99 protein-coding genes and 12 pseudogenes (1 of these 111 running past the window's edge) are annotated in these 115,343 nt (G+C 59.3%); 57 read left to right on the forward strand and 54 right to left on the reverse strand.

The window, feature by feature from the left end:
• From repA to repC (PWG15_RS32760), 3 genes are all read left to right on the forward strand, one after another.
• Entirely contained in the window at window positions 1-1,224 is a 1,224-nt protein-coding gene (repA, locus tag PWG15_RS32750; protein ID WP_275027643.1) for a plasmid partitioning protein RepA, read from the forward strand.
• A gap of 40 nt (window positions 1,225-1,264) precedes the next feature.
• A complete protein-coding gene (repB, locus tag PWG15_RS32755) occupies window positions 1,265-2,245 on the forward strand; it encodes a plasmid partitioning protein RepB (RefSeq protein WP_275027644.1) in 981 nt (326 codons plus the stop codon).
• Window positions 2,246-2,402: 157 nt separating this feature from the next.
• Window positions 2,403-3,617 (forward strand): plasmid replication protein RepC, encoded by a 1,215-nt coding sequence (gene repC / locus PWG15_RS32760; protein WP_275027645.1) that lies wholly within the window; start codon window positions 2,403-2,405, stop codon window positions 3,615-3,617.
• A 352-nt stretch (window positions 3,618-3,969) separates the two neighbouring features.
• Here repC (PWG15_RS32760) and PWG15_RS32765 read toward each other — a convergent pair whose 3' ends face one another.
• Window positions 3,970-4,998, reverse strand: a complete 1,029-nt coding sequence (locus tag PWG15_RS32765) for a DUF1254 domain-containing protein (RefSeq protein ID WP_275027646.1) — start codon at window positions 4,996-4,998, stop codon at window positions 3,970-3,972.
• A gap of 240 nt (window positions 4,999-5,238) precedes the next feature.
• Between PWG15_RS32765 and PWG15_RS32770 the strand changes: the two genes are divergently transcribed.
• A complete protein-coding gene (locus tag PWG15_RS32770) occupies window positions 5,239-6,000 on the forward strand; it encodes an IS5 family transposase (RefSeq protein ID WP_275027647.1) in 762 nt (253 codons plus the stop codon).
• Window positions 6,001-7,624: 1,624 nt separating this feature from the next.
• Here PWG15_RS32770 and PWG15_RS32775 read toward each other — a convergent pair.
• Together PWG15_RS32775 and PWG15_RS32780 are read right to left on the reverse strand one after the other, a co-directional pair.
• Window positions 7,625-8,656, reverse strand: coding sequence for an IS110 family RNA-guided transposase (locus PWG15_RS32775; RefSeq protein ID WP_275027648.1), 1,032 nt, complete (start codon window positions 8,654-8,656; stop codon window positions 7,625-7,627).
• Between the two features lie 950 nt (window positions 8,657-9,606).
• Entirely contained in the window at window positions 9,607-10,461 is an 855-nt protein-coding gene (locus PWG15_RS32780) for a hypothetical protein (protein WP_275027649.1), read from the reverse strand.
• Between the two features lie 260 nt (window positions 10,462-10,721).
• Here PWG15_RS32780 and PWG15_RS32785 point away from each other — a divergent pair, with 260 nt between their 5' ends.
• The gene (locus tag PWG15_RS32785; protein WP_275027650.1) at window positions 10,722-11,189 is read left to right on the forward strand and encodes a hypothetical protein; all 468 of its coding nucleotides are present in this window, start codon (window positions 10,722-10,724) and stop codon (window positions 11,187-11,189) included.
• 140 nt (window positions 11,190-11,329) lie between these two features.
• Here PWG15_RS32785 and PWG15_RS32790 read toward each other — a convergent pair.
• Window positions 11,330-12,039, reverse strand: a pseudogene (locus PWG15_RS32790) (integrase); the annotation flags it as partial.
• A 434-nt stretch (window positions 12,040-12,473) separates the two neighbouring features.
• Window positions 12,474-13,391: a recombinase family protein gene (locus PWG15_RS32795; RefSeq protein ID WP_275027651.1), complete on the reverse strand. Its 918-nt coding sequence runs from the start codon at window positions 13,389-13,391 to the stop codon at window positions 12,474-12,476.
• Between the two features lie 180 nt (window positions 13,392-13,571).
• On the opposite strand from PWG15_RS32795, the pseudogene repC (PWG15_RS32800) reads away from it, so the two are divergent.
• Window positions 13,572-13,778 (forward strand): annotated as a pseudogene (gene repC / locus PWG15_RS32800) (replication initiation protein RepC); the annotation flags it as partial.
• 36 nt (window positions 13,779-13,814) lie between these two features.
• On the opposite strand, the gene PWG15_RS32805 reads toward repC (PWG15_RS32800), so the two are convergent.
• The 7 genes and pseudogenes from PWG15_RS32805 to cueR form a co-directional block, all read right to left on the reverse strand.
• Window positions 13,815-14,975, reverse strand: coding sequence for a site-specific integrase (locus tag PWG15_RS32805; protein ID WP_275027652.1), 1,161 nt, complete (start codon window positions 14,973-14,975; stop codon window positions 13,815-13,817).
• Window positions 14,965-15,384 (reverse strand): type II toxin-antitoxin system VapC family toxin, encoded by a 420-nt coding sequence (locus PWG15_RS32810; protein WP_275027653.1) that lies wholly within the window; start codon window positions 15,382-15,384, stop codon window positions 14,965-14,967. The genes PWG15_RS32805 and PWG15_RS32810 overlap by 11 nt, the downstream gene beginning before the upstream one ends.
• The gene (locus PWG15_RS32815; protein ID WP_275027654.1) at window positions 15,381-15,623 is read right to left on the reverse strand and encodes a type II toxin-antitoxin system Phd/YefM family antitoxin; all 243 of its coding nucleotides are present in this window, start codon (window positions 15,621-15,623) and stop codon (window positions 15,381-15,383) included. The genes PWG15_RS32810 and PWG15_RS32815 overlap by 4 nt, the downstream gene beginning before the upstream one ends.
• Before the next feature lie 487 nt (window positions 15,624-16,110).
• Window positions 16,111-17,776, reverse strand: a pseudogene (locus tag PWG15_RS32830) (IS66 family transposase).
• A 1,098-nt stretch (window positions 17,777-18,874) separates the two neighbouring features.
• Window positions 18,875-19,240, reverse strand: coding sequence for a RidA family protein (locus PWG15_RS32835; protein WP_275027658.1), 366 nt, complete (start codon window positions 19,238-19,240; stop codon window positions 18,875-18,877).
• A gap of 118 nt (window positions 19,241-19,358) precedes the next feature.
• Window positions 19,359-19,859: a 2-thiouracil desulfurase family protein gene (locus tag PWG15_RS32840; RefSeq protein WP_275027659.1), complete on the reverse strand. Its 501-nt coding sequence runs from the start codon at window positions 19,857-19,859 to the stop codon at window positions 19,359-19,361.
• A gap of 95 nt (window positions 19,860-19,954) precedes the next feature.
• The gene (cueR, locus tag PWG15_RS32845) at window positions 19,955-20,464 is read right to left on the reverse strand and encodes a Cu(I)-responsive transcriptional regulator (protein ID WP_275027660.1); all 510 of its coding nucleotides are present in this window, start codon (window positions 20,462-20,464) and stop codon (window positions 19,955-19,957) included.
• A 435-nt stretch (window positions 20,465-20,899) separates the two neighbouring features.
• Here cueR and PWG15_RS32850 point away from each other — a divergent pair, with 435 nt between their 5' ends.
• Window positions 20,900-22,015 (forward strand): DJ-1/PfpI family protein, encoded by a 1,116-nt coding sequence (locus PWG15_RS32850; RefSeq protein ID WP_275027661.1) that lies wholly within the window; start codon window positions 20,900-20,902, stop codon window positions 22,013-22,015.
• 427 nt (window positions 22,016-22,442) lie between these two features.
• Here the strand turns inward: PWG15_RS32850 and PWG15_RS32855 are convergent, their stop codons facing one another.
• Window positions 22,443-22,931 (reverse strand): Lrp/AsnC family transcriptional regulator, encoded by a 489-nt coding sequence (locus PWG15_RS32855; protein WP_275027662.1) that lies wholly within the window; start codon window positions 22,929-22,931, stop codon window positions 22,443-22,445.
• Window positions 22,932-23,039: 108 nt separating this feature from the next.
• On the opposite strand from PWG15_RS32855, the gene PWG15_RS32860 reads away from it, so the two are divergent.
• The 6 genes from PWG15_RS32860 to PWG15_RS32885 all read left to right on the forward strand — a co-directional run bounded on the left by PWG15_RS32860 (window position 23,040) and on the right by PWG15_RS32885 (window position 30,421).
• Complete coding sequence (locus PWG15_RS32860; RefSeq protein WP_275027663.1) at window positions 23,040-24,236, forward strand: diaminopropionate ammonia-lyase; 1,197 nt, start codon at window positions 23,040-23,042, stop codon at window positions 24,234-24,236.
• 226 nt (window positions 24,237-24,462) lie between these two features.
• Complete coding sequence (locus tag PWG15_RS32865; protein ID WP_275027664.1) at window positions 24,463-25,566, forward strand: branched-chain amino acid ABC transporter substrate-binding protein; 1,104 nt, start codon at window positions 24,463-24,465, stop codon at window positions 25,564-25,566.
• A 338-nt stretch (window positions 25,567-25,904) separates the two neighbouring features.
• The gene (locus tag PWG15_RS32870; RefSeq protein WP_275027665.1) at window positions 25,905-27,077 is read left to right on the forward strand and encodes a M24 family metallopeptidase; all 1,173 of its coding nucleotides are present in this window, start codon (window positions 25,905-25,907) and stop codon (window positions 27,075-27,077) included.
• Window positions 27,078-27,160: 83 nt separating this feature from the next.
• A complete protein-coding gene (locus PWG15_RS32875) occupies window positions 27,161-27,997 on the forward strand; it encodes a transporter substrate-binding domain-containing protein (RefSeq protein WP_275027666.1) in 837 nt (278 codons plus the stop codon).
• A gap of 61 nt (window positions 27,998-28,058) precedes the next feature.
• Window positions 28,059-29,567, forward strand: coding sequence for an amino acid ABC transporter permease/ATP-binding protein (locus tag PWG15_RS32880; protein WP_275027667.1), 1,509 nt, complete (start codon window positions 28,059-28,061; stop codon window positions 29,565-29,567).
• An 89-nt stretch (window positions 29,568-29,656) separates the two neighbouring features.
• On the forward strand, window positions 29,657-30,421 hold the full coding sequence (locus PWG15_RS32885) for an amidohydrolase family protein (protein ID WP_425536846.1): 765 nt from the start codon (window positions 29,657-29,659) through the stop codon (window positions 30,419-30,421).
• 191 nt (window positions 30,422-30,612) lie between these two features.
• Here PWG15_RS32885 and PWG15_RS32890 read toward each other — a convergent pair whose 3' ends face one another.
• Window positions 30,613-30,756 (reverse strand): hypothetical protein, encoded by a 144-nt coding sequence (locus tag PWG15_RS32890; protein ID WP_275027668.1) that lies wholly within the window; start codon window positions 30,754-30,756, stop codon window positions 30,613-30,615.
• 103 nt (window positions 30,757-30,859) lie between these two features.
• Between PWG15_RS32890 and PWG15_RS32895 the strand changes: the two genes are divergently transcribed.
• Window positions 30,860-31,522 carry an adenylate/guanylate cyclase domain-containing protein gene (locus tag PWG15_RS32895; RefSeq protein ID WP_275027669.1) on the forward strand — a complete coding sequence of 221 codons (663 nt, stop codon included), beginning with the start codon at window positions 30,860-30,862 and terminating at the stop codon, window positions 31,520-31,522.
• 156 nt (window positions 31,523-31,678) lie between these two features.
• Window positions 31,679-32,908 (forward strand): annotated as a pseudogene (locus PWG15_RS32900) (FAD-binding oxidoreductase); the annotation flags it as partial.
• 86 nt (window positions 32,909-32,994) lie between these two features.
• On the opposite strand, the pseudogene PWG15_RS32905 reads toward PWG15_RS32900, so the two are convergent.
• Together PWG15_RS32905 and PWG15_RS32910 are read right to left on the reverse strand one after the other, a co-directional pair.
• Window positions 32,995-33,699: pseudogene (locus PWG15_RS32905) on the reverse strand (IS6 family transposase).
• Window positions 33,700-33,940: 241 nt separating this feature from the next.
• Window positions 33,941-34,549, reverse strand: coding sequence for a hypothetical protein (locus tag PWG15_RS32910; RefSeq protein WP_275027670.1), 609 nt, complete (start codon window positions 34,547-34,549; stop codon window positions 33,941-33,943).
• Between the two features lie 985 nt (window positions 34,550-35,534).
• Here PWG15_RS32910 and PWG15_RS32920 point away from each other — a divergent pair.
• Complete coding sequence (locus PWG15_RS32920) at window positions 35,535-36,491, forward strand: FecR domain-containing protein (RefSeq protein WP_275027671.1); 957 nt, start codon at window positions 35,535-35,537, stop codon at window positions 36,489-36,491.
• An 868-nt stretch (window positions 36,492-37,359) separates the two neighbouring features.
• Here the strand turns inward: PWG15_RS32920 and PWG15_RS32925 are convergent.
• A complete protein-coding gene (locus PWG15_RS32925) occupies window positions 37,360-38,697 on the reverse strand; it encodes a TadE/TadG family type IV pilus assembly protein (protein ID WP_275027672.1) in 1,338 nt (445 codons plus the stop codon).
• Window positions 38,698-38,912: 215 nt separating this feature from the next.
• A complete protein-coding gene (locus PWG15_RS32930; RefSeq protein WP_275027673.1) occupies window positions 38,913-40,289 on the reverse strand; it encodes an FAD-binding oxidoreductase in 1,377 nt (458 codons plus the stop codon).
• Window positions 40,290-40,379: 90 nt separating this feature from the next.
• Between PWG15_RS32930 and PWG15_RS32935 the strand changes: the two genes are divergently transcribed.
• Window positions 40,380-41,489 carry a GlxA family transcriptional regulator gene (locus tag PWG15_RS32935; protein ID WP_275027674.1) on the forward strand — a complete coding sequence of 370 codons (1,110 nt, stop codon included), beginning with the start codon at window positions 40,380-40,382 and terminating at the stop codon, window positions 41,487-41,489.
• Between the two features lie 462 nt (window positions 41,490-41,951).
• Here PWG15_RS32935 and PWG15_RS32940 read toward each other — a convergent pair whose 3' ends face one another.
• Both PWG15_RS32940 and PWG15_RS32945 read right to left on the reverse strand, forming a co-directional pair.
• Window positions 41,952-42,284: a GYD domain-containing protein gene (locus PWG15_RS32940; RefSeq protein WP_275027675.1), complete on the reverse strand. Its 333-nt coding sequence runs from the start codon at window positions 42,282-42,284 to the stop codon at window positions 41,952-41,954.
• A gap of 218 nt (window positions 42,285-42,502) precedes the next feature.
• Window positions 42,503-42,730, reverse strand: a complete 228-nt coding sequence (locus PWG15_RS32945) for a hypothetical protein (protein ID WP_275027676.1) — start codon at window positions 42,728-42,730, stop codon at window positions 42,503-42,505.
• Between the two features lie 368 nt (window positions 42,731-43,098).
• Between PWG15_RS32945 and PWG15_RS32950 the strand changes: the two genes are divergently transcribed.
• Complete coding sequence (locus PWG15_RS32950; protein WP_275027677.1) at window positions 43,099-43,881, forward strand: DUF1194 domain-containing protein; 783 nt, start codon at window positions 43,099-43,101, stop codon at window positions 43,879-43,881.
• Between the two features lie 68 nt (window positions 43,882-43,949).
• Here PWG15_RS32950 and PWG15_RS32955 read toward each other — a convergent pair whose 3' ends face one another.
• From PWG15_RS32955 to PWG15_RS32970, 4 genes are all read right to left on the reverse strand, one after another.
• A complete protein-coding gene (locus PWG15_RS32955; protein ID WP_275027678.1) occupies window positions 43,950-45,464 on the reverse strand; it encodes a winged helix-turn-helix domain-containing tetratricopeptide repeat protein in 1,515 nt (504 codons plus the stop codon).
• A gap of 225 nt (window positions 45,465-45,689) precedes the next feature.
• Entirely contained in the window at window positions 45,690-46,070 is a 381-nt protein-coding gene (locus tag PWG15_RS32960; RefSeq protein WP_275027679.1) for a gamma-glutamylcyclotransferase, read from the reverse strand.
• Window positions 46,019-46,384, reverse strand: coding sequence for a gamma-glutamylcyclotransferase (locus PWG15_RS32965; protein WP_275027680.1), 366 nt, complete (start codon window positions 46,382-46,384; stop codon window positions 46,019-46,021). The genes PWG15_RS32960 and PWG15_RS32965 overlap by 52 nt, the downstream gene beginning before the upstream one ends.
• Window positions 46,385-46,394: 10 nt before the next feature.
• On the reverse strand, window positions 46,395-46,574 hold the full coding sequence (locus PWG15_RS32970) for a hypothetical protein (protein WP_275027681.1): 180 nt from the start codon (window positions 46,572-46,574) through the stop codon (window positions 46,395-46,397).
• A 264-nt stretch (window positions 46,575-46,838) separates the two neighbouring features.
• Here PWG15_RS32970 and PWG15_RS32975 point away from each other — a divergent pair, with 264 nt between their 5' ends.
• A complete protein-coding gene (locus PWG15_RS32975; protein WP_275027682.1) occupies window positions 46,839-47,321 on the forward strand; it encodes a hypothetical protein in 483 nt (160 codons plus the stop codon).
• A 383-nt stretch (window positions 47,322-47,704) separates the two neighbouring features.
• Here the strand turns inward: PWG15_RS32975 and PWG15_RS32980 are convergent, their stop codons facing one another.
• From PWG15_RS32980 to PWG15_RS32990, 3 genes are all read right to left on the reverse strand, one after another.
• Complete coding sequence (locus PWG15_RS32980; RefSeq protein WP_275027963.1) at window positions 47,705-47,857, reverse strand: cold-shock protein; 153 nt, start codon at window positions 47,855-47,857, stop codon at window positions 47,705-47,707.
• Between the two features lie 283 nt (window positions 47,858-48,140).
• Window positions 48,141-48,602, reverse strand: a complete 462-nt coding sequence (locus tag PWG15_RS32985; protein WP_275027683.1) for an NUDIX hydrolase — start codon at window positions 48,600-48,602, stop codon at window positions 48,141-48,143.
• 208 nt (window positions 48,603-48,810) lie between these two features.
• A complete protein-coding gene (locus PWG15_RS32990; protein ID WP_275027684.1) occupies window positions 48,811-49,692 on the reverse strand; it encodes a LysR family transcriptional regulator in 882 nt (293 codons plus the stop codon).
• Between the two features lie 178 nt (window positions 49,693-49,870).
• On the opposite strand from PWG15_RS32990, the gene PWG15_RS32995 reads away from it, so the two are divergent.
• The 6 genes from PWG15_RS32995 (at window position 49,871) to PWG15_RS33020 (ending at window position 56,020) form a co-directional block, all read left to right on the forward strand.
• Window positions 49,871-50,860 (forward strand): hydroxyacid dehydrogenase, encoded by a 990-nt coding sequence (locus PWG15_RS32995; protein WP_275027685.1) that lies wholly within the window; start codon window positions 49,871-49,873, stop codon window positions 50,858-50,860.
• A gap of 46 nt (window positions 50,861-50,906) precedes the next feature.
• On the forward strand, window positions 50,907-51,590 hold the full coding sequence (locus tag PWG15_RS33000; protein WP_275027686.1) for an RraA family protein: 684 nt from the start codon (window positions 50,907-50,909) through the stop codon (window positions 51,588-51,590).
• Between the two features lie 154 nt (window positions 51,591-51,744).
• On the forward strand, window positions 51,745-52,701 hold the full coding sequence (locus tag PWG15_RS33005; protein ID WP_058322632.1) for a tripartite tricarboxylate transporter substrate binding protein: 957 nt from the start codon (window positions 51,745-51,747) through the stop codon (window positions 52,699-52,701).
• Entirely contained in the window at window positions 52,701-53,165 is a 465-nt protein-coding gene (locus PWG15_RS33010; RefSeq protein ID WP_275027687.1) for a tripartite tricarboxylate transporter TctB family protein, read from the forward strand. Before PWG15_RS33005 ends, PWG15_RS33010 begins: the two co-directional genes overlap by 1 nt.
• 10 nt (window positions 53,166-53,175) lie before the next feature.
• Entirely contained in the window at window positions 53,176-54,684 is a 1,509-nt protein-coding gene (locus PWG15_RS33015) for a tripartite tricarboxylate transporter permease (protein ID WP_275027688.1), read from the forward strand.
• Window positions 54,685-54,814: 130 nt separating this feature from the next.
• Window positions 54,815-56,020: an alpha-hydroxy acid oxidase gene (locus PWG15_RS33020; protein WP_275027689.1), complete on the forward strand. Its 1,206-nt coding sequence runs from the start codon at window positions 54,815-54,817 to the stop codon at window positions 56,018-56,020.
• 200 nt (window positions 56,021-56,220) lie between these two features.
• Here PWG15_RS33020 and PWG15_RS33025 read toward each other — a convergent pair whose 3' ends face one another.
• Window positions 56,221-57,132, reverse strand: coding sequence for an Abi family protein (locus PWG15_RS33025; protein ID WP_275027690.1), 912 nt, complete (start codon window positions 57,130-57,132; stop codon window positions 56,221-56,223).
• Window positions 57,133-57,662: 530 nt separating this feature from the next.
• Between PWG15_RS33025 and PWG15_RS33030 the strand changes: the two genes are divergently transcribed.
• Window positions 57,663-58,700 (forward strand): IS110 family RNA-guided transposase, encoded by a 1,038-nt coding sequence (locus tag PWG15_RS33030; RefSeq protein ID WP_275027691.1) that lies wholly within the window; start codon window positions 57,663-57,665, stop codon window positions 58,698-58,700.
• A 586-nt stretch (window positions 58,701-59,286) separates the two neighbouring features.
• Here PWG15_RS33030 and PWG15_RS33035 read toward each other — a convergent pair.
• Window positions 59,287-60,270, reverse strand: coding sequence for a LacI family DNA-binding transcriptional regulator (locus PWG15_RS33035; RefSeq protein ID WP_275027692.1), 984 nt, complete (start codon window positions 60,268-60,270; stop codon window positions 59,287-59,289).
• Window positions 60,271-60,570: 300 nt separating this feature from the next.
• Between PWG15_RS33035 and PWG15_RS33040 the strand changes: the two genes are divergently transcribed.
• The 13 genes and pseudogenes from PWG15_RS33040 (at window position 60,571) to PWG15_RS33100 (ending at window position 74,596) form a co-directional block, all read left to right on the forward strand.
• Window positions 60,571-61,647, forward strand: a complete 1,077-nt coding sequence (locus tag PWG15_RS33040; protein WP_275027693.1) for an ABC transporter ATP-binding protein — start codon at window positions 60,571-60,573, stop codon at window positions 61,645-61,647.
• 39 nt (window positions 61,648-61,686) lie between these two features.
• Window positions 61,687-62,922 (forward strand): ABC transporter substrate-binding protein, encoded by a 1,236-nt coding sequence (locus PWG15_RS33045; protein WP_275027694.1) that lies wholly within the window; start codon window positions 61,687-61,689, stop codon window positions 62,920-62,922.
• A gap of 71 nt (window positions 62,923-62,993) precedes the next feature.
• Window positions 62,994-63,929, forward strand: a complete 936-nt coding sequence (locus PWG15_RS33050) for a carbohydrate ABC transporter permease (protein WP_275027695.1) — start codon at window positions 62,994-62,996, stop codon at window positions 63,927-63,929.
• A gap of 3 nt (window positions 63,930-63,932) precedes the next feature.
• Entirely contained in the window at window positions 63,933-64,787 is an 855-nt protein-coding gene (locus PWG15_RS33055) for a carbohydrate ABC transporter permease (protein ID WP_275027696.1), read from the forward strand.
• Window positions 64,784-66,520, forward strand: coding sequence for an L-arabinonate dehydratase (gene araD, locus PWG15_RS33060; protein WP_275027697.1), 1,737 nt, complete (start codon window positions 64,784-64,786; stop codon window positions 66,518-66,520). Before PWG15_RS33055 ends, araD begins: the two co-directional genes overlap by 4 nt.
• An 11-nt stretch (window positions 66,521-66,531) precedes the next feature.
• Window positions 66,532-67,335 (forward strand): HpcH/HpaI aldolase family protein, encoded by an 804-nt coding sequence (locus PWG15_RS33065; protein ID WP_275027698.1) that lies wholly within the window; start codon window positions 66,532-66,534, stop codon window positions 67,333-67,335.
• A 10-nt stretch (window positions 67,336-67,345) separates the two neighbouring features.
• Window positions 67,346-68,230, forward strand: a complete 885-nt coding sequence (locus tag PWG15_RS33070) for an SMP-30/gluconolactonase/LRE family protein (RefSeq protein ID WP_275027699.1) — start codon at window positions 67,346-67,348, stop codon at window positions 68,228-68,230.
• Between the two features lie 8 nt (window positions 68,231-68,238).
• Entirely contained in the window at window positions 68,239-68,997 is a 759-nt protein-coding gene (locus tag PWG15_RS33075; RefSeq protein ID WP_275027700.1) for an SDR family NAD(P)-dependent oxidoreductase, read from the forward strand.
• Between the two features lie 11 nt (window positions 68,998-69,008).
• Window positions 69,009-71,000 carry an alpha-glucosidase gene (locus tag PWG15_RS33080; RefSeq protein ID WP_275027701.1) on the forward strand — a complete coding sequence of 664 codons (1,992 nt, stop codon included), beginning with the start codon at window positions 69,009-69,011 and terminating at the stop codon, window positions 70,998-71,000.
• A 2-nt stretch (window positions 71,001-71,002) separates the two neighbouring features.
• A complete protein-coding gene (locus tag PWG15_RS33085; RefSeq protein ID WP_275027702.1) occupies window positions 71,003-71,773 on the forward strand; it encodes a sulfite exporter TauE/SafE family protein in 771 nt (256 codons plus the stop codon).
• Window positions 71,770-73,239, forward strand: a complete 1,470-nt coding sequence (locus PWG15_RS33090) for an NAD-dependent succinate-semialdehyde dehydrogenase (RefSeq protein ID WP_275027703.1) — start codon at window positions 71,770-71,772, stop codon at window positions 73,237-73,239. Before PWG15_RS33085 ends, PWG15_RS33090 begins: the two co-directional genes overlap by 4 nt.
• Before the next feature lie 2 nt (window positions 73,240-73,241).
• Window positions 73,242-73,394: pseudogene (locus tag PWG15_RS33095) on the forward strand (FAD-dependent oxidoreductase); the annotation flags it as partial.
• Between the two features lie 122 nt (window positions 73,395-73,516).
• Window positions 73,517-74,596 (forward strand): alcohol dehydrogenase family protein, encoded by a 1,080-nt coding sequence (locus tag PWG15_RS33100; protein ID WP_275027704.1) that lies wholly within the window; start codon window positions 73,517-73,519, stop codon window positions 74,594-74,596.
• A 259-nt stretch (window positions 74,597-74,855) separates the two neighbouring features.
• Here the strand turns inward: PWG15_RS33100 and PWG15_RS33105 are convergent, their stop codons facing one another.
• Entirely contained in the window at window positions 74,856-75,734 is an 879-nt protein-coding gene (locus tag PWG15_RS33105; RefSeq protein ID WP_275027705.1) for a LysR family transcriptional regulator, read from the reverse strand.
• 126 nt (window positions 75,735-75,860) lie between these two features.
• Between PWG15_RS33105 and PWG15_RS33110 the strand changes: the two genes are divergently transcribed.
• From PWG15_RS33110 to PWG15_RS33135, 6 genes and pseudogenes are all read left to right on the forward strand, one after another.
• Entirely contained in the window at window positions 75,861-77,465 is a 1,605-nt protein-coding gene (locus tag PWG15_RS33110; protein WP_275027706.1) for a GMC family oxidoreductase, read from the forward strand.
• Between the two features lie 18 nt (window positions 77,466-77,483).
• Window positions 77,484-78,692 (forward strand): mandelate racemase/muconate lactonizing enzyme family protein, encoded by a 1,209-nt coding sequence (locus tag PWG15_RS33115; protein ID WP_275027707.1) that lies wholly within the window; start codon window positions 77,484-77,486, stop codon window positions 78,690-78,692.
• A 27-nt stretch (window positions 78,693-78,719) separates the two neighbouring features.
• On the forward strand, window positions 78,720-80,150 hold the full coding sequence (locus PWG15_RS33120; RefSeq protein WP_275027708.1) for an aldehyde dehydrogenase family protein: 1,431 nt from the start codon (window positions 78,720-78,722) through the stop codon (window positions 80,148-80,150).
• 94 nt (window positions 80,151-80,244) lie between these two features.
• A complete protein-coding gene (locus PWG15_RS33125) occupies window positions 80,245-81,564 on the forward strand; it encodes an MFS transporter (RefSeq protein WP_275027709.1) in 1,320 nt (439 codons plus the stop codon).
• Window positions 81,565-81,659: 95 nt separating this feature from the next.
• Window positions 81,660-82,559: an NAD(P)-dependent oxidoreductase gene (locus tag PWG15_RS33130; protein WP_275027710.1), complete on the forward strand. Its 900-nt coding sequence runs from the start codon at window positions 81,660-81,662 to the stop codon at window positions 82,557-82,559.
• A 154-nt stretch (window positions 82,560-82,713) separates the two neighbouring features.
• Window positions 82,714-83,192 (forward strand): annotated as a pseudogene (locus PWG15_RS33135) (IS6 family transposase); the annotation flags it as partial.
• A gap of 246 nt (window positions 83,193-83,438) precedes the next feature.
• On the opposite strand, the gene PWG15_RS33140 reads toward PWG15_RS33135, so the two are convergent.
• Entirely contained in the window at window positions 83,439-84,254 is an 816-nt protein-coding gene (locus PWG15_RS33140) for a PDZ domain-containing protein (protein ID WP_275027711.1), read from the reverse strand.
• Between the two features lie 600 nt (window positions 84,255-84,854).
• Window positions 84,855-85,180: pseudogene (locus tag PWG15_RS33145) on the reverse strand (ATP-binding protein); the annotation flags it as partial.
• Between the two features lie 40 nt (window positions 85,181-85,220).
• On the opposite strand from PWG15_RS33145, the pseudogene PWG15_RS33150 reads away from it, so the two are divergent.
• Window positions 85,221-85,534: pseudogene (locus tag PWG15_RS33150) on the forward strand (autoinducer-2 kinase); the annotation flags it as partial.
• Window positions 85,535-85,537: 3 nt separating this feature from the next.
• On the forward strand, window positions 85,538-85,861 hold the full coding sequence (locus tag PWG15_RS33155; protein WP_275027712.1) for an antibiotic biosynthesis monooxygenase: 324 nt from the start codon (window positions 85,538-85,540) through the stop codon (window positions 85,859-85,861).
• A gap of 30 nt (window positions 85,862-85,891) precedes the next feature.
• Here PWG15_RS33155 and hydA read toward each other — a convergent pair whose 3' ends face one another.
• From hydA to PWG15_RS33180, 5 genes are all read right to left on the reverse strand, one after another.
• Window positions 85,892-87,322 (reverse strand): dihydropyrimidinase, encoded by a 1,431-nt coding sequence (gene hydA / locus PWG15_RS33160; protein WP_275027713.1) that lies wholly within the window; start codon window positions 87,320-87,322, stop codon window positions 85,892-85,894.
• Window positions 87,322-88,620: a cysteine desulfurase-like protein gene (locus tag PWG15_RS33165; RefSeq protein WP_275027714.1), complete on the reverse strand. Its 1,299-nt coding sequence runs from the start codon at window positions 88,618-88,620 to the stop codon at window positions 87,322-87,324. The genes hydA and PWG15_RS33165 overlap by 1 nt, the downstream gene beginning before the upstream one ends.
• A gap of 30 nt (window positions 88,621-88,650) precedes the next feature.
• Window positions 88,651-89,400 carry an amino acid ABC transporter ATP-binding protein gene (locus PWG15_RS33170; RefSeq protein ID WP_275027715.1) on the reverse strand — a complete coding sequence of 250 codons (750 nt, stop codon included), beginning with the start codon at window positions 89,398-89,400 and terminating at the stop codon, window positions 88,651-88,653.
• Window positions 89,400-90,071 carry an amino acid ABC transporter permease gene (locus tag PWG15_RS33175; protein ID WP_275027716.1) on the reverse strand — a complete coding sequence of 224 codons (672 nt, stop codon included), beginning with the start codon at window positions 90,069-90,071 and terminating at the stop codon, window positions 89,400-89,402. The genes PWG15_RS33170 and PWG15_RS33175 overlap by 1 nt, the downstream gene beginning before the upstream one ends.
• A 63-nt stretch (window positions 90,072-90,134) precedes the next feature.
• Entirely contained in the window at window positions 90,135-90,932 is a 798-nt protein-coding gene (locus tag PWG15_RS33180) for an ABC transporter substrate-binding protein (RefSeq protein WP_275027717.1), read from the reverse strand.
• A gap of 154 nt (window positions 90,933-91,086) precedes the next feature.
• On the opposite strand from PWG15_RS33180, the gene PWG15_RS33185 reads away from it, so the two are divergent.
• The gene (locus tag PWG15_RS33185) at window positions 91,087-91,806 is read left to right on the forward strand and encodes a FadR/GntR family transcriptional regulator (RefSeq protein WP_275027718.1); all 720 of its coding nucleotides are present in this window, start codon (window positions 91,087-91,089) and stop codon (window positions 91,804-91,806) included.
• A 102-nt stretch (window positions 91,807-91,908) separates the two neighbouring features.
• On the opposite strand, the pseudogene PWG15_RS33190 reads toward PWG15_RS33185, so the two are convergent.
• The 9 genes and pseudogenes from PWG15_RS33190 to PWG15_RS33230 all read right to left on the reverse strand — a co-directional run.
• A pseudogene (locus PWG15_RS33190) lies at window positions 91,909-92,127 on the reverse strand (DDE-type integrase/transposase/recombinase); the annotation flags it as partial.
• 155 nt (window positions 92,128-92,282) lie between these two features.
• Window positions 92,283-92,534: pseudogene (locus PWG15_RS33195) on the reverse strand (ATP-binding protein); the annotation flags it as partial.
• Window positions 92,535-92,648: 114 nt separating this feature from the next.
• The gene (locus PWG15_RS33200; protein WP_275027719.1) at window positions 92,649-93,644 is read right to left on the reverse strand and encodes a tyrosine-type recombinase/integrase; all 996 of its coding nucleotides are present in this window, start codon (window positions 93,642-93,644) and stop codon (window positions 92,649-92,651) included.
• 32 nt (window positions 93,645-93,676) lie between these two features.
• Entirely contained in the window at window positions 93,677-94,651 is a 975-nt protein-coding gene (locus PWG15_RS33205; protein WP_275027720.1) for a tyrosine-type recombinase/integrase, read from the reverse strand.
• Window positions 94,652-94,662: 11 nt separating this feature from the next.
• On the reverse strand, window positions 94,663-95,874 hold the full coding sequence (locus PWG15_RS33210) for a tyrosine-type recombinase/integrase (protein WP_275027721.1): 1,212 nt from the start codon (window positions 95,872-95,874) through the stop codon (window positions 94,663-94,665).
• 132 nt (window positions 95,875-96,006) lie between these two features.
• Window positions 96,007-96,507 (reverse strand): annotated as a pseudogene (locus PWG15_RS33215) (ATP-binding protein); the annotation flags it as partial.
• A 14-nt stretch (window positions 96,508-96,521) separates the two neighbouring features.
• Complete coding sequence (gene istA, locus PWG15_RS33220) at window positions 96,522-98,057, reverse strand: IS21 family transposase (protein WP_275027722.1); 1,536 nt, start codon at window positions 98,055-98,057, stop codon at window positions 96,522-96,524.
• 265 nt (window positions 98,058-98,322) lie between these two features.
• Window positions 98,323-98,595 carry a hypothetical protein gene (locus PWG15_RS33225; protein ID WP_275027723.1) on the reverse strand — a complete coding sequence of 91 codons (273 nt, stop codon included), beginning with the start codon at window positions 98,593-98,595 and terminating at the stop codon, window positions 98,323-98,325.
• Between the two features lie 82 nt (window positions 98,596-98,677).
• On the reverse strand, window positions 98,678-99,304 hold the full coding sequence (locus tag PWG15_RS33230) for a TspO/MBR family protein (RefSeq protein WP_342457080.1): 627 nt from the start codon (window positions 99,302-99,304) through the stop codon (window positions 98,678-98,680).
• Window positions 99,305-99,536: 232 nt separating this feature from the next.
• Between PWG15_RS33230 and PWG15_RS33235 the strand changes: the two genes are divergently transcribed.
• Window positions 99,537-100,094, forward strand: a complete 558-nt coding sequence (locus PWG15_RS33235; RefSeq protein WP_275027966.1) for a fasciclin domain-containing protein — start codon at window positions 99,537-99,539, stop codon at window positions 100,092-100,094.
• A 143-nt stretch (window positions 100,095-100,237) separates the two neighbouring features.
• Here PWG15_RS33235 and PWG15_RS33240 read toward each other — a convergent pair whose 3' ends face one another.
• From PWG15_RS33240 to PWG15_RS33250, 3 genes are all read right to left on the reverse strand, one after another.
• Complete coding sequence (locus PWG15_RS33240; RefSeq protein ID WP_275027724.1) at window positions 100,238-100,933, reverse strand: SDR family NAD(P)-dependent oxidoreductase; 696 nt, start codon at window positions 100,931-100,933, stop codon at window positions 100,238-100,240.
• Window positions 100,934-100,947: 14 nt separating this feature from the next.
• Window positions 100,948-102,495 carry a cryptochrome/photolyase family protein gene (locus PWG15_RS33245; protein ID WP_275027725.1) on the reverse strand — a complete coding sequence of 516 codons (1,548 nt, stop codon included), beginning with the start codon at window positions 102,493-102,495 and terminating at the stop codon, window positions 100,948-100,950.
• A 317-nt stretch (window positions 102,496-102,812) separates the two neighbouring features.
• A complete protein-coding gene (locus PWG15_RS33250; RefSeq protein WP_275027726.1) occupies window positions 102,813-103,727 on the reverse strand; it encodes a MurR/RpiR family transcriptional regulator in 915 nt (304 codons plus the stop codon).
• Between the two features lie 66 nt (window positions 103,728-103,793).
• Between PWG15_RS33250 and PWG15_RS33255 the strand changes: the two genes are divergently transcribed.
• From PWG15_RS33255 to PWG15_RS33275, 5 genes are read left to right on the forward strand one after another with little or no spacing between them, the layout of a single operon-like run.
• On the forward strand, window positions 103,794-104,570 hold the full coding sequence (locus PWG15_RS33255; protein ID WP_275027727.1) for a transporter substrate-binding domain-containing protein: 777 nt from the start codon (window positions 103,794-103,796) through the stop codon (window positions 104,568-104,570).
• 54 nt (window positions 104,571-104,624) lie between these two features.
• Window positions 104,625-105,314 carry an ABC transporter permease gene (locus tag PWG15_RS33260; RefSeq protein WP_275027728.1) on the forward strand — a complete coding sequence of 230 codons (690 nt, stop codon included), beginning with the start codon at window positions 104,625-104,627 and terminating at the stop codon, window positions 105,312-105,314.
• A complete protein-coding gene (locus PWG15_RS33265; RefSeq protein ID WP_218685480.1) occupies window positions 105,311-106,054 on the forward strand; it encodes an ABC transporter permease in 744 nt (247 codons plus the stop codon). The genes PWG15_RS33260 and PWG15_RS33265 overlap by 4 nt, the downstream gene beginning before the upstream one ends.
• The gene (locus tag PWG15_RS33270; RefSeq protein WP_275027730.1) at window positions 106,051-107,169 is read left to right on the forward strand and encodes a succinylglutamate desuccinylase/aspartoacylase family protein; all 1,119 of its coding nucleotides are present in this window, start codon (window positions 106,051-106,053) and stop codon (window positions 107,167-107,169) included. The genes PWG15_RS33265 and PWG15_RS33270 overlap by 4 nt, the downstream gene beginning before the upstream one ends.
• A gap of 23 nt (window positions 107,170-107,192) precedes the next feature.
• Entirely contained in the window at window positions 107,193-107,963 is a 771-nt protein-coding gene (locus PWG15_RS33275) for an ABC transporter ATP-binding protein (RefSeq protein ID WP_275027731.1), read from the forward strand.
• A gap of 51 nt (window positions 107,964-108,014) precedes the next feature.
• On the opposite strand, the gene PWG15_RS33280 is transcribed toward PWG15_RS33275, so the two are convergent.
• From PWG15_RS33280 to PWG15_RS33290, 3 genes are read right to left on the reverse strand one after another with little or no spacing between them, the layout of a single operon-like run.
• Complete coding sequence (locus tag PWG15_RS33280) at window positions 108,015-108,419, reverse strand: DUF2177 family protein (protein WP_275027732.1); 405 nt, start codon at window positions 108,417-108,419, stop codon at window positions 108,015-108,017.
• Between the two features lie 14 nt (window positions 108,420-108,433).
• A complete protein-coding gene (locus PWG15_RS33285) occupies window positions 108,434-109,105 on the reverse strand; it encodes a ChrR family anti-sigma-E factor (protein ID WP_275027733.1) in 672 nt (223 codons plus the stop codon).
• Window positions 109,102-109,815 carry a sigma-70 family RNA polymerase sigma factor gene (locus tag PWG15_RS33290; RefSeq protein WP_275027734.1) on the reverse strand — a complete coding sequence of 238 codons (714 nt, stop codon included), beginning with the start codon at window positions 109,813-109,815 and terminating at the stop codon, window positions 109,102-109,104. The genes PWG15_RS33285 and PWG15_RS33290 overlap by 4 nt, the downstream gene beginning before the upstream one ends.
• A gap of 89 nt (window positions 109,816-109,904) precedes the next feature.
• Here PWG15_RS33290 and PWG15_RS33295 point away from each other — a divergent pair, with 89 nt between their 5' ends.
• Genes PWG15_RS33295 through PWG15_RS33305 form a run of 3 tightly spaced genes read left to right on the forward strand, consistent with a single transcriptional unit; the run spans window position 109,905 to window position 113,274 of the window.
• Window positions 109,905-111,263 (forward strand): NAD(P)/FAD-dependent oxidoreductase, encoded by a 1,359-nt coding sequence (locus tag PWG15_RS33295; protein ID WP_275027735.1) that lies wholly within the window; start codon window positions 109,905-109,907, stop codon window positions 111,261-111,263.
• A complete protein-coding gene (locus tag PWG15_RS33300; protein ID WP_342457086.1) occupies window positions 111,263-112,060 on the forward strand; it encodes a DUF1365 domain-containing protein in 798 nt (265 codons plus the stop codon). Before PWG15_RS33295 ends, PWG15_RS33300 begins: the two co-directional genes overlap by 1 nt.
• Window positions 112,057-113,274 carry an SAM-dependent methyltransferase gene (locus PWG15_RS33305; protein ID WP_275027738.1) on the forward strand — a complete coding sequence of 406 codons (1,218 nt, stop codon included), beginning with the start codon at window positions 112,057-112,059 and terminating at the stop codon, window positions 113,272-113,274. The genes PWG15_RS33300 and PWG15_RS33305 overlap by 4 nt, the downstream gene beginning before the upstream one ends.
• 6 nt (window positions 113,275-113,280) lie before the next feature.
• On the opposite strand, the gene PWG15_RS33310 is transcribed toward PWG15_RS33305, so the two are convergent.
• Window positions 113,281-114,087, reverse strand: coding sequence for an SDR family NAD(P)-dependent oxidoreductase (locus PWG15_RS33310; RefSeq protein ID WP_275027739.1), 807 nt, complete (start codon window positions 114,085-114,087; stop codon window positions 113,281-113,283).
• Between the two features lie 71 nt (window positions 114,088-114,158).
• Window positions 114,159-115,343: the 3' portion of an MFS transporter gene (locus PWG15_RS33315; RefSeq protein WP_275027740.1), read on the reverse strand. The gene runs 144 nt beyond the window's last position; the window shows 1,185 of its 1,329 coding nt (coding positions 145-1,329); its start codon lies beyond the right edge, outside the window — the gene reads right to left on this strand; its stop codon occupies window positions 114,159-114,161.

The following is a 115,343-nucleotide window of genomic DNA, read 5'->3' on the forward strand; positions in this document are numbered from 1 at the left end:
ATGAACGCTAATTCGCCGTCCTTGGCTCCTGCGCAACCCATGCACTTCGAGGATATGATCCTCGAACAGGGCGATTTGATTTCGAAGAAGCTGCACCTCCTGAGCATGCAGCAGTTCCCGCCGAATGCCAAGAAACTGCTGCGCCAGTTTTCTCTCTCTGAGGTTGCTGATTTTCTTGGCGTCTCGCAAAGCACGTTGAAGAAGCTGCATCTCGAGGGCAAAGGCCCCGTCCCGCAGACGTCAACGTCGGGCAGGCGCTCCTATAGTGCCGAGCAGATGCAAGAACTGCGGCAGTATCTTGACCAGCACGGTCGCTCGGAGGCACGCAACTACGTGCCTTATCGGCGCGCCGGCGAGAAGCTCCAAGTCATTGCGGTCGTCAATTTCAAGGGCGGCTCCGGCAAGACCACGACAGCGGCACACCTGGCGCAATACATGGCGCTGACGGGTCATCGGGTTTTGGCTGTCGACCTCGACCCGCAAGCCTCGCTGTCCTCGCTCCATGGCTTCCAGCCTGAACTCGACCTGACACCGTCTCTTTACGAGGCGATCCGCTATGATGAGCAGCGGCGGCCGATCTCAGACATCATCCTGCCGACCAACGTCCCGGGCCTCGATATCGTGCCGGCGAACCTCGAACTGCAGGAGTTCGAGTACGACACGCCGCTTGCGATGACGAACAAGAGTTCGAACGAGGGCAAGACCTTCTTCACGCGCATCTCGCGCGCGCTTGCAGAGGTGGAGGATCGCTATGACGTGGTGATCATCGACTGCCCGCCACAACTCGGCTACCTGACGATCACGGCGCTCACCGCTGCGACGAGCGTACTCGTCACAATCCATCCGCAGATGCTCGATGTGATGTCTATGGGCCAGTTCCTGCTGATGCTCGGCGGCATTCTGAAGCCGATCCGCGAGGCTGGCGCCGCAGTCAATCTCGAGTGGTATCGCTACGTTATCACGCGCTATGAGCCGACTGACGGCCCACAGGCTCAGATGGTCGGCTTCATGCAGACGCTGTTTCATCAGTTCGTCTTGAAGAACCAGATGCTGAAATCGACGGCGATTTCGGATGCCGGGATCACCAAGCAGACACTTTATGAAGTCGACAAGGGCCAGATGACGCGTTCGACCTACGAGCGCGCGATCGAATCCTTGAATGCGGTCAATGCCGAAATCGCTGAACTCGTGCATGCGTCCTGGGGACGGAAAGTTGCCGGCTGACCGAGGAGCTCAGTCGATTTAGGGGAAATGGAGCAGGCAGATGGCGAGAAAAAATCTACTGGCGGGACTGGTAGACGCAGCGGAGATCCCGCAGGCGGATGTCGCGCCGGCCTATCCGATGCGCGGGGCATCGAAGAGCATGGTGCGTTCGCTTGACGAACTCTCCAAGCAGGCCGACAAGTTTCTCGAAGGCGAAGCCGTCGTCGACCTCGATCCCATGATGATCGATGGTTCCTTCGTCGCAGATCGATTGACGGATGATCGGGAGCAGTTTGAAGAATTGAAAGCGGCTATTGCCGAACGCGGCCAGGACACACCGATCCTCGTGCGCCCTCACCCGACCGCATCCGGCCGCTATCAGATCGTCTTCGGCCATCGCCGCGCGCGTGTGGCGCGCGAGCTCGGTCGTAAGGTCAAGGCAGTGGTCAAAGCGATCGATGACCGAGCGCACGTCATCGCCCAGGGGCAGGAAAACTCGGCCCGTGCCAACCTTTCGTTCATCGAACGTGCGAGCTTTGCCTCGCGGCTGGAAGCTCTGGGATACGACCGCGGTGTGATCGCGTCGGCGCTAGCTGCGGACAAGACCGCTATCTCGAAGATGATGAACGTCACTGAACGGGTGCCGCTTTCCGTTATCGAGCAAATCGGTACGGCACCCGCGACGGGAAGAGACCGATGGCTCGAACTGTCCTTGCTGGTCGGCAAGGCAGCGAATGCGGACAAGGTGAGCGACATCGTCGCCGATCCGAGCTTCGCATCGCTTGAAAGCGACGAGCGGTTCAATGCGCTCTTCAAGGCACTGAATACGTCGGGTCAACCGGTCCGGAAGGGGCCGCTGAAACCCAAGGAGAGCTGGCAGACGAGCGACAAGGCAGTCTCTGCTCAATATTCGAACTCCGGCAAGGCATTCGAGCTATCGATGAAATCGAAGAATGCTGGTCGGTTCGGGCAATATCTCGCTGAAAACCTGGACCGGCTCTATGCGGAATTCCTGGCAGCGAATGATGGGAAGGAAGACTGAACGCGCAAAAGAAAAAGGCCCCCAGACGGTAACCATCGTGGAAGCCTCTCTCATCGTTTAGCAGCCTGAGAATCGCATTTCCACGAATCACAGTCAAGAGTCTTTGGCACCGGAACGGGTGAGCGGACGTCTTTTGCCTGAAGTTAGGTGAAAGAAGATGCAAGGTGGAAATGTGACGACGCCCTTCGGGCGGCGGTCGGTGACGCTCGGCATGTTGGCAAGCCAATACATGTCGCGCGAAATCGCGCCCGAGACATCGGCTGACAAGTGGAAACTCTTCCGCGCGCTTTGCGAGGCCAAGCCCAGGCTCGGCCTCAGCGAACGTGCTCTTTCGGTCATGAACGCCCTTTTGAGCTTCTATCCGGATACGACCCTTTCTGAGGAAAACGGCCTCATCGTGTTTCCGTCGAACATGCAGCTCTCACTGCGTGCTCATGGCATGGCGGAGGCAACTTTGCGCCGCCACATCGCAGCCCTTGTCGACGCCGGATTGCTTTCGCGCCGTGACAGCCCCAACGGCAAGCGCTACGCACGTAAGGACGGGACGGGCGCCATCGATGAGGCCTACGGGTTCTCACTTGCTCCATTGTTGTCGCGGGCTCGCGAAATCGAGCAAATGGCCGCAGAGATCGAAATGGAAAGATTGCAACTGCGCCGCCTTCGCGAACGTCTGACGATATGCCGCCGTGACATCGGCAAGCTGATTGAGGTCGCTCTCGACCAGGGTGTTCGTGGCGACTGGGAGGCGATCCACGAGCATTATCGGAGCCTGGTGGTCTCTATTCCGCGCGTCGCGACCGCGGCCTCGATAGCACCGATCTTGGAAGAATTGGAGATGCTGAGGGAAGAGGTCTCCAACCTGCTGGAAATGCGTGTGAAATCTCAAAATTTGAGCGGCAATCCTGATCAAACTGAGCGGCACAAACAGAATTCAAACCCCAAATCTACCTGTGAATCTGAACCTAGCTCTGGAAACGAGCTGGGGGCGAAGCCGAGCAAGACGGCCGTACCGCCGAGCGAGCCGATGAAGGCATTCCCGTTGGGGATGGTGCTGCAGGCGTGCCCGACGATAGCCGACTATGGGCCAGGCGGCACGATCGGGAGTTGGCGTGACCTGATGCAAGCGGCTGTGGTGGTGAGAACGACACTGGCGGTCAGTCCGTCCGCCTATGAGGATGCCTGCGAAACGATGGGATCCGAAAACGCGGCCGTCGTGATGGCGTGTATTCTCGAGCGAGCCGGGCATATCAACTCGGCCGGCGGATATCTGCGCGATCTGACGGCAAGAGCGCGACGCGGTGAGTTTTCCTTGGGGCCTGTGCTGATGGCGCTGTTGCGCTTGAGGACCGGTGAGCACCGGAAAGCGTCGTGATGTCGGTACTGCAGCGAGGCTGACGGCTGGAAAAAAACGCAGGGTAACCCGCCTCGACGAAGGGACGGCTGCTGGGTTCCGAAAGCCTGTTGTTCCGCGTTCACTCGCGAGCCAGCTCAATAAGTGAAAAGCGGTTTGGGAAGCATTCTATAGCTCATGAATTTACAATTGGCCGAGCGTTGGCCCGAACAAATATAGGGTGCCCCCTACTTGAGGCGCTTTAGCGACTAGGCCGTGAACCCATAAATCAGCCAGGCGGACGACTTGCTGGAGTCCGCAATGTACCGATAGCGACCAACGTTTGCAGCGCAGCTAAATGACGCGATGGGCACAACAGCTGACATGACCTTGATCAGGTCGATGGTTGCGGTTCCGGGAATTTCCAATTGCCATTGAGAATCTCCGGCCGCGGGCGATAGAGGCGCACGGTGTAGTTCCAGCCGTTCATAGTCGGCAGGCAGTTTGGAATCTCGCCGTCGCAGCCGCCGAACTGTACCGCGACAGTGCCATCCGGGCACTTCTTCGCCGTGATGTTGTTGAGCGAGTAAGCGCTGTACTCGTTTTTCACAAAAAACCCTTCGGCGTTGTAGAGACTGATCGACCAGAAGGCATCGACCGGTACATCCTTGACGCTCAACTTGTAAACTGTGTTGCCGTCGTTCTTTGCGGGTGTCACGCTCAGATAGGTCGCATCCTTGTCCGGGTTGCCACCCCAGCCCGCCGCGGTGCCGATCAGATGTCTTACGGGATCGACGTCGCCTTTCTGGCCGAACGCATGCGCAAAGCCGCCGGTGTAATTGTTCAAGGCAAGCAGGGCATCGCGGATGCCCTTCTGGCTCTTCGGGTCCCAGTTCGGCGCCTCGAACTTTCCAGCGGTTTCTTGGCTAACCTTCAACGCGTCCTGCAGGGCGTGGACCTCAGCTACATCCTTCGGGTCGTTAGGATCCACAAGGGTGCGGAACGCGATAAAGAGATAACGAGTGCCGACTTTGGTGCGATCATAAGTGTAGCGACCCGGCTGGTATTCGGCGTTGCCGACAACATAGTGATCTTCATTGATTGCGAGCATCGAGCGAAAACGCTTGCCTGCATCCGGCAGCGTGATCGTCGCCGGTCCCGCGTCCATGTCGAGCAGTATCGCAGAATAGAGCGTATCGCGGTTCGAGCGAACGACGACCTGCCGATCGACTGGGACGGGCTCGCGGTGATGAAGAAACTTTCCGATGCCCCCAGCGTCTCGGACGGCAGAAGCGAAATAGAGGTCTGTTTCCGCGCGCTTGAAGCTGTCAACGGTGACGGGGATGACGTTCTGCGCGAAGGACACTGTCGGCATCGCCAAGACTGCTCCTCCGACAAGCGCTGCTGCTATCGTGCTCTTCATGGATCAGCCTCCAGTTGAATGAGCTTGCATCATCACTCCAAGTAAGCCAAGCGACAACCCTTATGTCGCCTTTGGGTCATTCGCGACCGGGTCGAGCCAGTGGCAAGTCCGGCCAAGTCCGCTATACCGCCGAAAGCGGAAGTAAATTCAGAGCATTAGCGGCAAGGCTATTAGTCTTGACGGGTTGATGGCGGCGCCGTCCGAGACGTGATTCAATCTCCGAAACCGGAGCCCCAAATCATGCGCTACGAACTCAGCGATTGCGAATGGACCTCCATCAGACCGTTGCTGCCGAACAAGCCGCGCGGCGTTCGGCACGTAAATGACCGTCGCGTGCTCAATGGCATCTTTTGGGTCCTGCGTTCAGGTGCTCGTTGGCGCGACCTGCCGGAGAACTACGGTCCCCGCACGACTTGTTACAATCGCTTCGTAAGGTGGCGGCGGGCTGGCGTCTGGGACCGGATCATGGATGCACTGGCGGCCGGTCATGACGCGGCGGTGCAGATGATCGATACCTCCGTCGTGCGCGTGCACCAGCACGGTGCTTGTATCGCAGATAACTCTCAGCAAGATATGGGTCGCTCACGCGGTGGCCTCACCAGCAAAATTCATGCGGTCGTTGACTCCAATGGTCTGCCGGTCCATCTCGCCCTCACGCCGGGTGAGGCGCATGACAATCGGCTGTGTTCGGTCCTTCTCAGCGCCTTGCTTCCACGAACGATGCTGCTCGCGGATCGGGGATACGACGCGGACTGGATCAGGGAGCTTGCCCGTCAGCAAGGCGCATGGGCGAACATTCCGCCGAAACGCAATCGCAAAGACTCGATCTGCTTCAGCCCGTATCTGTATCGCGCGCGCAACCTGATCGAACGGTTCTTCAACAAGATCAAACAATGTCGGCGTGTTGCGACCCGATACGACAAACTCGCGGCCAACTACCTGGCCTTCGTCAAGCTCGCATCAATCCGCATCTGGTTGCGTGCTAATGAGTCCGCGCCCTAGTTCCTGCTTCGTCATTCCGCCTATAATCCGATCCAAATTGTCTAAAGCTATCGGGTGGAAAGGCGATGTGTCAGCTTTCGCGAAAAGCGCGGCGGTTGTTTAAGATGAGCAACCTGGCTCGAGGGCTACAGGAAGAGGCTGCTTTCGGCACTTTGTCCTGAAGTCGCAATCGTTCTTCGAGCGGGCCTAGGAAGCACGTCATCGTCAGGGCCACTGAGCAGCAGAATCTGCCTCAGTCACGGTCGGCCGCGGTCGGGCCGATGTAAAGTTGCTTTCACTTCCCTCCCCTCCCCCGAGAACATTCCAATTAAGCTCAAGCGCGCCGCCCCTTCATATGCTCGGCCACTAGCGAAAAGCCGCCGACCGGAAAGACCTGGCGGTGAGAATGTGGCGGGAGAGTTAGCCACTTCGCAGTCGGCTGGCGCTAAGCCAAGGTTCAGCGCGGGCATCGGAACTTTGGGTAACGAAGAACTTTGGATCATATCCTGAAGCGAATTGGTGCGGTATTCGTCGTCGTCCCGACGGCATTGCTGGCGGGACAGGTACAGGCAACGCCGATCTCTCCTGTGTCCGTAGGATGGACGGACACCCAAACCATACAACTGGTCCACCTTAAGGACATTGGAGGTGGTCGCCTCATTCGCACAGCTACAACGGATACCAATACAACACAGCGCGGCATGGCTACTACAATGGGTACGAAGGCTATCGCTACCGTCGGGATGGATATCGTCTGCACAGTGATGGCTGGTGAGCTCCGCTCACTTCGGAGCGCCGTCGTGATTGGCGATCTCTCGCGGCCCTCGCCGGGTCTAATCGAATGCGCCATCTGCCCACGTCGAGTGGCGCTATGATCCCTATCTCTCATACCGGGCGTACGACAACAGCTTCCAGTCCTACTATGGGCACATCAGGAATGCGTGTCGCGATACTATTGAGCAGGCCCTGATGGCGGCGGTCATAAGCTCTTCAGTCTTGATGAGACGCCGCGCAAAATCGCAGATCACGCGTGAGCGTATTGTCTCCACAGTTTGCGGGGCACAGTTCTGCTCGCCAGGACTTCTAGATCGGCGGCTCCGCGCCGACCCGACATAAGGCAAGCGATCGGATCCCTGAGCTTCTGCACAGACATTGACGGAAAGCTCGCGAAGTCGGGCGAGTATGTAGACGACGGACGCTGCCGGCGAAGCTAGCTATGGCTTTTCCTAGTCGGCGGTCTTTTCGAGCAGGCCGGTTTTTCGTGGGATCAATGACGCTGCTCCGCCCCATAGTTTGCTGCGCAACTCAATGGGCAATCACGAGTGGCTTGCGAGCGGTGTCGGCAGCGTCCTTGCTGTCGAAGGCCCCCTCCCCTCATATGTGGAACGGCCCGTTTAGCAAGACTCTGCTGCTGTAATTTTCCAAGTCGGGTGGTGCGGTCGTATGTCCGGCCTATCAGCGCGGTCGCGTGACCGCTGGCCATGATGATTTCCGTAATGCTGGATCGCCTAATCGCACTCGCGCGCTGCAAGGCGCAAAGAGGGGAACGGTCTGATCTGCATTGGAATTCGCCCCGTTTGGTTCATCACAGCAGTTGCACCTTGCCTCTCATTCCGGCGCTGTCGCTCCGGAAGTTCGTAAAGTATTATGCGTGTGATACTGCCGATGTCGGTTCGTAACATCCGCCCTTGATCATCAAAGCCCAGATGATACGGGCTGTCTTGTTGGCCATGGCCACGGCGACGACCTTGAATGGCCTCCGCTTCAAAAGACTGGCGACCCAAGGCTGCATAGTCGCCCCGTATTTTGACGTTCTGAGGATCGCCATGGCTCCCACCATGAAGAGACTTCGCAGTTGTGGATTGCCTCGCTTCGATATCGAGCCCAGCTTTTGTTTCCCGCCGCTCGAATTTGACCGAGGCGTCAGCCCCACCCATGCCGCAAAATCGCGGCCGGTTCGGAATCCAGTTGGGTCCGGCACCAACGCCCTTACCGCCGCCGCAGTGATCGGGCCGACGCCTGGGATACTGGTCAAGCGGCGTGAGACGTCATCCTGTCTGACGGACGAAACGATCACCTTTTCCAGCTTCATGATCTTCTCTGTCAGGCGCTCGATCTGGTCTGCAACCTCGGTCAATGTGTAGCGGGCGATCGCTGGCAGCCGATGATCGGTATCGTCGCGCACTATTTCGATAAGCTTGGCGCTCGCCTTAAATCCTGCTGCGGCCACGATGCCCAGCTCCGCCAAATGCGAGCGCAGTGCATTGACCAGTTGAGTCCGTTGCCTGGTCAAAAGATCGCGGGTTTTGAGCATCATGTTGATCGATTGCTCGACGTCCGACTTTACCGGCACAAACCGCATTGTCGGTCGTGTGACAGCCTCGCAGATTGCTTCGGCGTCCGCGGCATCGGTTTTGTTCCTCTTTACGTAAGCCTTGACGTAGAATGCGGGCATGATGCGGACCTGGTGGCCGAGTTTGCCGATCTCCCGCGTCCAATAATGAGCGCTGGCACAGGCCTCCATCCCGACGAGGCAAGGCGGGGTCCGCTCAAAGAAGTCCAGAAGGTGAGATCGACGAAGCGTCCGCCGCAGCACAACCTTCCCCGTGGCATCGATGGCATGAACCTGAAATACAGATTTTGCCAAATCAAGACCAATCGTTGCAATCGCTCCCATGGAAATGCATCCGTGATTTAACTCTCGCGAGACTATGCGGCAAACTCAGTTGCCTGAGGAGGGCCGTTCCACACCATCACACTTCATCGCCATAGCTTACCCCAAAGAATCCAACCTGGCCCTTTGCTTTGCGCATGCCATCCTTTCCGGTCGTAACGCCTCGGAAAAACCCGACCTCCGTGAATACCGTGGCACGCTGGTTGACCAAATAGGTCGTCTCAGCACGGGCTCATCCAGAGCCATAAAACGCGAACGGCAGTATTAGAGAGCCATTGAATGCTGCTGGCCGGAACAACCCTATCGATGCCGATCTTGCTAGTGCCTTCCAGATCAAAGTTCTCCGTCTTCCCAACGGACACAAACGTCTTCCTCGTGCTGATCGGCGTTGAGCTCGTCGCCCCGACCAACGGGTTGGACACGCTCCGAGTTGAACTATCTTGGCTCCACGCGATTGCCGGCTTTGCGGTTCCGTCTATCGGAACGGACCCTCTTAGGTGATGGCCAGGGGTAGTGCCACCCGGCAAGTAACGAGCGGCAGCTTCGCGTCACCTCTCCAGAATGCTCAGAGTGTCGTGACGGGAGGTCCCTCTCCCTTGGCTGTCAAGTGGTTGAAATTTGCTCGGCTCTGTCTGGTACCTCGGTCGTTGAAGCTGATGCATTCGACCTATCGATGGCGCAAGGCATTGAATCAACGCGTAATTTTTCTGAAATTGCCGGCCGGCAACTGTTCCGGTCCGAATCGTCGACGGGCGGGTGAGCACCTTAGCTTGGCCAATACCCTGCGTCGCCGCGCAACTTGCTTTGGCCCTGACGTGTAAGATGGCCCCGTTGTGGTTGCGGTGACTTAAGTTAAGCTATTGAAAGTAAACAATAAAACAGAGAAATTGCCGGCCGGCAACTTTCTCGACACGCTGGCAACGTTCGTTTGCGCCTAGCGCTCACAGCGACCGTCAGCGCGAAACCGGGGTCAGGGTCAGCACCTCGTTGTTGGTCTTGCACGAACCCGGTACGCCGTTGATGCAGCCCTTCGTGGTTTGCTTGATCGTCAGCGTAGATCCGTCGCCCGACGGACCGATCGTATAAGTGCCGCTGCCGGCGCCTGAAAAACCGCCCCCCGCAAGCACATATTTCACCGTCCCGCCGGAGCGCGACGTTGGCGTGTAGACGAAATCCGCAGTGCCACCGGGGAACTTGCCGACGACCTTGAACGCCTCGTTCAACTTCGCCACAGTTCCGCTCACCTTGATCCGGGCGCCGCCGCCGGTGACCATCCACGGGCCGGGACAAAGCTTGCCCAGCACATGTTCGGCAATCCGGACAGCCTCGTCCAGATACGCATCGTCGTCTGAAAAGCCGGTGAAGCTGTCGACAAGGTCACCGCCGGGGTTGGTTCTTGTCTCTATGGTCCAGTCGGCTTTTCCGGCCCCGAATGTGATGCGGCCGCCAATCAAAAAGTCTGGTGCGATAGTACCCAGTTTCTTGATCGCCGTGGCCGGGTCGGCATATTTCGACTGCTGAAACTTCTGTTCCTTGATTACCTCGTCGATCCGCCGCCATTCGACGACCTTTCCCGCGCACCATGCAAACTCCCCGCCGTCGCCCAGCATGGTGACGACGTGGTGCAAGATAACCTCGCCCAGACCGTGGCCAGCAGACTCCCGACCGGGATAGTTGTCATCTGTGATTGTGCCGACCGCCAGGGCCACATCGGCTTGCTGCGCTGGTGCGATCACCGATGACAGCAAGACAAGCAAAAGCGCACTAAGCACCGGCACGAAATGCGACGCTATTGACCGAACCTGCACCTTGATGCGCCTCGCTCACGGATCATGCGGCTACACTGCCTCTCTAACCAGCGCTCTGTCCAACGAAATCTCGGGTGCGGTCCAGTCCACTCGATCGGGCAAATGAGTCCGCTGAACAGGGGTGAGGAAGGGGCTGAAATGCCTGGATTCCGGCGAATCCGCTGATCCCGCCGCTAGCATCGTGATTGGACAGCGCAATTGACAGGGATCACTCTACTGCTGGGGTTTGCTTTCGCAACGTCGTTTGATTGGAGGCGACAATGAAGCATCACAGCTTGGAAGAACTGCAAACCATCGCACAGGTTGAGTCCTGTTTCGATCCCGACGGTATGACGCGCCGACAGCGGCTGGAGCGCTGGGCTGAGCTTTTGGAACTAATCAGGCACAGACATCTGGACACGCTTCATGAAACCGAATTCCAGGTTAGCGATGAGCGAAATGCCCTGCGCAGCGACTATTCGCCGATAACGATCGCATTTAGGGATCCGGTGCTCCGTGCTGCAGGCATGGAAACGGATACCTATGGCGAGGCGAAGCGCTTCTTCAAAATCAGCGATGACGAACTGCATGACGTTGTCTGCTACTGCCGCTTTGGCACGACGGTGAGTGCCGCGGCGGCAGCTCACCAGGTTCGCTTGTTACTCGCAGACAAGCCGAAAGGCTTCTGGGCGTCGGTAGCAGGGTTCTTCATCGGTCGGCAACCCAAGGATCAGCCATTCTGGGATTAGGTTTCCATACTTCGCCCGTGGAGAGAGGGAGGAAAGGTTGCTCAAATCAGTAATCGCGCGGCCCGTCCGTGTTTGCGCTCCGCGTTGTTGTAATAGCGAGCCGTCTGCGCAACGGATTTGTGCAACGACTGCTGCATCGGGACGGCATGCTCGTCGGTCAGGCCCTCGACGCGCAATGCTACGACTTCCGACCGGCGGCGGCCACCGGAGGCGAGAGCGGTCAGAAGCAAGGCCTTATCGCGCAGATCGGCCAGGCGTTCACCGGCGCAGGCCTGCAGCAGCTTTGCCAGGATGTCGCCGGTGACTGCTTTCTTGCTCTTGCGTTGCCGCGGCCGCGCGCTGGCGCGAACGGCAAGACGCAGCGCCGACTTGAGCGAGGGGCCGTCGAAGGCTCCTGTCAGGCCGCGCCAACGGGTCAGGATCGACCAGCTCGTCAGCCGCCGCCGTACGGTCTCGGGGGCATGCGGCCCGTCGGCGCGCAGCAGGCGCTGTGAGCGCAGGCCGACTTCCACCTCAACCGGCATGCCATGGGATGGACCTTCTACGCGCTTGCCCGAGTCCCAAAGATGATGGGCGACGAACTTCAGCAGCAGACTTTCCGGCGCCTGCCGGGCAGCGGAGTGCCCGTGGCGAGCTGGCACCAGGCCTCGAGATAACCGAGATCCGAGGCAAGCGCTCTGAGCGTGTTATCGCCCATGCCTTCGCTGGCCAGATGCTTGAGCGTCGCGACGTCGTCGTCGGTGAGAAGGGTGGCGAGCTGATCGCGCCGATCGAACGGCAGGATGGCGTCGAGCGCGTCGAGTTCTTCGGCACGCCGGTGGACGGCATCGGAAAGTGTCTTTTTCGCCAATTTTGCGGCTGCGCTAGCTGTAGCTCTGCGCGATTTTAGACTGTCGGTCAGACTAATTGAGCGGAAACCTTTCATTTGTATCGATTGCGGTTTTGGGTTTCCAGGCTCACCGGATTTTCCTGGTGGGCCGGAATTTTCGGACGCGCCAACAATGGCCGCATCCTAGGTTGGCAAGTGAATGAAGGGCCAATTCCATACCCGCGCCGTATCCACGCTTCCTCTCGCCTGGCGGGCCGCCTCCATCGAAGCCATGGCTAAGCTCACAGGCCTGGTCGAGTGTCGTGAAATCAGAGCCGTCCCGCCCTTCCTGCATGCGGCCTTCCGGAGCTTTCGGGGAGGGGAGGGGGAGCCGGCGCCGGAAAAACCCACCGCCGCGGCCCAGGCTGAAGGCCGCTGAGCTGAACGCGCGATCGGTCGGCTGATGAGCCGCGCCCTCAGCGACGGATAAGGCCAAAGCGGTGGGCTTCGTCCAGCAGGTCGCGGACAGAGGAGGGCTGCCATTTCCTGCCGCCGCGTACAGGCCGTTCGCCCATCTGGTCCAGTTGCGCGGCAATGTCGCGAAGCGACAGCTCGGGATCAGCAATGGCGATCGCCGCCACCAGTTTCATCAGATGGTCCTCGGGGGCGCGGCGAGGGGAGCGGGCCAGGAGTTCTTTTTCCGCGAGCTTTTCGCGGACCAGGCGATGAATGGCGCGACGCAGGCGCTCGACGGTCCAGTTGTGGCCGCGGCGATTGAGCACGCGCACGACATTGTCCCAACTGTGCTGAGGCCGCAGTTGCCGCACCAACGGCAACCATGTCTGCGCGGACGCAATGAGCTCATCGAGATAGAGCTTTTCGCGTGCTTTTGAGACTGCTTTGATCGCCTCCGGGCGCCGTTCGCGCAGGCCGGGGTTTCCAGGAAGCCTGCCGCGCGCCTTCGCCGCCTTGATGCCGGCCTTCGTGCGTTCGGCAATCAGCGCTCTCTCGAGCTGCGCGACCGCACCAAGAACCTGAAGGGAAAACATGCCCTGGGGGGTCGAGGTGTCGATCGGATCGCGGATCGACCGGAAATGCACGCCGCGCTCTTCAAGATCCTCGATCACCTGCAACAGGTGGCTGACCGACCGGGCCAGCCGATCGAGGCGGACGACGACGAGGACGTCTCCTGCGGTGAGCTCGCCAAGCAATTTGGTCAAGACGGGGCGAGCGCGCGATGCCCCGGAGCCGTGCTCCTGGTAGATCCGATCGCAGCCGGCGGCGCGCAGCTCGTCGATCTGGGCGTCGTGGACCTGGTCCTCTGTCGAAACGCGGGCGTAGCCGATCAGCCGCTTTGGAGACTGGTGGCCGTTAACTGTTTGTCGCTTCGCCATCGCGCTCTTAGCGGCCTCGTTTAGAACTGGTTTGTACAGACAAGAAATGCGTTAGAAAATGCTCAGTTGCAAGCGTGTTTTATGTATTGAATAGCGGCCCGCCAGACTCGAAATCCTACGAAGGATGAGCAACGGAGCGTCCATATCGGCAAACGCGCGCCAGCGGGCTTCTGTGGCGGAAATACCGCTCCCATCATCGCCTCTACTCTCGAGCGGGCAGGACACATCAACTCGGCCGGCGGCTATTCGCGCGATTGGACGCGAAAGGCCGAGTGTGGGGAGTTTTCGCTCGGACCAATAACGATGGCCCTGATGCGGGCAAATGCGGGCGCTCGATCATCCTTGCATTTATGGAGTTTGATTCCAGAAATGCGAGGTAAAGATTGATGCCGAGCGCGTTGATAGTTTCTGGTCGTTGCGACGCTAGACGAATACGCGGGCCGCTCGCCCCTTTTTTCGCTCTGCATTGTTGTAATAGCGCGCCGCCTGGGTGACGGACTTGTGCTGCGACTGCTGCATGGCTTCCGGCAGCGGTACGCCACGGTTGGCGGCCTCAGTCAGATATCCTGATCGCAGTCCATGCGCCGAAAACAGGGTCGGGTTGAGCCCGGCCTGCCTGCAGCGACCTTTCAGGATCAGGTTGACCGACTGCGGCGTGAGCGCCCGGCGATCTATGTTCCCCCACTGATCAATGCGCCGAAAGACAGGACCGTTCTTGATGCCGGCCTGCTCCAACCACCCTTTCAAAGCTTGCACGGGCCTACCGATCAGAAATACCTGATCGTCATCATCGTTCGTGGTCGTCTTGGTGCGGCCGAGGCGGATCGACAGGCAGGGGAGGGGCGCGGAGCCAGGATCCGCCGGATCGGCCTGCACGGGGCCTTCATCTGTGAGATCCTCTACTCGCAGCGTCGCCACTTCCGACCGGCGCCGGCCGCCGGATGCGAACGCCGTCAGAAGCAGTGCCCGATCGCGTAGATCGACAGTGCTCTCGCCGGAGCAGGCCTGCAGCAGCTTTGCCAGGATCTCCCCGGTCACCGCCTCTCTGCTCTTTCGTTGCCGCGGTCGGGCGCTGGCGCGGACCGCAAGCCGCAGCGCCGACTTGAGCGAGGGACCGTCGAAGGCGCCTGTCAGGCCGCGCCAACGGGTCAGGATCGACCAGCTCGTCAGCCGCCGCCGCACGGTCTCGGGCGCGTGCGGCCCGTTGGCGCGCAACAGACGCTGTGAGCGCAGGCCGGCTTCCACCTCAACCGGCATGCCGTGGCTTGGATCCTCGGCCCGCTTGGTGGGATCCCAGAGATGGTGGGCGACGAATTTCAGCATCAGGCTCTCCGCCGCTGGCCAGGGCAGGGGAGTGCCCGTGGCGAGCTGGCACCAGGCCTCGAGATAGCCGAGGTCAGACGCCAGCGCCCTGAGCGTGTTGTCGCCCATGCCCTCGCTGGCGAGATGCTTCAGCGTCGCGACGTCTTCGTCGGTCAGCAGGGCTGCAAGCTGATCGCGCCGATCGAAGGGCAGGATGGCGTCCAGGGCGTCGAGTTCTTCGGCGCGCTGCTCTGTTTGCGACGCTGTAAGGTCAATGCTCATTCTCGAAAGGCCCCAGCACCTGAATCCTCTCGGCGCGGGCCGCGCCGGCGAGCTTACGGTCAAGGGTGGCGAGCGGCAGGGATTGACGGACTGCAACGTCGAGATAGGCGGCGTCGTAGGCGCTCAGGCCGTGCGCGCTTGCGAGTTCGAGCACCGAACCGTCCTGACCGGCGCCGGTGTCCTCAAGAGGCAGCCGGCGGAGCCGGGCCATCGCGTTCAGCGCCTGGCCGGGGGCGATCCTCTGTCGCCGCTCAGCGCTGATTAATATGCTGCGCGTCTCGTGCCAGAACAGGTTGGGTACCGGGCAAGGGCTGGACATGCCGGCGATGAGTCGCTCGGCCGCCTCGCTGTATTCCTCCGGCAACAGCCAGGCAGCAGCGGTCGATGCGTCGAGGACAAAGATGGTCAAAACTTTTGTCCCTCGCGTTTCCAGTCGAGGATCTCGTCGTTGGTGACCGGTTTTGCCCGCATCCTGGCCGCGCGCACTTCCGCGATGAGCGTCGTGAGTTCGGTTTCCTTCTTAACGCGCGAGAGCCGGGCGACCGGATCGTTGCCGCGAGATATGATGACCTCTTCGCCGGCTTCGACGCGGGCCAGTAGTTCGGAGAGATGGGCCTTGGCCTCGGCGACCTTGACGGTGACGCTCATGGGAAACTCCGCTTGAAAATGACGTTTCGTCGCGCAGATTGCGGACGATCTTAAATTTGTGCTTCCGCCTAAAGATAGAGCGCGTTCAATGGTTGGTCAACCTGCAGACCACATCACTATCGATACCTGAAACCTATCGCTAGTGATTGTGCCCGAAAATTGGCGTCTGCATGACGGAAAAATAACGTCAGATAGCTTCTGTTTGTGTGATTTAATGTGTTAATTCATATGGTTAATATTTGATGAATCCGCAAAATGCAGCGCCGCGACCGGGTAACCGGGGCAAATTTTCTGGCGGTGCTGTTGAGATAGGCAAAAGCTCTATATGCGCACCCTAGCACAGACGGGTTGAGTCGCGGAAGCACGGTGGTTTTCGGTCATCGAGATGGGAGCAGTCTTGCGGCGTCGTGCACACATGTCCGTGGCATCGACGCTGACTCAAGGCAGTTCTCCTTGCCAGGGCTGTTTGCAAAGTGGAGAGCCGTGTTCAAGCCTTAGCCGCGACCAGAGTGGCGAGCGGCGGGATGGGCTCGCCCTTGATCCCGAGGCGGTCGCCGAGATAGTGCCAGAACGACAGGCCGAGCTTGCGGCAGGTTTTCATCAGCCCGAGCATGGTGTCGCGCGCCACACGACCATCGCGGCTCATCGTGCCGCCGGAGATCTTGCGCTTGGTGACGAAGCTGCGCAGGTCGTTCTCCGACGCATTGGATGGAGCGGCGTTCCCGGTCGTTCCAGCACCTTGAGCAATTCGTCCTTGCGGCGAAACAGGCGCGCCAAAAGCTTGTCGAGCTCCTCATAGCCAGTGTTGAGCGAGAAGATGCGGTCGAAGCGTTTGTGGAATGCGGCAGTGAGCCCAGGCGGTGGCTTTCGTTTGACGTTCTTCAGCGCCCGGTAGAACTGCCACACGAGATCGCGCACCGTCTCGACCAGACGCACCTGCCGCGGCGTTGTCGGCATTAGCTTTTGCAGCAGCCGCTCCGAGTGGACCCAACAGAGCGCATGGTTGCCGACCCAAACTGACCGGCGTCGTCGGAAACAATAACGGTATCACCGATGAGACCATGATGGCGGATCGATCCCCAGATGCCGGCTTCCGCCAGCACACGCACGGCCTGCCGGTCAAAAGTGTCGATGCCTTTGTTCGCCAGATATTCGAGAAATGGCACCTGATTGCAAAAGCGTCTGGGTTCGTGACTGCGCAGTTTGGCGACCAGCGCCGGATCGACGCGACGGCGATCGAGATAGTCGAATGCCGCGTCGTTGAGGGCATAGTCCTGATAGTTGCCTCTCAGCAGCGACAGGAAGTTCAGCCGGGACTTGGAGGGCGTGGTGCGGAAGTTGGTGAACTGCGCCCCGCCGATCTGGGTCGTATGGAAGTTGGAGCGCGCATGCCGGGCGCCGGTATCGTCGACGGTGATATAGGGTGCCGAAAGCAACCCGGCATGCAGCACCGCCGCATCCTCGGCGACAAAGCTGTCCAGCCCTTGGGTCATCAGCCGCACGACCTGGCGCTTGGAGACGTCGACGCCGACATCGTTGAGCAGCGTCGTCAGCCGTTCCATCGTCACCTGTCCTTGCGCGTGCAACATCAGGCAAAACCGTCGCAGGTTGGCGCCGTAGCTTCCGATGATTCCTGCAGGCAACGGCGCAAGCAGCATCTTGCCGTCCGGTGTCAGCCAGCACTCGCGCCGGTAATGAACGACCTCAGCCGAGATGACCAGGTCACACACATGGCAGCTCTTGTAGCCCTTGAAACGGGAACCTGGAGGCGGCGTCATGCGGAGCACTTCTTCCCGGCTCACTTGGCTGATGTCGAGCTTCGGGCCGCGCGGTTTCTTCTGGGCTGCCGGCGGATCATCCAGTTTGAAATCCGTCGCCTTCTCCATGCCCGACGGGCGAAACGGCGGCCGCGGCGGCAGGTTCTTCAGTCTGGCGATCTCGTCGCGCAGCAGCTGGTTCTCCACCTTCAGGCGGGTGTTTTCCTGGCGCAGCGCTGCATTCTCTTCGCGAAGCTCCGCATTCTCGGCGCGAAGTCGCGTGACTTGTGCGGAGAGCTCCCTGACCTCACTGACCAGGCCCGTCACAAGCGAACGCAACGCGTTCAGCGACAGCGTGTCGGCGTGCTCGGGTGAGGGGAGGCGCTTCTTCGGCATGACCGAAACGAGTCTGATTTGCGCCCGAGGCGGAATCCTTGACCCATCGCCGACGGCTCACATCGCCCGCTTATGCACAGATCTTACATCGCGGCCGCGAAAGGGACGCCACCAAATGTGCCCCCGTTACCTGCGACCGGGTAACCGTGTGGCTTTTACTTCCCGATTTCAATTAATTTGGTCTTCGATTCTGACCGTACGACTTCGCGAGGCAGGGGGAGGGGGCTGTTTCAAGGCTGTTGGTAAGGCCAACGTGGGACTGCAAGGAATTCCGCTTTTCCAATTTATTGGCATGAGTGCCGCGGCGGGATTGTTTATGACGGTGCGGTCCACGGCCGTTACGGTGAAGGGACGATGCGCCGGGGAGATCATGAAGAAAACGGAACTGTGCAAGTACCGCATTGACATAGAATTCCGCCGTTCGGCAATGAAGCCGTTCAGTCACCAAAGATATTGGCAGCGAAATGCGGCGCGAAGGGTTGGGGTGGCTGCGCACGATGACACCGGATGGCCGGCGTCATCCATAATCAACTGCGGGTGAAGGCTCAAAAGAGGCTGACGGGAAAGGGTGCGACACGGAACTAAGCAAGCCGCGCCAAGCCAAGCAAGGAGAAGCAGATCGAATATGGCAGGGAACTGATCGCGATCAAAGCTCAACTTCCGCACGGTCATTTCGGGCCGTTGGGTCTGGATTGATTCCGGATTGTCGCCTGGCACCGTACAGAACTACATGCGCCTCGCCAGACAAGCAGACCTGCAGGAGCGATCGGCGGCGTAGCGGTCCCACACGCGCCGTTCGGCATTGAAGCTTCCACATGATATCCCTGCGAGGAAAAATGGGAGGGTGATGTGATGCTATACACTCACCGCTGCAAGGACTTCCCCGGCTTGGAAGCCTGTCCAGGATCATTCTACAGCCGAGACTGAAGCGGAGCTGCGGAAGCACATTGAGCTTCACGGCGCGACCGCTCATGGTGAAAACCCGGAACAGTGGTCCAAGGAAGACCGCGAACAGGTCGCGAAGATCATCTGCCAGTCATAAGGCAAATCGCGACAAAAAGGAGAGCGAGATCTCGACCGGAGCCGCGTTGAGGGCGCTCAGCGCGCCGCAATTGCTTGCACCTTGATGCGGCCACCGAAGGGGAGCTTGGCGGCCTGATAGATGGTCCGTGCCGGCCGTTGTCCTTCAGGGAACAGCTCCGCGTAAAGGCGGTTGATGTCCTTTACGTCGGCCAGATCTATGAATGCCAAATCGACATAGACGATGTCGGCAGCGCTGAAGCCGGCAGCTTCGGCAATCCGGAATACATGTGCAAAAGCACGCTTGGCCTCTTCCATCGTACTGCCGGGAACATAGGCACCGTCGTCGCCGACGGACAGCTGGCCACTGATCCAGCATTGATTGCCGACAACGACTGCGTTGCTGATGGGGGACGGCGACGGCGGGACGCCGTCAACGTCCACGATATATCGTTTTGTCATGTCTTGTTCCTAATTTTTGGGGGCTCAACTTGAAACGTGGTTGGTGCAAGCTCCACATCCTGTTCGCCCAGGGAAATCCCTGCGAACGAACGGGACGTCATCATCGTACCGCATCCATGCTCAGGCGGGCGGCGAGATGCGTGATCTCGCTCTGGGCATAGACCGCGACGCCGATTTCCCGCAGGGCAGCGGCGACCACGCCCTGACCGAACTTGCGCGCACCGTCGTACCGGCCCGCGTAAACGAACGAGGAGCCGCATGCCGGGCTTCCATCGGTAAGGAGTGCGTAGCCGCATCCTTTGGTCGTTGCGGTCGACACGGCGATCCGCGCGGCTTGGAGAAAGGATTCGGTGACGTCGCGGCCGCTGTTTTCGAAGACCCGCGCCGCGCCGAAAAGAACGTCTCCGCCGCCGAATTCTGCCTCGATCTCCGCTGGCGGGCGCGGTATGGCGAAACCGGCCGCGACCTCGGGACAAAGTGGAACTACCCAGCCTTCCTGCTGCCATTTGCGCAGCAGGTCGCTTTCGAACGGCTTTGCGCTGCCATCGTAGCGCACGCGTTCACCAAGCAGACAGGCACTGACGAGGATCTTTGGGTTCATTCACTATTCCCGCGCGGACTGTTTCTGCTTGCGGAGGCGAATTCTAACACGTCGCCGCAGCGGCACTCTGGCGGCGGTCCCATGACTTACACGCGTCAGGCCCGCAGCCTTTGGGCTGTAAATGTGGTTGTGGGCGCCGCTCGCCTCTTCATGGTGCTGGATAACGTCGCTACGCCATCGAAACGGGGCGTAGTGGTTGTTTTCGTCACGTTGGGTTCGCCGGAAGCCATGTGATCGATGATCGGACAAACCGGATGCTCATTGCCCGAACAGGACTTTACCAGCCGCCGCACATTACCGAGTATCGCCTGCATTTCGGCAATTCTGGTCTCCAGCTCTCGCACCTGCTCAAGCGCGATGTCCCTGGCATCCGCGCTTGCCCGGCGGTCATTCTGCCAGAGATTGATGAGCCGCTGGATGTGTTCGACCAAAAACCCAAGGTCTCGTGCCTTCCGGATGAACCGAAGCGTGCTGAGATCTCTCCCGCGATAGACGCGGTAACCGGACAGCGTTCGAGGTGCGGGCGGGATAAGACCGATGCTCTCATAGTACCGAATCATTTTGACCGACAGGCCTGTCGCTTTTGACGCTTCACCAATGTTCATCGCGCTTTCCTTCCTAACACCTGGGATGCAGATCACTGGATCTGCCAGACTGTGAAGGTTCCAACGCTTGGAGGGTCAAGAAAAAAGTTCGGGTCGAGCGCAAGAGAATGGAAAGACCTTCGCTGAAAGCCCGGCAGGGCAATTCCGAGTAGACGACGCTAGGAAATTGATGATCGCGTCTTGACCCTCCAAGCTTTGGAAGCCCCAAGTTGACCATTGCGCAACCGAATATGGAGTGTAGCGTGCCGCGTGTTAAAGTTCCCGATTGGGCCTGCAATCATTGCGCCAGGGCCACGCGATGCGGCCTCTGCATCACACGGTCGGCGACGCGCGATGACGTTCTCACGGAAAAGACCTTCCTGGAGGCATGAAGTGTCCCTACTCAGCAAGATTTTCCTTTGCGTGGCGATTACTGCGGGCACGGCGACTGCAGCTGTGGCCACCTATGGTCACATCCAGTTCCCGCCAGAAAGCGCCGCCGCCCCGTCGGTTTTGGCGCCCATTTCGGTCGAGGAGCATACGGCCACCATCAACGCCATGCGGCCGCCTAAGCGCCAACGGCCGGTCGTCGCCGTCATCGGCCAGAACGAGGGTGCCGAGATCACCGACTTCGTTGTGCCTTATGGCGTCCTGGCTCGCTCCGGCCTTGCGGACGTGATTCCCGTGGCCCCGAGGGACGGGGCGATCAAGTTGACACCGGCACTTTCGGTCGCGGCCGACGCCTCGACCGCGGAATTCGATCGCCGATTTCCCGACGGCGCCGACTACGTGATCGTGCCGAAGATCGAAGACTCGGCAGATCCACAAGTGGTGACTTGGATCCAAGAGCAGTCCGCCAAGGGCGCGATCATCGTCGGAATCTGTGCGGGCACCAAGACGCTGTCCGCCGCGGGGCTGTTCGCCGGACGCAGAGCCACGGCCCACTGGTACGACATCGCCAAGCTGCGCGAGGACAACCCGTCGATGACCTGGGTGCAGGACCGCCGTTACGTGGTTGACGGGAACGTGGTTACGACGACCGGTGTCAGCGCGTCGATCCCAATCTCACTTGCGCTCGTCGAGGCAATCGGCGGTCGGGCGCGTGCCACCGAACTCGCCGCGGAACTTGGTGCGACAAACTGGGACGCCCGTCACGATAGCAGCGCGTTCTACCTCGACCGCACAGACTTCTGGGTCCAGCTGCGCAACAGCGCCCGGATCTGGGCGCATGAAGAACTCGGCGTTCCCGTCTCCGACGGCATCGACGAGATCTCGCTTGCGCTGGTCGCGGACGTCTATTCTAGGACCCGCCAGTCAATTGCTGTATCTCTGGCCAAGGATCTTGCGCCAGTGACGACGCGCTCGGGTTTACGGCTATTGCCTGACTACGCCATTGATGATGCCGATCTCGACATCGTTCTCGACCCGATCGATGACGCGGCCCCGTTGAAGGCGCTCGACATCGCGCTGAACGAGATCAAGGCGCATTACGACCGCGAAACCGCGGCCTTCATCGCCCTTCAGATCGAGTACGCGTGGCCTCAGCCTCACGAGGCGGTGATTTCAGATTGACGATGCTCTCGAGCTTCCGAATTAGGGCCAGGTCCCACAAGTCCTGGCCTTTTTTCAGCTCTGCGATCCCGAGGAAGCGCGCGTGCCGCATGAGGTCTACCTCGCGCGTCGCACGCCGCAAGTGTCGCAGTTGCGAAACGCAAGGGGGGCCTCCCCAACACGGGACGCGGCGATATACCGCCTCGCACTCGAAACCTTAAGCCGATGCTACGGACAGTCAGAAGGTGCTTGACCTCACCACGCCGAATAGAGAAGACAACCCCATCACTTATAAGCCAGATAAAATCTGGCGCTGATTTTCGCGAACTGGTTCGCAACTTTGGTTCGACGTCGTCTGACGCGAGGCAATCGAACAGGATGCTGCAGTTGGATGTTGGTCAAAGCCGCGGACGACGCAGCGCTCGCACTTTGGTATCCGGGCGATGCTCTAGCCAATCGGGATCGACATGCCAACCTTCACCCTGTCCATGGCAACGAAGGTGCGAAAGTGCTTCACATTGTTGTTCTCGAAGAAGAGCCTTTTGGTCAGAGCCTCGTATTCGCTCATGGATCGGACGGAGATTACCAGCATGAAGTCCGCGTCTCCCGTGACATAGTAGCACTGTTGAACTTCAGGCGCCGCGACAAACGAGCGCTTGGCGGCCTCATAAAGGTCTATTCGTTCGCTCTCCATTGCTACTTGCACGAACAAAGTGATCGATTGTCCGATCTTGGTCGGATCAATGATCGCGATGTTGGCCTGGATCACTCCCGTATCCTCTAACCTTTTGATGCGACGCTGAACAGCAGGAGCAGAGAGGTTGACCATCTCCGCTATCTTTCGCTGGGACATTTTATTGTCTTGCTGAAGAAGCTGCAGAATCGACTTGTCGACGCGGTCGAGTGATACGTGCACGGTTTCTGAATTTTCGCTCATTTGGATTGGTAAAATAGAGGGAAAGCATCGGATCTGTGCGCAAAATCAAGCACAAATTCCGATCAGCTTGCAATATTGTAAATTACCTTAAACGAGTGGGCAGTTACAATGCTGTTAATCAACCGGCACCCGGACCATGGCGCGAAGCTTGAAACGATCGATGCAGAGACACTGGGCCTCGAAGCTGCTGCGGAAGTTGAACGTTTCCTGAAGCATCGTGACGGGCATCGCGAGACCCCTCTTGTGTCCCTTGATCAACTTGCACGAGAGCTGGGCGTCGGCAGCATCCAAATGAAAGACGAGGGGCATAGGCTCGGCCTCGGAAGCTTCAAAGCGCTTGGCGGGTCCTACGCGGTCATTCGGCTGGTCCTAGAGGAAGCCGCGCGTCAGTTCGGACGGGATGTGGACGTCACGGAGTTGCTTTCGCCGGAGGTGAGGGCGATTGCCAGACGTATTACCGTTTCCTGTGCGACGGATGGAAATCATGGGCGCTCTGTCGCTCAGGGCGCTCAGCTCGTTGGCGCGAATTGCGCAATCTTTGTGCATTCCGGCGTGAGCAATGAAAGGATTGCGGCGATCGCTCGCTTCGGAGCGCAGATGATCCGCGTTGATGGAAACTACGACGACTCCGTCGAAGAGGCCACGAGTGCAGCGCAGCAGAACGGCTGGCTGACGGTCTCGGATACCTCGTGGCCCGGCTACGAGCGCATTCCCGGATTCGTCATGCAGGGTTACACCGCGCTACTCAGCGAAGCGGTGCGTCAAATGCCTACGAGGCCGACCCATGTTTTCATTCAGGCGGGCGTCGGCGGCATTGCTGCGGCCCTCGCAGCATATTTCTCGCTCGCTTATGGCGACGAGCGACCTTTCCTGACGGTCGTTGATCCGTCGCGAGCAGCTTGCCTATACGAAACCGCTAAGGCCGGCGAAATCGTCAAGGTGGATCACGCATCGTCGACCATGATGGCCATGCTCGAGTGCTATGAGCCCTCTCTTGTCGCTTGGCGCATCCTATCCCGCGTTGCCGATGCGTTCATGACCGTTGAAGACGAGGACGCGATTGACGTGATGCAGCGCCTTGCCAACCCCTTGCCGGGCGACCCGGCTGTCGTGTCGGGCGAGAGTGGGGGTGTCGGCTTGGCCGCGCTAATCAAGGTCGCTCATGACGCGGAACTGCGCACCAAGCTGAAGCTTGGCCCGGATTCGTGTGTCTTCTTGATCAACACGGAAGGTGCGACCGATCCGGACGTCTACAAGCAGCTCGTCGGCCTGACCCCCGAAGAGGTCGCTAGCCGCAACCGATGAGAAGGGACGAAACACTCGGATTCATACACGGAGTGAACACGCACGCCGCAATCGTCAGGCGCCGCCTGCCGAAAACGTGAAGTCGCGATACCGGTGCTAAGAGCTGGTAGACGGACCCGACCAACTTTCGAACCGGCACTCATTCATAGCCTAAAGATTACGGACCAGGACGCGTTCTGGCACGCGGAAACGTTTGACCGAAGTACAAGAAAAGAGGGGAATGAAGGTGAGAAAATTCGTTTTAGCAGCCAGTCTTCTTGCAACAACAATCAGCTCGTCCGCTTGGGCCGACACGATCATCGGCTGGGCGGGACCGGTCACGGGCGGGAGCGCCGGCGTGGGAGAGCAAAACCTCAATGGCGTGAAGCAGGCCGTCGAGGACATCAATGCTGCCGGAGGTATCCTCGGTGAGAAGGTCGTTCTCCAAATCGAAGATGACGCTGGAGATCCGAAGCAGGCGGTATCCGTTGCAAATCACCTCGCTGCCGCTGGCGCTCAGTTCGTCGTAGGGCACCAGAATTCTGGCGCGTCCATTCCGGCGTCCGATGTCTACCTCGAGAACGGCATGTTCCAGATCACGCCGGCTTCGACAAACCCCAGCCTGACCGAACGTGGCCTCTGGAATACGTTCCGTACCTGCGGTCGCGACGACCAGCAGGGGACGGTCGCAGGCAACTATCTGACGAAAGCCTTTACCGGCAAGAAAGTGTTCCTCGTCCACGATAAGACGCCGTACGGCCAAGGGCTTGTCGAGGAGGTCAAGAAGGCCATCAATGGCGGAGGCCTTGCGGAGGCTGGCTTTGAAGGCGTTACCGTCGGCGACAAGGACTTCTCGGCTTTGATCGCAAAGATCAAGGAGTCCAAGGCCGATGTGGTCTACTTCGGCGGCATCTACACCGAGGCCGGGCTCATCCTGCGCCAACTGCGCGACCAAGGAAGCAAGATCCCGATGATCGGCGGTGACGCGATGTTCTCGACGGAGTTCTCGGCGATTGCCGGTCCTGGGGCAGACGGTACGCTTATCACGTTCGGTCCCGATCCTCGCAACAATCCTGCGGCTGCAGATGTGGTCAAGAGATTCGACGAAAAGAAGATCGATCCGGAAGGCTTCACGCTTTACGGCTACGCTGCAATGCAGGTCATTGCAGCCGGAATCAATGCGGCCGGTAAGGCGGATGCTCAGGCGGTGGCCGACAAGCTCCACAGCGGCGTAGTTATCAGTACGGTCATCGGGCCGCTCTCCTACAACCAGAAGGGTGATATCACCCGGCTGGACTTTGTCCTCTACGAACTGAAGGACGGTAAGTTCGTGGAACGCACTGCCAACTGAATCGATAGTCATGACCGGGAAGCCGATGCGCGCAACAAACAAACACGCGTCGGGGCCGGTCAGGCATCCTGGCCGTCGCAAAGCGGCTTGAAGCGCCGGCGGGTGCACGGCGCGGTTGATCGTCTGGACATCGCGCGGTGTCCCGCGATCCAGAAACTCGCCGGAGATTCGGCTTGAACGAGCAGAGCCACGTTTCCTTCAAGGCGGAAGAAGCGACGGACCCGGCATCCTACGAGAACATTGTGGGCTCAAGTCCCGAGGACGTCCCCAGCAGAACCGAAGTGCACTCCAGATGAACACTGACCTTAAAGAAATTCCCAGAGTGAAAAGGAACAGAAGTGAGCGCCATTAAAATCCCGCAGCGCGGCTTTTCACCGAAGGAATTCGAAAGCCGTATAGAGCGCGCCAGGCAGATCATGCACAAGCACAAGTTTGACGCTCTGCTCGTTTCATCGCCGCCGAACGTCCGCTACTTCACAGGCTTGGACTCCCAGTTCTGGGAGAGCCCGACGAGGCCATGGTTCGTGGTCGTTCCGCTCGAAGGCGACCCGGTGGCAGTGATCCCGGAGATTGGCGCAGTCGAGATGGCGTTGACGTGGATGAGGGACATCCGCACCTGGCAGGCTCCAAATCCTGAAGACGACGGCATCTCCCTTTTGAGGTCCACGATCGAAGCTTTCCCGAGGCGGTACGGACGTGTCGGCGCGGAACTCGGGCGGGAGATGGCGATCCGAATGCCTATCACCGATCTGCTGAAGTTGCGAAACACTCTCGCAGTCGAGATCGCCGATGGCTCGCCTTGCATCTGGGAAATCCGTATGGTCAAGACACCGGCGGAAATCGAGCACATCCAGTACATATGCCAGATTGCGAGCGACGCCTACGAGGCGCTGCCGTGCAGCATTTCGATCGGCGAAAGCGAACGGGAAATCGCCCGTAAGCTGAGGATCGACATCGCCAGGCGCGGCGCCGATTCCACGCCGTTCATGCCAGCCATCGCCGGCCTCGGCGGCGTACCGCAGATCATATGCGGCCCTCACGACCGCCTTGTCCAGGAGGGCGACGTTCTCTTTATCGACACTGGCTCGACCTTCGACGGGTACTTCTGCGATTTCGACCGGAATTTTGCGATCGGGAACATCTCCGACGACGCCAAACGTGTGCACGACGCGCTTTGGCTCGCGACGGAAGCTGGTATCGCGGCAGCGGTCCCAGGCGCCAAGACCGATGACGTATTTCGCGCGATGGCCAAAATCATCGAGGAGGCGGGAGCCGTCGGCAACAACGTTGGTCGCCTGGGCCACGGACTGGGTATGCAGTTAACGGAACCGCCGTCGCATAGGCTCGGGGACGGTACGGTGATCCTAGAAAACATGGTGCTCACGATTGAACCCGGCATGGAATATGCGCCAGGCAAGATGATCGTCCACGAGGAAAACATCGCCATCACCAGGGATGGGCCGCTACTTCTTACCAAGCGCGCGCCCCGCGAAATGCCCACGATCCGCTGAACAAGTCGGCGGAAGCGGAAGAGCATAAGCTTCCAGTTCCCGGATGGATGGTCCGTCCGGGCAAACATAAAGGGGAATGAAGAATGCAGTGTAAGATCGCAGCGAGGACCGTCTTGTTGTTTGGCGCCCTAACGTTGGTAGTCGGTGCTGCTCCCACGGCGGGGGCTGACAATCTCAAGACGATCACCGCCGGGTCACTACTGGTCGGTTCGGATCAGGTCTATCCGCCATACGACTACGTCGAAGACGGCGTCACCAAAGGTTTCGATGCCGAGGTACTTGCCGCGATCGCGCCGAGGCTCGGCGTTAAAGTCCAGTTCATGGACACGCGCTTCGCGAATCTGATTCCGGGTCTTCAAGCGAGCCGCTTCGATGTGATCGCTTCAGCGATGTATTTAACGCCGGCCCGCGCCAAAGTGGTCGACTACGTCGCAGTTGCCAAGACAGGCGGCTCGTTGATGGTGCGCGCCGAAGACAACTTCGAACCCAAAAAGCCTGAAGAACTTTGCGGAAAGCGGGTGGCGAACCTGAAGGGCGCGGCTTGGGTGCCTGAACTTGAGAAGGTTTCGCAATCGAAATGCGGTTCCAACCCCATCGACGTCAAGGAGTTCGCCACCTCCGCCGAGGCCGCACAGGCCCTTCTCTCCCGCGGTGCTGACGTGGTCTTCGATGACTCTGGCGTGTCAAACGCTGCGGTGGTGGCCTCCAGCGGTCGACTGAAGATCACGTCGACTGAAATCCTCTTTCCGGTTGTCATGGGGTTCGCAGTGAAGAAGGGCAATGACGAACTCCTTACACGTCTCCAAGCGGCGTTCGCTCCTCTAAAGTCGAGCGACGAGTACAAGGCGATCCTTGCAAAATATAATCTCGCCCTGCCTACGGACGCCGAAGTTTCCGCCGCGCTGACAGAAAGCGAATAACCGCCTCTCGAATCCCGGGTCGCTCTGACGGCTCGGGTCAACTTCATATGGAACTGGAAACATGGCTTTCGATTGGCCTTACGCAGTCGGGCTCCTTTGGAGCCGCGACTTCTGGAATGCAACATTGTTGGTCGTTGAGCTTAGCGTTGCGACTTGGGTTCTGGCGGTAGTCATTGGCTTTGTTGTCGCGCTGGCACACCGCTCCGACCTCCTGCTGGTAAGGCGTGCCGCAGCGCTCTATGTCTGGTTCTTCAGAAGCCTTCCGCTGCTTGTCCTTCTGATCTTTGTCTATAATCTGCCGCAGGCGTTCCCTTCGACATCGGATTTGCTCTCGGTTCCGTTCGTCGCCGGATTGATCGCCCTGGTTTTGAGCGAAACCGCTTACATCGCTGAAATCCATCGCGGCGCTCTTGTGGCCATCGGAAGGGGGCAATATGAAGCGGGCCGAGTGTTGGGACTATCGCGCACAGGCGTCCAACGCCTTATCGTGATCCCGCAGGCGCTACGTATCGCATTGCCTGCTCTCGGAAACGAGTTCGTCTCGATCGTGAAGCTGACATCTCTCGTATCGGTGATCTCGCTTGCCGAGATTCTGTTGGTCGGCCAGCGTTACTACACGCAAAACTTCAAGGTAATCGAGACGATGGTCGCGGTTGCCTTCTACTACGTCCTGATCGTTACGGTTTTTGACATCGGGCTCAAGGCACTTGAGCGGCGGCTTGATTTCTCGAGACGTTTGGCTGAGCTCACGACAGAAGATGCGGAACCAAGTGGTGTCATCGCCAAAGGGATCGGCAATGACATCCGCGCCGCATTGACAAAGCCAGCGATACGCCTCGATCGCGGCGGAAAGTCTTTCGGAATCTATCCCGTCTTCACCGAATTGAGCCTGTCGGTCAAACCTGGTGAGGTCGTCTCCATCATCGGACCATCGGGCTCGGGCAAGACCACGCTCATCCGATCTCTGAACGGCCTCGAGACCCTCGATCAAGGGATTGTCTACCTCGAAGAAAAGCCCTTTCTGGCGGGATCGAAGGAAACATTCGGCAAATCTATGCGCCACAGCAGCCAGGATGCCCTCCGCATCGGCATGGTCTTTCAGAGTTTCAATTTGTTTCCGCACCGTACGGCGCTCGAGAATGTTATGATGGGGCCGCTCTACCATAAGCGCGGAACTTATGCCGAAGTGCGCAGCGAAGCGCGAGCGCTTTTGAACGAAGTCGGAATGCTTGTTCATGAGAACAAGTATCCGCATCAACTGTCTGGCGGCCAACAACAAAGGGTGGCAATCGCCCGTGCGCTGGCCATGCACCCTTCCATTCTGCTTTTCGACGAGCCGACATCCGCGTTGGACCCGGAAACCGTCGGAGAAGTGCTTCGTATCATGGCCGCATTGGCGCGATCCGGACGCACGATGGTGATTGTCACCCACGAGATGAAGTTCGCCATGGAAGTTTCCGACCGGGTGATCTTCATGGAGAACGGCAAGGTCGTCTTCGATGGCTCTCCCGCTTTGCTGGCGGAACGGAGAAGAGAGGACACGCGGCTTGCGGAATTCGTCCGCATCTAACAGATGCCGGATGTCCCGGAGGTTCGGCGGCCCGTCGAACGGAGGCAGAGCGAATTCGCCGTGACTTCCTGTCCGGCGATGATGCGCTTGTGACGATGGGGATTGCGTTGCGTGGACCCGAATTGAGTACTCTGGAGGTATGTCGGCGAGACTGGAAGGTCGCGCGCGAGCTCGATCTCCGTCCATCCGTGCACATCGGTAACACTCCAGCCGCCTTGGCGATGGAGCCAGTGAAGCTCCTGGAGCGTTGCGGCCTGCTGGTCGAGGGCGCTCACTACGTGCATGCAACCTGGTTGTCGGCCGACGAGCGACGCCGGATTGCGGAAAGCGGCGGTGGCGTCGTTATTACCCCGACGGCCGATAGCAGATTGCGTTTTGGGATCCCAGCCATCCACGCGACGATTGCGTCCGGGATCAGACCTGCGCTGGGCGTCGACGTCGTCACCTCCACGGCGGGCGACATGTTCGGCGAAATGCGCGCCGCCCACATGCTCTCCCGGATCCATAGCCAAGCCGACCAAAACGTAACTGCGACCGACGTCTTGCGGTTCGCGACAGGTGACGCTGCGACAGCCATCGGGCTTGCACATCGAGTCGGCAGCATCGAGCGGGGCAAGAAGGCAGATTTGATCCTTCTGAATCCAGACAGGTCTTTCTTGCCTCTGTCAGTCAATGTTAGCACGTTTGTCGCTTTTTACGCTGAACGCCAACACGTCGATACAGTGATTGTTGGCGGCCATCTCCTGAAGAGGAGGGGTCAATTGCTCGGCGTCAACAGGCACGCAATCAGGGCTAGGCTGAGGGCGTCACTAGCTGACCTGCGGGAGCGTGCACGAGCAAAAAAGCAGCCCTAGGGTCGGCGGGGAATTGTTGAGTTAAGGCAGTCCAGTTGAACGAAATGAGCAAAGTTCTGATTATCTGGTGCGTGCGTCCGAGAATTGCGAGCCAGTGGGCCAGCCAGTGGCGCGCGGCGTCAAGCAGACAGGCATACCTGACCTGTAACAGTCTCAAGCGCGCTCGCTGCCGTTGCTCTGTTACCGAACTCTCATCCAGCGGCGATCAGAGCTCGGCGGTGGTTGAACCGCCCAGGTTTCTGGGCCGCTGCAGAGTTTCCGGCTTCATTCAATGAGGCGGACAGGTTGTGCTTCCAAAATTGATCAATAATATCAGCATCTTGAGATCGTTCCATGAGGTCGTTCCTCGTCAAGAAAGGCAGCGCTCCTTCTTCCCTCTCATCGACTTGAATTTGCGTTACAATGCAACGGCCTTAACTAGTAGCGATGGAGAGCGATATGCGGCAGACACAGCATTCCGCTGACGTCTCGGCTACCATTGCATTCATAGATCTTGCGGGGTTTAGTGCCATTGCCGACGTTTATGGAGACTCAGCCGCGATTGACGTGCTTGAGATGTTCGAGAGCATGGTCTGCGACGCCCTTAGTGGATATGAGCCCCCAATTAAATGGATCGGGGATGAGGCAATGCTCTCGTTTTCTGAGCCGGAAATCGCGATCCAGGCCCTCGGAACGCTGTTGCAGACGTGCCGGAACGAACCACGGCTACCGCTCACTCGGGCGGGGCTGAACCATGGCCCAGTCATCCGCAGGGCAGGCGATCTCTTTGGATCGACCGTCAACATCGCAGCACGCATCGCGGCGCTCGCATCCCCCGGTCAACTGCTTGCCACTCGCCCCATTGCCGAGGCGGCCGTCGCCAAAGGAATTCTAGTGCGAGACCTCGGAACGGTGGCGCTTCGATCAGTAGTCGGGGAAGTCCCGCTCTATGAGATTGAGCTTGCTCCCTCGGCTGACCCCGCCTGGATCGACCCGGTGTGCAAGATGCATGCACCGTATTCATCCTACAGACGGGCCGCGCCGCAAGGACCGTGGTTCTGTTCGCGGCAATGCGAAGAAGCATATCGCAGATCCCCGCAGACATATGAGTTACCGCGGTGATCTTTGAGAAGCTAGAACGATCCGGCACCTTATTACCGTCCAGTCCAAACCGGCGCAGCCGGCGCTCGGACCGGATGCCCCTGCTGTAGCCTAGCATTCAACTGCGCAAGGATGCCATCGAGGTCTAGGTGGTTGTCTATCCACCTTGGAGGATAGTCGGCTGGCCGCTTCGCCGCGGAAAGCCAATTGCTCGTCTCCGTGCGGGGCGGCGGCCACAACATCGCCGGCAATGCGGTCTGCGACGGCGGCCTGATGATCGACCTCTCGCCGATGAAGTCGGTGCGTGTCGACCAGACGACAAAGCGGGCCTGGGTGGAGCCTGGCGCCACGCTTGCCGACGTCGATAAGGAGACACAGGCCTACCGCCTGGCGCTGCCGACCGGCATCAACTCGACGACCGGCATTGCCGGCCTGACGCTCGGCGGCGGGTTCGGCTGGACCACGCGCAAGTTCGGATTGACGCTCGACAACCTGATATCGGTCGACGTGGTGACGGCGAATGGCGAGCTTGTGCGCGCCACCCAGACGGACCACCGGGGCCTCTTCTGGGGCGTGAGGGGCGGTGGTGGCAATTTCGGCGTCGTCACGGCCTTTGAATTCCAGCTTCACGAGCTTGGCCCCGAGGTTCTCGCTGGCCTCGTGGTGCATCCCTTCGCCGATGCGGAGAGCGTTCTCAAACAGTATCGGCAGGTGCTCAAGAGCGCGCCGGACGAGCTCACCTGCTGGTCCGTCATGCGGCGGGCGCCGCCGCTGCCGTTCCTGCGGGAGGAATGGCACGGCAAGGAAATCCTCGCACTGGCGATGTGCTATTGCGGCGATCTCGAGACAGGTCAAAAGGCGACGGCGGCCTTGCGTGGCATCGGCAAGCCGATCGCCGATGTCGTCGGCCCGGCTCCTTTTGTGGCGTGGCAACAGGCCTTCGATCAACTGCTCGCGCCTGGCGCACGCAACTATTGGAAGAGCCATGACTTCATTGAGCTCTCCGATCAGACCATCGGTATACTGCTCGACGCCATCCGCCAATTGCCGGGACCGGAATGCGAGATTTTCATAGGCCATGTCGGCGGCGCCGCCGGCCGGGTCGCGGCGGAGGAGACCGCCTTCCCGCAGCGCAATTCGCATTTTGTCATGAATGTTCACGCGCGCTGGCGCGAACCGCAAATAGACCAAGCCTGCACCGAATGGGCACGGCGGCTCTTCGAGGCGGCTAGACCCTATTCCGCCGGCACGGCCTATATCAACTTCATGCCTGAGGACGAAGTCGACCGGGTCGAGGCGGCCTATGGCGGCAACTACCGCCGACTTGTGGAGGTCAAGCGGCGCTACGACCCACAGAACCTCTTCCGGGTGAACCAGAACATTCGGCCGATCGAGGAACACGGCTGAACCGCGATGCGCAAGACGAAATATGTCGCGTTGGAGTTGTCACGTTAACGAGCGGTGATCGAACTACGCCCCCCTGTTCTTTGAGATCAGGCAACCGCGTCCGTCACGGTTTTCCAATGCGCTATTGCGCGAATGCGGTGAATGTGAGTGGCCAGGGCTGATCGTTTGTAATGCGGGGTGACGAAGAGATTTCGGAGCGCCGAGAAGATCGAGATGAACCGCTGCAAGCTTCCGGCTGATCGGAAACCCTGCATTGTACGTTCCCGCTTTCGCAGCGGCAAATGAGAGTTTTCCGCTCGATTGTTGAGCCCCTTGTGGGACCTGTGCTCGACAGCCGGCATAACATCACGCTTTGCGGCGCTGTAGAAACGGAGCTTGTAGGTGATGATCCGTTTGGGCGACATGCCTGCCTTCTTCAATAGCCTGATCAGCAATCGCTTCGCGGCTTTCGTATCGCGCCGACTTTGAACGATCTCGTCGAGAACATAACCGTCCTGGTCAACGGCACGGCAGAGCCAGTGCTTGCGGCCGCCGATGGAAACCACCACTTCGTCCAGATGCCAGACGTCCCGGCGCGATGGCCGTCGGCGGCGGATTTGCTTTGCTCAGGCCGATCCGAATTTCCGACCCCATCGGCGGATCGTTTCGTACGAAACGACGATGCCGCGCTCCAGCAGCAATTCCTCGACCAGGCGCAGGCTCAGCGGGAACCGAAAGTACAACCAGACTGCATGGGCGATGATCTGCTGCGGGAAACGATGGCGCTTGTAGCTGATGACGCAATTCACCATCTCTACGCCCCACTCACTGACAGGAGGTTTACGTGACATCACCGGTGGTTCTTGTAGCTGATGGTCGGCGCGCTCCTCACGTCCGGTTATCCGTCAACCGTTAAACCACGAACAACGTGACAGCTCCCTTCAACATGACCCAGTGAATCAAAAACCCCCGGCTAAAGCCAGGGGTTTGTCAGAAGTCTGAGAAACGGCCCCGAACGGGGCCGTTTCTTTTCGCCGTGTGCCTCACGGTCTCTTACATCGGCCCGGGCATCATCTTGGTCGGCTTCTCCAGCATCGGAAAATCGGCCTTGCTGCATTTCACCTTCGGGTTCGTCGGACTGAACATGCCGTTCGGGTTGACCGCGAACAGCCAGGCGTGAAGATCGTAGTGCACGAACTCCTTCGGGATCAGCGGGTAGTGTCCCTCCATCGGCCCCATGAATTTCTGGCCGAACAGGCTTGGGGCTTCCTTGACGTCCGGCGTCAACGGCACCAGCCATTCCACGCCGACCAGTTTCAAGCCCTTCTTCGTCGGCTCGTAGATCAGGACGTTGGGCTTCATTGGGTCGAGCTGCTGGCCGATACTTGGGACGTTGACGAAATGGATGCCCATGGCACCCTTCGGATAGTCCATCGCGCCGGCTATCTTCTCGCCGCTGTAGTAGACGCAGCCGACGGTCGACAGATAGAGGTCGCGCACAGCGGCCGTGTAGTCCTCATACTTGGCCAGCGATTTCTTCAAGGCTTCGAGGTCGGCCTTGCTCGTATCTTCGGCCCGCGCCGTAGCAGCGCCAAGCCATGCCCCCAAAAGACCGGTTAAAACGAGGACGCCGCAGCGCCCAAGGCGAGCTGTTCTTGTCATGCATTCCTCCCAGATATGATCTGGCCGTGCAAGACCGAGGCGGAGAATGCAATTGCGCGGCCCGTTGTGCTCGCCCCATCCCCTCTGGAACGGCACCAATGCTACTCTTTTCCCTGGTGTTGGAAAAGTATCAATTAGAACAAGCTAATAGCCTAGGACTTTTGACCTAAAGCGCGTCGCGCTGAAACGAATTCAAGCGACGCGCTTCAGTCTTTGTTTTGATGCATGTCGTTCTCCCAAAACCGCTGCGCAATTTTGGGCGACATGCATTAATTTGCGGTCGCGCAAAAACACAAGCGGCCTCGGCTGACCGGACCAGTATCGCTGACAGTAGTTGACGATCGAAGGTGCGTTCTGCCCCAGGTAGGTGCCAAGATTGTTGATCAGCTCGTATAGCCACCTGATTTTGCCGGGGGCGTCGCGAAATCCGGCATGCTGATCCATTGGGCGAGCACTTGCCTCTCGGACATACCCGCTCACATCAGGATATTTGTCAATAATTCATGCAAATGGCATCGAATTGCTCCGGCGCCGATCGGCTCAATCGACTCTGTCCGCTGGACCGGTTGTTTTCCCGTCCTTCGGTTCTTGAACCATTCTCCAATGCGTGACCCTGATGCCGTGGCTGGCTTCGGTCACAGAGTGGCGTTCGGCTCCCTGTTTCCCATTCTCCTTGAAGAGCGCAGCCCAGTCCTGCCGGGCTCGCTAATAGGCGATCAGGTGTCATTTGGCACTGCAAAACGGAACCAAGGCTGCTGTTTGCAAAGTGGAAAGTTGTGTGCGCGACCAGAGTGGCCAGCGGCGGGATGGGCGCGCCCTTGATCCCGAGGCGATCACCGAGATTAGCACCAGTGCCGCTCTGTCGCTGTATCTCACCGTGATTGTCGCCGCGCATTTTACGGCTACTTCATAGACCCGCTACCTCCATTGGGCGAAAAGACATAAATCCCTGCAACGTGATAACAATAACGCTTTGGAGGGGGCCATGTTCTGCTTACGTGGTGCCGCACTCATAGCGCTATGTGCCGTGACGTTCAGTCCGACCATCGCCGCCGAACCTGTCGGTCAGGCAGTGGAGATTCGCACGGCGGTCAGCGGCGCGCGCGGGGCGATCGCGGTCAAGGACCCGATCTATCGGGACGAACGGATTTCGACATCGAAATCCGGCCTTGGCCAGTTCGTCTTCCAAGATGGCACCAAGCTTGCAGTCGGGTGGGGCTCCTCGGTGGTCATCGACAAGTTCGTCTACGACGATGCGAAGTCGGTGAAGAAGCTGACGATCATGGCCGCCAAGGGAACGTTCCGCTGGATCAGCGGCAAGTCCGGTCACTCCGCCTATCAGATCGTCACCCCGGCCGGCACCATCGGCGTTCGCGGTACCGCCTTCGATTTCTATGTCGGCCGCGACGGCACTACGGCCGTCGTGCTGCTTAGCGGTGCCGCAAGCTTCTGCGGCGCGGGCGGTTGCCGGCAATTGACGCAGCGCTGCGATTGCGTCGTTGCCAAGCCGGGCGGCGGCATCACCGATCCCAGAAGAGTCAGTCGCAATACATTGAAATCACTTGGCAATGCGAAAGCCCTTCCTTTCCTCTCCGGTGGGCAACGACTGTCCGGAGCGCTGGGCTGGGCGGGCGGTGGCTGCAGCCTTGCGGCGGCGATCAACGAAGACATTGAACCGAAGCCGAAAACTGTGCGACCCCCCGCCGTCGAGCAGGAGAGGCCGCGCCAGGATCCGCAGCAACCCGAAGAGAAACCGGACAAGCCGAACAAGCCCGACAAAAAGCCAGAAAAGCCTGCAGAGGAAGAAGGGTACCGCAACCGCCATTGGGAAACGAAACACCCCGACATCCGGGGCGAGGACGCCAACCACAAGGATGTGCTCGAACACGCAAACGACCACCAGAACAGGGGCAATAAGGGGCACAAGCATCACGACGATTGACAGTCGTTGGGGAAGGACCGTGGCCGCCGAGGGGCTGCTTCCAGTCAAGGGGTAGGTTGGTGAAAGCTCCGCCGGCCTGTTCTCGTGACCGCCGGTACGACGCTGTCGGCAGTGTCGGCGCGGGCCGTGCCCAAGCTATCCGTTTAGGCTGGGCAGTGGGCTTCCCACCCGGTCAAGTTGATCCATCATTAGCTGGGTGGTCACGGCGGACCGCCGCAAAAGCGCGCGTACACCGGCTATGGAGGCAACCCTTATAATGCGGCTCCGTGATACGGCTGTTGCAACGGCTATGAAGGTATGGTTATCGCCATGGCGGGTACCATCGCCACAATGATGGATGGTGGTATCCCTGGCCGCATTCGGGGGAGGTGGGTGGTCACCGGTGGCGCGATCGTATTACCGTCCCGACGGGGCTCTTCCGACGCGCCTCAGGGCGCGTTGAATGGTGCTATGACCACCGTCGTTCGCTCCGAGCCTGCGACAAATCTTTCGAGCCCTATTACGGGCAGCGCCAGCAATGTGTGTCGCTATATTACGGACAGCAGGGCTGGCCGCATTCGGAGCTTGTCGGATCGCTTTTCCACCTAGGTCAGGGTTTTCCGGCTGAGCGGGGTCAAAATTGTCAGCGTCGCGGCCGCCGATTTGAGGGCGCTGCGCCTCTCGCCCTTCGCCTCCCATGCCGGACTGAGGACTGCCATGTGTCGATCCCGGCTCGACCGTCCTTTTGACCTATTCGCTTTAGTGCGGAAGTCCTGGCGCCCGTGTGAAACAAACTGAAGGCCACTTTCAGCATCAAAGAAGTGTGCGACAGGGAGCGACACAGTCCTAAAGAGTGCCGCCCCGTTCTGCCTCGTCCGTCTGGTTGTTTCTATCTGACCAGACGGATTGCCCCCGGATTGTTGATGGTGTTGTTCGCAAGCGCTGCCTTGCAATCCAGCTTGAAGCTGCTGTTGCCGATCATGGTGATCTCCTGCGCGACGATGCGCACGCATTCGCCGCCGGTGGTACCACTGCCGGCATACTGGATCTCACGCGATGCCGGCATGTAGATGATCCCCGCAAGCGATGAGGCGCTGTTGCCGTTGATCGTCGCCGTCGACGTATTGTTCCTGGCGGCAACTATCGAGAAGCCTGCCCAGTCCCCTGTCTGGGATGGCGTGATCTTGAAGGTCGAGCCACCGTGAATGTCGAGCTGGGCGCCGTTCATCAGGAAGAAGGTGACGCCCTCACCGGTCAGCACCGACTGACTGGCGAGTTTCAGGGTGCCTCCGTCGATGATGTAGGAACCTGGCCGCAGAAGAACCTTACCCTTGATTTCCAGACCGCCGTAGGTTCCGGGCTTCAGTTCGACGGTATAGCCGGCGGGCGGGTTGTTCGGCGTCTTGCTCGTACCGTTGCAATCGCCATTGCCGCCACCGCCGTCCACGAAATTCTGCCCGCATCCCGAAAGGTTCACCCAGCTTCCCGTCGTGGGCATTTTCTTCGAAGGGAAGGGGTCTGGGATTGGCGCAACCTCTTCCACTGCCTTGGGGCAGGCAAGCGTGAGGTTGGCAAGCGTCGCCGAAACCTTGCCGGCGGTGTACAGACACTCGGTTTTGAGCGTGGCCGACCCGCTGAGATAGATCGACTGCGCATCGGTCGAGTCCGAGGTGATCGTACACCCGGAAGTGTCGACGGTGGCGCTGCCGCTCACTTCGAAAGCCCGGCTTGCTGTCGGATGGAGCGCCAGAATGCACGCTTCCCGCCCAGGCATGCGGGCGGCGACGCTGACGCGATCGATCGTGTAGGGCCGAAGACCGTAGAACAGCGGCGGGTATGTGTGCTCATAGGTCGCCGTTGCCGTCGTCTCAACGCCGAGAGAGCCGAAAGCAAGGCTAACTGTGTCGGAGGCAACTGGTGTCACTGAACTCCCCGAACTGAGTTCGTCGACGATTGCAGGCGTGCCGAAGTTGGCGAAGAAGGTCGTGTTCGCCAGATCTTTCGCTTTGGCTGCATCACCCCCGTCGCCATAGGACTTCAGCGCAGAGAAGGCGGCTGCATCGAGCCCGTCCTGCATCTTCACGGCTTCGAGATTGATACGAGCGAGATTGATAGCGACCGAAGCCCCCGTAAGCAACGGCACCATCACCAGAGCTGTCATAACGGCGAAGTTGCCGTTTTTGTCCTTGAGGATGCGGAAAAACTTCTCCCTGAAACTACCCAGCATCGCCCCGCTCCTTAATTTTTACATTAGAAGTAGGTAATATTTATCGCGCTAAAAAGCCGTTAAATGCGAACAGACATTTTGATCTATCGCGGTTCGCGATGTGCATATCTCGCTGATGAATTCCGGAGGCGCAACCAGCCCGCCCCCTGAATGAAGCCGGAAAACTCCAGCCTCCGCTGGTCCAGAAACCTGGGGCGGTTCAAATTCCTCTGACCTCAACGCGGCAGAATGTTCTGGTTCATGTGGAAGAGATTGTGTGGATCGTAGTCGCGCTTGACCTTCTGAAGCCTTGCGTAGATTTCCGCACCGAACGCATCGCGAACCAGAGTTTCACCTTCCCCAAAACCAGGAAAGTTCAGGTACAGGCGACCGGTGGAATAGGACTGCATATCCCGCCAAACGTCGCGAACCCACTCGATGTTGGTATCGTCCTCCGCCGGATTGGACCAGATTGCGTCGAGACTGAGCATGAAGGGCATGGAACGGTCGCCAAAGGCGGTGGCATCGGCGGCAACCCGTTGCACCGCGCCGCCAAACTTCCAGATCGACGCAAAGGTCATCTCGGACGGTCGTTTCGCCACGCGTTTAGTGATATCGGCGATAACGCCATTGTCGAGGCCCGACAGGTATGTCGATTTCCAGTAGCAGCGGTCGCGGCCAGCGGGAAACAACCCGTCGTAGATGGACTGAAGTGCACGGTATGGCATGCGGCCGCTGAAATCGAGCCGCGGTTCGCCAAGGCTGAGCAGGGGCTGCGTGACATGCTCTCCCTCTTCAGCCGGACCATCATAGACGGTGGCGAGCGTCAGCACACGCTTGCCCCATATGTCTTCCGGGTAGGCCGGGTCATTGGGTATGGTGGAAAACTCGGCAAGACCGCTGACTTCGTCCGGCGCCGAGGCCATATAGTCACGCCATTGCGGAAGGATGTCGTCGGCGCGCTCTTCGGGGTACGCGGGAGCGCAGAACATCAGCTCTTCCGCGATCGGATGGAGCCGAAATTCAAAGTTCACGACGATGCCGAAGTTGCCGCCACCGCCCTTCAGTGCCCACAGCAGGTCGGCGTTTTCCGTCTCGCTCGCATGGATCAGATCACCGCCGGCGGCAACCACGTCGGCGGCAACGAGATTGTCGCAGCTAAGACCGTGCATACCTCGCAGCCAACCGATGCCACCCGACAAGGTAAGCCCGGCCACGCCCGTGGCTGAAATCAGCCCGCCGGGCGTGGCGCGTCCGAAAGGCGTCGTAGCGGCGTCGACATCGCCCCAGGTGGCCCCGCCTTCGACATACGCCCGGTCAAGTCCAGACGTGATGCGGACTGCATTCATCGGAGACAGGTCGATCATCAGCCCGCCATCACAGACGGCATAGCCGGCGACATTGTGCCCGCCACCGCGAACGGCGATGGCGAGCCCGTGGGTGCGGGCGTGGTTTACCGACGCGACGACGTCGGCGGCGTTCCGGCATCTGGCGATCAGCGCGGGCCGCCTGTCGATCATGCCGTTCCATACCACTCGCGCAGCGTCGTAAGCGGCGCTTCCCGGAGCAAGCAGCTCGCCGCGCAGTTCACAGCGGAGTGCTTCATGCGTCATGTCCATGTCTCCTCTAGGCTTCGTATCAGCCTAGTAGCGTCGGACCTTTGGGACTAAAGTCAAATATGCTGAAAAGCGGTCGTTTCTGCCATGCTCGATCAAGAGGGCCGCATCAAAGTTGCTATCCTGGCGGTGCCGGAGGTCACGGCCTCGGCGTTGTTCGGCATGTTTGACCTGTTTTCTTCACCGGGCCGGGACTGGTCCTACATCGTCAGTGGCGAAGCAGGCGAACAGCGCATGCAGCCCTATATCGTTGCACGATCCCGTGAGGGTTTCGAAGCCGCGAATGGCATCCGGGTGAAGCCAGACTATGATTTCAACGGATGCCCGCGCCCTGATATCGTTTGCATCCCGGACTTCTTCGTGAATCCGGGCGCGAGTGTCACCGGACAGTATGAACCTGAAGCACGATGGCTGAAGCGGTCGCATGAGGACGGCGCGATGTTGGCCAGCGCCTGTTCAGGTGCGGTGTTGCTCGGCGAAGCCGGGCTGCTCGTTAATTGTGATGCTACAATTCACTGGGGCTATGTCGCGACGCTCACCAACAACTATCCGGGCGTCCGAGTGAGAGTGGATCGGTCTCTCGTGCTAAGCGGCGAAGCGCAGCGCATCGTCATGGCGGGAGGCGGATCGAACTGGCAGGACCTCGCACTGTACCTGATCGCGCGATTTGTCGGTCTGAAGGAGGCAATGGAAGTCGCCAAGGTCTACATGCTGCAATGGCATGACTTGGGACAACAGCCATTCGCATCGCTGGTGAGCCTCCGGCAGAGAACCGATGTGGTGATAAACAGATGCCAGCAGTGGGTGGCGACGAACTACAAGACTCACGCTCCGGTCGCCGCGATGATAGCACTTTCAGGCCTTCCGGAACGTTCCTTCATCCGGCGCTTCACCAAGGCCGCAGGCATGACTCCCCTCGACTATGTGCATGCACTGCGTCTTGAGGAAGCCAAGCAGATGCTGGAGACCACCGATCTGCCGTTCGAAGCCGTGGCCAATGAAGTTGGCTATGAGGATGCGGGCTTCTTCGGCCGTCTGTTCCGCCGTGAGACCAGCCTGACACCTGGACGCTATCGCCTGCGATTTGGCTCCTTGCGCAGAACGCTGATGCACAAATACGCGGACATGCGTCGAGGCCATGCACCGACACGACCGATGCGATCGAACGGCTTTTTGGGTCGACCTTTCCGGTTCTGATTCGTCGCTGAGCGCGGATCACCGTTCAAGGATATGCGAGGTCCGCTCTCGGCAGAGGATTTGCTCTTTTGGCCGAGCTAGCCAATGTCTTGGAAGGGTCAGTCGGCTTGCCGCCATGTCGCTCAGGCGGCGCCGCTCGTCTCGAGCGGGTGGAAAAAAGAATTTCCTGCCGCTCGATTTTAAGAGCTTGAGGTGTGTTTGTTGCCAAAGATTTCGAAGTGATGGATTTCGACGGTGCACCTTTATGCGAATTTCGAAGGGAAACATCGCGGCGTGATACGGTCCGTGCCGGCCGCCGCCGTTCTCGCGCCTCGCGATCCCGAGGACGTTGAGCGGTCTCCAGCGCGCCGAGCAGCTTGCGGGGCATGCCGCGGTCGCGCACGGCCCCTTTGCGCGCCAACCCTTAGTTTCCGGCAGCGGAGGTTCGATCCGCTGCCAGAGATGTCTCAACCAGCGATCTTCTTATTTCGTCGGGGGCTTGTAGGTAGATGCGATTGTGCCCGCCTTCTCTTGCGCAGCCTTGAATTCCGCCCCCGTGTAGGCTCGCACGGTTTTGACATTCGACACGGCTCCGGATGCGCCGATGACGAGAAGTGCAGGGACCAGGTCCGCGCCATCGTTGAATTCCGTGATGGCCAACCAATCGGTTTCGCCGGTCGTGACGTAGAAGGAATGCAGTTTCCCCCCAGCTGCCTCCATGATGCCACGGGCCGCTTTTTCTCGGTCCGATGGATTGTCAATCATTCCCTTCGCTGACGTGGCTGTATAGCACCCTGTGGTTATAAACAGTGGCATAGGACATCCTCCCGCGATATGGGCAGATCGAATGATCTGCCGAACAGTCACTATCTCAACTTGGCGTTAGACGAACGTCGGACCGCAGAGCGCTAGATTTCGTCGCCGCCGACCTCTACGCCTTCATGGTGGCCGGCCCCCGGTGGCCTCTTGCCGCAGCGATCTGCTGGTTCGCCATGGCCTGAATACTTGCTTCTCGTGGGCGCGTTGCCTTCTATTCAGCCGGCACCTTGGGACACACTTGGCAGCCAAAGACCCTCGGCCCCACTCCAACCGGCAGCTGGAATGTCGCACTTTCGATCAAACTCGCCGATCGGCGCCTGGCGTACGCAATTCTTGATCGTTTCGAATTCATGTCTCGCAACCTGGGCAGCATCGGTCTCTGCGCGGGCAATGGCGCACGTGGAAAGAACCAGCACGGTCAGCGCGAGCAAGATCCTCAGCATCTCAAGCTCCTCCTGAATTTTAGGCTACGCTAATCTACAGCAGATGAAGCAGGTTGGCCTGTAGTCATTCCGAGCTAGCACGGATGGTCAATGGCTACGTTGTCACGCGCGCCTTGCCGCTCCCCCTGGCAATCGTGACCAGTTCGATTGGTCCCCCAAACCGAGCAGCTCGCGGCCACATGACACGCCAACAATGGTTGCTTTTCAGCGGAGGTCCGGTGCGCGAGCGGCCACACTGCTTGCGCGTCGTCAAACTTCGCGGGATGGGTGGGGCGCAGGTTCGCTGTCGATCTGTAATTAAGCATAAACTAATTCAGGTCGGTTGCCTTGTGGTATCCTGCGGCAAGGACGCCTTGGGGGGCTGTGCGATGTTTCGCGTGCTGGTGCTAATCCTTGCTCTTGTCGCATATCCTTTGCAGCCCGCCGCAGCGCCTCCGGATGTCGATTTGGAGCTCCTGCTAGCGGTCGACACGTCGGGTTCCATGGACATGGCGGAAGCGCGCCTGCAGCGCCTCGGCTATCTGGAAGCGCTCCGACATCCCGATTTCATCAACGCCGTCAAAGGCGGGTACCTGGGACGCATTGCCATCGGCTATTTTGAATGGGCTGGGCGGGTGGAGGAATCGTCTGTCGTCGCCTGGCAGGTGATTGAAGATGCCAAGGATGTCGAAGCCTTTGCCGCCAAGCTCGAAGCCCGTCCCATTGGCACGCGGCATGGCACCTCGATCTCGAGTGCAATCCGTTTTGGCACGAAACTGATCGAAGCCAACGCCTATGTCGCAGCGCGCCGCATCCTCGACGTTTCCGGTGACGGGTTCAACAACACGGGTTTACCAATCGCAGTCGCTCGCGATGACGCTCTGGCGCGTGGGATCGTAATCAATGGATTGGTGATACTCATCCGGCCCACCACTTCCACGGTTCCGCTCGAGCGCTATTATGCGGAATGCGTCATCGGCGGTCCTGGCTCCTTTATGATTCCCGTGCGTAACGTGGAGGATTTCCCGAGTGCCGTGCGCCAGAAGCTGCTGCTCGAAGTGGGCGGGCTGACGCCTAGCTTGACTGCCCAGCCAGCCGCCATGCGCGCGCCAGTAGACTGCAGGGTCGGCGAGAAACATCCGAGCTTTGTTGAACCGGCGTTTCGGAACTAGTTGATGCTGTCCACCGCCCTTGAACGACGCAGCGAAGGCTCTGATTTTTGCCTTCCTGTTTCGCCGTATCACGAGACTTGTCGCAGCGCGTGCATGCCTTCGACAACCCGATCAAGTTCCTGCTGACGTTCGAAGGCGATTCCACGGACGGCGTAATCTACCGGATCGAAACCCGGTTGCAGAGCTTGCAGTCGGGCGACCGTCTTTCTGGCCGCAGCGGTATCGCCTGCCAACGCCTGAGCAGCCCCAAGCCGCGCAAGACCCCAGGCACCTAGCCTCGGGATGCGCCCTAGTCGTTCCGCAGCGCCGGCATAGTCTCCGGCAAGATAAAGCGCCATCGAGCGGTCAAAATGGTACCAGTCTGGGTGCAGCGGATTTAGCCGGACCGCACGGTCCATCCAGGCGATACCCTCTTCCCCCCGCCCGCGAAGGACGAGCAGATAGCCCATCTGCGCGATTGTATCGGCATCGTAAGGGTTAAGTTCGAGCGACCGCGCGACATGATGCTCGGCAGCGTCGTATTCTCGAAGATAAAGCCGGACGAGCCCGAGGATGCGGTGGGTGCGCGCCTCTTCCGGTGAAAGGCTCACCCCCGTTGAGGCGAGGCTGAGGGCAGTACGCAACTCGGTATCGGCGCTCAGGCCGTATTTGCCGAGGATGACGGTCGCAAGCGCAAGGTAGGAATGAACGAGGCCATTCGTTGGATCGCGAACGAGCGCTTCCGACAGAACTTCATGTGCTTTCTGGTTGTCTCCCTCGCCGTAGCCCCGCAGCAGCGCTACACCCTGCAGGAGCAGGTCATGCGCCTTTCGGTCGGCCGGAGGCTTGCGTGCAGCCAGCCGAAGCGACGCACCCTCCACATGTGACACCAATCGGCTGATAACCTGCCGCGCAATAAGATCCTCAAGAGCCAGCGGGTCCGGGTCGTACGCCTCAAGACGATCCGCCCACACCAGGCTACCGTCGGCGGCGTCGATGAGGCTGACACCAACCCGCACCATTCCCTCATCCCGGTCAATGTGGCCGTCGACGAGATAGCGAGCCCCGAGACGTTTCGCGAGGGCTTTCGGCTCGCTTCTGTCTGCGTGTGCCGATGCAAGCGATGTGGCTCGGGCAATGACCGGAACGATCCTGAATCTGGCAAGGCCGTTGATGATCTCCTCGCAGAGCATCTCACTATATGATGCGTTGCTGTCGGGGGTGCGGTCTTCGAACGGCAGCACCGCGATTGGTGTTTCTTCGCCGTCATAGGACGCGTCGGCCATTTTTGATGAACCTGGGTCCAGAAAATATCCTCGACCTGCCACCGTTCTGATTGTTGATGGGCCGACGGAGCCGAGCGCCTTTCTGATTTCGCGGATCGCCTGCGTCAGCGAATCCTCGGTGACGATCACGTCCGGCCAAACAGCATCCATTAAGTCGCGTTTCGACACAACGCGGCCCGCCTCTTTGGCGAGGCAGGCAAGAAGTTCGAATGCCTTTCGACGTAAAGTAACAACGCCAGCTTCGTTCAGAAGAAGGCCGCGGTTGAGGTCGAGCGTGAATCCTCGGAAGCGAATGGGCGTTTGGCTGCCCACGGCCATGAGTTCTTCACCTCCGCGCAAAAGTCCTCAGATACGACCAGAGTTGCGACTGTCTTGGTCGGTTGTCAACTGCGTTAAATGCAGTGATGGCTTCTCCACCCTCATCGACCGAAGCGAGAGAAAGATGGTCGATGCAGATGTCGTGATATGCGCCCGCCATACAGCTGCAGCTGGAAGCAGTTGTGAGGAACTCGAGAAGGTCTTGTCGCTCTGCGTCGCTCATCGTTACACACTCCCGATTTTATGCTGGTTCGATGCAAGAATGCGCTGCGCCACCATCGCTTGAAGTCGCCATAGCCGATGGTCGCGGATTCCTCGCTGTTCCAGGCCCTCGACAGTTCGATACAAATACTCGGCGCAAGAACCGAGATGGCCCGCTGCCGTCGCGAGCACGTCGGCGACAGTCTCAATCGGCTGATACCCCGTATAAGCGAGCCTAGCCCTGTCGGCGCAGAAGGCGAGGGCTTGCGTCCGTACCCCCTCGACATTCGCAACGACCCAGCGCGGCTTGTTCGTGGTGGCCGGACTGGAAACTTCCCGACGAAGAAGCGCGATCAAGGCGTCACGGCGATGCGGCGGGGGAGGCGTTGCACCATGCCTTTGCATTGTCCGCCTCGATCCAATACCAGCATGAGCCCGGGGCACTCAGGCGTCCCGCGCCATCGCGTTAACCGCAGGCGAAAGGCGCGATGCCACCCGGGCGCGATCGCGTAACGTTCCTCAGCGACCTCAAAGGCGGGTTTCCAAAGGAGAGAGCCATAGGCGAACACCCAGACGGGACCGTCAGAAGGTCGCCCATCAAGGAGATCGTCGGCTAAAGCTTCATAGTCACCGTCCGTCATCGGCACAAAACCGGGCGCCGGCCCACTGTCGACGACGAGCCGGTTAGCCTTGGCAACGATCTCCGAGGTAAGTTGCATGAGACGACCTTCACAGCGAATTCATGGTCGTCCAGGCGGAGCTTCCTGTCCCGAACAAGTTCTGAAATTTCGGTGAAATCGAGAAAGTCTCGGCTCCCGTCAGCCACGCATGATCCGCGAGCCCTCCTTGTCGGCGGGTTGCAATCTGCCTCTTCGAGGCATCGCAAACCTGCTGAGCGGTGATGCTCATCGGTTACTCCCGGTTTTGGGTTACGATCCCGGTTTGCCATTCGGGCAAAACGATATATTTTAGGTAATTCTTATGTAATGATGAGTAGCGTGGAGGAGGCGCGTTCATGGGGTTAGGCGGAACAACGATCCGCGCCCAATTTCTGGGCAAATTCGCTGAGGCATTGCTGTCGACGCTCGCGCTTCCGCGCCGGTTGTCGGCAATGCACTCTGAGCAACTCCTTAAATCAGCGACTTCGCAATTCCGCCCCTTCTGAGACAACCGATGAAGAAGACCGAGCAGCGATACTTCCACGTCATCGTTTGGACCGCGGAGAGTGGAGGCGACCCGAGGTTTCTCTTAGGGGATCTGAGCGAGACCCAGCTCAAAAAGCAATTCGTCAACCCATATCGCACTGGCGGGAAAATAATTGCCCAACAGGCAATCCTAAGCGCCACGGATCTCAAGGGGGTCAAGATCTTCGAAACGCCGGTCGTAAAGGACGAGGCTCTCAAGGCTGTGCAAGATCGCAGCCTCGTACGAATTGAGGAGTTTAGGCGCCAGCGAGACTGGACATCGATGGCCTCGGCGGGCTACGGCTGGGACGATGTGGACATTACCCATGTCGGAAAAGACGTCACCACTCACTACATTGACGGGAAACCTGGTTCCCCCAGTCTACTGGACCAGATCACTCAAAGTTCTTTGCTCCCTGTCGCTGGCGCTGGGATTATAGTTCTTGCGCTTCTCGTTTGGCTAATGGCTTAAGCGCCGCTGGGAAAGAAGGTTCCGGTGCTATCGAAATATCGATCGCAAGAACGAGGTAAAGGCTGGCTGCGCGCCGACGTCGCTTTCACAGTGGCCTCTTTTTAGTATCGTGTACACGCCTTGGTGCTTCCTTATCTCGGAAGAATCCTCGACATGGAGCCCTCGAGATGGATCAGGTGGCAATGGAATTCACGACCGATCACGAGATCGAAATTATCCCGCCTGTGCCCAATGAAGGGGACGTGCAGGAGACTGCGACCTGCCTGTGTTGTCAAAAGAAATGCCCGGCCTCGGTCATGGACACCGACGGCTGTGGCCTATGCGAGGAATGTCTCTCGCCTTGAGCAACGGCGAGCGAACCCGCGAAAATATTCATGAACCGTTCAAGCGGGCCTGACGTTTTCGGCTCGTGATTTTCCCGTCTTTCGATCTTGCCCAATGTCGTAGCTGACCTTCTGACCGTCTCGCAGCGGACTAGCGCCTTCGACTGCGGAAACATGGACAAACACGTCTGTTCCAACATTTTCCGGTGCGATGACCGCAGAGCCTTCCGCTTTTTCGGATCTGTCACGGTCGACCGAATTGCCCGAAACGGCGGCGCAAGGCGGCCATTCGAAATGCCGCTGGCGGTCAACAGTGATCGGAACTCCCGTTCTAGGCTTCGCGGCGAAAAGGGCCAAGGAAGCCGTTCTCACGAGCCCTGCAAGGGGCTGTTGCGCGTGTGTTCACGTTCTGGGCCAAAATCATCGCATAATGTATCGTCTGGAAATTGATTTGGGGCGCCCGGACGAGATCCCGACGTTATTGTGAAGTAACCAATTATCCCAATATGCGGACAAGGAGCTTGCGAAGCCCGGGTTGCCCCACTTCGTACGTCGCTATTGAAGCCGGCACCCAGCGATTCGAACGGAGGTCCCTTTCGGGGTAGTCAGAAGCGATCGAGTGCACGGCGATCAGGTGTACGCGAACCCGGTAGATTAGGGCGCTGCTATCCTTGCAGTACGTGAACCCACCCACTGAGTGTTCTGTGGGAGTTCCAACTACGCCGGCTTCTTCAAATGCCTCACGAGCAGCTGCGGCCTTCGTCGTTTCTCCGACTTCCAAGTGACCCTTTGGGATGCCCCAGCGCTGGTTTGTCTTGCCAGAAATCAGCAGCACGTCATATCCATCAGCTCCACGCGCCTTGCGATAGCAGATGGCGCCGGCTTGAACGACCTCGGTTGGCGCGGGGCGAAGAGAATTTGCACCGGTGGCCAGGCTGGACACGAGAATCGTTTGCATCGTCGGTTCCTCGTTGAGGCGAACGGAAAACAGATGGCTTTTGTGCCGTCAGTCTTATGACGGAACATCGTGGAACTCAACAAAAAGGAAATCCGCAAAAGGTCACTGGCCCGCCACGACTTGGCCGCGCCTAAAGCGACCGGCGATCCGGATCATGATCTTTGGCGCCTAACTTGAAGCGGCGGACTTGTTGCCGGCAAACATTGCGTCAACGGCCTACCCCGAATTCTCCGCTGAAGCTGACCAAGTGTTGATGAAGCCGGTCGATCACGGCTGCTCGAGGACTAGCCCGTCGCTCTATGAGGCCGATCTGGCGATAGATCGGCGGATCGCCAAAGGGCACCGACACCACCTCGCCCGCAATTTCCCTCAAAGCGCTCCAGGGCGCGATAGAAACCCCGAGCCCATTGACCACGCAGGCGACGACCGCGGTGATCGTGTCAATTTCGGCAATGACATTGGTGACAATCCCGCTTCTCGCGACCTCGGTTTCGATAATGTTGGCAAGGCGAAAACGGCTGATGAACTTCACATAGGGAAGTTCCGTAAGCATCTCAGCTGCAGTCCTGATGCGCGTCCCCTTCGGAGCGATCACGAAGAGGGGCTCCTGGATGAACGGGCTCCACCGCAGTGTCGATGGGACGCTGGAATATTCGGCCACCATCGCCGAATCGAGGCGTCCGGTAACGACATCGTTGAGCAGCTCGTCGGTGTTGGCAACGTGGAGCTTTATCTTCAAGCCGGGGAAGTCGTTCTTGAGTGCTATGATCGCCTTCGGCAGGAGAGAAAGGGCGCTTGAGCGCACCGAGCCGATGGTAAACGTGCCGCCGACTGACTTTCCGGAGATGGCGTCAATGACGTCGTCGGCAGAGCGCACAAGCCCTTGCGCTGCCTCGAGCATTTGAAGTCCATGGCTGTTCAGCGTGATCGGGCGCGTCGACCGATCGAACAGTTCTGCCTGCACTTCCAATTCCAGCGCCTGGACTTGTTGGCTCACGGCAGACGGTGTGAGACCAACCGCGTCGGCCGCCTTCGCGAACGTGCCGTGTTCTGCAATCGCAATGAAGGTCTTCAGCTGACGAATGTCCAACGGCCACCTGGTGGATTAAGATTTTCTGTTTATCTTTGTCAGAATTATTCGCTTTTTTCAAGAAACTCTTATGTTACCGTCATGGGTAGGAGGTGCCCACGGGAGTTCGGGCACGAGGGAGGATCTAGCAGAAAGCGCCTTGCTGCTCTGCGTCCTCGCATTGCCAATCGAGGTACGCATGCCAACCCATAACATTCTCGTCACCGGCCCGGCGATCAACGAGCGGGCAGTGAAGCTCGCGGAAGAACGCGGCTACAGCCTGGTCTACGTACCGCCCTATACGAGTGAACAAGATCTTGTGGGTGTCGTTTCGAAAGCGGACCCGGTCGGGGTCATTGTTCGTATGGGCCGCTTCGGTGCCTCGGCGATTGACGCTGCCCCATCGCTACGGGTGATTTCCAAACATGGGGTCGGGGTGGACAACATCGATCTCGACGCGGCCTCGCGTCGCGAGATTCCGGTTGTCGTGGCGACCGGTGCGAACGCTCTCTCCGTCGCGGAACACGCCATCGCCCTGCTGCTCACCACGGTTAAGCGCATTTTGCCGCTCGATAGTGGGCTACGAGCGGGCAAATGGGAGAAGCCAGGCTTCTCCGGAAAAGAACTTTCGGGAATGACCATGGGGCTCGTCGGCTTCGGAGCGATTGCTCGTCACACGGCGATGCTTGCGAAAACATTCGGCATCCGAACCAGTGCATACGATCCGTTCACGGACGATGCCACCTTCGCAGACGCCGGCGTCACCCGGGCAAACACGGTTGAGGAGATCCTCGCAGGCTCGGATATTGTCAGCCTGCACTGCCCGCTCACGCCCGAGACACGAAACCTACTTGACGACGAGGGCCTCGCTCGGATGAAGCCCGGCTCCTACGTGATCAACACTGCGCGCGGTGGGCTTATCGATGAGGACGCCTTGCTGCGCGCAATAGCAAGCGGCCACGTCGCGGGCGCCGGACTGGATACCTTCCAGACGGAGCCGCCCGCGCCCGATCACCCGTTCTGGCAGGAGCCGAAAGTTGTCGTCACACCCCACATCGGCGGTGTCACGAAGGAGGCGAATGTCCGTGTCGGTGTAGACGCGATCGAGGGGGTGCTTGCGATCGTCGAAGGGCGTGCTCTTGGCCGCGAGAGGATCGTGAACTTCCGGGCCCTGGCCGCCTCAGCCTGACGATCGAGCCAACTCAACAACATCAAACGTATTTCAGGAGAGTATCTTGACCATAGGTTTTAGAGTTCGCAGCCGGCCACGTGCCGTTGAGCAAGCGTGGGTCGAGAAGTTCCGGGAACTGCCGGTTGCCAATGTGAGCGACAGCATGCACCGCATGCATGCGGCTGGCGCGCAGCTTCGGCCGATGCATCGGTCTGGTAAACTTGCCGGCCGCGCTATCACCGTCAAGGCGCCTCCCGGTGACAACCTCATGCTGCACAAGGCAATCGACATGGCCGCCGAAGGCGACGTCATCGTTATCGATGCGGGGGGCGATGTCACGAATGCCTTGATGGGAGAAATGATGCTTGCCCATGCGCGCGGTCGTGGCGTGGCCGGTTTCGTGCTCAACGGAGCCATTCGCGACGCTGACGCGTTTCTTGAGATGAACGTTCCGTCGTTTGCCGTCGGTGTGACACATCGGGGTCCCTACAAGAACGGACCTGGCGAAATCAATTGCCCGATCGCCATCGGCGGCATGGTGGTCATGCCGGGCGATCTGGTCCTTGGCGATGCGGACGGGGTGGTCGTTATCCCGATCGATGACGTGGCTGAGGTCTACGAGCGAACTGCTGCCAAGCACGCCGCCGAAAATAAGCAGATGGAGAACATCAAGGCCGGGACCCATAGGCCGACCTGGTTCAACGAAGCGCTCTCGAAGGCTGGCTGCGAACTGCCGCCTGAGCTCTGATTGCGAGCGACTGAATTGCGCCGGCGCCTTCACGGAGGAGGAGGGGTCACCGACCGGAACAAAGATCTTGGCTCGTCACACCACTTCTGTGTCGGGCCGAATGAAACCTCGAAGCGCTGAGGCGCTCGATAGCAGTCATCAATGGGAGGATAGCATGAAGCATTTGATCCGAAACACCGCGCTTGCGACGACCCTGCTCTTGGGCGCGGGCGCCGCACATGCCGAATGGCCGACGGATCGGCCGATCGAGTTCATCGTCGCTTTCGCTCCGGGCGGCGGCACGGACGTTATGAACAGAACTCTGGCGCCCTATGTCGAGAAGGAGCTCGGTGCGAAAATCACGGTTTTGAACCGTCCGGGCGCTTCGGGCGAAATCGCCTACACGGCGATGACGGAAGCGCGTCCGGACGGCTACACAGCTTCCTCGCTGAACACGCCCGGTTACCTGACCATGCAGATGGACCGAAAGGTCCGTTTCGACCCCAAGAAAATTTGCCCTGTTGCTCGCATCGTTGAGGATCCGGGTTCGTTCATTGTCCAGGCGAACTCCGAGTTCAATTCTCTCAAGGACCTCGTGGCCTATGCGAAGGCCAATCCTGGCGCAGTGACCGTTGGTACGACTGGTCTCGGCACGGACGAACATCTCGCCATGCTGCAACTCGAAAAGTCGGCCGGCATCGACCTGACGGCAGTGACGTTCAACGGTGCGAACGAGGCGCGCACGGCGCTCCTTGGCGGCCACGTCATGACGATTGGCATCAATGTCGGCGAATTCGTTGGCAGCGACCATTCAGCCTTCAAGAATCTGGGCCAGTTCGCAGAAGAGCGCGCTGTGATCGCCCCCGATCTACCGACGGCAAAGGAGCAGGGCTTTGAAGTTCTGGTGAGCTCGGAACGCGGCATTGCGATGGGCTGCGACGTACCGGAAGATATTCGGGTCAAGTTCTCTGACGCAATCCGAAAAGCCCTCGATAACCCGGAATTCCAGGCGAAAGCCAAACAACAGTCGCTTGCCCTTTCTTATCTCTCCTCGGAAGACTGGAGCAAGGAGTTGCCGGTTCGGGCAGAGCGGCTGGGCGCCATCTGGAAGCTCGCAAAGGAACAGCAGTAATGTCGGCGCCGCGCAAAGCTGGCGGGGCGGGCGACCGTCCGGACCTCCTGACCGCCGTGCTTTTCGTGGGTTTTGGCGCGCTCGGCCTTTGGGCCGGGCGCGACCTGACCCTGGGGATGGCGTCTGCGATGGGGCCGGGCTATCTTCCAAGGATCGTCTGTTGGCTCCTCATCATCGTCGGCGTGACAGTCGGGGGAGTTGGTGCCTTTCGTGATCGTCAGGAGATCGCCACGCCGAAGCTTTGGCCGGTTGCCATCATTCTCGCTTCGGTTGTCGGTTTCGCGTTCATTGCCGAATTCTTCGGTTTTGTCGCTGCGTCGGTTTGGTTGCTGGTCGTAGGCAGCCTTGCCGATCGTGACTCGAAACTGCGCGAGGTGATCCTGCTCACCGCGGGACTGACGGCCTTTGGTGCATTGGTTTTCATTGTCGGCCTGGGCGTTCAGATGCCCATCTGGCCATTCTAAGGAGGGACTTATGAACTTTATCGACCTCCTTATGCTGGGATTCAGCGAGGCGCTGACGCCCACAAATCTCGGCTTCTGCCTCTTGGGCGCACTTCTTGGAACCCTGATCGGCGTGCTTCCCGGGATCGGCCCGACTGCCACGATCGCTGTCCTGCTGCCGATCACGTTCTATCTGCCGCCGCTCGCCGGCCTCATCATGTTGGCTGGCATCTACTACGGTGCTCAGTACGGTGGCTCGACGACGGCCATCCTGGTCAACCTGCCAGGAGAAGCCTCCTCGGTGGTGACGGCGATAGACGGCTACAAGATGGCCCAGAAGGGGCGAGCGGGATCCGCGCTCGCCGTCGCGGCCCTTGGGTCCTTCTTCGCCGGTACGGTCGCGACTTTTGGCATCGCACTTGCCGGTCCGACGCTCTCCTCTTTTGCCCTGTCGTTCGGGCCGACGGAATACGTCTCGCTAATGCTGTTCGGACTACTAGCGGCAACGGTGCTTGCTCGCGGACCGGTTCTGAAAGCCATCGGCATGATCCTCCTTGGTCTGCTCCTGGGGATGGTGGGCATTGACGCCAGTTCCGGGGAGGAGCGCCTGACATTCAGCGCGGTGGAGTTGTTCGACGGCATCGACTTCGTCGTCATCGCTATCGGTCTCTTTGGCTTTGCGGAGATTATCGAGAACCTCGAAAATCATGAGGCGCGCGGCGTACTCGTGAGTAAACTAAGCCGGCTGTGGCCAACGCGAGAGGACTTCCGTCGGGCCTGGCCTGCGGTTCTGCGCGGAACGGGTGTCGGAACGTTCCTCGGTGTCCTGCCCGGCGGCGGGGCGACCCTTGCGTCCTTCTGCGCCTACTCGGTCGAGAAGAAGATTTCCAAGAACCCGTCCGAGTTCGGCGAGGGTGCCGTCGAAGGTGTCGCAGGTCCGGAGGCTGCCAACAATGCCGGCGCACAATCGTCGTTCATTCCGTTGCTGACACTGGGTATCCCGTCCAACAACATGATGGCAATGATGCTGAGCGCGTTCATCATCCACGGTATTACGCCCGGGCCGACTGTTCTTGCGACGCAGCCGGAGATTTTCTGGGGTCTCGTTGCCAGCATGTGGATCGGCAATCTTATGCTGGTCGTGATCAACCTGCCGCTGATCGGTGTCTGGGTGAAGCTGCTGACGGTTCCCTATCGCCTGCTCTATCCGGCCATCCTGCTGTTTTGCTGCGTTGGCGTCTACAGCATCAACAACCGCATCTTCGATGTGGTCCTGGCAGCCGGGTTTGGTCTGTTGGGCTACGCGTTCCGCAAGGCGAAATGTGAAGCAGGGCCGCTGCTACTCGGGTTCGTCCTCGGCCCGCTTCTTGAAACGAACATACGTCGCGCGATGACCATCTCCCATGGTGATCCGAGCGTCTTCTACGAGCGCCCGATCAGTCTGGTCCTGCTCATCGCAACGGTTGGCATGTTCGTGCTGATGGTGCTGCCATCCTTCCGTCGGACGCGCGAGGTAGCGTTTCAGGACGAAGAAGCGTGACCACCAGTCGATACCGACGCTCCATGACGGCCGCTCCGCGCGGCCGTTTTTTCGCGAAATGACGTTGGGCGTCATTGCCCCGGCGGCCTGATCATTGGAAGCTGCGGCGAGCGACCTTGGTGGACGAAAAATGGGCGATCCTCTTCAAAAGTATCTCTGCTTGAATGATTTCGAGAGAACGGCGAGGCGCCGCCTTCCGCGGCCACTATTTGGCTACATCGCGGGTGCGAGCGAAACCAATGCGTCGCTGCGCTACAATGCAGTCGATTTCGACGCGTATGCCTTTCGGCCGCGTGTGCTGCGAGACGTTTCCGGCCGCAGCATCCAGACAACGCTGCTCGGCGAAACATATGATGCGCCGTTTGGGATCGCGCCTATGGGCATCAGTGCACTGATGGCCTACCGCGGTGACGTTGAGCTGGCTGATGCAGCCCGAAAGCGTCGAATTCCCATGATCATGAGTGGATCATCGCTAACGCGGCTCGAGGACGTCGCCAACGCCGCCCCGGGCTCGTGGTTTCAGGCATATCTTCCAGGAGAACCCGACCGGATTGATGCACTGGTCGACCGCGTGCAACGGGCCGGTTTTCAGACGCTGGTCCTGACGGTCGACACGGCCACTCTGGCAAACCGCGAGAACAATGTTCGCGCCGGTTTCTCTACTCCCCTTCGTCCAAGTCTGCGCTTGGCCTGGCAAGGGATTATCCATCCGCGATGGACGATCGGCACCTTTCTACGCACTTTGATGACGCAGGGCGTTCCGCATTTTGAGAACTCCTATGCGACCCGCGGCGCGCCGATCATTTCGTCGAACATCATGCGCGATTTCGGGCGGCGGGATCACCTAAATTGGGTCCACCTCGAGCGCATTCGCGCGCGTTGGCCGGGAAAACTCGTCGTCAAAGGTGTTCTGCATCCAGATGACGCTTCGCGCGTGCATGACGTGGGCGCGGATGGGTTGATCGTGTCCAATCACGGCGGGCGTCAACTCGACGGCACCATGTCGCCCTTAAGCGCGCTTCCTGAGATCGTTGCGCGGATCGGCAACAAAACCACTGTCATGGTCGACGGCGGCTTCCGGCGGGGCACCGATATAATCAAGGCACTCGCGCTGGGCGCACGCTTCGTTTTTGTCGGGCGGCCTTTCCTCTACGCAGCGGTTGTCGCCGGCAGTCCAGCTATCCTTAAAGCTATCGACATCCTAAAATCGGAAATCCATCAGGACATGGCGCTCCTCGGAGTCGTGGCGCTAGACGACATTGATGGCTGTTTCGTCGTTCGCCGTGATCGCGAAGGTCGTGGACCGGGCGTCACATTGAAAAGGCTAGCGATTTGATTCTGTTCAAGGCGAAGGATCGCAGACGTGGTGGGCCCGGTAGGGGTCGAACTTTCAGTCCACGGCAAGTGCGTCGTGGGTGCCTCGCCTGATGCATTTCACGCTCGAACGGTCTGACCGGAAGAACGGCTCTTTTCCAGTGCGCAACGCGCGTAAAGCAATGCCGTTCAACTGGCATAACCCTTTGTCAGTCGCATTTGCTATATTGTGGGCGGTTTCCATGCCGGCAGGTTTGTCCAGTTTGGAGGAAACCCCATCGCAGATTCTTCAGCGAGTGGGCAAGAGTCCATCAGTTCGATGAGTGATTGTCGCCAGAGTGTCCCCGGCGCGACGATCCCCATCATATAGCCGACGACCGCCAGCGTGTTGTAAAGCTTCCTCGCTGATGCGGCGTTCATCGCTAGCCTTAGCGAAGCCGGGGAGTTCGGCACAATCATCGTAACAGTAAATTGCTTGTTCCAAAGGCGACCATGGTGCGCGCAGATATTGCGCACATATGTAAGGTGGTGCGCAACGGAGACCAAAACCTTCTCGTCGAGCCCATAAGGTTTGGCTATCGCCTGGCGATCGGCGCGAAGCTTTAGGTTTCCCACCCATTTTGAAAGTTGTCCAAGCGACATGACTTCCGCAGTCATCCAAATCGGTGGGTGTTCGGGATCGTCGTATTTTGTCCGATAATGGACAATGAAAGTATCTTTAGAGCGCTCGATTTCCTCGATCAGGTTGGCAAAGGCTTTGGCATAATAGTCGGCGCGATCATAAAGCCCAGGGTCAAGGTAGCCGTGAGGGCCGTATTTCATGGCAAGGTGGTGTGCCCAGCTTCCCCGTAGCGAGACTTCGATGCGTTCGATCGCATCCATGACGTGCAGTCGAAGCCGCCTATCAAAGGCATAGAGTGCCAGCACGTCCTCGAAGGAGGTGCCATCTTTGAACTTGTGCCCTCCAGCAAGCGGCGTCGGTTCCTCAAACGGAAGCCAGTAGGCGCGCAGGCGATAGTAGCTTATGTGTTGAAGGCAGTGAGCGGCGTGCGCCGGATCGGGAACGGCCATGCCCCTGGCTTCAAGCAGAGTAATTTGATCGGCTATTGAAACGGAAGGCTTGGTGAACTTCATGCCATTTCATAGGCGGATTCGAAGTTCCAGAAAAGAGAAACCCGCCTGGGTGCGCAGTTCCGAAACCGAAGTTTCGTCCGAGGCGTGGCGGGTCTTATTGATGAGTGATATGGCCCATACTTATTAAGAATGCAATAACGCGAGGGGCAAAAATCTACCCGAGTGTGCGCTTTCACGGGCAACGAGTTGATCCTGAATCACGATTTATTTTCGAAGGGACAACACCGGCTTTTTATCGATCGACAACTTAGCCAACGAAATCTGTTCCGAGGACACCGCTGGGTGCTGCGCCAGGCGACAGGACCGAGAGAAGCTTGCTAGAGTCGAAGGTGCTCGGCCCAAGGGAGCTCGAAGCTGCACGTGAACGTTTCACGAGTGTTGTGCTGGGTTTGTTTCCGCTTTGTGCGTCCAGATGGTGTAACGGGCGGGAACCCGGCCCGGCAGGTTTGAAGGGCCGGTGGTCGTCCCTCACAATGATGGTGTCGCGGAGTCAGGAGTGGCCTGCTCCATAGCAGCACGGAGAGACGACCATGAAAGAGTATGCCGGCATCGACGTATCATTGGAATACTCGAGTGTGTGCGTGGTGGATGCGGATGGCCGCATCGTGCGGGAAGCAAAGATCCTCAGCGAACCCGATGCGCTGATCGCCTGGTTCGGCGCGCATGGCGTGGCGATGGAGCGCATTGGTCTGGAGGCCGGCCCGTTGTCGCAGTGGCTGCATGCCGGGATGGTGAAAGCCGGTCTTTGCGTCGAGCTGATCGAGACGCGCCACGTGCGTGCAGCCTTCAAGACGATGCCGGTCAAGACCGACAAGAAGGACGCCCGCGGCATTGCGCAGTTGATGCGGCTGGGCTGGTTCCGACCGGTCCACTGCAAATCGCTTGCTGCCCAGGAGGTGCGTGCGCTGCTGACCGCCCGCAAGCTCATTCAGGGTAAGCTGCACGACATCGAGATGAGTATCCGGGGCATCCTGCGCGGCTTCGGCCTCAAGGTCGGGCCGACGACGCGGCGCACGTACGCGGGACGTATCCGCGCGCTGGTTGCCGGCCATTCGACCTTGGAAGCGATCGCGACGGCACTGCTCAAAGTGCGCGACGCGCTTGTGCACGAATTTGCAGGGCTTGATCGCACGTTGCGTGCCATCGCCCGCCAGGACGACAACGCCCTTCGGTTGATGACGACGCCCGGCGTTGGCGTCCTGGTGGCGCTGACGTTTGTGGCGGCCGTCGATGCGCCGGAGCGCTTCCGCTCCTCCCGCGCGGTCGGGCTGCACTTCGGATTGACGCCGAGGAAATATCAATCGGGCGAGACCGATCACAGCGGTCGCATCTCGAAGATCGGCGATGGCAGCGTGCGAACCGTGCTCTACGAGGCGGCCAACGTCATCCTGACGCGGCCGGTCAAAGGCTCCGATCTGAAGGGCTGGGCACTGGCGGTCGCAAAACGTGCCGGTCCGAGAAAGGCGCGCGTCGCGCTGGCCCGCAAGCTGGCGGTGGTGTTGCATCGCATGCTCACGGACGGAACCAGCTTCATTGCTCATAAGGGAGCGTCCGCCGTGCCGGCTTGACCGCAGGAGACGACAAGACAGGCGTTCGGACGGGCACAGCCATCAGCCCTCCGCAGCAAGGTCCCTTCGCCGGGACGATGGATGGGTTAGGCCGTTATGCGATCAGCAGCACGCGGTGACTGCGCCGTTTCAGATTGGCCAACCGGTCCTCAGCAGACCCCATAGAGCAGCGGCAAAGCTCCGACTGCGGACAGAAGCAAGCACTCGGCGAGGGATTACGCGCACAAGGGATTGACGAGGCGCCCGTTACAGAAGGATCGCATAATGTATCATCGGGATCGGTTTAGCGGCCTGCTCCGTTAACGAGTATCTGAGATCTCGGGCGCGCATACATGTGCTGCACTCAGGCGTTTCCGCGACCTTCTACGAGCATAGAAAATTCCATTTGGCGATCGACGGCCCTGTCGAGGTGGCGTTGCAGGAGGGTGAATTGGCTTGGCAAAGGACGTATCCGCCAAGGAGTGCGCGTAGTCACGATCGATGGGCTGACATTGAGCTGACGGTCGTAATTGCAAGGAAATTGCGACCGACGAGCGTGCGGGGCAGCGATGCCGTGGCGGCACCGGGTGCTGGGTCTGTGGTCTTCCTAGCTACTACGGCGATGTTGCAATGTGAACCGGGTGTCGATCATACGCGATCCGGTCGTCTTCTCGCCGTTGAGGTGATCGTCGATCAACCGTGCGGCCTCACGGCCGATCAGGTCGCCGGAGGGGCGGATGGTGGTGAGTGGCGGATTGCAGGCGGCGCTGAAGCTGAGATCGCCGAAGCCGACTACGGCCAACCGGTCCGGTACGGTGACCTTCATCCGTTCGCACCCGAACAGCACGCCGAGTGCGATGTGGTCGTTCGAGCAGGCGATACCGTCAGTGTCGGGGTGGAGCCGCAAGGCTTCCGCCAAAAGCATCGAGCCGATTTCGGCGGAGGCTGTGTCTGGATGTTCGACGACCTTGGCGACCGCGCCCGCTGCGTGCGCAGCCCGCAGGAAGCCGTCACAGCGTTGTTTGGCGCGTCGGTCCTGATGCATGCGGGCGCCGAGAAAGACAAGATTGCGGCGACTCTGTTGGATGAGGTGTTCTGCCACCGCGATGCCGACTTGATCGTGATGAAACCCGATGGCTGCGTCGATTTGCGGACCACCGAGCTCCCAGATTTCGATAACGGGAATGGTGACGTTGGCGAGCAGGCGGCGTGTTGCGGGACTATGCGACAGGCCAGTAAGAACAATGGCTGCCGGTGCCCATGACAACGCCATGCGCACCAGTTCCTCTTCTTCTTGCTCATCGTACTCGGTGTGACCGAGGATGAGTTGCAGGCGCTGTTTCTTGAGTGCTGTCTGCATAGACGCGACCGTCTCGGCAAAGAACGCGTTGCGCACTGAAGGAACAATGATGCTGACAGCGCGGGAAGAAGCCGCGGCAAGCCCGCCGGCCATCAGGTTCGGCACGTAATTGAGTTTCTCAATCGCCCGACTGATGGCTTGGCTCGCCGTACCCGAAACCGCCTCCGGCTTGCGCAAGAAGAGCGACACCGTGGAGGGGGAGACGTTGGCGAGCTCGGCCACGTCGGACATGGTGACGGACTGCATCTTGCGGCGATTGCGTGGCGCCTTTCGCATCCTGTTGTCCATAAGCATCTCCGTAGCGCTATTATCGCACTACTAGCATACTTTTCATCCAGCCTCAACAATAATCGCGACCGATTTTCTATGTAATTTGCTGAAAACACAGCGCATTTTTCTCTCCTCCGCACCGATTTTCGATGCCATCGGCGACCGCAAACATTTTTTTGAGTCCATCTTGCTTCGAAAAAATCGTAGCGCTATTATTGGTGCCAGTTAAGCCGGATGCCCGGCCGATGTTGGGAGGGAAGAATGGCTTCTGTCAGCCTGCGAAAGCTGGAAAAAAGTTACGGTTCGCTGCGCATCGTGAAAGGCGTCGACCTTGAGATCGCCGATGGCGAATTCGTCGTCTTCGTCGGTCCGTCGGGCTGTGGAAAGTCCACCACATTGCGCATGGTCGCCGGGCTCGAAAGCATCACAGGCGGCGAGATCCGCATCGGCGAAACGCTGGTCAATCGCCTCCCGCCGCGCGAGCGCGATATCGCTATGGTCTTCCAAGACTACGCCCTCTATCCGCATAAGACAGTGCGCGAGAACATGGGGTTTAGTCTGAAGGTGCACGGTGTTGCGCCGCGCGAGGCCGATCAGCGTGTCAACGAGGCGGCTGAGATGCTTGGCATCGACCACTTACTTGAGCGTCGTCCGGGTCAGCTCTCAGGCGGTCAACGCCAGCGCGTCGCCATGGGGCGCGCCATCGTGCGTCGCCCGAAGGTTTTTCTGTTCGACGAGCCGCTGTCCAATCTCGACGCAAAGCTGCGCGGGCAGGTGCGTACCGAGATCAAGCGCCTGCATCAGCAGATCGGGACGACGATCATCTATGTTACGCATGACCAGGTCGAGGCCATGACGCTTGCCGATCGTATCGTCATTCTCAAGGGTGGCGACATCGAGCAGGTCGGCACGCCGGACGAGGTCTACAATCGCCCGCAGAGCGTTTTCGTCGGCGGGTTCGTCGGGTCTCCGGCGATGAACTTTGCGAAGGCCAAAATCCAATCCGGCTGTCTCGCCTTTACCGACGGCAACAGACTCGCTCTGTCCTCTGTTCGGGCGGGACGTGAGGCGGCTTTTGAGGGCCGCGATGTCATCGTCGGCATCAGGCCGGAGCATTTCGGTGTGGCCCCGGATCCGGCGGCGACGCTCGCAGTGCGCGTGCAGGTCGTCGAACCGCTTGGTTCCGACACCCTGGTGCATTTTTCGGTTGGCGGCGATGTGCTGACCGCCCGCATGCCGCCCGAGACGCGGCCCGAGCCGGGCGCCGAAATCCGCATCGGAGTCGATCCCTCGAAAATCCATCTTTTCGATGCCGCCAGCGAGCGCGTCATCAACTGAACGCCAGGCGTTTGCGACACCAATCAACGGGAGGATAGAATGAACATCAGGACCATTGCGAGCGCGCTCGCCGCGACCAGCGTGCTTACATTCTCGGTGCCGGCCTTTGCCGATACGGATCTTAAAATCTTCGTTTCCAGTCAGCACCAGCCGGATGTCTGGCGCAAGGTGCTCGACAAATACGAGGCGGCCAATCCGGGCGTCAAGGTGGCGATCGAGACCGGCGGCAACACCTCCGAGGCGCAGGCGCAGTATCTCAACACCGTCATGTCCGCCAAGGACACCAACCTCGACGTGCTGATGCTCGACGTCATCCGTCCTGCGCAATATGCCGCCGCCGGCTGGACCTCTGCCTTCGAGAACAAGGACATGTCGGTCTACCTCCCTGCCTATGCCGGAGCCAACACTGTTGATGGCAAGGTCGTCGCGCTCCCGGCCTTCGCGGACGCGATGTTCCTCTACTACCGCAAGGATCTGCTCGACAAGTACGGCATCGCTCCTCCCAAGACCTGGGAAGAGTTGGCGGCCGCCGCCAAGAAGGTGGCGGAGAGCGAGAAAAATCCTGATCTCCAGGGCCTCTCCTTCCAAGGCAAGGCCATCGAGGGTGCGGTTTGCACCTTCCTGCTGCCCTATTGGAGCCAAGGGAAGAATCTCGTCGAAAACGGGAAGCTTACGTTTGACCACGAGGCAGCTGTCACCGCGCTGAAGCTTTGGAAGGGCTTCGTCGATACGGGCGTCGCCAAGAAGAACATCGCGGAAGTTGCCACCGACGACACGCGCAAGGAGTTCCAGGCTGGCAGCGCCGTGTTCGCGGTCAACTGGTCCTATGCCTGGACGCATTTCCAGGGCGCTGAATCGGCTGTAACCGGCAAGGTCGGTGTCACGCGCCTGCCGGCGCTCAGCGGTGGCGAACAGGCGAGCTGCCTTGGCGGCTGGGAATGGGGCGTTTCGGCCTACTCCACCCATCAGGACGAAGCGAAGAAACTGGTCGAATATCTCTCGAGCGAGGACGTCTCGGTGTTCATGGCCGCCAACGGTTCGCTCCTGCCCACCTATGCAGCCGCCTATGGCAATAACGAAGTGCTGAAAGCCGTGCCGTGGTTCGCCGATGCCCTGCAGGTGGTCGAGACCGCCAAACCACGCCCGGTGACGCCGCGATACAACGAGGTGAGCGAGGTCATCCGCACCACCGTCAACGCGGTGCTCGCGGGCGTCACGACACCGGAGGACGGTGCCAGTCAGATCGAAGCCCGCCTGAAGCGCATCCTGCGCTGATCGCAATCGCCGGAAGGGATTTTCCATTTTCCCTTTCGGCTCCCCAACCTGAATTGTCGGGAGTTGCACCGGTGACGACGACCTCCATCCTCAATGCGGCAACCAGTGCTGACCGCGGACCGCCAGCCTGGACGCGCTGGCTCGACCTCGGCGACCGGGCGCTTGCCGTGGTATTGCTTGCCCCAGCGGCGATTCTTCTCGCGCTGATCATCGTCTATCCGGTGCTGCGCCTCGGCTATACCAGCTTTTTCAGCCTGTCGCTGACGTCGGGTCTCCCCGCGGAATTCGTGGGCCTCGAAAACTACAGCCTTATGCTGGAAGACCCGGTCTTCTGGGAAACGACGTGGAATACCGTCCTCATCACCCTCATCACTGTGCCCGGCGCCCTCCTGGTCGGGCTTGCACTGGCCCTGCTTGCCAATCTCCCTTTCGGCGTGCAGTGGCCAGTGCGCCTTTCCCTGCTGATCCCCTGGGCGCTGCCACTCTCATTCGCCGGTCTGATCTTTGCCTGGTTCTTCCATTCGGAATACGGCGTCGTCAACGACGTGCTGATCCGTCTAGGCTTCGAGAGCATCATCTGGTTCAACTCGCCGAATTGGGCCTTCGCCGCGATCTGTCTGACCATCGTCTGGAAGACCTCGTCGTTTATGGCGCTGATCATTCTTGCCGGTCTGCAGACGATACCGCGCTCCCTCTATGAGGCCGCCGACGTCGACGGCGCCGGCCGGGTTCGCCAGTTCTTCGAGATCACGCTGCCGCTCCTGAAGCCATCGATCGTCGTCGCGCTGATTTTCCGCACCATCACGGCGCTGCAGACCTTCGACATCCCCTACATGATGACGGGAGGCGGCCCCGGTACTTCGACCTCGACGCTTGCCATGTACATCCACCAGAACACGGTCTCTTTCCTCGATCTCGGCTACGGCTCGGCGCTTGCCGTCGTGATGTTCGCCCTGTCGATGTGCGTGACCGCCGTCTATCTGCGCGCCATCCGGACCAAGGAGTAAGCCATGAGTGCCGTCGCCGCCCCCGGACTTTCCGGACTTCTTTCCGGCCGCCCGCTGCGCTTCCTCGCCGGAGCCGTGCTGATCGTCAACGGCATGTTCCCGGCGCTCTGGATACTCTTCACCTCACTGAAGACGGAAGCGGAGCTCACTGCCAAGCCCATCACTTGGGTTCCACACGCTCCGACGCTGGCGAACTACATGCAGGCCTTTTCCGACCAGCCGCTGCATCTGTTCCTCTTCAACAGCTTCATGGTCGCACTGCTGTCAACCTGCCTTACGCTGCTCGTCTCAGTGCTGGCAGCCTATGCACTGGCTCGGCTGGATCTCCGTTACCGTGGCCTCATCCTATCGTTGATCATCGCTGTGTCGACCTTCCCTCTGGTCACGCTCCTTGTGCCGCTCTTTGAGATCATGCGCACGCTGAACCTGCTCAATACCTGGGTCGCGCTGGTGCTGCCTTATACGGTCCTGTCGCTGCCGGTGTGCACGCTCATGCTCGTCTCTTTCTTCGAAGGCATTCCGCGGGACCTTGAAAACGCGGCGATGATCGACGGCTGCACGCGGCTGGGGGCGCTTTTCAAAGTGGTCGTACCGCTCTGTGCGCCGGGTGTGTTCACAGCCGGAATCCTCGCCTTCGTCAATGCTTGGGACGAGTTCCTGCTGGCGTTGTCCTTCAATTCCAATCCGGCTTTGCGCACGCTTCCGGTCGGCATTCAGCTGTATCAGGGCGAGTTCGCCTTCCCTTGGCCGGTCATCTCGGCCGCGCTGGTTGTCGGCATCGTGCCTGTCGCCGTGCTGATCGTCATCTTCCAGGAGCGCGTCGTCTCGGGCCTCACCGCCGGGGGTATCAAGGGATGAACAGGAAGCTCGACATTTCCGAACTGCGCAGTCAGCGCTGGTTTGCCAACGACGATATGCGCGCCTTTGCGCACCGCCAACGCACGCAGCAGATGGGCATGCGGCGCGAGGAGTTCATGGGGCGGCCCGTGATCGGCATCATCAACACTTGGAGTGAGATGAGCCCCTGCCATGCGCATCTGCGTGACCGAGCCGAAGCTGTGAAGCGCGGCGTCTGGCAGATGGGCGGCTATCCCGTCGAGCTGCCGGCGATCTCGGTCGGCGAGGTCATGGTGAAGCCGACCACCATGCTCTACCGCAACTTCCTCGCGATGGAGTGCGAAGAACTGTTACGCTGCCACCCGATCGACGGCGCAGTACTGCTCGGTGGCTGCGACAAGTCGACCCCGGCGCTGCTGATGGGCGCGTTCTCGATGGATATTCCGGTCATCTTCTGCCCGGCAGGACCGATGTCGAACGGTCAGTGGCGCGGTGTTAAGACAGGTGCCGGCACGCACACCAAGAAGTACTGGGACGAGCTTCGAGCAGGCAACATCACCCGCGATGACTGGGTGGATCTCGAGAGCCGCATGACGCGGTCGCCGGGTACCTGCAACACGATCGGCACAGCCTCGACCATGACCTCTATCGTGGATGCCATGGGCATGACGCTGTCCGGCGCGTCCTCCATCCCCGCCGTCGACTCCGGCCATACCCGCATGGCGTCCGCTTGCGGCTCACGCATCGTCGAGATGGTCTGGGAAGATCTGAAGCCGTCGAGAATTGTCAACCGCGACAGCTTCCTCAACGGCCTTGTCGCTTATATGGCGCTCGGCGGCTCGACCAACGCCGCCGTACATCTCATTGCAATGGCCAAGCGCGTCGGCGTCGATCTGACGTTGGACGACATGGCGGCGATGGCCAGCAAGGTGCCGGTCGTAGCCAACGTCTTTCCCTCCGGCGAATACCTGATGGAGGACTTTTACTTCGCCGGCGGCATCAATGCGCTCTTGAAGAAGCTGTCGCGACACCTGACGCTCGACCGGCCGACCGTCAATGGTCGCACGCTCGGCGAGAACATTGCCCCGGCCGACTGCTGGAACGATGACGTCATCCGCGGCGAGGATGATCCGGTCGTGCCGCTCGCCCGCGGCAAGACGCTCGAAGTGCTGCGTGGCAATCTCGCGCCGAACGGCGCGGTCATGAAATCGTCCGCCGCCAATCCGAAATTCCTGAAACATGTCGGTCCGGCAATCGTCTTTGACGATCCCCGTACGATGAACCGCACGCTCGATGACCCAGACCTCGACATCACCGAGGATACCGTGATCGTGCTGCGCAATGCCGGCCCGGTCGGCGCGCCGGGTATGCCGGAATGGGGCAACCTGCCGATCCCGAAGAAGCTCTTGAAACAGGGGGTGCGCGACATGGTGCGTGTCTGCGACGGGCGCATGAGCGGCACCCACTATGGAACCTGCGTTCTGCATGTCTCGCCGGAAGCTGCGGTCGGTGGCCCTCTCGCTTTGGTCCGGACCGGCGACCTCATCGAACTCGATGTTGCCGCCGGAACAATCAACATGCGCGTCTCCGAGGACGAGCTTGCTCGGCGCAGGGCTGAATGGAGGCCGTCAGCGCCGGTCTACGAGCGCTCCTTCGCCGCCCTCTATCAACGCCACGTCAGTCAGGCGCACGAGGGCTGCGATTTCGATTTCCTGACCGGCACGCAAGCCGTGCCGGAACCGCCGATCTATTGAGGGACGATCCAATGAGCAGCAACAACCCCTTCAAATCCTGGCTTAGCGACAAGTCGCGCGCCACCCCGCTCGGCACCTGGCTGATGGCTGCCGCGCCCGCGACGGCCGAAGCGCTTGGCTATGGTGGTTTCGATTTCCTCGTCGTCGACATGGAGCACGTGCCTGTCGAATTCACGGATCTTGCCCATATCCTGCGTGCCATCGGCTGCACACCCGCGGACGCGGTGGTGCGGCTTGCCTGGAACGATCAGGTGCTCGTCAAACGCGCGCTCGACGCCGGTGCACACACCGTTATGCTGCCCTTCGTGCAAAATGCGGAGGAAGCAAAGGCCGCCGCTGCCTATACCCGCTATCCGCCGCATGGGATCCGTGGGGTTGCCGCCGTACATCGCGGCTCCCGCTTCGGCACGATCCCGAACTACCTGAAATCCGCAAACGACGACATCTGCACCATCGTGCAACTCGAAACACCGGAAGCGATCGAGCGCCTGCCGGAGATCGCCGCGGTCGACGGGATCGATGCGCTCTTTGTGGGGCCGGGCGATCTTTCCGCCGCGATGGGGCATATCGGCAATATCGCTCATCCCGAGGTCCAGGCTCTGATCGAGAAGGCGGCGAAAGACGCGCATGCGGTCGGCAAGCCGGTCGGTATCGTCGGCCCCAACCCTGACATGGTGAAGCGCTTCATCGGTTACGGTTACGAATTCGCAGCCATAGCCTCCGACATCGCCATGATGACCGGCCGCGCAAACGAATGGCTCGCGCAGCTGAAAGGCACGGCCGAAGCGCCCACCACACCAGCGGCGGCTTACTGAGGACGAGGCGGTGGAACACGTATTTACCCCGGTTCTCGATTTCCAGGCGGCGCTCGGCGAATGCCCGCTTTGGTCGGTTGCCGACCAAATGCTCTATTTCGTCGACATCAAGCGCTGCTGCATCCACCGCTTCGACCCGGCGACGGGGGCGCTTGCGACAACGAGGCTCCCGGAGGAAGTCGGCTGCATCGGTCTCGTCGAGGGCGGCGGGTTCATCGCCGGATTGCGCTCCGGTCTCTGGATGCTTGAAGCCGACGGCACGCCACGCGGGATGCTTGCCGCAAATCCCGAGGACCAGGAAATCAGCCGTTTCAACGACGGCAGCGTCGATCCGGCTGGCCGCTTTGTCGCCGGTACGGTTGACGAAACGCGGGAAAGGGGCTTTGCAAGCCTCTACCGCTACGATGCCAGCGGCCTCACCCGCCTTGCTGATGGGTTGCTCACGTCGAACGGCGTCGCTTTTTCGCCGGACGGCCGACGGCTCTACCATTCCGACACCCTGCGCTACACGCTCTACACCTATGACTACGACCCTGCGACAGGCGCGGCGACGAACCGACAGGTCTTCGCCCGCTTCGGCTCCGATACGGACAAGGGCCGCCCGGATGGTGGAGCCGTCGACACCGAAGGCTGCTACTGGACGGCTCTTTTCGAGGGTGGTCGCGTGCAGCGCTATGCGCCCGATGGCCGGCTGCTTGCCGAGTACCCTGTTCCCGCCAAGTGTCCGACCATGGTCGCTTTCGGCGGGCCGGATCTGAAGACGCTCTACTGCACCAGCGCGCGCGTTGGCCGGCCGGAAGAGGAGCTCGCCACCTTTCCGCTCTCCGGGGCGCTCTTCACCATGCGCACCGAGGTTGCCGGCCTCGCCCGGCCTCTGTTCAACCCAAGCTGCTGAGATCCGCCATGACCTATGACACAGTTCGCTATCGATCGCTCGAAAGTCGCAACGTACTGATCACCGGCGGCGCTTCAGGTATCGGCGAGGCCATGGTGGCGGCCTTCCGCAGCCAAGGTTCGCGCGTGTCCTTTCTCGATATCGATGAGGACGCAGGCAAGGCGACGGCAGACAAAACAGGCGCGGATTTCTACGGCTGCGACCTGACGGACATCCCGGCCCTGCGCGATGCAGTAGCGAAGGTCGAGGAGCGACATGGGGCGGTGGACGTGCTTGTCAACAATGCCGGGAAGGACGACCGCCACAGCATGGACGAGGTCGAACCGGACTATTGGCGACGCATGTTGGCGCTCAATCTCGATCACCAGTTCTTCGCCACGCAGGCCGTATCGAAAGGTATGCGGGAGAAGGGCGGCGGCTCCATCGTCATGATGGGCTCGGTCTCGTGGATGCGCGGCAATCCGGTCATGGTTGGTTACACGACGGCCAAAGCCGCGATCAATGGAATGACGCGTACGCTTGCTCGCGACCTCGGGCCCTCGGGCATCCGCGTCAACTGCATCGTGCCGGGCGCGATTGTTACGGAACGCCAGAAGGCGCTCTGGGCCGGTCCGGCAGAGGACCAGAAATTTATCGATTTGCAATCACTGAAGTTCCGCCTCGACGCCAGCCATGTCGCCCGTTTGGCGCTGTTCCTTGGCTCGGAAGAAAGCAGCGGCTGCACTGGCGCGAACTTCATCGTCGATGCCGGGCTGACCCAGAATTGAGTACGACACCCATGAAACTTGAGACAACCCCAACCGGCTTCACTCTATCGGTCGATGGCCAGGTCATCCTTCGCCACAGCGCGTCTTCCCCGTGCATCTATGCCGGCCACGGCGAAGAACGCATGGAAATGTACCGCGGCAACTTCGAAATCGAGGATTACGTCGTTGAGCGGAGCCCGCTCGCGCACGCCGAAATCGACGGCTGCCACATCATGCTTTCCGAGGCCGAGGGCCAAAAAGTACGTTTGGCCCTGACAGTCCTCGACGGTTCCATCGAACTTACGGCGGTGGATCCGTCGGTAAACAGGCTCTGGATCCGTGTCGTTGCCGATCACGACGAACATGTGTGGGGCGGCGGCGAGCAGATGTCCTATTTCGACATGCGCGGTCGTCGCTTTCCGCTCTGGACATCGGAACCGGGCGTGGGCCGTGACAAGACCAGCGAAATAACCTTCAAGTCGAATGTCAAGGATCGTGCTGGAGGCGACTACTTCAACACCAATTATCCGCAGCCGACCTTCGTCTCCTCGGCCCGCTACGCTTTGCATGTGGAAACGTCGGCCTATTCAGTCTTCGATTTTCGCCGCAAGACGTTCCATGAGATCGAGACCTGGGCGGTTCCCGAACGCATCGAGATCTTCAGCGGAAACACATTCGTCGAGTTGGTCGAAAAGCTTTCACTGCGGTTTGGACGCCAGCCGACGCTTCCCGACTGGGTCTACAACGGCGCGATCGTCGGATTGAAGGACGGGGTGAACTCCTTTGCGCGCCTTCAGAAAATGAAGGAGGCGGGTGTTCGCGTATCTGGGCTGTGGTGCGAGGATTGGGTCGGTTTGCGGCAGACGTCCTTTGGCGCACGGCTGTTTTGGGATTGGCAAGCAAACGAAGAAAGATATCCAGGACTGAGGCAGCGCATAGCGCAACTAAATGACGAAGGCGTTCGTTTTCTGGGCTACGTAAATCCCTATCTCTGCGTCGACGGCCCACTGTTTGCGGAAGCTGAGACCGCAGGTTACTTCGCCAAAGACGAGTTCGGCCGCACTGCACTGGTTGATTTCGGCGAGTTCGACTGCGGTGTCGTCGATTTCACCAATCCGGAAGCGGCGGAGTGGTTCGCCGATGAGATCATTGGTGGAAAGATGCTCGACTACGGCCTTTCCGGCTGGATGGCCGACTTCGGGGAATACCTTCCGATCGATGTGGAACTCGCGAACGGAATCGACGCCAAGCTGATGCACAATCAGTGGCCGACTCTTTGGGCCGAGGTGAATGCCAGAGCTGTCGCCAGCCGCGGGAAGACCGGCGAAGCCTTATTCTTCATGCGCGCCGGCTTCACTGGCGTTCAGAAGCACTGCCCACTGCTGTGGGGTGGTGACCAGTCGGTCGATTTTTCTCGACATGACGGACTGGTGACGGTCATCTGCGCTGCGTTGTCGTCGGGGCTTCTGGGCAATGCCTATCATCACTCGGATATCGGCGGATACACGAGCCTGTTCGGGAATGTCCGCACCCCGGAACTGCTCATGCGCTGGGCGGAAATGGCCGCCTTCACCCCCGTAATGCGCAGTCACGAGGGCAATCGCCCCCGCGAAAACGTTCAGATCGACCAGGATCCGGAAGTGCTTGCTCACTTCGCGAGGATGACGAGCATCTACGTGCATCTGGCGCCTTATCTGAAGGCACTTTCGAACGAGGCGTCGACCCGCGGTTTACCGGTTCAAAGGCCGCTGTTCCTGCACCACGAGGACGACCGCGCCACCTATGCCATCCAGGACGCTTATCTCTACGGCGCGGATCTGCTCGTCGCGCCGGTCTGGAAGGCCGGTGAAGAGAAGCGTACCGTCTATCTGCCTAAGGGGACGCGTTGGGTGCATGTCTGGGGCGGCGATGCATATGACGGCGGCTGCGAGGCGACCGTTCACGCGCCGCTCGGCCAGCCGGCGGTGTTCTACCGCGAGGGCGCGGCGCAGGCAAAGCTCTTCGCGGGCATCGGGGCGCTCTGACCATGAGCGTGTCGAGCCTTACCGTCCTGCTGTTGCTTGCGGCGGGCGCTTCCTATGTGCAGACGCTAACCGGTTTCGCGCTCGGCCTTCTGTTCATGGGCGGCGTGGGGCTGACAGGCGTCGTGCCGCTGCCCGATGCCGCCGTGCTCGTCGGTGTGTTCGTCATCTTTAATGCGGCTCAGGTGCTGGTCAAGGGCTGGCGCGATATCGCAGGGCGGGAGTTCCTGCTGGTGATTTTCGTCAGTCTCGCCTTCCTCGTTATCGGCTATTGGATCCTTGGGCTTTTGGTTTCCTCCTCGCTCGACTGGCTGAAGCTGGTACTCGGCGCGATCATCGTCCTGTCCAGCATCCAACTTCTCCTTCGGCCCGCACCGCTTAAGAAGCCCTCGGGCCCGGCGTCCTTCGCCTTTTTTGGGGCCATTGCCGGCGTCATGGGCGGACTCTTTTCCACCGCCGGGCCGCCGCTCGTCTACCATCTCTATCGCCAGCCGCTGCGTCCGGCCGCCATTCGAGAGACGCTCGTTGCCGTCTTCGCCGTAAATGCGGTGCTTCGCCTGCTGCTTGTCGCGGGAGCGGGCGCCATGCCGTCGGCCTCCTTCTGGTGGGGGCTGCTGTGCATTCCGGTCGTGATGGCCTTCACCGCGCTCGCCCGCCGCTATCCGCCGCCGCTGACCCCGACGGGCCTGCGCCGCGTCGCCTTCTGCCTGCTGTTCCTGTCCGGCATTTCGCTTGCCGCTCCCGCCTTCCTCAAGCTTTTCGGAGATCTTTCATGACGCACTCGCTCAAGTCAGCACTCAAGGATGCAAGCCTGCTCATCGACAAGGCCTTCGTCGGCGGTCAGTGGGTTTCGGCCGCCGATGGGCGCACTTTCGCCGTTACCGATCCTTTCGACGGTTCGGTGATCGTAGACGTTCCGTCGCTGTCGCGCGAGGAAGTCGCCGCCGCCATCGATGCGGCCGAGACTGCGCAGAAACTTTGGGCCAAGCGCACCGCCAAGGAGCGCGCCAAGGTGCTGAACACCTGGTTCCAGCTCATCCTCGAGAATGCAGATGATCTGGCGCTAATCCTAACCTCGGAACAGGGGAAACCGCTTGCCGAGGCCAGGGGCGAGGTGATCTCCAACGCTGCCTACCTCGAATGGTTCGCCGAAGAGGCCAAACGCATCGACGGCGATATCATCCCCGGCGCCAATGCGGGCCAGCGCATCATGGTGCTGAAGCAGCCCGTCGGCGTCTGCGCCGCCATCACGCCGTGGAATTTCCCGAACGGCATGATCACCCGCAAAGCCGGGCCTGCGCTAGCGGCCGGCTGCTCCATGCTCCTGAAGCCCGCCTCGCAGACGCCACTCTCGGCGTTGGCGCTCGCCGTGCTCGCCGAGCGGGCGGGTGTGCCGGCGGGGGTGTTTTCCGTCGTCACCGGCGAGGCGCGGCCGATCGGCACGGAGTTCTGCCATAACCCGAAGATCGCCAAGATCACCTTCACCGGCTCGACCGGCGTTGGCCGCTGGCTGATGAAGGAAGCCGCGGACGGCATCAAGCGTCTGTCACTGGAGCTTGGCGGCAACGCGCCGTTCATCGTCTTCGACGACGCCGATCTCGATGCGGCCGTGGAAGGCGCCATGATCTCGAAGTTCCGCAATGCCGGGCAGACCTGCGTCTGCGCCAACCGCATCTATGTGCAGGAAAGCGTCGTTGAAGCCTTCACAGAAAAGCTGCTGGCGAAGGTCTCGGCCATAACGCTCGGTCGTGGCACGGCGGTTGGCGTCACCCAGGGTCCGCTGATCGACAACAAGGCCGTCGACAAGATCGAGGAGCATGTGGCTGACGCGCTGGAAAAGGGCGGACGGCTGGTTGCGGGCGGTAAGCGCAGCGCGCTCGGCGGCACCTTCTACGAGCCGACCGTCATCACAGGCGTCACGCAGGCCATGAAGGTCGCGAGCGAGGAAACCTTTGCCCCGCTTGCCCCGATCATCAGCTTCAAGGATGAGGAGGAGGTCATCGCCATGGCGAACGACAGCGAATACGGCCTCGCCTCCTATTTCTACGCGAAGGACATGGCGCGCGTCTGGCGTGTCGCCGAGGCGCTGGAGGCCGGTATCGTCGGCGTCAACTCGGGCCTGATCGCCAACGAAATGGCTCCTTTCGGCGGCGTCAAGCAGTCGGGTCTCGGCCGTGAAGGCTCGAAGTACGGCATCGAGGGCTTCCTCGAACTGAAGTATGTCTGTGTTGCCGGACTGTGAAGATGGCCTTCGACTACGACATTCTCGTCATCGGCGGCGGCGCTAATGGCTGCGGCGTCGCGCGCGATGCTGCCGGCTACAAGGTGCTGCTCGCCGAAATGAACGACCTCGCGAGCGGCACGTCGTCGGCCTCCACCAAACTCATTCATGGCGGTGCCCCACATCATCTCCTCGCGTGCATGGTTGAAATCGACGCCGACTCTCGGGTGGTTATCCATCGACGTGGAGGCGGAACTCTCGCATTGTTTTATCACTTACATTTGACGATGATGGCCGAATGCAGCTCGAACACAGCCAAGTACCTAGCGAAATGAAGGCGGTCGTGACCACTGGTATTGGAGGTTACGACAAGCTCGAGCTCATGAGGGTAAGAGTCCCCGTTCCCGGCCCCGGTCAAGTGGTGCTAAAAGTTCTCGCAGCGGGAGTGAATAACACCGATATCAACACGCGCCTCGGCTGGTATTCACATTCGGTCACTGAGGGCACCGGAGACACGATCGCAACCGAACGCTCCGATGGCGGCTGGCAGGGAGCCACACCCTTTCCAATTATCCAAGGTGCTGACTGCTGCGGGCAAATCGTCTCGGTGGGCGCAAACTGTGATGAAAATCGCCTTGGTCAACGTGTTCTGGTGCGACCCTGCATACGCAAGTTCGGTTTCGACCGGATGGACCACATCTGGATGGGGTCTGATTTCGACGGTTCCTTCGCGCAATATGTAACGGTTCCCGAAAGCGAAGCTTTTGCAGTGCGTTCTGATTGGAGCGATGCCCAACTCGCGACGATACCGTGCGCCTACGGCACGGCTGAGAACATGGTCCACCGCGCAGGCATAGCGGCGGGCATGCGTATCCTTGTGCCCGGAGCATCGGGTGGGGTCGGATCAGCGCTTGTGCAACTCTGCAGGCGCCGCGACGCAGAGATTGTTGCCGTGACCGCTGCCTCGAAGCGCGATGCGATTTCGCGAATTGGCGCACACCACGTTCTGTCACGCGAGGATGATCTGTTGGGATTGTTGGGGCCGGAAAGTATCGATGTGGTTATCGATAACGTGGCTGGGGCTGAGTTCGGTACGATGCTGAAACTGCTTCGGCCCGGTGGGCGGTATGTCTCATCCGGCGCGATTGCAGGGCCAATCGTTGCCCTCGACATGCGGGACATGTATCTCAAGGACATCACGCTGATCGGCTGCACGGCGTGGGACGAGCCGGTGTTTCGAAATCTCATTGGCTATGTTGAGAGGGATGAAATTAGGCCACTTCTGGCCAGAACCTACCCGCTCGACCAGATCATCGGGGCGCAGAAGGATTTTCAGGAGAAGCGCCACATCGGAAAGTTCGTACTAATCCCGTCATAACGACACCCGATTAGACATGACGGGCCTTCTGGGTAGCCTGACATCACCGAGCCACCTCCTGCCGACCTCGAGGGCTACGGCTATATATGCGGGCCGTAGGTGCAACAAGTTATTGAACACGGTAACGTGGCAGTTCGCCACTCGCGCCGCCTTTGGCTGAGACCACCGCGCGGATCTGCGGATCTCGTGTTGTGAGGGGACGGACGGGCATCCACGGACGGCGTATATCTGGCTCCCGAAGTTCCTTCACGGTGTTTTCTTACAAAGCCGTCATGAGCCAGTCGCAGAAAATCTGAACCTCTTCGCCAGGGTTAGATTTGCCGCCGCGGACTAAGAAATGGGCCAATCTGATCGGAAGCCGATAATCGAAGGGAGCAATGAGAAGACCCTGCTCAAGGTAATGGTCCGCGAAACGCTTTAGCACCATCACGGAACCCGCGCGAGCGATCGCCGATTGCAGCGCAATAAACGAGGAGTCCACCTTGAACCATTCACCGGTTGTTTGAAGATTCAATCCGTGCTGTTCGGACAATTGACCCCAGTCGGATTCAGACCCCATAATGCTGACAATCCTGCCCCCAGCCAAGGCTTGAATGGTCAGCGGCTGCGGAAAGGATGCAGCATACTCTGGATGGCAAACCGGGATTGCGTATTCATGGCCGAGATGCTGCACGGTGCCATCGTCCCAATCCCCTGTGCCATAACGAATATCGATGTCGGCGGGATCATCGTCGAACTTGTCCGCCCAGACAAAGGACGTCAACTGGACTGAAATGTCGGGATGCAACGCATAGAATTCAGCAATACGCGGCGCAATGACAAGCCCTGCAAACGAAATGGAAGCGCGCACGCGCACTGTTCGCATCGTTGAATTTCGAAACAGGCTGTTAGTGGCTGACATCATGTCTGCGAAGGATCGCCGGATGGGCTGGGCGTATGCTTTGCCAGTGTCCGTCAGGGTCACACCCCGCGGAAGCCTCACGAACAATTCTGTGCCGAGCTTGCGCTCCAGAAGTCGTATTTGCTGGCTAACTGCTGCAGGGGTCATCCCCAATTCTTCTGCTGCTGCCGAGAAGCTGGCATGTCGAGCCGCTGCTTCGAAACTGTGGAGCCACGTGACATGGGGCAGCCTAGCCATACTTTACCTGCAATGAAAATAATGCCTTTGCTTACGAAAGCATTGTTTGTGTTGTAAGTCCAGGCCTGCGATAGACCTCCCCATAACCGCGAATGTCCACATGTCAGTTGGGAGGCTGGTCGGGCGATGAATGAAGCTCCATTTGACTACATCATCGCAGGCGCTGGATCCGCGGGTTGCGTCTTGGCGAACAAACTGAGTGAAAACCCTCGACACAAGGTATTGCTGATCGAAGCCGGAGGCAGCGACGCAAGATTTTGGATCAAGGTCCCGTTGGGATATGCGAAGACCTTTGCCGATCGAGCCGTGAACTGGGGTTATACGACCGAGCCCGACCCCGGCCTGAATGGGCGGCAGGCATATTGGCCACGTGGACGGGTGATCGGGGGGTCAAGCTCAATCAATGCGATGGCATATTTGAGGGGTTTGCCCCATGACTTTGACGATTGGGAGCGCGCAGGTGCGACTGGATGGAACTGGGAGGTCGTCCGCAAAACCTATGAAGCGCTAGAATGCCAGGTCGAGGGTGCCATCGAAAAGGGAAGCGGACCCCTTCTGGTGAGCGACGTCAGTGCGGATATGCACCCTTTTGTGCTGAACTTCCTGGATGCCGCTCGTGAAATGGGGTGGACGGTCGCCCGCAACTTGAACGGTGAGGATGCCGAAGGGCTCATGCGCATGCGCAGCACGGTTCGCAACGGTCGACGTTGGTCGGCTGCGGACGCATTCCTTCGGCCAGCAATGAAGCGATCAAACCTGCGCGTCATCTCGCGGGCATTCGTTGAAAAGCTCATCGTTGAAAATGGGCGCGCAGCCGGCGTCCAGATCCGCTCAGGCGGGGTCCAACATATCGTCGGGGCGAACAAGGAAGTAATCTTATCCGCGGGCGCCATTAACTCTCCCCAGATTCTTCAATTGTCAGGAATTGGCCCGGCGGCACTGCTGGAGGCGCATGGCATCAAGGTTTTGCATGAACTGCCCGAAGTCGGCAAAGGCTTGCAAGATCATTTGGCGGTTTCACAATACTATCGCGCGAATGAGCCTACATTGAACAGCACCTTGGGAACCGGTCTTGGCAGGGTCTTGGCAGGGCTCCGCTATATCCTGACGCGCAAGGGACCGCTTAGTATACCTGTAAATCAGATTAGCGGGTACGTCCGCTCATCGCCGGAATCGGAAGTTCCCGATGTGCAGGTGTACTGCAATCCGATGTCTTACATTACACACACTTCAGGCGCGGTGGCCGTGGATCCTGCTCCGGGATTTCTCCTGTGCGTCCAACCCAGCCGCCCAACCAGCCGGGGTCAAGTGACAATTGCCTCGGCCAATCCCGCGGACCCGCCGCTGATCCAGCCCAATTCGCTCGCTACCTCTGAGGATTGCGAAACGGTGATCAAGGCCAGCCGACTTCTTAAAAAATTGGCTCAGACAAAAGCTATCCGCGCAGTGACCGAGGCGCCACTTCAGCCCGACATCTCCACCATGGACGATGCTGCGCTACTGGAGAACTTTCGTAGTCGCGCGGGCACAGTTTTCCATCCAAGTTGCACTTGCCGGATGGGCCAGGATGCGAGCGATTCCGTGTTGGACGCACGCTTGCGTGTTCATGGAATGAAGGGGCTTCGCGTTGTCGATGCGTCGGCCTTTCCCAATGTCACGTCCGGCAACACCAACGGTCCAACCATCATGTTGGCTGCGCGAGCTGCCGAGCTGATTTTACAAGATGCGTGATCGCAAAGGGCCCAGTTCATGAAGCTTGATCGGATAGAGACTTTCGTTGTCGCCAACCCGCCGCCGCGACACGGCGGCCGGTATTTCATCTTCGTCCGCCTGACCACCGCCTGTGGTATCACTGGGGTTGGCGAAATCTACAACGCCACCTTCGGCCCGGACCTTTGCGCGGCGATGGCCGTCGACATGTTCACCCGCCAGTTCGAAGGCAGCGATCCACATCATATCGAGCGGATTTGGCGCAGATGCTATGGCGCCGGCTTCACGATGCGCCCCGACGTGACCGTGATGGGCGTCCTGAGTGGCCTCGAAATGGCCTGCTGGGATATCGTAGGCAAGGCCGCCGACCAGCCTGTCTATCAATTGCTTGGCGGCAAGGTTCACGAGCGGCTGCGCAGCTACACCTATCTTTATCCCCCGCATGGTGACGTCTATCCCGATCCGAGCCTTCCCAACGTCTATAACGATCCGGATATCGCCGCCGAAGTCGCCGCTTCCGCCGTTGAAGAGGGCTTCACGGCCGTCAAGTTCGATCCGGCCGGCCCTTATACGATCTATGACGGTCATCAGCCGCGCATGGAAGATTTGTGGCGGTCGGAAGCTTTCTGCAAACGCATCCGGCAAGCCGTCGGCAACAGGGCCGACCTCCTGATCGGCACCCATGGGCAGTTCACTGTTTCCGGCGCAAAACGCCTGGCGCGGCGACTGGAAGCCTACGATCCGCTTTGGTTCGAGGAGCCCATCCCGCCGGAAAATCCCGCCGACATGGCCGAGGTGGCACGCTTTACCTCGATCCCTGTCGCAGCAGGAGAGCGGTTGACGACGAAGCACGAATTTGCTCGCCTGCTCGAGGCGGGCGCGGCCTCGATCCTGCAAATGAACCTCGGTCGTGTCGGCGGCATGCTGGAAGCGAAAAAGATCGCCGGGATGGCGGAGACGCGATCGGCGCAGATCGCTCCGCATCTCTACTGCGGGCCCGTTGTGGCAGCCGCCAACATCCAGATCGCGACATGCAGCCCGAATTTTCTGATCCTGGAATCGATCGGCCGCTTCGACGGCCCTTTCATGCGGTTTCTAAACGAGCCGATCGTTTGGGAAAACGGCTTCGTTATCCCGCCCACGGCTCCGGGTCTCGGCGTGACGCTGAACGACGAGGCGATCGCCCAAAGCCCCTATACGGGCCCCGAACTGCACCTCAACCTAATCACCGAACCGGTCGCGCCCTGACTTATGTCCCAACGGAATGAGAGATCTATGAAGAAGCTGGACAAATTCTACATTGGTGGTGCCTGGGTCGCGCCCGTATCAGGCACACCGCTTGCCATCACAAACCCCGCCAGCGGCGAAGTTGTTGGTCAGGTGATTTTAGGCGACAGCCGCGATGTCGATGCAGCAGTGGCAGCGGCAAAGCTTGCGTTCAACACCTTTTCGAAGACAAAAAAAGAAGAACGGATTGCCCTGTTGGAGCGGTTGAAAGCGGTATTTTCCTCTCGGCTGGAGGAAATGGCGCAGGCGATAAGCACGGAAATGGGCGCGCCGATTAGCATGGCGCGAGAACAACAGGCTTTTTGCGGCGTCGAACATATCGAGGCGTTTATCGCCGCACTGAAAGGCCAGGCCGAGCGCGAGATCTTAGCCAATGGCGATACGCTGATTCGTGAGCCAATTGGAGTTTGCGGGCTGATTACACCATGGAACTGGCCGATCAGCCAAATAGCGCTGAAAGTGGTACCTGCCTTTGCCACGGGGGCGACCTGTGTGCTTAAGCCGTCAGAATATGCGCCCCTGTCAGCGGCGCTGTTTGCCGAGATCGTGCACGAGGCAGGTTATCCGGCGGGCGTGTTCAATCTCGTGTTCGGCAATGGACAAGAGGTGGGCAGTGCGATGTCGCGCCATCGTGATATCGCGATGATGTCGTTCACGGGATCCACACGCGCGGGCATCTCAGTTTCAAAGGACGCCGCGGATACGGTCAAGCGAGTAACGCTGGAACTGGGCGGCAAATCCCCGAACTTGGTCTTTGCCGACGCCGATTTGGAAACCCGTGTTGCTGCATCGGTCGCCCATTGTTTCTACAATACGGGGCAGTCTTGCAACGCTCCGACTCGGATGCTGGTCGAACGTAGCGTCTACGATCGTGTTCTCGAAATTGCAAAAAAAGTTGCAGAGACGCAAATGGTGGACGATCCCGCCAAGCCCGGCGACCACATTGGCCCATTGTTCAACCAACTGCAATTCGACCGTGTACAGGCCATGATCAAGATGGGTATCGATGAAGGTGCACGCCTTCTGGCGGGGGGGACTGGCAAGCCCGAAGGGCTGGAAAAGGGGTGCTTTGTCAAACCCACAATCTTTGCAGACGTAACCAACGAGATGCGGATTGCGCGCGAAGAAATCTTCGGTCCGGTTCTAGTCATCATTCCCTTCGATACCGAAGCCGAGGCTATCGCCATCGCAAACGACAGCGATTTTGGCCTAGCCGCTTTTCTGCAAACCGGGGACGTGGCTCGGGCTGAGCGCGTTGCTGACGCCCTTCGCGCGGGCACCGTCACAATAAATGGTCAGGCCACGAACTACGGCTCTCCCTTTGGCGGCTATAAGCAATCGGGCAATGGCCGCGAAGGTGGGATCTTCGGGCTCGAGGACTACCAGGAACTGAAGGTTCGTAGCTCCATCCGCGTTTAAGCCCGAGCCCGCCTTGGCGGGCGACCTGGTATTTCACCCCACCTCACTAACCGCACGGTTTCACAGCTTCACACTCTTGGGAGGAGTTAAGGCGATGGCTAAATTCAGTCCGGCCACAGGCATCGGCAATGCGCAACCGCACCAGTCTGGCCTCCAGCGCTATTTTCAATTTTTCATCCTGCTGCTCGCGGCGGGCTCAATCTATCCGCTGATTTATCTTCGCCAGAACTTCGAAACGACAATTCTCGAAACCTTCCACATCTCCAGTTCCGAACTTGGCACCTATTACTCGATGCTCGGCACGATGTTTCTGCTCACCTATCTGCCAAGCGGTTGGTTGGCGGACCGCGTATCACCGCGCCTGCTTCTGACCGTCTCGATGATGGCCACCGGCATTCTGGGTCTTTGGTATGCCAGCATTCCAAATAAGTCGGCCCTGTATTGGATATTTCTTGGCTGGGGCATCTCATCCGGTCTGACTTTCTGGGCGGCGCTCCTGAAGGGCGTTAAAATCCTGGCTCGACCCCATGAACAGGGACGATTCTTTGGCGGTCTGGAAGGGATGCGCGGCCTTGTGGAAGCTATCCTGGCTACCGCCGCGGTTGCGCTATTTAGCTACTACGTTGATGGTAAAGGCCTCGCTGCAGCAGAGACCCTGCCATCGGTCATCATGCTCTATGTCTACAACTCCTTCGCAGTAGCGGTCTTGTGTTTCCTATTTCTGCGTTTGAAGGATGACACCCCGGTCAAGACCGCTGCAAGGAAGACCAGTCTTCTGGCTGATCTCAAGTTCCTCCTGGCAGTGCCCGAGCTTTGGCTTATCGCCATTATCATTCTTTGTGGCTATCAGTTGTTTTGGGCGACCTATTCCTTCTCCGCTTTCCTGCAGGAAAAATACACGATGACGGCAAGCGCCGCCGCGTTTATGACTGTAGCAAAATTGTGGATGCGTCCCATCGGTGGTCTGGGGGCTGGTTTTCTGGGCGACAAGATCGGCCGGGAAAATGTACTGGCGATTACGATGACATTGAGCATTCTCGGGCTGCTGGCGCTGCTGTTTCTGCCATCGACGGCTGGCAGTTCCGTCCTGCTGTTTGTCGTATTGCTGATCGGGGTGATGACCTACGCCACTCGAGGCTTATATTGGTCGATCCTTGAAAGTCGCAATATCCCGACCCGGGTGACAGGGCTCGCCATCGGCGTGATTTCCCTGATCGCATATACACCTGACATTTATCTCCCTAAACTGAATGGGTACCTTGCTGATCACTATACGGGACTCGCAGTTTATCAGATGTACTTCGGCTTCATCGCTGCGTCGGGTATCCTTGGTCTGCTTGCCATAGGTTTTCTGAAGTCACGGACGAAAATGAGAGCGGCGGCTCAAATACCGGCCACGGCGGCCGCGGAATAGTAAGGCTCCGGGCTGAGAAAAATCCGGCTCTGCTGCGTGGCGGTTTCGCCTCCGCTTACAAATTCACCTTTCGGTTTAACAAGGATCGAATGCCAATGATCTACGGCTATATCGGGCTAGGAAATCTCGGAGGGCACCTTGCTGCCAGCCTGCTCAAGGCCGGCTTCAAGGTGGTCGTGCATGATCGCCACAAACATCTTTCAGATCGCCTCGTTGCAGAAGGGGCGACCTGGGTGGATTCTCCGGAAGACATGGCGCGGCAGTGCGATGCTGTGATCACCTGCCTACCCTCACCATCTGTTTCCGAGCAGGTTCTTAACCAGTTACTTTCCGACCTGAGACCCGGATCGACCTGGATCGAGATGTCGACGCTCAGCCGTGATGAAATTCTTCGTCTAGCTGCCGTTGCGGCGAGGCATGGCGTGCGGACGATGGAACTGCCGGTGACGGGTGGCGTGCATCTTGCCGCGCATGGAAAGATTACCATGCTTGCCGGGGGCGACAACGACCTCTTTGACACCCATTTGCCCGCGCTCGAAGCCATGGGCAACAAGATTTTCCACATGGGTACGCTTGGCAATGCTGCGATCCTCAAGGTGATCACCAACATGCTGGCCTTCATCCACCTCAAGGCATGCAGCGAAGCGCTAATGTTGGCCCGGCGCGGCGGCCTCGATCTCGGTCAGGCCTGGCACGCCATCAAGGCTTCCTCGGGCAACTCCTTCGTCCACGAGACGGAGGGCGCTCTCATCCTCAACGGATCGTACGATGTCGCCTTCAACATTGACCTGGCGCTGAAGGATCTCGGATTTGCCATGGCGTTCGGCCGTGAATTCGGCGTCCCGCTCGACCTTGCGGGGGTCACCCAGCAAACTTACGTTGCCGCCAAGGCGGCCTATGGCGGCAACGCCGAATCGCCGATGATCGCCAAGCTTCTGGAAGACCTGCTCAAGACCGATCTGCGTGCACCGGGCTTTCCGGCCCGGCTGGAGTAATGAACCGCGGCATCGCGACGGGAGCCGAGGGGATAGCGTCGCTCGCCGAAGCCTGGGTGCCGAAACAGTCCCGGATGATGTTGCCTCTGCTTGAGGCGTGGCGCGGGCACCATCAGGTTAAAGGCATTTGGAGTTTGATGTGCGACTACGGGCTATGATGAACCGTGGCCCGCTCTACCGCCGGCATCGTTTACCCGCTGAGAACATTTCCCACGCCGTCTGGTTCTATTTTCACTTCCTCTCAGCCTGAGGATGGTCGTTGCCCGTGGGATCATTGTTTCACATCAGGCGGTTCGGTCATGGGCGGAGGAATTCGGGCGGGCCTTTGCCTACGACATCCGCCGTCGTTCGTCTGGGCGGTTCGGGGACAAGTGGCACCTCGAGAGGCTGTTGTTTCGATCCGGGCAAGAAGCACTGGCGGTGGCGCGCCGTCGACCAGGAAGGTTTCGTCCTTGAGGTTCTGGTTCAATCGGCCGTAACGCAAAGGCTGCTAGGCGCCTGATGCGCAAGCTGTTGAGGGGCGAGGGCCGCGCGCCGCAGGTGATGATCACCGACAAGTTTGGCTCCTCCGATGCAGCAAAACGAGATATCATGCCCGGTTTCGAACATCGCTCCCATAAGGGCTTGGACAATTGTGGCTTTTACTTATCGATTGCAAAAGCGTGTTTTAGGCATCGAATAGCGTCCCGCCAGACCGAATTCGTCATCCGCGACGCGTCTACTACCTAGGCAAACGCGCCCCAGCGGGCTTCTTCAGAGAAGGGACGCTCCAGTCGCGGCCCATGGTCCAAGGACTCATAATGCAAATGACGCCGTACGCAAGCCCGTGGTCAGCACCACTGCCTCGTCAGCCGAGACGATGTTAGAGGCACCCCGATCTCACGTCGTCGGATAGTCGCTGACATGCCGGACGACGAGCTCGCGAGGAGATTCCGAACCGCGCTGTATCAGGAAACGCACCTCGTCCCCGAGCGCGTGCTTGCGGATTACGGCCTGAATCTCGTCGGTGGTGGTCACCTCTTGAGCGTCAACGGCGAGGAGCAGTTCTCCGCCTTTTACTCCGGCCCGCGCCAGCTGGCTTCCCGGCTTGGGATTTTGGAGGACGACTCCGGGCGACTCGGATTCGGCCGGGGCTGCGTCGCACCATGCGGCAGTCAGTGTTCGGGTGCCCAATGAGACGCAGCCGCAGGCACCGATGCTGCACATGGGGCAGATACATGCACATCCAAGCCCGTCCTGGGCGAGCTGCCAAGCCACAACCCCTGGCAACAGCCGCGCCGTGGATAACGCGGCGTCGGCATGCGCCTTCAGATGTTTCGGCGCAATCGCCCTGAGACGTGGCTCATAGAGCCGTAGCGCCATCTCGTACAGCATCCCATAGCTGAGTGCGCAATGGTGGAACGCCAGACACAGGTCCCGCAATACCTCGGAGAGTGCGGTGGCCTCCCTCGGTGTTGATTGAGGGCTCGTCGTCTCCTCGCTCGGTCCGGCTTCAGCGGTGTCCTTGAGATAGGTGGCAAGCTGATCGCGGTGCGTCTGCACCATCGGCCGGAGGCGCTGAATGGCGGCGAGGGTATCGAGGTGTCCGGAGGACAGTTGCTGCGCTTGCTCAAGCCTTCCTGCCACGTCACCCTCGGACGCGGCGAGTTCCGCCACGGTACGACGGATTACCTGTAGCCTCAGATCGACAGTCATTCTGTGATCCACCAGTGCCAACCGAACACTTCTGAGCTGAGGTTAGTTGTATAGTCGCGCCACGACAATGGCTCTCTCTCGGAATGTCGGCTTCGGGTCAAAAATTCGGTCGGGCTGACTAGACGTCCGACGGCTTGTTGCTAGGTACCGTCCGTCAGACTTTCACGACTAGCGTTTGTCGACGATCGCTGGTCGCAAACTGCTGAATCTGCCTTTGATCTTGCAATCACTTTGGCAAAAAGTGGCTCACTGAAATCGTTAGCGGAAAATCGGGCGGCGTTTATCGTCCAAACCCAACGGCCATATCTCAGTTTGCGGTTTGAAACGGGTAAAGCAAAACCCACAGCTGGGTCGACGGCTTTGAGCGGATGTTTGGCTCGGCCCATGCCGCTAAGGGCGCTCGTCAAGGTGGCCTGATCGGCTCGACCTAATGGGGCTGGTTGTTCGTCGATTTTCTGGTCGTCGAAGAAAATGGCGCAAACGTGGGTCGGCGCAAATCTGCTTGCGCGAGCCGAGGCGCTCGCCTGGGAACGGGGGTGCAACACGCGCCTTTCTGGACACCTTTAGCTCTAAGGCCGAAGACTTCTACGGCCGACAAGGCTACGCCTTCTTCGGCGAGGCTTTGGAGCGGACGTGCTCTGGCATCTGTTCCGCATGTTGTCGTGGGCGGTAGTTTGATCCTTCGATTTGAATGACGACGGCGTGGTGAAGGAGTCGGTCGAGCAGTGCGGTGGCGACGACGGGATCGCCAAAACGTCACCCCACTCTACAAAGCCGCGGTTGGAAGTCAGCATCATAGCGCCGCGCTCGTACTGAGCGTTCACGAGCTGGAAGAACAGGTTGCCGCCGTCGGCGACGACCGGCAGATATCCGATCTCATCGACGATGAGCAGGCGCGGCCCGCATAAGAAGCGGATCAGTTCCTCGCCCGCCGCCTTCGACATCACGAGAATGCAGTCGCGCACGTTTGTCGCGGGTGCGTCGAAGTGCACGCACTGGTCGCAAATCCTACCAGACGCAACTGGCCTTCCCGTCGTCACGCCCGTCGTCAAGGAGGCAACCGCCCTTGGATGCGGTCAGCGGCGATTGGCATCGGCCTTCGCGATTTCGTCCAGACTGCGCAGAGCTGGGTTCGCTGGAACAGGCGCTTCGAAGCCATCCTCGAACACAAGGCCATCTACCATGACTCCGTCGAGCGATGGGCGCGCGCCTATGCCTTGCAGCGCCAACTCGTCGACAAGGGCGTCACCACGGCGATGTGGAAAGCACCCGGCCTCTGAATTTTGAAGATCGAACAACAAATTAGGAGAAAATATGCTCATCCAAATCTCACAATTCACGTCAAGCAGGGCTATGTCGACGAATCTCTCGATGCTTTCCGGATCAACTATGAAGGCACGCGCCGCGAGCCGATAAACCTTCGCTTCGATGTGCTGGGCAGCCCGGAGGATGACTATAGCTTCGTGATCTATGAGGTGTTTCGGTCGGCAGAGGCGCTCGACGAGCACCGCAAAACCGCGCACTACTGGGAATGCGTCCGTCGCATTGACCCGATCATCTCGGCCCCCCGCAGCAAAACATTCGTGTGGAGATGTCAGACTCTTTGACCAGCTAACTCAACAACGGCTGCTGATGGTTCATCGGCTGTTGGTTGAGCCCAAAGCAGGGGCGGCAATAAGGTTCGACCGTTTGCGGCTCTGATATTGTCCTCGTCCAACGTGCAAGATTGATCTGTGTTCCGCGACCGTCTTGCCCCGAACAAGCAGTCGCACGGGCCATCCCTGAACCTCAAGGCCGTCATAGGGGGTGTAGTCGGCGCCGTGTTGCAGGATCTCGTTGGTTAAAGTAAGCCGTTCGGCCGGATCCCAGAGTGCGATGTCGGCGTCGGATCCGATCGCGATCGTTCCCTTCTGCGGGTACATTCCGTAAAGCTTGGCGTGGTTGGTCGAGGTGATCGCGACGAAGTGGTTGATGTCGATCCGACCTTTCATCACGCCTTCGGAAAACAGGATCGGCAAGCGCGTCGCCACGCCCGGAATGCCGTTCGGGATCCAGCGGAAATGGCGTTTTCCCTTATCGTTTAGCTTGCCTTCCGGATCGTCGAAGCGGAAGGGGCAGTGGTCCGAGGAGAACAGGTCGAAAACGCCCTGCTCGATCCCCTCCCAGCAGGCATCCTGGCTCGCCTTGTCGCGCGGCGGCGGGGAGCAGACGTATTTGGCCCCATCCAGCCCTTCGAGATCGAGGTCTTCTGCCGTCAGCATGAGATATTGCGGGCAGGTTTCGCCGGCGATCTTCTGGCCGCGCTGGCGGGCGTGGCGGATTTCCTCCATCGCCTCGCGGTTGGAGACGTGGACGATGACGATCGGCACGTCGACGATTTCGGCGAGAGACAAGGCCCGATGGGTGGCTTCGCGTTCCGCTGCCACCGGCCGGGTCGTGGCGTGGTACTTCGGGGCGAACTTGCCCTCTTCTTCGTGGCGTCCGATCAGGTAGCGAATCGCGTCCTCGTTCTCACAATGAACCATGACCAGCGCGCCGGTGCGCCTTGCGGTATCGAGGGTCGCCAGAATCTCGTCGTCGCGCAGGCGCAGGCCCTCATAGGTCATGAAGACCTTGAGCGAGGTGTAGCCGTCCTCGACGAGCGCGGGCAGTTCCTGGCCGAGCACCTCGGCAGTCGGGTCGGTGATAACGAGGTGGAACGAGACGTCGACATGGCAATTGCCGTCCGCCTTGGCGTGATAGACCTTCAGCGCCTCGCGCAGCGACTGACCCTTTTCCTGCATGCAGAAGGCCAGGACCGTGCTGTTGCCACCGATCGCGGCCGAGCGGGTACCGCTGTCGAAGTCGTCCGCCATGACGATGCCCTCGCCGGAGGGCTGGTCGAGATGCACGTGGCTGTCGATGCCGCCGGGAAGGACGAAGAGGCCGGTGGCGTCGATCACCTCGTCTGCATCCGTCAAGTCGGCTGCGAGCGCCGCGATCCGACCGTCCTTGATACCGACGTCGCTGACGAAGGTGTCACTCGCCGTCGCCACCGTTCCATTGCGGATCACCGTATCGAAGCGCATCAATCCCTCCTTCTCGTTGAGGTGTTCAGCTCGCCCCTGGCGAGGCCGGCTTCGCCGGCGAGGATCCGGTCGAGGACCGCGGTGAACCGGTCGATTTCCTCGATCGTGTTGTAATGGACCATCGAGACTCGCAGCATGCCGCCATGGTCGGTTAGGCCGAGATATTCGGCGAGACGGCGCGAATGGAAGTCGCCGAAGCGTATGGCGATCTTTTCAGCGTCCATCGCCTTGCAAAGGTCGGCTGCCTCGCGCCCGTCGAAACGGAAGGCGATGGTGGGCACACGTTGGCTGTCGCGGTTCGCCGCCTGCCCGATGATCCGGCAGTCGTTGCGCGAGCGAAGATAGGTCAGAAGCCGCTCGGTGAGCGCATTCTCCTGATCTGTGATGGCGGCGAAGGCGGCCTCGATTTTCTGACGGACGCTGCCCGTCTCGCCGGCCTGTTCACCGAGGCTCGCCAGATAGTCGACGATCCCGCAGGTGGAATAGGCGAGCTCGTAGTTCGGATTGCCCGGCTCCAGTTTGCCCGGCACTTTGTCCTTGCCGTAGAAGTAGTGGTAGAGCGTATCGAGCTCGAGCAGCAGGTCGTATTTGCCATACATAAGAGCGTAGTGCGGGCCGTAGGTTTTGTAGAGGCTGAAGACGTAGTAATCGACGTCGAAGGCCTGGACGTCGACCGCGCGATGGGGGGCATAGGCGACGGCGTCGACGCAGATTTTGGCGCCGCGGGCATGAACGAAATCAGCGATCTCGCGGATCGGGTTGATCGAGCCGAGGATGTTCGAGCAATGCGTCACGCAGACTAGCTTAGTGCGCTCGGTCATCAGGGGCGCGAGATCGGCGGGGTCGAGCGTCAAGGTCTCGTTGTTCAGCGGCCAGATCTTCAGCACCACACCGCGTTCCTGCAGCCGATCCCAGGGGCCGATGTTGGATTCGTGATCCGAGACGGTGGTGATGATCTCGTCGCCCGGCGAAAGCTTGCTCTGCATGGCGCGGGCGAGGTTCTGCAGCAGGGCAGTCGTGGAATTCCCGAAGACGATCTCTTCCGGACGGCTGGCACTGACGAGATGCATGGCGGCGGTGCGAGCCTCGTAGAGGGCGGCCGCCGCTGCCTGCGAGACCTCGTAGGAACCGCCGATCTGGACGTTCTTCTCGAACAGAAAGGTGTTAATGCGCTCGACGGCGCCTTTGAGGATCTGCGAGCCGCCGGCATTGTCGAAGAACACCCAGCCACGGTTCAGGCCTGGAAACTGGCTGCGGACGAAATCGAGATCGAGGGCCGTGGTGGAAGGGGTTGCCATTGCGGGGTGTCCTCCGGTCATTGTTCTTGTTCAGTGGTTGAGGACCGCGCGCAGGAAGCCGCGCGTCCGCTCGTGCTTGGGGGCGTCGAAGATTTCTGCCGGCGTGCCGCTTTCGACCAGCCGTCCACTATCCATGAAAATCACGCGGTCGGCGACCTGGCGGGCAAAGCCCATTTCGTGCGTGACGACGACCATGGTGACGCCGGTTCCGGCGAGTTTGCGCATGACGTCGAGTACCTCGCCGACCATTTCCGGGTCGAGTGCCGAGGTCGGCTCGTCGAAGAGAAGCACGCGCGGCTCCATGGCGAGTGCGCGGGCAATTGCGACGCGTTGCTGCTGGCCGCCCGACAGTTGGCCGGGAAACTTCTCCGCCTGTTCGGAGATGCCGACGCGGGCGAGCAGTTCGCGCGCTTTGCGCTCGGCTTCCGCTTCCGAAGTGCCGCGGACCCGCATCGGGGCGAGCATGACGTTCTTGAGCACTGTCATGTGCGGGAAGAGATTGAAGGACTGGAAGACCATGCCGACTTCGGCGCGGACCTTTGCGAGGGCCGGGCCGGGCTCGACGCGGATGCCATCGACGGTGATCCGGCTTTCCGGCGCGAAAGCTTCGAGATGGTTGATGCAGCGGATGAGCGTGGACTTGCCCGAGCCCGACGGGCCGATGACGCAGACGACTTCGCCTTCGGCGATGTCGAGGTCGATGCCGTGCAGGACGGTGAAGGCGCCAAAGGCCTTGGTGAGCCCGCGTATCGAAATGAGAGGAGCGGTCGTTGCGGTCATCAGCGCTTCCCCCGGCTGAAGTGTTTTTCGAGGCGCGAGACGACAGCGACCATCGGCCAGAGCAGGGTGATATAGATGAGCGCCGCCCCGATCAACGGTGTCGGATTGGCGGCGAGCGCCTGGGCCTGGGTGGCCTGCTTGAGAAGATCCGGCATGGCGACGACGGAGGCGAGGGCCGTATCCTTCATGACGTTGATGCAGTTGTTGGTGAGCGGCGGAATCACGATCCGGATCGCCTGCGGCAGGATCACGTCCACCATCGTGTGGCGGTTGGAAAGACCGAGCGCGGCGGAGGCCTCGAACTGGCCGTGCGGGATTGCCTCGATGCCGGCGCGGAAGATTTCCGCAGTATAAGCCGCCGAGACCAACGACAGTGCGGTCACGGCCGAGAGGAAGGGTGAAAGGCGAATGCCGACGAAGGGCAGGGCATAATAAACGACGATCAGCAACACCAGCAGCGGGATCGAGCGGAAGATGTCGATGTATATGCGGATGAAGAGCTTGATGACGCTCGGTGCATAGAGGCGCGTGACCGCCAGGAAAAGGCCGCCGGCAAGACCGACGAGAATGCTCGTCACCCCGATCTGCAGGGTCACGATCAGCCCCCACAGCAAGACTGGAAGACTTTCAGCCAGGACATCGAGGTTGAAGAAGGTATTGATGAGTGTCATGCCGCATCGGCTCCCATGGCAGGCCGGCGGAACGAGACTGTCCCGCCGGTCGCGTTTCGAGCGTTACTTGCCCTTGGGCATGTCGAGCACAGCGACGGTCGAGGTCGTGTCCTCGGCCTCCGCGCCGAACCAGGTCTCGTGCAGCTTGGCGATGAAGCCTTCCTGCTTGAGCTTAGTGATGACGCCATTCACTTCGGTCGCGAGCGGATCGTTCTTGTTGAACATGATCGAGTATTTCTCGCCGGTCGGAATACGCTCGACTACCTTCAGCTCGGGCTTGTCCTTCACGTAGTAGAGAAGTGCGGGAATGTCGGAGATGTAGCCGTCGACGCGACCGGCGACGAGGTCGAGCATGGCTGGCTGCAAGCCTTCGAAGCGGCGGATCTCGCCGAGCTTGTATTCATCCTTGTGGCCTTCGGCCCACATGTCGCCGGTCGAGCCAGTGTCGACGCCGACGACCTTGCCGCCCATGTCCTTGAGGCCGGTGATGCCGGAAGCGGCGGTCACCGTCAGCGACTGGTCGCTGTCATAGTAGGGTTGGGCGAAGGAAACCGATTCTAGCCGCTTCTCGGTGATGGTGATCGAGGAGATTGCCATGTTAATGCGGCCGGACTGAACGGCCGGGAAGAGGCCGTTGAAGGGCGTGTTGACAAATTCGACGGTCTTGCCAAGACGCTTGGCGATCTCGTTGACGAGGTCAACCTCAAAGCCGGTGACCTTGCCGCTGGCGTCTTCGAATTCCCACGGAACGTTACCGATGTTGGCGCCGACCGTGAGGTCTGCGGCATGAGCCGAGGTGCCGAGGGCTGCGGCAAACAGGCCGGCCACGAGCGTTGACTTGAGGTTGGTTGAACGTGTCATGAGAGTTCCCCTTGTTTTTTGAACGTGACTCAATCTACATTGGCCTAACTGGTCAGACCAGTCAGGCCAACCAAGCATGCCGCTTTCCGCTTGGCAAGGGGATGTCTGAAAAAATAGATTGCACGACGAAGCACGCCGCCGGAGAGGGGACCGCATGTTCAACAAAACGCTCGTTCCGCAATCGGTGGCACGCGAGATCCAGGGAATGATCCAGTCCGGCCAATTGAAGCCGGGGGAAAAGATTCCGTCGCAGCGGGTGTTTTCGCAAAAGTTCGGCATCAGCCGGGCCTCCTTGCGCGAGGCGCTTCTGACGCTGGAAACGCTTGGACTTCTGAAAACGGAAGCCGGACGAGGCACCTTCGTTGCGGGCCCCTCAGAGCTGGGTGTAACCGGTCATATGGCACCCTGGCGCTATTCCGACAGTTATTCCGTCTTCGATGTCTTCCAGACGCGTATCCTTCTTGAAGGCGAGATAGCCCGGCTCGCTGCCGGCCGCCTGACCCAGTTGCAGCTCGACAAGATGGAGCAGGCGACACGCACAATGGAAGAGTGCTGGGCGAACCAGGACCTGCTGGCCAATGTCGAAGCCGACCTGGAGTTTCATGGTATCATCGTCTCCGCCTGCTCCAACGCTATGCTGAAGGCGCTCTACCAGATGGTGCGCGATCTGGTGACGGAAACGCAGCGACAGCCGATTCCGATCACGGATCCCGAACGCATGCAGGAATCGATCGGCGAACATCGGAAGATCATCATTGCTCTCAGGTCCAATGACGGTCCGCGGGCGAAGCTTGAGATGGAAACTCATATTCGCAACACCGCACGTTGCGCCGGGTTGGAGCCGAAATCGTTGTCTACAGATTCAACTCTTTAGACGGACTGATCGCCACCGTTAGGCGATGTCACGTTGTTTGACTGAAGCCGGGCGAAGGGTTTGCGCTTGAAATCAAGCCAGTGTGCTGGTCACAGCCTTCCACTACGCCATTGCGCGGATTCGATGAATGTGGGTGGCAAGGACAGCGTGCTTCTGGCGCGGCGGGACGAATAGATTTCTGATTGCCGAGAAGACTGAGATGAATCGCTGCAATCCGCCGGCCGATCGGAAGGCCTGCATAATCCGTTCTCGTTTCCGCAGTGGGAGGTGGGACTTTTCGGCGCGATTGTTCAGCGCTTTATGCGATCGATGTTCGACGGCAATATTCTTTGCGTATTCCGGTGAAGTCGGCCGCTGATTCCGAAACGAAGCCGGCCACCTATTCCGATTTCATTCCGGCCACCATTCCGATCTGAAGCCGGCCAGTTGATGCTCCCCTGGGTCGTTGTTTTGCATGGCGCGTGATTGTCGCGCGGTCAAGCGGCGGATGGTGTTTGACGCTGCTTTCGCAAGCTCTCGCCGTGCAGTTCGATGCGGTAGGCGTTGTGGACAAGGCGGTCGAGGATTGCATCGGCGATCGTAGGATTGCCGATCATGTCATACCAGTGATCGACGGGCACCTGGCTGGTGACGATGGTAGATCGCTTCTCGTAGCGGTCCTCGACGATCTCCAGGAGATCGCGCCGCTGCTCGTCGTTGAGCTTCTCCGGACCCCAGTCGTCGAGTAATGTGCAGCGCAACATTAATCGACTAACGTGCACTGCGCAGAGATGTGGAGCCGATACCGCAAGAGCCCGCAACTGCGCGACTTTCCCACGATCCCGCTCCACATAACTGGGCGTCTACAAGCGGCGCAGCCAGCCCAACATCCCGCCATCATAAGCAATGATCGTCTGATCTTTTGCCGATGACATCACGTCGGGAAAGACTTGTTCGAGCGCTTGCCGCTTCATATCGATATCGGCTCGCGCGTAGCGCATCGTTACGTTCAGGCCCGAGTGGCCGAGCCATTGGCTGATGGTGGCAATGTCCACGCCCGCCTTGAGAAGGTGGATGGCCGTCGTGTGGCGCAAAGAGTGAGGATGGATGCTTTTTTCGGCTAGGGTGGTTTCTTCCCCCGCAGCCATATCAACATATTTGCGCAGTAAGTATCGAACACCGAACCGGGTCAGCGGTGTGCCGCGGTCGTTGAGAAAGACCCGTTGCTCGGCGGGATTATCTGAGGGCGGATGCAGTGTGTTGATCAATTCCTGAAGAAGCTGGGCCGTGTTTCGCCAGATCGGGCAAAGGCGAACCTTGTTGCCTTTACCGTGCAGGCGCACCTGACAGGGCGATACCAGTCGAAGGTCACAAATGCGAAGATTCAGGATTTCCTGAACTCGTGCACCCGTATTGAACATCAGCGAGAATAGCGCGTAATCCCGCCGTCCCGCAGGGGTGCGGCGGTCGATACGCGCCAGGACGCTTTTGATTTCGGGCTCTTCGAGATATTCGACAGGTGCCACCCGCGCGCCCCTCTTGAAGGGAAGTGTCACCACCAGTTGCAGGGTATCCATATATTCGGGATGCTCCGAGATCAGGAACCGCGCAAAGGTATGCATCGCCGCCAGCCTTGCATTGCGGGTCGCAATGCTGTTGCCACGCTCGACCTCAAGTGACGTGAGAAAGCTGCCGATCCTGTCGGCATTGATGTCGGAGACGTCGATGCTTTCAACGGATCCATTGGTCTCTGCCGCTGCAAATCGCAGGAACAGGACCATCGTGTCGCGATAGCTTTGGATCGTATGATGGCTCATGCCGCGGAGAGCGGGAAGATATTCTTGAAAGAAGCGTGCCATGCTTCGGCCCAATGCGGTGGATTGATGTTTCCTCATGCCACGACCTCGCTAACGAGACCGCCGAAAGCCCCTTCAAAGCGGTCGCTGGCGATCTCTCTCAGCTTTGGAAGGAAGTGCAGATAACATGCCGTCGACACGATGCTGACGTGGCCCATGTAGAGAGCCAGTTTCGGCAAATTCGATTGCACATCGGCGCCGTCCAAATACCAACGGATGAGTGCGCCGACTGCAAAGCTGTGCCTCAGATCGTGGATGCGCGGGCGCCGGCCTTCGCTATCCTCAACACCTGCCATTTCGAACAGAGAATGGATGCCGCCGCTGATCCCAGTTCCGGTATAGGCACGAAGACCGCCTTCCGTGTTGATGAGAAGGGGTGTGTCGGGATCCCTGCTGAACGGTGGGGCGAGACGTTTTCGAAGGTAGCTGCACAATTCGGCATGTGCATCGGACGACAGCGGCAATATTCTCGATTTGTGGAACTTGGATTCCCGTACCCGCAACACCCCGCTTTCAGGCTCACAGTCTGCCAGCGTAAGGCGCAACAATTCACCGCGACGCATCCCGGTCGTGTACAGCAGAATGACAGCCATCCTATATACCGCAGGCCGCAATGGCGATCCCGACGCGACGGACATATTGTTCGCAGCCGTCAACATTTTGGCTATTTGCTCAGGCTCCACGATAACGGGACGCCGGTAAGGCTGGGGCCGCGCGAAGTACAAGGGATCAGGGACAAAGCAGCCCGGCTCCTTGCGCCGTCGATAAAGGCAGAACATGCGGACAACGCGTTGGCGATAACGCAGGGTATTGCTTGCCAGATGAGGGAATGTGGCACACCAGCGATCAAAGCTTGCTCGGTCAAGATCCTGTCCCGTGCGGCTGATAAATTCGCGCAAGGACACCAGAACCCTTTCCTCCGGATAATAGCGGCGACCAAGAGCGCGCTGGTGGGCAAGCCATGCCACAATCGGCTGATCGAGGGGTGTCGGAGAGATGGCTGTGAACATTGCCGTTCTCCTTAAAAGCCGGCAATGCCAGGTACGGGCAGAGCCACCGTACGCAGCATGTCCGTCTCGATGCGAAGATAAACACAAGTGCTCTCAAGGCTATGATGGCCGAGCAGGTCACCGATCGTCTTTACCCCAACGCCGCGGCCTAGCAATCGCATGGCAAACGAATGGCGCAATGCGTATGATGAGACACCCTCTAGCGGCAGGCCGCTTTGCCGTGCCCGCTTGGTGAAGATGTCGCATATCCCCCAGCTCGTCAGGGCTCCCATAGGACTACGCGCTTTAGGGAATAGAAAGTTCGTCACCGCATTGCAGGGACGCCCATCAGCAAGATATCGGTCGAGGATTTCAAGGGTCTGGTCGGCCAAAGGAAGAACGAGCGTGGAACGAGTCTTGCGCTGCTCTACCCGCAGTGTACGTCGCTTCCAATTGACCGCGTCCAACGTCAGCGCTGCAATCTCAGAAGGTCGCAGGCCGTAATAGGCCATGAGGTGGAGGATCGCATGGTCACGGCGGCCGAGATAATCAGTCCTCGCGACCGAGGACAGCAATTTTTCGATCATCTTCCAATCTAGGGCACGAGGTGGCAATTCTCCACGATAGGTTCTGGGCGTATCGATGCGCTCTAGCCCTCGCGCAGTCTCACCGCGATCGCCGCAAAAGCGCAGGAAAGCGCGCAGATGGGCAACCTTGTGCTGGAGTGTTTGGCGCAGCACCCTGCGGCTCAAGATATGAATGAAGTTTTCGACGTGCTCTGATGTCAGTGCGGAAAGATCCTTTGACGGTCCAGCCGACAAGGACAGAAACTCCTCGATCGTTCCCAAATGCTGACCGATCGTCGCCAGTGCTAAGCCCCTCACGTCTAGAAGATATTCTCGATATCGCAGCAGCAACTGCTCCACGGGGCCTTGCGGCGGTGTTTCTTCGAGCCGCCCCTTTGCCTTGAGGAAGCGGCGATATGCGCGCTCGGTGGAAGCGTGGCGCAGAGCGCCAGGAACGAAGGCTAACGCTCCGTCCAATTCGGCTTCGAGTAGAATCCGGCCACACTGAAGAGCGGCCGTGGCCTCGAGGATGCACTTCAATCGGTGGACATGGCGACGTGTCGCAGCACCAGGTAGATATCCTGCTGCGAGCAACCACCGGGCAAACAATTCAAGCTCCGCGCCGAAGCGCGAACATTCGTAATGACAAAAAGACTTCGGGAACAAAACCTTTAGCATGGCGCTCTCCTGTTTGGGGAGTGGCCATCCTAAGTGGACGGTGATTCACTTATGTGGAGTTGTATCGTGGGAAAGTCGCGCGTCTGCGGGCTCTTGCGGTATCGGCTCCACATCTCTGCGCAGTGCACGTTAGTCGAGGATGAGCAGGTCGGTTCTGGCGAGAGCCTTGAGGACCTTGGGATATCGCCCGTCGCCGCGCGCCAGCGCAAGGGTGGCGAACAGCCTGGGCAGGCGATGATAGGCGACGGAGAAGTCCTCGCGGCATGCCTTGTATCCGAGCGCGCAGGCCAGCCAGCTCTTGCCGACGCCGGCGGGTCCGATCAGCAAGAGGCTATGGTGTTGCCTGATCCAGTCGCAGTTGGCGAGCTTCAGGACGAGATTGCGATCGAGGCCGCGGGCGGCGCGGAAGTCGATGTTCTCGATCTGGGCATCATGGCGCAGCCTCGCGGCGCGAGCCCTTGCCTCGAAGCGCTTCTGGCGGCGCATGGTCGCCTCGCGTTCGAGCAGCAGAGCGAGCCATTCGCCATGCTCGAGGTGTCTGGCTTCCGGCTGCGCCTCGAGCTCCTGATAGGCGCTGGCCATGCCTGTCAGGCCGAGTTCGCGCAGCATGTCGATGGTGGGATTGGTCAGCATTATCAGGTGTCTCCTCAATGGAAGTAGCCGGGGCCACGCAGATTGGCGTGTTCCATGACGGCGGCGGGTTCGGTGGAATGTCTGGGGGCCTTGTGGGTTGCGATGAGCGAGGCAATCGTCTTGCAGGTCAGGCCGCCGATCTCGACGGCCCGTGCCGAAACGACCTCGGCGCGCTCGCGGCCGAGGTCGCGATAGAGGCGCAGGATGCCGAGGCATGTTCTGAAGCCTTGCTCGGGATGTGGCCGGCTGGCGAGAATGGCGACGATCAGCCCTTCGGTCTGCGGACCGATGGACGCGCCCCAGCGCCGGAAGCGCTCCGGCGTCCATTCGGCGTATCGGCGGTGGGAGCTCGGCATGTGCGCGGGGTCTGTTCCATAGCGCGGTCCGCCATAGCGGCGCTGATGGACCGCGACGCGTTTGCCGCGATGGAAGATCTCGATCATTCGCGCGGTCGCCCGGATATCGACCTGCTGACGAATGAGCGCGTGCGGGACGGAATAGAAGAAGCTCCTGAACTCGGCATGGTAATCCGTCGAGACCCGCGCAAAGCGCCATTCGGCGAACTCGTACTCCTCGGCGGGCAAGCTTGCGAGCGCCGCGCGTTCGACCGTCTCGAAGAGATGGCGGCAGCTGACACCCAACCGGCGCATGACATGATTGTTGATGCGCTCCAGCACGTCGGCGATTGCGGCATTGGCCTCGGCGAGCGAGAAGAACGTCTGTTTGCGCAAGCGGCCGAGAAGGCAACTCTGGGCGAAGCGCATGCCGTTCTCGACCTTCGCTTTGTCCTTCGGGCGTCGCGGTCGGGCCGGCAGAACGCCGACACCATAGTGGGACGCCATCATGCCGTAACTGCGGTTGATCTCGGGATCGTAGAAGCTGGCGCGGCTGACGCCGGACTTCAGATTGTCGGGCACGACCAGGCGGGGCACACCGCCGAAGAAGGCGAACATGCGCACATGTGAGCCGACCCAGTCCGGTAAGGTCTGGGTCCAGGTCACCTCGGCGAAGGTGTAGCTCGATGCGCCGAGCACGCCAAGGAACAGCTCCGCCTCGCGGACTTCGCCAGTCTTGCGATCGACGATCGGCACCCTCTTACCGGAATAGTCGACGAAGACCTTGTCGCCGGCCGCATGCTCCTGGCGCATCGTCGGCGAAAGGCGCTGCTCGAACCCGCGGAACAGCTCGCAGAAACGGCTATAGCCATAACCATCGGGATGGACGCTGCGATATTCCTCCCACAGGATCAGCAGTGTCACGCCGGGCTTCTTCAATTCGATAGAGAGCTGTGCCCAGTTCGGCTCGTGACGTCGCCGTTGGCCCTGCTTAACGCCGGCGCGGGCGAAAAGCCGAGACTCAAGAGCATCGTCTGTCAGCTCTCCCGGCAATGGCCAGCTCAGCCCCGCCATCGCAGCCCGCTTCAGGTTATCCTGGACGGTGCTGCGGGCAACGCCGAGGATCACCGCAATCTCTCGGCTGCTGGTTCCGTTTCCGGCAAGCCGGAGCATCTGTCGTAATTGTCGCATGGTCAGCCTTCTCTTCGCTGGCATCAAACTCTCCTCGTGTACCGGGAGGCTTGATGCCAAAGTTGCTGACCCAAGGGGTATCTTCAGAGCCGGAAACCGGCCGGGCTTTGATTAGAATCGTGGCCGGCTTCAAATCGGAACGGTGGCCGGATTTTGATCGGAATCCGCATTCTTCAACATCTGCGACTTCATGGCGCTAAGCAAGCCAGGTTGAATATGTTGAGGATAGAAGCCAGAGGCTCCGTCCGATCGTGGGGCAGGGCAGGTTCTTTGGCCGCCAGACAGAAGCTTAACGCGCCGTAGACGAACCGCTCGGTCCGATGACTCGTGCAAGCAGCAACGCTATATCTTCCTGCAGATCGCGGCATATTTCGCGATACTCGTTTACAAGGTCTTGCTCAGGAAATTGGTTCCTCAAAAGTTCGTCGACCCTCATCGCGGCGAGCGCGTACGTCTCGAAAAGAAGATCGTATTGCTCGGCTTCCAGGGCGCGTAGCTGTTCACGTTGACGAGGCAACACAAGGGCGACGCGAGCTCGACCCATCTTAGCCAAAGACGTCATGGAGCTCACCGTGCAGATTTGAACCCATCCAGAGCGTTGCTTGCCTTAAAGAGAAAACGTCTGGGCCCCCGCGCCAACGCCATCAATTGACAAACCAGATCGCGAAATTCAGTACGGACGCAAAGGAGATCCACGCTGCGAGCGGCACGAGGCAAAGCGCGGCTGTCTTGTCGACGTTCCAAGCCTGCGCGATCGTTGCGAGGATAAACCCGATTTGCACGATGATGTTCACCAGGCCGGCGACCGGACTTTGCATGGCGAAAAACATCCATGACCACAACGCATTGAGAGCGAGCTGAACATAAAATAGGGTCAGTGTCGCCAACCTGCCCGGTGTCCTGACAGGCAGGCTCAGCAGCCGCCAGGCAGCGTAAGCCATGAGGATGTAAAGCGTCGTCCAGACCGGAGCAAACACCCAGTTCGGAGGATTGAAACTCGGCTTCTCCAGCGTCGAATACCAACTTTCAATGTTCGGGTAGGTCGCCATTTGCCCGAGAATGAATGTCGCGACAACGGGCAAAATCGCGAGCAGAAGTGCCTGGATCCAGCTACGGTTTTGGTTCGCAGTTCTCTGTAGCATCCCTGTATCCTCTATTCCGTCCACCGCTGACAAAACATCGTCATTTTGGAGTTCTGACACCCGGGCCCGCGAGAGTTTTACCGTGCGTGTATACGCTGCATTTCTCCCTATACGAACGAGCCTGGTCATTGGATCAGCAAATTGAAGATTGATACCTTGCGCGGGGCGGCAACCGCCAATCGCGTTCGCGCTCGTTCACTGAAGGCATCCCTTCTTGAGTGTCGGCTTGCCGCAACGGCAGTCAAAATGACGTTGGGCGCAGCGGTGATCCAATTCGGCCAAGATGCCGTAACGATTGTGCTGGACGACGTCCGGCTGGGAACGCCCGCATGGTGCGGGCCTGCAAGGAGGAAATGACGAAATGAAACGGTCCCTTAAACGTACCACCGCGATCGCGTCGATTTTCGCTCTCGTAGCCTTCACCGCGAATGCCGACAATCCTACTGTCGGTGGCGCGGCCATGTCCGAAAGCAAGAATATCGTGGAAAACGCCGCGAACTCAAAGGACCACACGACACTCGTTGCAGCAGTAAAGGCCGCAGGTCTGGTGGAAACGCTTTCAGGTGATGGTCCGTTCACCGTGTTTGCGCCGACCAACGCAGCCTTCGAAGCCTTGCCTGCCGGCACTGTCGACACGCTGCTGAAACCGGAAAACAAAGAAAAGCTGGCCAAAGTCCTGACGTGTCATGTCGTTGCTGCCAATGCGCTTTCCGATGCGGTCGGCAAGATGATCGCCGATGACGGAGGGAGCCATCCAGTCAAGACCGTCGGCGGTTGCACGCTCTCGGCAAAGATGGATGGCGATAAGATCACACTCACCGACGAAACAGGTGGCACTGCCACCGTGACTATCGCCGACGTCAAGCAGTCGAACGGTGTCATTCACGTGATCGACAAAGTGCTGCTTCCGAAAGCGTGACAAAAACGGATCGCGTTGCACCACGCCTTTGCCGCCGACCACGTCGGCGGCAAACCTGCAAAATCGGTCGCTGCGCCGTTAGCCGTCATAACGATGATAACGCTTAAAGTCATCGAGCGTTTTCGCGGCGCACTAAACAATGCTCACCACTCTACGGGCAAGCCATCATAGGCAAAGAACCCTCCGGTGTTTTCCGTAGTCAACCGATCAATCACCTGGAACATTGCACATGCGCTCTCGCTTGGATCCAACTGGCGGTGGTGAGTGGAGTAGCCTGCCGTCATTTTTGTCGCGACCGTTCCTGGGTGTAGCGCGACGACCACCGCGCGCGGATGGGTGCGGCTCAGTTCTACGGAAGCTGTGCGGACGATCTGGTTGAGCGCAGCCTTCGACGCCCGGTAGGAAATCCAGCCCCCTAGGCGATTGTCTCCGATCGACCCGACCCGGGCAGACAGGAAGGCGACTATGCTGCGGTCGCTGCGGGCGAGCTTCGGCGCGAAGTGTTTGAGAACGAGTGCCGGTCCAATCGCGTTCAGCGCGAATTGCCGCATCATCACATCTGGGTCGACTTGCTTGAGTGATTTTTCTGGACCCTCGCCGTCGAAAACAAGTCCGCCGGTCGCACAAAAAACAAGATGCAGCCCATCTCCAGTCTCCGCTGCCGCAGCAGCGACACTCTCTTCGTCTGTGATATCGAAGGCATTGTCCCTACGCGAGAGCGTTACAAGCTGCAGGCAATTGAGATCGGACCGGAGTTCGCCGGCGATGGCGGATCCGATGCCGCCGCTGGCTCCTAAAACAACCGCGCGATATCCTTTAGCGAGTGACGCGAGCGGCATCTTACAATCCTCCTCTAAACACCAAGACCCTCGTCCAGACGTTGCAAGAAAGCGCTGGCGCTTTGCCGATATTCATTTCTCCGGTCTTCCGTCATACGGCTCCAGGTGGCGTAGGATCGTTGAAGCCGCCGGTTCGTAGAAAGCTGCTCCGCATGGCGGTCCAGAAAGTCCCAAAAGAGAGAATTGAACGGGCAGGCGGACGTTCCGGCCTTCTTTCGGACATCGTATTTGCAGCCCTCGCAATAATCCGACATGCGAGAAATGTATGAGCCACTGGCACAGTAGGGCTTTGATCCCAGCAAGCCTCCGTCCGCGAACTGGCTCATGCCGATCACATTTGGAAGCTCGACCCATTCGAAGGCATCCGCATAAACTTCCAGGTACCATTCGTGGAGCGCAAACGGGTCAAGGCCCGCAAGCATTGCGAAATTCCCGGTCACCATCAGACGCTGTATGTGGTGCGCGTAGGCGTTGTCGATGGTGTCGTTGATCGTCGTCGCAAGGCACGCCATGTCCGTCTTTCCCGTCCAGAAGAAGTCGGGTAGGGGGCGCGATGCATTAAAAACGTTCCGGTGGGCGTATTCGGGCATGAAGCGCCAATACATTCCGCGCACATATTCCCGCCAGCCAATGATCTGCCTGATGAAGCCCTCAACGGCATTAAGGGGCGCGCTGCCTTCGAGGTAAGCGCGTTCCGCTGCCTTGCAAAGCTCGATGGGGTCGAGCAAACCGAGGTTCAAGTACGGTGAAAGGACGGAATGATTGAGGAGGGCGTCGTCTCTCAGCATCGCATCCTGCGTTTTGCCAAAAAGCGGCAGAAAATCACGAATGAAAACTTCAGCCGCATCTTGAGCATCGGAGCAAGTTACCGCGAAGTTGAAATCTTCCGCCGTACCCATATGTCCAGAAAACCGGCGCTCCACGAGATCGATGACTTCGCGGGTCGTCGTGTCGGGTTTGAATTTCAGTCGAGCAGGGCGAAAGAGGTCCGGTTTGGCGGGGGCTCGGTTTTCCGAATCGAAGTTCCACCGGCCGCCGACGGGATCGTCTTCCTGCATCAGAAGCTTGGTTCTACGACGCATGTGCCGATAGAAGAACTCCATGGTAAGTGTGCGTCGCCCATCTGCCCAAGCCGTAAACTCCTCATGGGAGCATAAGAAACGGCCGTCGGGACGAACGTCGACCGGAACCCCGAACATAGACTGCCAACGCAAAACGTCCTCTCGGACACGCCACTCTCCGGGCTCGGTCACGACGACACAGTCCGGTGAAAGCATATCGACGGCCCTGCTCAATTCGCCGGTGAAGGATCCTGAATTGTCCGCATCGTCGAGCCGCACGTAGCGCACAGAAAACCCGCGGATGCGCAATTCATCCGCGAAATGCCGCATGGCTGAAAAGATCAGCACAATCTTCTTTTTGTGATGCCTCACGTAGGTGGCCTCTTCGACCACCTCGCACATCAGAACGACATCTCTTTGCGGATCAGCCCCGTTCAAGCTTGAGATCCTGTGGGACAGATGGTCGCCAAAAATGAAAATCAGTCTGCGACAGCGGTTCATGTTGAGACGACCCCATTTGAAAAACCAAGAGTGATTACGAGGGGAACGGCTCGTTGGATTAGCGCCTAGTGTGGCCGCGAAGGTTTTCGGCGCACATGAGAGGTACGCCGGCCCTCGATAAATGAAACGGCTCACTCTTGGTATCGACCGAAAAGCTTCTTCAAACATTCAGCTCGAAGCTGCATAATCGCGGATGGTCATCGGTACTCTTGCTCCGGATCAACCCTCGGCAAGTCGACCTGGCGGGAGAACCCCGATGGCTACTTTCGAGAAGCAGGCCAGCCGTTCCCTCGTGGCTTCAAGCGTGAATGGGCGCGTCAATCGCCCTCGGTGAGATACGACGAAATAGCCTTGGCAAGCTGCTCCGCTCGCCTGACATTTTCAGGATCCGCCAGCATGAAGTCGGACGCCAGGGCTTCGATGATTGCCAGGGCCGGGACGTTTGTGGCCGAAAGGACCGGGTGTCTGGATGGGGCGAGAAGCAATCGTTCGGCGAATTGAGCCAGCGGAGCGGCTGGAGAATCCGTTATGGCGACAATTTTCGCCTTTTTGTCACGCGCATATCTGACGATCTCGACAACATCCCTGGAATACCTGGGAAAAGATATTGCAACCAGTACGTCGCCTTCTCCAATCGACATCGCGCGCGCGGCAGCCGACTCCGTTCCTCCGTACTGAGCGACATTTACAACTTCGTCGCGATAAGGTTGCAACGAAAGGACCAACATTGCCGCGAGGTGCGCCGAAAGGCCAAAGCCTATCACGAATACCCTTCGGGCCGCTCTTATGTCGCCGCAAGCAAGGCGTATGTATTCGGCAGTTTGCGGGCTCTTGAGCGCGTCGATGTTGGAGCCCGTCACCTCGATGCTAAGTTCAACACCCTGGCTACGTTTATCGAGGTCTCTGATCGACGCATCGAGCTTGGCGACAGGCGCAATCAATTCGCTCACCATAGCGGCAATGGACGAGCGAAACTCCGAAAAGCTCGCCAATCCGAGGTCTCGAACATAGCGGCTGACGCTCGAAGCCGAAGTTCCCGTTGCGGAAGCGAGTTCCTCGATGCCGTGCGTTGCCACGAACATCGGGTCCCTCAGCACAAAACCGGACAGTGCCCGCTGAGACGCTGATCCGTCCCGCAGGAGACTGCTAAGTTCCAGGCCTAGAGGAGAGGTCGCAAAGCGTCGATCGGCCTCCGCGTTCCAGGTGAGGGGTGTATGCAAATTTTCTTTCATTTGTTGACTCTATGAAAAATTCCTGCCATTGAGAAGTTAGCTTAGCTGATTTTGGGAGGAAATCGCATGCGAATGAAATTTCTCGCTTCAATCGTTGCCACAACGATGCTCGCCGGCACTGCGTTTGCGGAGGATCTCCGCATCGGCGTGGAAGGAAACTATCCGCCCTTCTCCGTCGTCGCTCCCGATGGAACGCTCTCCGGCTTCGATATCGACATCGCTAATGCGATCTGTGCGAAGATGAACAAGAATTGCGTGATGGTGCAGCAGGAATGGGACGGGATGATCCCGGCGCTCAATGCCAAGAAGTTCGATATCATCGTGGCCTCGATGACGATTAACGAAAAGCGCAAGAAGGTCGTCGACTTTTCCAACCCCTACTATGACGTCCCGTCGCGATGGGTGGCGCGCAGGGGTGACTACAAGAGCTGGTCGCCGGAAGAGCTAAAGGGCAAGACGATCATCGTCCTGCGCAACTCTCCGCGTGCGGAGTATGTTGCGAAGAATTACCCTGACAGCACCATTCTGGCGGTGGACAAGGAGCCGGCCGTCTACCTGGAACTGGCGGCTGGACGCGGCGACATCGCCTTCGGATCGTCGGTGGTTTCGGCCGAATCTTTCCTGAAGAAGCCGGAAGGGAAGGATTTCGAGCAAGTCGGGGACACCCTCTTCCTGGGCGAAGACGCCGACGGCGGCGTCGGGATCGCCGTGCGCAAGTCAGATGGCGCTCTGCGCGAGGAAGTTAATACCGCTCTGTCTTCCATCATGACCGACGGTACCTACAAGCAGCTGTCGGGCAAATACTTCGACTTCGACGTGACGCCGCAATCGGCAAAGAAGTAGTTCTTTTCCCGCGATCGGCGCCTGAGTGGCGCCGGTCGCAAGGGGTGCTGTTCCATGTTCCAAGGTTATCTACCGATGATACTGGAGGGGCTTAGTGTGACCCTCAGCGTGGCGTCGGTCTCACTGGCGATCGCCTGTGTTATCGGCCTGATTGGCGCGTCCGCAAAGGTCTACGGCGGGAAGGCGGCAAGATTGTCGGCTGCCGCGTACACGACGACGGTGCGCGCTTTGCCGGATCTGCTCGTAATGCTCGTGGTCTTCTATGGCGGCCAGATCCTGCTCAATTCCATTTCTGAAACCCATGGGTGGGGTTATCTCGATGTCGACCCCTACATAGCCGGCGTCAGCACGATCGGTTTTGTATTCGGAGCTTACCTGACCGAAACGTTCAGGGGAGCGATCCTCAGCGTGCCGGCGGGTCAGATCGAGGCCGGTTTCGCATACGGTCTTTCACGCTTCCAGGTGGCCTTCTACATTCTGCTGCCGCAGATGATCCGGCATGCCGTGCCTGGCCTTACGAATACGTGGCTGGTCATGTTGAAGGCGACAGCCCTGGTGTCGATCATCGGGCTTGACGACATGGTCCACCGGGCCGGGCTTGCGTCTGCGGCCACGCGGGAACCATTTACGTTCTACGCGCTGATCGGCCTCATCTATCTCGCCGTCACCACATGTTCGGTCCTCCTCTTCGGAGCGCTTGAGAAGGCATCCTCACGCGGCGTTCGCAGCGGAGGTGCGGCATGATCGACTGGGAAATCGTCGCCGATAACCTGCCGGCATTTGCGGGCGGTCTGGTAAACACTTTAATCCTGTTGGCAACCGTCATCGTCAGCGGTTTTGCGATCTCGGTGCCCCTGGCGCTCATGCGCTCGACGCGTTCGTCCTATGTCTCTCGCGCGGTTTGGCTGTTCACCTACGTCATCCGCGGCACGCCGCTTCTTGTTCAGCTGTTTATCATCTACTACGGCATGGCCCAGTTCGAATTCGTGCGCAGCAGCGCGCTCTGGCCGCTATTCCGTTCTCCGTGGTTTTGCGCGTGGCTTGCGCTGACGATCAACACGGTCGCCTATACGACGGAGATATTTGCCGGCGCGATCCGAACCACAGCGCCAGGCGAAATTGAAGCGGCGCGATCGATCGGCTTGAGCCGCGCCGCGGTTCTCCGATACGTGATCTGGCCATCAGCCTGGCGTCGCGCGCTGCCGCAATACGGCAACGAGGTGGTAATGATGATGCATGCCACCGCTCTTGCAAGCACGGTGACGATTGTCGAAGTGATGCGGGTCGCCCGGGACGTCTACACGAATTATCTGGTCCTAACCGAATCTTTCGGCGTCGCCGCCGCAATTTACCTGTGTCTGACCATTGGTCTCACCGCTTTGTTCCGTCGGCTCGAGAAGCACTTTTTGCGGCATCTCTCCCGCTCGGAGGCTCCGAACGCCAAAGTGCAGCCAGCCGAACGCCTCAATCCGAAAGTTGCATGATGAAAGAGACAATCTTTGAAATCGAAGGTCAGGGACCCGGCACTCGGCATAGCTTGAAATGTGTCGAATTCGGGCAGCAGGGGGACACGCCACTCGTTTATATCCAAGGTGGTCTTCATGCCGACGAGGCTCCCGGCATCATCGTCGCGCATGCGCTTTGCGAGACGTTGGCGGAGCTTGAGGCGGCCGACGCGATCTTCGGCTGCGTTAGGGTCGTTCCGGTTGCCAATCCGGTTGGTTTGTCGCAGTTTTCGCTCGGTCAGCAGGAAGGCCGTTTCGATCTCTATGACGGACGGAACTTCAACCGGCATTATCCCGATTTCGGACCTAAGCTTGCCGCTCGGCTTTCTGACCGGTTGGGCAGAGACGCTAGCGCCAACACGGCCGCCATACGCACCGAGTTGATGGCCCTGATTGAGGAATGGGACGTCGTCACCCCTTCGGACAACGTCCGAAAATGCCTTATGAAACTTGCGATCGACGCCGATTATGTGCTGGATCTTCACTGCGACGGGGAAGCCGAGGTTCATCTCTACACCCAACCGCATTTCGCACAGACGTTTGCGTCGCTGGCGACGCGCCTTCAAGCACGAGCAGTTCTCCTGGCTGAGATTTCAGGACTCAATCCGTTCGACGAAGCCCTCGTGCGCCCATGGTTGGATCTGGCAAGAGCGCTTCCCGACGCGGACATCCCGCTTGGCTGCGCATCGACCACCGTTGAGCTGCGCGGTCGAAGCGATGTCGATCGCCGCCGTGCCCGGAGCGACGCTGCGGCCATCGTCGAGTTCCTTCGCGATCTGGGAGTCGTCAAGGGTTCGGCGGGGCAAGCGCCGGCGAAGTTGTGTGAGCCCACCCCGCTTGCCGGTTCAGAAGCTGTCATTTCACCGTCTGCGGGGGTCGTGAGTTACGCACTCGACCTTGGCCATCAGGTAAGCGCTGGTGATGTGATCGCTGAGATCATCGACCCGCTTTCAGGCACGGTGACAGCCGTGAAGGCGCAAACATCAGGCGTGTTCTACGCACGCGCTGACAGCCGCATCGCCGAGCGCGGCAAACGCCTCGGCAAGATCGCCGGCAACGATGTGTTCCGCATCGGTCCACTTTTAAGCCCATGAGCGCCAAGACACGGAGACAGACTATGACGGCGATGCTCGAAGTGACCAACATCCGAAAGAGGTTCGGGACCGTTGAGGTGCTCAAAGGCATCTCGCTCAGCGCGAGGCGCGGAGATGTGATTTCCATGATCGGCGCGTCGGGCTCCGGCAAAAGCACGTTCTTGCGATGCCTCAATTTTCTGGAGCACCCGTCTGAGGGCAGCTATCGGTTTCAGGGAGAAAAACTTGACCTGAGGAAGGCGTCGAGCGGAGACCTGACGGTACAGGACCCCAAGAAGCTTGCTTCGATGCGCTCGCGGTTATCAATGGTCTTTCAGCAATTTAACCTGTGGAGCCACATGACGGCGAAGGAGAACGTGATGCTGGGGCCAATGCGCGTGCAGGGGATAAGCCGCGCCGAGGCAGCCGAACGAGCCGACGCATACTTGGCAAAAGTTGGCGTGTCGCACCGTCGCGACGCATTTCCGGCATTTCTCTCAGGTGGAGAACAGCAACGAGTAGCAATCGCCCGGGCGCTCGCGATGGAACCGGAGATCATGCTTTTCGACGAGCCTACCTCGGCGCTTGATCCTGAGCTTGTCGGCGAGGTGCTACGGGTAATGCGGGGATTGGCCGAGGAAGGAAGAACCATGATCGTCGTCACCCACGAAATGGCGTTTGCCCGCGACGTTGGCAATCATGTCATCTTCCTCAGCCAGGGTGTGATCGAGGAGCAGGGCGATCCACGCAATGTTCTGAGCAACCCGGGTTCCGAACGTCTTCGAAGCTTTCTTTCTTCGCGCGATATGAGTTGAGCCCGCCCTGGTCGCCTCTGTCTCCGAGTTGGGGTGGTCTGTAGAAGTCGGTCAAATCAGCTTTTGTACCGCCCAAACGGAAAAATATCCTGCGAGAGCGGACGCCGTGGTTATGAAGACACCCCACACGATGTCCACCAAGCTGACCTGCAACGACCATCCCTTAATTGTCGCCAGATTTGTCATGTCGTAGGTGCCGAAAGCGACAAGGCCGAGCAGAGCTCCCGATACCAGTGCTACCGTCCAACGACCGGAGCTGAGCGCAGGCATGACGGCAAAATAGGAAACACCGGTGACATAGATGACGTAGAAAGCAGCTGCGGCAATCAGATTTGGCTGGTCGAGCAGAAGCTCTCCAATTCGACTGCGATAGAACTTCGACGACCCAGTCAACCACAAAAAATCAAAGCCGAGGAAGACGATCGCTGTCGCCACGTAGGATATCGCGTAGGTCATCCGGGCGCCTCCGATCAGATCCGAAGCACAGGTTGTAGCAAACGCATAAACCAGCTCCGGAACCTGAGCGGCGCGTCGGTTACCGCCAGACAGATACAGTCTTGCCCAGGCGTTGCCATGGGCTGGTGTTCAACGCTCGTGTCTGCCTCCTCAATATCGCCGCGGGCGAACAAGAGCTCTCCGTCATTGAAGCTGCCGCTGAGCACGAGTGTCAATTCGCGCCCTCCGTGACTGTGTTCAGGCACGGGTTTTCCAGCAGGTATGCGAAGCAGGCGCGCCGTTGTAGACCGATCGGCGAGTTTGATTGGAATATGATACGCGCCGCGTCCCAGGGACTTCCATTTCAGCTCCGCCAGATCTCCTCCAAGATAGGATCGCAACGGTTCCGGAATGGTTGGTGGCGAAACGGCTTTCACTACTCTCGCGGGTTGCTTCGGCGAGACGCTTGGGGGAGATTCCGCGGTTCGTAGGCGCTCTTTCAACCGATCGAAGGACGAGACTTCTATTGGCACTGGCTCCATGCTCTCGAGCAGCTCTCCGGCCGTATTCTCCATCAAAGTCAGTCTTGTCCGGCAGTTCGGGCACAACGCAAGATGCGTAGCAACAGCAAGCCGCCAACCCTCTTCAAGCGTGCCGGATGCATATCCCACCAGCAATTCGTCGCTCACATGATGACGGATATTCATTTTCCGTCCTCCAGCGCAGCCCGAAGCCTGGCAAAAGCAAGTCGGATTCTCGACTTCACCGTTCCGAGCGGCAGGTTCAGCTTGGTGGCAATCGCACTGTGAGAACAATCGTCGAAGAACGACAGCTTCAGCAATTGGATCTGTTCCTGAGGCAAGTCCTTCATGGCGTCCTTCAACCGGGTCGCATCCTGGCGTTCCGCCAGCTCGTTCTCCGCGCTTTTGGCATCGTCTGCCACAAATGCGGGGTCATTGACGTCAAAATCCGGCCTCCGGTTCTTGCGGTAGGCGTCAATACGAAGGTTGCGGGCAATCGTGAAGATCCACGTACCTGCGTTACCGCGTGTCGCTTCGAACTGGCCTGCCTTGTTCCAAACGGTGATCATCACTTCCTGCATCAATTCCTCGGCGATGTTTGGATCACGCGTAAGGCGCGCCATATAGGCCTTTACGCGCGGAGCGTAATAGCGGAACAGCGCCTCGAAAGATTCGATATCTCGCTTGCGACCGACTGCCTCGAGCAGAGAGCAGGCTTCATCTTTAGTCAGTTCCCCGGCCGGCTCTACCATGCGTCCACGCTTCTTATGCCTCCCAAGGTCGACCAGCGGCTCATGCCCAGGTCGAACAAATGGGATATCTGGACCAGCGGTAGCCGAAATCGCAAGAATTGTCTCCATGGCACCAGTTACGGTGCCTTCGGCTTCTTGGATCATGGTCGATCAAAATTTTGCAACGGGTTCAATCCGATCAGTAGGTCTTTTCGTAGTGCGTTCGTAGTTGCTGGTCAAAATGAGGGGACGACATGCGGTTTGATCGGGGTATGAGGGGTGAATTCGGGCAACGGCGTGTGGCTGTCATTGGCGCCGGTATTTCGGGGATGTCCGCGGCCTGGCTACTCGGTAAAAGCTTGGACGTGGTACTATACGAGTCCGGCGACAAGCCCGGAGGTCATGCAAATACAGTTGTCGCCCCTACGGCTTCTGGGCCGGTTCCCGTCGACACAGGGTTCATTGTTTACAACGATCGCAACTATCCCAACCTTGTTGCGCTGTTTGACCACCTCAACGTCCCGACCCAAGCATCCAACATGTCGTTCTCCGCGTCTTTGGATGGCGGGGCATTCGAATACTCGGGCTCTGGTTTGTCAGGCTTGTTTGCTCAGCCCTTGAACGCACTTCGTCCGCGCTTTTGGAGGATATTGTCAGACATTTTGCGCTTCTATCGCGCCGCTCCCGGGGCCCTCAATTGTCGGAATCTGGCTAGCAAGACACTGGGTCAGTATCTCGACGAGAATGGCTATAGCCAGGCTTTCATTACCGACCATCTCCTTCCCATGGGCGCTGCGATCTGGTCTACGACGACCACGCGCATGCGCGATTATCCCCTGCATGCCTTCATTCGGTTCTGCGATAGTCATGGCTTGCTTGCATTGACGGACAGACCTCGCTGGCGAACCGTGACCGGCGGAAGCCGAGAATATGTTGACAGGCTGATGTCGGACTATTCCGGCGAGCTTCGAACAGGAAGGGCAGTCCGCGAGATCCGCCGCGAGGTGGGGACGGTGGTCATAACCGATCGTGATGGCAATCGTGACACGTTCACGGATGTGGTCATCGCGACTCACGCCGACCGGGCCCTGGCGATGCTTGCTGAGCCTGACGCACGTGAAAGAGAGCTGTTGTCGGCAATCGGTTACACGAGCAATAAGGCGGTTCTGCACACGGATGCGTCATTGATGCCCAAGCGGCGAAATGTGTGGTCGAGCTGGAACTACATTGGCGCGTCGGATGATTGCGGTGAACGCCAGCTGTGTGTGACCTACTGGATGAACCGGTTGCAAGGCATCGATCCGGCAACGCCACTTTTTGTGACGCTCAACCCGCATCAAAAGATAGCCAGTGAGCGGATAATCGCGACGTTCGACTATGACCACCCACTGTTCGATCAGCGAGCCTTGGTGTCTCAGAAGGAGCTTTGGCGTCTCCAGGGACGGGGCGGTGTCTGGTTTTGCGGGGCGCACTTCGGGAGCGGATTCCATGAGGACGGTTTGCAGTCCGGGCTTGCGGTTGCCGAGGCCATCTCCGGCGAGCGGCGTCCATGGACGGTCCGCGACGATTCTGGCCGGCTCCCCTCCGAGATCGGTTACGCGGCGGCTCAATGATGTCGAGGTCGGCTCTTTACAGCGGGCAAGTGTGGCACGTTCGGCTTAGGCCCCGCCGGCATAGGCTTTCCTACAGGGTCTTTTCGCTGCTCCTCGATCTGGACGAGTTGGCTTCGCTGGACAGCAAGCTGCGCCTGTTCGGCCATAATCGCTTTGCTCTGTTCAGTTTTCGCGACAGCGATCACGGGGATGGTGAAGTAGGCGCGCTTCGCAGTTGGGTCGAACGGCAGCTGTCTGAGGCCGGAGTGGACGTGAAGCAGCTGCGTATCCGTGTGCTATGTTATCCCCGCATACTTGGCTACGTTTTCAACCCTTTGACGGTCTTTTACTGTGAGGCAAGCGATGGCCAAGTCCGGGCCGTTCTCTATGAGGTCTGCAACACATTCCACGAACGCCATACCTATGTCATTCCGGTGAGCGACGACCACGGCGGAGCGATCCGGCAGTCGTGCGTCAAAGAACTCTACGTTTCTCCATTTGTACCCATGGATTGCCGCTACGAGTTCAACCTCAGGCCGCCGGGGGAAACCGTGTTCGTCGGCATAACCGAAAACGATTGTGACGGGCGACTTCTTACGGCTGTATTTTCCGGAGAAAGGGAAGAGATCTCGGATAAGAGGCTTTTTCTAACCTTCCTGAAACATCCCCTCATGACTGTAAAAGTAATGGGTGCGATCCATTGGGAGGCGCTCAAGATCTGGCTAAAGGGCATGCCCTTGCATCGTCATCGACCGGCGGACCTGCGGGTCGCCACAACGATTGTCTCCCGTTTCGAACAGAAAGACACCTTGGCATGAGCGAGCTTGATCAGGGTGCGGCATTTTCAATATCGTCGGGCCGCCCGCTGTGGCAGAGAATAGTATGCCGTTGGCTTGCCCGTATCAAACGCGGGCAGTTGCGCGCGGAGTTCCCCTGTGGGGCAGTGCATTTGGTCAAAGGCGACGTCCCCGGTCCGACTGCAGCGATCGTCTTTACGAACTCAAGACCGGTCTGGCGTATGCTCACGAGCGGCAGCCTCGGGTTTGCTCGATCCTATCTTGATGGCGATTGGGAGACGCCAGACTTGGGAAGGCTCATGGATCTGGCGCTCGCCAACGAAGAGACTCTCAAGCCCGCGCTCGCCTCTCGCCCGCTATTCAGCCGCCTCGCTTACCTCCGGCATCTGTTCAGACGAAACTCCCGTGCCGGGAGCCGCCGAAATATCGCGTTCCATTACGACCTCGGGAACGGTTTCTACCGCGCATGGCTCGATGAGACGATGACGTACTCTGCCGCCATCTTTGAGCGGCAAGGGCAGTCACTCGGTGAAGCCCAACAAGCGAAGTACAACAGGATCCTAAGTGAGCTTCGAATCGGTCCGCAAGATCATGTTCTTGAGATCGGTTGCGGCTGGGGCGGGTTTATGGAGTACGCTGCCTCGCGCACGGGGTGTCGCATTACCGGGCTGACTTTGTCGAAGGAGCAGGCCGACTTTGCGAGAGCTCGGCTGGCAAACAAGGGATTGTCTCCGTTGGCCGAGGTGCGGCTGCAGGACTATAGGGATTGCGAAGGACGTTTCACCAAGATCGTCTCAATAGAGATGTTCGAAGCCGTCGGAGAGGAGAATTGGCCGGTTTACTTTGAGAAGCTGCGGACGAACCTCGCTCCTGACGGACAAGCGCTGATCCAGGTGATTACGATCGATGAGACGCGGTTTGAGCGGTATCGGCAAAACGCCGATTTCATTCAAACCTATGTGTTTCCCGGTGGCATGCTGCCTTCTGCGGTAGTCTTCAGGCAGGAGGCTGTCACTTCCGGCTTACTGGTGCGGGATGCATTTTCCTTCGGTCGTGACTACGAGAAAACCCTACTCTTGTGGGAAGGTGCTTTCCTGAAGAGTTGGCACAAGATTGAATCCGCTGCATTCGACGAACGGTTCAAGCGCTTGTGGCGCTACTACCTTCACTACTGCGCCGCCGGCTTTCGCAACGGTACCATCGATGTCTACCAGTTCCGGCTCGAACCAACGTGACGGAGGTCAGGTCTGGTCCTCACGCAACATGCGGCGCGTCAAGGCGAACCTCAGGCTTGGAGGAAGCGCCTTCAATAGCTTCAAGACCACTTTCATCCTCCACGGGAATGCGATCTCGAACTTCCCCCGCTCAAGCCCGCGCATGATGTATTCCGCCGCACTTTCCGAAGAGATCAGGAACGGCATTGGAAAGTCATTCTGACGCGTCAAAGGCGTATCGACAAATCCTGGATTGATAATTGTCATCTGAACGCCTTGCCGTTCAAGTTCGGGATAAAGGGCTTCGCACATGTTGATCAAGGCGGCTTTCGTCGCGCCGTAGCCCGCGGCACCAGGAAGACCGGTGTAGCCTGCCACAGATGCCATGACTGCAATCCGTCCCGACCGGCGCGTCGTCATTGCTGGCATGATCGCCTGCAAACAGTTCACGGTTCCCATGATGTTGAGCCCGACCATCTCTCCGATCGCCGCGGCGTCGAAGGTCGACAGGCTATCGCGCCGGTACGTTCCTGCGCCGAAGACCGCAAGGGAAATCGGACCCAGGCGCATTTCAATGTCGCGTACGGTGTTTTCTGCCGCTTCGCGGTCAGTCACATCGAGGGGAAAAGAATGGATCTTGTTCTCCAGCGATTGTGCGAGAGTATCAAGCTCCACCGAGTTGCGCGCGCTTACGGCGACGGTCCAGCCGTCAAGTGCCAAACGGATTGCAAGCGATTTCCCGATGCCGGAGCTTGCGCCGGTAACCCACGCCACCTTTCGCCAATCGGTCTCGTCGAAGGCGTGGACGTTGATCAAATCGCGACCGATAGTCATGGAAACCTACCTCAGTGGGCGATGGGGAAAACGTGTCATCAACCTGGCAGCCGTAGACGAGCGCGATACCGTCAAATCCGGCCAATGAGCTCTCTTTGGGCCACACGATCGATCGGAAAGCCCCACATGAGCCCGATTGCTGCGAGCTTCGGGACGATCGGTGCCCAGGCGTAAAGCATCGAAAGACCCTTGAGAGCGTCGGGCGACGAACGTTCTTGAGCCGGATCGAAGCCAAACACACTCAGCAACGGAAATACCGCCCCCACAGCCGCTGCAAGCGAGAGCTTTGTGGCGAGCGCCCACGCGGCGAAATACATGCCGGAACGCTGAGAGCCTGAGACTGCTGTGTGGTTGTCGATTACGTCTGCCTGCATGGATGGAGGCAGGACAAGGTCGAAGGCGAGCAGAACACCGGTGCACACGCATATCGCACCAAAGGCGACCAGGTCTCCGTCGCCGAGAAATCCTGATACCGCAAAGATCGAGCACGTCGCCAGCATAGCCCCACTCCAGGCCTTGTGCTTGCTCCAGCGCCTTGCGGCCTTTACTGCGAGCGGTACGCCAAGAACTGCGCATGCGAAATAGAGTAGGAGAAACGCACCGCGCCAATCCGGTGCGCCGAGACGATCGGAGACAAAGTACAGAAAAAGGGTAGCCGGCACTGCATTGGCGAATCCATTCAAAAGAAAAGCGGCAATAAGACGCAGGAAGGGCCGGTTCTTCGTCATGAGAAGAAGGCTTTGAACGATGTTGACGTCGCGGGTTGATCGGTTGACCGGTTCGGGAACGAAAACGAAGGCCGCAAGACCTGTAATCGGAAGGAGGACCGCGACCAGGACGGCTATCGTCTTTAGCCCCTCAACGCCTACGGTCACAGTCGATCCAACAACGAAGGGGAGGCTGATTGCCGTTAACGTCCCCAATAGTGTCGACCCCTCGCGGAAAGCCGCAATACGTGTTCGCTCGACATAGTCGTTTGAAAGTTCTGCGCCCCAGGCTGTGTAGGGGAGAGAGGACCAGGTAAAGCCAAGTGACAAAAGCCCACCCCATAGGACCAGATAGCCAAGTCCGGCCGTTTGCGGTGGCCAGAAGAGCATAAATGCGGCGCAGGCAGTGAGCGGGATCGACGCGAGAAAAAAGCCGCGCCGGCGACAGCCGAAGGCATTCCACCGGTCGGCAAGCCAGCCGAACATCGGATCGCTCGCCGCATCAAGAATACGAATGGCAAAAAGTACACCGCCAACGGCCGCTACTGG

This window comes from Ensifer adhaerens (assembly GCF_028993555.1).
Classification (GTDB): domain Bacteria; phylum Pseudomonadota; class Alphaproteobacteria; order Rhizobiales; family Rhizobiaceae; genus Ensifer; species Ensifer adhaerens_I.

Coding starts and splice junctions, on each gene's coding strand:
- PWG15_RS33125 (WP_275027709.1), top strand. CDS start 80,245: ATGGCTAAATTCAGTCCGGCCACAGGCATCGGCAATGCGCAACCGCAC.
- PWG15_RS33205 (WP_275027720.1), bottom strand. CDS start 94,651: ATGTTCACAGCCATCTCTCCGACACCCCTCGATCAGCCGATTGTGGCA.
- PWG15_RS33260 (WP_275027728.1), top strand. CDS start 104,625: ATGTTCCAAGGTTATCTACCGATGATACTGGAGGGGCTTAGTGTGACC.
- PWG15_RS32795 (WP_275027651.1), bottom strand. CDS start 13,391: ATGGCGAAGCGACAAACAGTTAACGGCCACCAGTCTCCAAAGCGGCTG.
- PWG15_RS32935 (WP_275027674.1), top strand. CDS start 40,380: ATGCTCGATCAAGAGGGCCGCATCAAAGTTGCTATCCTGGCGGTGCCG.
- PWG15_RS33305 (WP_275027738.1), top strand. CDS start 112,057: ATGAGCGAGCTTGATCAGGGTGCGGCATTTTCAATATCGTCGGGCCGC.
- PWG15_RS33115 (WP_275027707.1), top strand. CDS start 77,484: ATGAAGCTTGATCGGATAGAGACTTTCGTTGTCGCCAACCCGCCGCCG.
- PWG15_RS33270 (WP_275027730.1), top strand. CDS start 106,051: ATGATGAAAGAGACAATCTTTGAAATCGAAGGTCAGGGACCCGGCACT.
- PWG15_RS32765 (WP_275027646.1), bottom strand. CDS start 4,998: ATGAAGAGCACGATAGCAGCAGCGCTTGTCGGAGGAGCAGTCTTGGCG.
- PWG15_RS33225 (WP_275027723.1), bottom strand. CDS start 98,595: ATGACGTCTTTGGCTAAGATGGGTCGAGCTCGCGTCGCCCTTGTGTTG.
- PWG15_RS32805 (WP_275027652.1), bottom strand. CDS start 14,975: ATGAGCATTGACCTTACAGCGTCGCAAACAGAGCAGCGCGCCGAAGAA.
- PWG15_RS32930 (WP_275027673.1), bottom strand. CDS start 40,289: ATGACGCATGAAGCACTCCGCTGTGAACTGCGCGGCGAGCTGCTTGCT.
- PWG15_RS33035 (WP_275027692.1), bottom strand. CDS start 60,270: ATGTCCGACGTGGCCGAGCTCGCCAACGTCTCCCCCTCCACGGTGTCG.
- PWG15_RS33255 (WP_275027727.1), top strand. CDS start 103,794: ATGCGAATGAAATTTCTCGCTTCAATCGTTGCCACAACGATGCTCGCC.
- PWG15_RS33180 (WP_275027717.1), bottom strand. CDS start 90,932: ATGACACGTTCAACCAACCTCAAGTCAACGCTCGTGGCCGGCCTGTTT.
- PWG15_RS32770 (WP_275027647.1), top strand. CDS start 5,239: ATGCGCTACGAACTCAGCGATTGCGAATGGACCTCCATCAGACCGTTG.
- PWG15_RS32880 (WP_275027667.1), top strand. CDS start 28,059: ATGGCTTTCGATTGGCCTTACGCAGTCGGGCTCCTTTGGAGCCGCGAC.
- PWG15_RS33075 (WP_275027700.1), top strand. CDS start 68,239: ATGACCTATGACACAGTTCGCTATCGATCGCTCGAAAGTCGCAACGTA.
- PWG15_RS32815 (WP_275027654.1), bottom strand. CDS start 15,623: ATGAGCGTCACCGTCAAGGTCGCCGAGGCCAAGGCCCATCTCTCCGAA.
- PWG15_RS33020 (WP_275027689.1), top strand. CDS start 54,815: ATGGGCGATCCTCTTCAAAAGTATCTCTGCTTGAATGATTTCGAGAGA.
- PWG15_RS32860 (WP_275027663.1), top strand. CDS start 23,040: ATGCTGTTAATCAACCGGCACCCGGACCATGGCGCGAAGCTTGAAACG.
- PWG15_RS32995 (WP_275027685.1), top strand. CDS start 49,871: ATGCCAACCCATAACATTCTCGTCACCGGCCCGGCGATCAACGAGCGG.
- PWG15_RS32945 (WP_275027676.1), bottom strand. CDS start 42,730: ATGCTGAGGATCTTGCTCGCGCTGACCGTGCTGGTTCTTTCCACGTGC.
- PWG15_RS33200 (WP_275027719.1), bottom strand. CDS start 93,644: ATGGCACGCTTCTTTCAAGAATATCTTCCCGCTCTCCGCGGCATGAGC.
- PWG15_RS32895 (WP_275027669.1), top strand. CDS start 30,860: ATGCGGCAGACACAGCATTCCGCTGACGTCTCGGCTACCATTGCATTC.
- istA (WP_275027722.1), bottom strand. CDS start 98,057: ATGCCAGCGAAGAGAAGGCTGACCATGCGACAATTACGACAGATGCTC.
- PWG15_RS33045 (WP_275027694.1), top strand. CDS start 61,687: ATGAACATCAGGACCATTGCGAGCGCGCTCGCCGCGACCAGCGTGCTT.
- PWG15_RS33130 (WP_275027710.1), top strand. CDS start 81,660: ATGATCTACGGCTATATCGGGCTAGGAAATCTCGGAGGGCACCTTGCT.
- cueR (WP_275027660.1), bottom strand. CDS start 20,464: ATGAACATTGGTGAAGCGTCAAAAGCGACAGGCCTGTCGGTCAAAATG.
- PWG15_RS32970 (WP_275027681.1), bottom strand. CDS start 46,574: ATGAGCATCACCGCTCAGCAGGTTTGCGATGCCTCGAAGAGGCAGATT.
- PWG15_RS33040 (WP_275027693.1), top strand. CDS start 60,571: ATGGCTTCTGTCAGCCTGCGAAAGCTGGAAAAAAGTTACGGTTCGCTG.
- PWG15_RS33300 (WP_342457086.1), top strand. CDS start 111,263: ATGTCGAGGTCGGCTCTTTACAGCGGGCAAGTGTGGCACGTTCGGCTT.
- PWG15_RS33290 (WP_275027734.1), bottom strand. CDS start 109,815: ATGATCCAAGAAGCCGAAGGCACCGTAACTGGTGCCATGGAGACAATT.
- PWG15_RS32950 (WP_275027677.1), top strand. CDS start 43,099: ATGTTTCGCGTGCTGGTGCTAATCCTTGCTCTTGTCGCATATCCTTTG.
- PWG15_RS32875 (WP_275027666.1), top strand. CDS start 27,161: ATGCAGTGTAAGATCGCAGCGAGGACCGTCTTGTTGTTTGGCGCCCTA.
- PWG15_RS33295 (WP_275027735.1), top strand. CDS start 109,905: ATGCGGTTTGATCGGGGTATGAGGGGTGAATTCGGGCAACGGCGTGTG.
- PWG15_RS33275 (WP_275027731.1), top strand. CDS start 107,193: ATGACGGCGATGCTCGAAGTGACCAACATCCGAAAGAGGTTCGGGACC.
- PWG15_RS33310 (WP_275027739.1), bottom strand. CDS start 114,087: ATGACTATCGGTCGCGATTTGATCAACGTCCACGCCTTCGACGAGACC.
- PWG15_RS33110 (WP_275027706.1), top strand. CDS start 75,861: ATGAATGAAGCTCCATTTGACTACATCATCGCAGGCGCTGGATCCGCG.
- PWG15_RS32955 (WP_275027678.1), bottom strand. CDS start 45,464: ATGGCCGTGGGCAGCCAAACGCCCATTCGCTTCCGAGGATTCACGCTC.
- PWG15_RS33285 (WP_275027733.1), bottom strand. CDS start 109,105: ATGAATATCCGTCATCATGTGAGCGACGAATTGCTGGTGGGATATGCA.
- repB (WP_275027644.1), top strand. CDS start 1,265: ATGGCGAGAAAAAATCTACTGGCGGGACTGGTAGACGCAGCGGAGATC.
- PWG15_RS33185 (WP_275027718.1), top strand. CDS start 91,087: ATGTTCAACAAAACGCTCGTTCCGCAATCGGTGGCACGCGAGATCCAG.
- PWG15_RS32785 (WP_275027650.1), top strand. CDS start 10,722: ATGAAGCATCACAGCTTGGAAGAACTGCAAACCATCGCACAGGTTGAG.
- repA (WP_275027643.1), top strand. CDS start 1: ATGAACGCTAATTCGCCGTCCTTGGCTCCTGCGCAACCCATGCACTTC.
- PWG15_RS33025 (WP_275027690.1), bottom strand. CDS start 57,132: ATGAAGTTCACCAAGCCTTCCGTTTCAATAGCCGATCAAATTACTCTG.
- PWG15_RS32965 (WP_275027680.1), bottom strand. CDS start 46,384: ATGCAACTTACCTCGGAGATCGTTGCCAAGGCTAACCGGCTCGTCGTC.
- PWG15_RS33235 (WP_275027966.1), top strand. CDS start 99,537: ATGAAACGGTCCCTTAAACGTACCACCGCGATCGCGTCGATTTTCGCT.
- PWG15_RS33010 (WP_275027687.1), top strand. CDS start 52,701: ATGTCGGCGCCGCGCAAAGCTGGCGGGGCGGGCGACCGTCCGGACCTC.
- araD (WP_275027697.1), top strand. CDS start 64,784: ATGAACAGGAAGCTCGACATTTCCGAACTGCGCAGTCAGCGCTGGTTT.
- hydA (WP_275027713.1), bottom strand. CDS start 87,322: ATGCGCTTCGATACGGTGATCCGCAATGGAACGGTGGCGACGGCGAGT.
- PWG15_RS33140 (WP_275027711.1), bottom strand. CDS start 84,254: ATGACTGTCGATCTGAGGCTACAGGTAATCCGTCGTACCGTGGCGGAA.
- PWG15_RS33090 (WP_275027703.1), top strand. CDS start 71,770: ATGACGCACTCGCTCAAGTCAGCACTCAAGGATGCAAGCCTGCTCATC.
- PWG15_RS33240 (WP_275027724.1), bottom strand. CDS start 100,933: ATGCCGCTCGCGTCACTCGCTAAAGGATATCGCGCGGTTGTTTTAGGA.
- PWG15_RS33100 (WP_275027704.1), top strand. CDS start 73,517: ATGCAGCTCGAACACAGCCAAGTACCTAGCGAAATGAAGGCGGTCGTG.
- PWG15_RS33165 (WP_275027714.1), bottom strand. CDS start 88,620: ATGGCAACCCCTTCCACCACGGCCCTCGATCTCGATTTCGTCCGCAGC.
- PWG15_RS33245 (WP_275027725.1), bottom strand. CDS start 102,495: ATGAACCGCTGTCGCAGACTGATTTTCATTTTTGGCGACCATCTGTCC.
- PWG15_RS32940 (WP_275027675.1), bottom strand. CDS start 42,284: ATGCCACTGTTTATAACCACAGGGTGCTATACAGCCACGTCAGCGAAG.
- PWG15_RS32840 (WP_275027659.1), bottom strand. CDS start 19,859: ATGAACCCAAAGATCCTCGTCAGTGCCTGTCTGCTTGGTGAACGCGTG.
- PWG15_RS32975 (WP_275027682.1), top strand. CDS start 46,839: ATGAAGAAGACCGAGCAGCGATACTTCCACGTCATCGTTTGGACCGCG.
- PWG15_RS33175 (WP_275027716.1), bottom strand. CDS start 90,071: ATGACACTCATCAATACCTTCTTCAACCTCGATGTCCTGGCTGAAAGT.
- PWG15_RS32890 (WP_275027668.1), bottom strand. CDS start 30,756: ATGGAACGATCTCAAGATGCTGATATTATTGATCAATTTTGGAAGCAC.
- PWG15_RS32960 (WP_275027679.1), bottom strand. CDS start 46,070: ATGCAAAGGCATGGTGCAACGCCTCCCCCGCCGCATCGCCGTGACGCC.
- PWG15_RS32925 (WP_275027672.1), bottom strand. CDS start 38,697: ATGCTGGGTAGTTTCAGGGAGAAGTTTTTCCGCATCCTCAAGGACAAA.
- repC (WP_275027645.1), top strand. CDS start 2,403: ATGCAAGGTGGAAATGTGACGACGCCCTTCGGGCGGCGGTCGGTGACG.
- PWG15_RS33085 (WP_275027702.1), top strand. CDS start 71,003: ATGAGCGTGTCGAGCCTTACCGTCCTGCTGTTGCTTGCGGCGGGCGCT.
- PWG15_RS33030 (WP_275027691.1), top strand. CDS start 57,663: ATGAAAGAGTATGCCGGCATCGACGTATCATTGGAATACTCGAGTGTG.
- PWG15_RS32855 (WP_275027662.1), bottom strand. CDS start 22,931: ATGAGCGAAAATTCAGAAACCGTGCACGTATCACTCGACCGCGTCGAC.
- PWG15_RS33280 (WP_275027732.1), bottom strand. CDS start 108,419: ATGACCTACGCGATATCCTACGTGGCGACAGCGATCGTCTTCCTCGGC.
- PWG15_RS33265 (WP_218685480.1), top strand. CDS start 105,311: ATGATCGACTGGGAAATCGTCGCCGATAACCTGCCGGCATTTGCGGGC.
- PWG15_RS32775 (WP_275027648.1), bottom strand. CDS start 8,656: ATGGGAGCGATTGCAACGATTGGTCTTGATTTGGCAAAATCTGTATTT.
- PWG15_RS33170 (WP_275027715.1), bottom strand. CDS start 89,400: ATGACCGCAACGACCGCTCCTCTCATTTCGATACGCGGGCTCACCAAG.
- PWG15_RS33015 (WP_275027688.1), top strand. CDS start 53,176: ATGAACTTTATCGACCTCCTTATGCTGGGATTCAGCGAGGCGCTGACG.
- PWG15_RS33105 (WP_275027705.1), bottom strand. CDS start 75,734: ATGGCTAGGCTGCCCCATGTCACGTGGCTCCACAGTTTCGAAGCAGCG.
- PWG15_RS32910 (WP_275027670.1), bottom strand. CDS start 34,549: ATGACAAGAACAGCTCGCCTTGGGCGCTGCGGCGTCCTCGTTTTAACC.
- PWG15_RS33055 (WP_275027696.1), top strand. CDS start 63,933: ATGAGTGCCGTCGCCGCCCCCGGACTTTCCGGACTTCTTTCCGGCCGC.
- PWG15_RS33005 (WP_058322632.1), top strand. CDS start 51,745: ATGAAGCATTTGATCCGAAACACCGCGCTTGCGACGACCCTGCTCTTG.
- PWG15_RS33080 (WP_275027701.1), top strand. CDS start 69,009: ATGAAACTTGAGACAACCCCAACCGGCTTCACTCTATCGGTCGATGGC.
- PWG15_RS33065 (WP_275027698.1), top strand. CDS start 66,532: ATGAGCAGCAACAACCCCTTCAAATCCTGGCTTAGCGACAAGTCGCGC.
- PWG15_RS33230 (WP_342457080.1), bottom strand. CDS start 99,304: ATGACCAGGCTCGTTCGTATAGGGAGAAATGCAGCGTATACACGCACG.
- PWG15_RS33210 (WP_275027721.1), bottom strand. CDS start 95,874: ATGCTAAAGGTTTTGTTCCCGAAGTCTTTTTGTCATTACGAATGTTCG.
- PWG15_RS32920 (WP_275027671.1), top strand. CDS start 35,535: ATGTTCTGCTTACGTGGTGCCGCACTCATAGCGCTATGTGCCGTGACG.
- PWG15_RS33120 (WP_275027708.1), top strand. CDS start 78,720: ATGAAGAAGCTGGACAAATTCTACATTGGTGGTGCCTGGGTCGCGCCC.
- PWG15_RS32985 (WP_275027683.1), bottom strand. CDS start 48,602: ATGCAAACGATTCTCGTGTCCAGCCTGGCCACCGGTGCAAATTCTCTT.
- PWG15_RS33250 (WP_275027726.1), bottom strand. CDS start 103,727: ATGAAAGAAAATTTGCATACACCCCTCACCTGGAACGCGGAGGCCGAT.